The organism is Sphingobacterium cavernae, assembly GCF_008520265.1.
Lineage (GTDB): Bacteria > Bacteroidota > Bacteroidia > Sphingobacteriales > Sphingobacteriaceae > Sphingobacterium > Sphingobacterium cavernae.
This window is the reverse complement of sequence record NZ_VIQM01000065.1, coordinates 1-115343: the sequence shown is the minus strand read 5'-3', so window position 1 is coordinate 115343 and position 115343 is coordinate 1. Positions and strand designations below refer to the sequence as shown.

At 35.9% G+C, this 115343-nt stretch carries 99 protein-coding genes and 1 tRNA gene (1 of these 100 running past the window's edge); 57 read left to right on the top strand and 43 right to left on the bottom strand.

Annotated elements, in window-relative coordinates; genetic code table 11:
• The 11 genes from FLS47_RS12950 to FLS47_RS12900 all read left to right on the top strand — a co-directional run.
• Positions 1-631, top strand: the 3' portion of a protein-coding gene (locus tag FLS47_RS12950) for a 2Fe-2S iron-sulfur cluster-binding protein (protein WP_149914791.1). The gene continues 386 nt to the left of window position 1, outside the view; the window shows 631 of its 1017 coding nt (coding positions 387-1017); its start codon lies off the left edge, out of view; its stop codon occupies positions 629-631.
• A gap of 6 nt (positions 632-637) precedes the next feature.
• Complete coding sequence (gene nuoH / locus FLS47_RS12945; protein WP_149914790.1) at positions 638-1678, top strand: NADH-quinone oxidoreductase subunit NuoH; 1041 nt, start codon at positions 638-640, stop codon at positions 1676-1678.
• A gap of 8 nt (positions 1679-1686) precedes the next feature.
• A complete protein-coding gene (locus FLS47_RS12940) occupies positions 1687-2205 on the top strand; it encodes a NuoI/complex I 23 kDa subunit family protein (RefSeq protein ID WP_149914789.1) in 519 nt (172 codons plus the stop codon).
• Between the two features lie 5 nt (positions 2206-2210).
• A complete protein-coding gene (locus FLS47_RS12935) occupies positions 2211-2708 on the top strand; it encodes an NADH-quinone oxidoreductase subunit J family protein (protein ID WP_149914788.1) in 498 nt (165 codons plus the stop codon).
• On the top strand, positions 2708-3037 hold the full coding sequence (gene nuoK, locus FLS47_RS12930) for an NADH-quinone oxidoreductase subunit NuoK (RefSeq protein WP_149914787.1): 330 nt from the start codon (positions 2708-2710) through the stop codon (positions 3035-3037). Before FLS47_RS12935 ends, nuoK begins: the two co-directional genes overlap by 1 nt.
• 20 nt (positions 3038-3057) lie before the next feature.
• Positions 3058-4977 carry an NADH-quinone oxidoreductase subunit L gene (gene nuoL, locus FLS47_RS12925; RefSeq protein ID WP_149914786.1) on the top strand — a complete coding sequence of 640 codons (1920 nt, stop codon included), beginning with the start codon at positions 3058-3060 and terminating at the stop codon, positions 4975-4977.
• Between the two features lie 24 nt (positions 4978-5001).
• The gene (locus tag FLS47_RS12920) at positions 5002-6447 is read left to right on the top strand and encodes a complex I subunit 4 family protein (protein ID WP_149914785.1); all 1446 of its coding nucleotides are present in this window, start codon (positions 5002-5004) and stop codon (positions 6445-6447) included.
• 24 nt (positions 6448-6471) lie between these two features.
• Entirely contained in the window at positions 6472-7857 is a 1386-nt protein-coding gene (locus tag FLS47_RS12915; protein ID WP_149914784.1) for an NADH-quinone oxidoreductase subunit N, read from the top strand.
• Positions 7858-7964: 107 nt separating this feature from the next.
• On the top strand, positions 7965-10487 hold the full coding sequence (locus tag FLS47_RS12910; protein WP_149914783.1) for a DUF5686 family protein: 2523 nt from the start codon (positions 7965-7967) through the stop codon (positions 10485-10487).
• A 3-nt stretch (positions 10488-10490) separates the two neighbouring features.
• Complete coding sequence (locus tag FLS47_RS12905) at positions 10491-11270, top strand: enoyl-CoA hydratase-related protein (protein ID WP_149914782.1); 780 nt, start codon at positions 10491-10493, stop codon at positions 11268-11270.
• A 32-nt stretch (positions 11271-11302) separates the two neighbouring features.
• Positions 11303-12349, top strand: a complete 1047-nt coding sequence (locus FLS47_RS12900) for an AI-2E family transporter (RefSeq protein WP_149914781.1) — start codon at positions 11303-11305, stop codon at positions 12347-12349.
• Here FLS47_RS12900 and FLS47_RS12895 read toward each other — a convergent pair whose 3' ends face one another.
• Positions 12350-12988, bottom strand: coding sequence for a 4'-phosphopantetheinyl transferase family protein (locus FLS47_RS12895; protein ID WP_149914780.1), 639 nt, complete (start codon positions 12986-12988; stop codon positions 12350-12352).
• A 122-nt stretch (positions 12989-13110) separates the two neighbouring features.
• On the opposite strand from FLS47_RS12895, the gene dcd reads away from it, so the two are divergent.
• On the top strand, positions 13111-13647 hold the full coding sequence (gene dcd / locus FLS47_RS12890; RefSeq protein WP_149914840.1) for a dCTP deaminase: 537 nt from the start codon (positions 13111-13113) through the stop codon (positions 13645-13647).
• Between the two features lie 81 nt (positions 13648-13728).
• Here the strand turns inward: dcd and FLS47_RS12885 are convergent, their stop codons facing one another.
• The 8 genes from FLS47_RS12885 to xseA form a co-directional block, all read right to left on the bottom strand.
• Entirely contained in the window at positions 13729-14169 is a 441-nt protein-coding gene (locus tag FLS47_RS12885; protein ID WP_149914779.1) for an RrF2 family transcriptional regulator, read from the bottom strand.
• A 93-nt stretch (positions 14170-14262) separates the two neighbouring features.
• On the bottom strand, positions 14263-17061 hold the full coding sequence (gene uvrA / locus FLS47_RS12880) for an excinuclease ABC subunit UvrA (RefSeq protein ID WP_149914778.1): 2799 nt from the start codon (positions 17059-17061) through the stop codon (positions 14263-14265).
• 143 nt (positions 17062-17204) lie between these two features.
• Positions 17205-18323 (bottom strand): cytochrome-c peroxidase, encoded by a 1119-nt coding sequence (locus FLS47_RS12875; protein ID WP_149914777.1) that lies wholly within the window; start codon positions 18321-18323, stop codon positions 17205-17207.
• Positions 18324-18332: 9 nt separating this feature from the next.
• Positions 18333-19859 carry a DUF6850 family outer membrane beta-barrel protein gene (locus FLS47_RS12870; RefSeq protein ID WP_149914776.1) on the bottom strand — a complete coding sequence of 509 codons (1527 nt, stop codon included), beginning with the start codon at positions 19857-19859 and terminating at the stop codon, positions 18333-18335.
• A gap of 7 nt (positions 19860-19866) precedes the next feature.
• The gene (locus tag FLS47_RS12865) at positions 19867-21234 is read right to left on the bottom strand and encodes a DUF4876 domain-containing protein (RefSeq protein WP_149914775.1); all 1368 of its coding nucleotides are present in this window, start codon (positions 21232-21234) and stop codon (positions 19867-19869) included.
• Between the two features lie 5 nt (positions 21235-21239).
• Positions 21240-24011 carry a TonB-dependent receptor gene (locus tag FLS47_RS12860; protein WP_149914774.1) on the bottom strand — a complete coding sequence of 924 codons (2772 nt, stop codon included), beginning with the start codon at positions 24009-24011 and terminating at the stop codon, positions 21240-21242.
• Positions 24012-24108: 97 nt separating this feature from the next.
• Positions 24109-24330, bottom strand: coding sequence for an exodeoxyribonuclease VII small subunit (gene xseB / locus FLS47_RS12855; protein ID WP_149914773.1), 222 nt, complete (start codon positions 24328-24330; stop codon positions 24109-24111).
• Positions 24331-24332: 2 nt separating this feature from the next.
• Positions 24333-25592: an exodeoxyribonuclease VII large subunit gene (xseA, locus tag FLS47_RS12850; RefSeq protein ID WP_149914772.1), complete on the bottom strand. Its 1260-nt coding sequence runs from the start codon at positions 25590-25592 to the stop codon at positions 24333-24335.
• A gap of 116 nt (positions 25593-25708) precedes the next feature.
• On the opposite strand from xseA, the gene FLS47_RS12845 reads away from it, so the two are divergent.
• From FLS47_RS12845 to FLS47_RS12835, 3 genes are all read left to right on the top strand, one after another.
• The gene (locus FLS47_RS12845) at positions 25709-27445 is read left to right on the top strand and encodes a serine hydrolase domain-containing protein (RefSeq protein ID WP_149914771.1); all 1737 of its coding nucleotides are present in this window, start codon (positions 25709-25711) and stop codon (positions 27443-27445) included.
• Positions 27445-28605: a dipeptidase gene (locus FLS47_RS12840; RefSeq protein ID WP_149914770.1), complete on the top strand. Its 1161-nt coding sequence runs from the start codon at positions 27445-27447 to the stop codon at positions 28603-28605. Before FLS47_RS12845 ends, FLS47_RS12840 begins: the two co-directional genes overlap by 1 nt.
• 63 nt (positions 28606-28668) lie before the next feature.
• Positions 28669-30156 carry a CotH kinase family protein gene (locus FLS47_RS12835; RefSeq protein ID WP_149914769.1) on the top strand — a complete coding sequence of 496 codons (1488 nt, stop codon included), beginning with the start codon at positions 28669-28671 and terminating at the stop codon, positions 30154-30156.
• A gap of 61 nt (positions 30157-30217) precedes the next feature.
• Here FLS47_RS12835 and FLS47_RS12830 read toward each other — a convergent pair whose 3' ends face one another.
• Together FLS47_RS12830 and FLS47_RS12825 are read right to left on the bottom strand one after the other, a co-directional pair.
• Positions 30218-31630: a hypothetical protein gene (locus tag FLS47_RS12830; RefSeq protein WP_149914768.1), complete on the bottom strand. Its 1413-nt coding sequence runs from the start codon at positions 31628-31630 to the stop codon at positions 30218-30220.
• Positions 31631-31637: 7 nt separating this feature from the next.
• Complete coding sequence (locus FLS47_RS12825) at positions 31638-34115, bottom strand: TonB-dependent receptor (protein WP_149914767.1); 2478 nt, start codon at positions 34113-34115, stop codon at positions 31638-31640.
• Positions 34116-34206: 91 nt separating this feature from the next.
• Between FLS47_RS12825 and FLS47_RS12820 the strand changes: the two genes are divergently transcribed.
• Entirely contained in the window at positions 34207-35163 is a 957-nt protein-coding gene (locus tag FLS47_RS12820; protein WP_149914766.1) for a helix-turn-helix transcriptional regulator, read from the top strand.
• Positions 35164-35231: 68 nt separating this feature from the next.
• Here the strand turns inward: FLS47_RS12820 and FLS47_RS12815 are convergent, their stop codons facing one another.
• The 3 genes from FLS47_RS12815 to FLS47_RS12805 all read right to left on the bottom strand — a co-directional run bounded on the left by FLS47_RS12815 (position 35232) and on the right by FLS47_RS12805 (position 41081).
• Entirely contained in the window at positions 35232-37694 is a 2463-nt protein-coding gene (locus tag FLS47_RS12815; RefSeq protein WP_149914765.1) for a TonB-dependent siderophore receptor, read from the bottom strand.
• Between the two features lie 178 nt (positions 37695-37872).
• On the bottom strand, positions 37873-39795 hold the full coding sequence (gene nagB / locus FLS47_RS12810) for a glucosamine-6-phosphate deaminase (RefSeq protein WP_149914764.1): 1923 nt from the start codon (positions 39793-39795) through the stop codon (positions 37873-37875).
• 125 nt (positions 39796-39920) lie between these two features.
• Positions 39921-41081 (bottom strand): methionine aminotransferase, encoded by a 1161-nt coding sequence (locus FLS47_RS12805; RefSeq protein WP_149914763.1) that lies wholly within the window; start codon positions 41079-41081, stop codon positions 39921-39923.
• Positions 41082-41146: 65 nt separating this feature from the next.
• Between FLS47_RS12805 and FLS47_RS12800 the strand changes: the two genes are divergently transcribed.
• On the top strand, positions 41147-41815 hold the full coding sequence (locus FLS47_RS12800) for a TlpA family protein disulfide reductase (RefSeq protein ID WP_149914762.1): 669 nt from the start codon (positions 41147-41149) through the stop codon (positions 41813-41815).
• 149 nt (positions 41816-41964) lie between these two features.
• On the opposite strand, the gene FLS47_RS12795 is transcribed toward FLS47_RS12800, so the two are convergent.
• Positions 41965-42504 carry an STM3941 family protein gene (locus FLS47_RS12795; RefSeq protein WP_149914761.1) on the bottom strand — a complete coding sequence of 180 codons (540 nt, stop codon included), beginning with the start codon at positions 42502-42504 and terminating at the stop codon, positions 41965-41967.
• Positions 42505-42823: 319 nt separating this feature from the next.
• Positions 42824-44209 carry a DNA repair protein RadA gene (gene radA / locus FLS47_RS12790; protein ID WP_149914760.1) on the bottom strand — a complete coding sequence of 462 codons (1386 nt, stop codon included), beginning with the start codon at positions 44207-44209 and terminating at the stop codon, positions 42824-42826.
• A 139-nt stretch (positions 44210-44348) separates the two neighbouring features.
• On the opposite strand from radA, the gene FLS47_RS12785 reads away from it, so the two are divergent.
• Positions 44349-46202, top strand: coding sequence for a Xaa-Pro dipeptidyl-peptidase (locus FLS47_RS12785; RefSeq protein ID WP_149914759.1), 1854 nt, complete (start codon positions 44349-44351; stop codon positions 46200-46202).
• Between the two features lie 140 nt (positions 46203-46342).
• Entirely contained in the window at positions 46343-46843 is a 501-nt protein-coding gene (locus FLS47_RS12780) for an ecotin (RefSeq protein ID WP_149914758.1), read from the top strand.
• Between the two features lie 76 nt (positions 46844-46919).
• Here FLS47_RS12780 and typA read toward each other — a convergent pair whose 3' ends face one another.
• Complete coding sequence (typA, locus tag FLS47_RS12775; RefSeq protein WP_149914757.1) at positions 46920-48725, bottom strand: translational GTPase TypA; 1806 nt, start codon at positions 48723-48725, stop codon at positions 46920-46922.
• A gap of 277 nt (positions 48726-49002) precedes the next feature.
• Here typA and FLS47_RS18815 point away from each other — a divergent pair, with 277 nt between their 5' ends.
• A complete protein-coding gene (locus FLS47_RS18815) occupies positions 49003-49134 on the top strand; it encodes a hypothetical protein (RefSeq protein WP_262713879.1) in 132 nt (43 codons plus the stop codon).
• A gap of 130 nt (positions 49135-49264) precedes the next feature.
• Here FLS47_RS18815 and FLS47_RS12770 read toward each other — a convergent pair whose 3' ends face one another.
• The 3 genes from FLS47_RS12770 to FLS47_RS12760 form a co-directional block, all read right to left on the bottom strand.
• Positions 49265-50521: a serpin family protein gene (locus FLS47_RS12770; RefSeq protein ID WP_149914756.1), complete on the bottom strand. Its 1257-nt coding sequence runs from the start codon at positions 50519-50521 to the stop codon at positions 49265-49267.
• A 119-nt stretch (positions 50522-50640) separates the two neighbouring features.
• Positions 50641-51831 carry a glycine C-acetyltransferase gene (gene kbl / locus FLS47_RS12765; protein ID WP_149914755.1) on the bottom strand — a complete coding sequence of 397 codons (1191 nt, stop codon included), beginning with the start codon at positions 51829-51831 and terminating at the stop codon, positions 50641-50643.
• Positions 51832-51976: 145 nt separating this feature from the next.
• The gene (locus FLS47_RS12760) at positions 51977-52405 is read right to left on the bottom strand and encodes a DUF2147 domain-containing protein (RefSeq protein WP_149914754.1); all 429 of its coding nucleotides are present in this window, start codon (positions 52403-52405) and stop codon (positions 51977-51979) included.
• A 162-nt stretch (positions 52406-52567) separates the two neighbouring features.
• On the opposite strand from FLS47_RS12760, the gene FLS47_RS12755 reads away from it, so the two are divergent.
• The gene (locus FLS47_RS12755) at positions 52568-52915 is read left to right on the top strand and encodes a phage holin family protein (protein ID WP_149914753.1); all 348 of its coding nucleotides are present in this window, start codon (positions 52568-52570) and stop codon (positions 52913-52915) included.
• Positions 52916-52976: 61 nt separating this feature from the next.
• On the opposite strand, the gene FLS47_RS12750 is transcribed toward FLS47_RS12755, so the two are convergent.
• The 6 genes from FLS47_RS12750 to FLS47_RS12725 form a co-directional block, all read right to left on the bottom strand.
• Entirely contained in the window at positions 52977-54386 is a 1410-nt protein-coding gene (locus FLS47_RS12750; RefSeq protein WP_149914752.1) for an aldehyde dehydrogenase family protein, read from the bottom strand.
• Positions 54387-54396: 10 nt separating this feature from the next.
• Positions 54397-55143: an aspartate/glutamate racemase family protein gene (locus FLS47_RS12745; protein WP_149914751.1), complete on the bottom strand. Its 747-nt coding sequence runs from the start codon at positions 55141-55143 to the stop codon at positions 54397-54399.
• A gap of 533 nt (positions 55144-55676) precedes the next feature.
• Positions 55677-56738 carry a serine hydrolase domain-containing protein gene (locus tag FLS47_RS12740; protein WP_188347430.1) on the bottom strand — a complete coding sequence of 354 codons (1062 nt, stop codon included), beginning with the start codon at positions 56736-56738 and terminating at the stop codon, positions 55677-55679.
• A 10-nt stretch (positions 56739-56748) separates the two neighbouring features.
• Entirely contained in the window at positions 56749-57936 is a 1188-nt protein-coding gene (locus FLS47_RS12735; RefSeq protein ID WP_149914749.1) for a DmpA family aminopeptidase, read from the bottom strand.
• Between the two features lie 205 nt (positions 57937-58141).
• Positions 58142-58630 (bottom strand): hypothetical protein, encoded by a 489-nt coding sequence (locus FLS47_RS12730; protein ID WP_149914748.1) that lies wholly within the window; start codon positions 58628-58630, stop codon positions 58142-58144.
• Positions 58631-58829: 199 nt separating this feature from the next.
• The gene (locus FLS47_RS12725) at positions 58830-59930 is read right to left on the bottom strand and encodes a DUF4407 domain-containing protein (protein WP_149914747.1); all 1101 of its coding nucleotides are present in this window, start codon (positions 59928-59930) and stop codon (positions 58830-58832) included.
• A gap of 231 nt (positions 59931-60161) precedes the next feature.
• On the opposite strand from FLS47_RS12725, the gene FLS47_RS12720 reads away from it, so the two are divergent.
• Positions 60162-62273 (top strand): M3 family metallopeptidase, encoded by a 2112-nt coding sequence (locus FLS47_RS12720; protein ID WP_149914746.1) that lies wholly within the window; start codon positions 60162-60164, stop codon positions 62271-62273.
• 121 nt (positions 62274-62394) lie between these two features.
• A complete protein-coding gene (locus FLS47_RS12715) occupies positions 62395-62715 on the top strand; it encodes a hypothetical protein (RefSeq protein ID WP_149914745.1) in 321 nt (106 codons plus the stop codon).
• A 128-nt stretch (positions 62716-62843) separates the two neighbouring features.
• Here FLS47_RS12715 and FLS47_RS12710 read toward each other — a convergent pair whose 3' ends face one another.
• From FLS47_RS12710 to truA, 4 genes are all read right to left on the bottom strand, one after another.
• The gene (locus FLS47_RS12710) at positions 62844-63287 is read right to left on the bottom strand and encodes a hypothetical protein (protein WP_149914744.1); all 444 of its coding nucleotides are present in this window, start codon (positions 63285-63287) and stop codon (positions 62844-62846) included.
• 6 nt (positions 63288-63293) lie between these two features.
• A complete protein-coding gene (locus FLS47_RS12705) occupies positions 63294-64331 on the bottom strand; it encodes an endonuclease/exonuclease/phosphatase family protein (RefSeq protein WP_149914743.1) in 1038 nt (345 codons plus the stop codon).
• A gap of 72 nt (positions 64332-64403) precedes the next feature.
• A complete protein-coding gene (locus FLS47_RS12700; protein WP_394349528.1) occupies positions 64404-66101 on the bottom strand; it encodes an ABC transporter ATP-binding protein in 1698 nt (565 codons plus the stop codon).
• Between the two features lie 69 nt (positions 66102-66170).
• Entirely contained in the window at positions 66171-66926 is a 756-nt protein-coding gene (gene truA / locus FLS47_RS12695) for a tRNA pseudouridine(38-40) synthase TruA (RefSeq protein WP_149914741.1), read from the bottom strand.
• Positions 66927-67038: 112 nt separating this feature from the next.
• Here truA and FLS47_RS12690 point away from each other — a divergent pair, with 112 nt between their 5' ends.
• Entirely contained in the window at positions 67039-67512 is a 474-nt protein-coding gene (locus FLS47_RS12690; protein ID WP_149914740.1) for a DUF4293 domain-containing protein, read from the top strand.
• A gap of 7 nt (positions 67513-67519) precedes the next feature.
• On the top strand, positions 67520-67978 hold the full coding sequence (locus FLS47_RS12685; RefSeq protein ID WP_149914739.1) for a hypothetical protein: 459 nt from the start codon (positions 67520-67522) through the stop codon (positions 67976-67978).
• A 39-nt stretch (positions 67979-68017) separates the two neighbouring features.
• Here FLS47_RS12685 and FLS47_RS12680 read toward each other — a convergent pair whose 3' ends face one another.
• The gene (locus tag FLS47_RS12680) at positions 68018-68557 is read right to left on the bottom strand and encodes a tetratricopeptide repeat protein (protein ID WP_149914738.1); all 540 of its coding nucleotides are present in this window, start codon (positions 68555-68557) and stop codon (positions 68018-68020) included.
• A gap of 99 nt (positions 68558-68656) precedes the next feature.
• Between FLS47_RS12680 and ung the strand changes: the two genes are divergently transcribed.
• Positions 68657-69328 (top strand): uracil-DNA glycosylase, encoded by a 672-nt coding sequence (gene ung, locus FLS47_RS12675; protein WP_149914737.1) that lies wholly within the window; start codon positions 68657-68659, stop codon positions 69326-69328.
• Here the strand turns inward: ung and FLS47_RS12670 are convergent, their stop codons facing one another.
• Together FLS47_RS12670 and FLS47_RS12665 are read right to left on the bottom strand one after the other, a co-directional pair.
• Positions 69329-70402, bottom strand: coding sequence for a DUF6695 family protein (locus tag FLS47_RS12670; protein WP_149914736.1), 1074 nt, complete (start codon positions 70400-70402; stop codon positions 69329-69331). It abuts the gene before it with no gap.
• Positions 70403-70873 (bottom strand): Lrp/AsnC family transcriptional regulator, encoded by a 471-nt coding sequence (locus FLS47_RS12665; protein WP_132777368.1) that lies wholly within the window; start codon positions 70871-70873, stop codon positions 70403-70405. It lies immediately after the preceding gene.
• A gap of 435 nt (positions 70874-71308) precedes the next feature.
• Between FLS47_RS12665 and sufB the strand changes: the two genes are divergently transcribed.
• The 3 genes from sufB to sufD all read left to right on the top strand — a co-directional run bounded on the left by sufB (position 71309) and on the right by sufD (position 74970).
• Complete coding sequence (sufB, locus tag FLS47_RS12660) at positions 71309-72760, top strand: Fe-S cluster assembly protein SufB (protein ID WP_149914735.1); 1452 nt, start codon at positions 71309-71311, stop codon at positions 72758-72760.
• 85 nt (positions 72761-72845) lie between these two features.
• Entirely contained in the window at positions 72846-73604 is a 759-nt protein-coding gene (sufC, locus tag FLS47_RS12655) for a Fe-S cluster assembly ATPase SufC (RefSeq protein ID WP_149914734.1), read from the top strand.
• Between the two features lie 31 nt (positions 73605-73635).
• Positions 73636-74970: a Fe-S cluster assembly protein SufD gene (gene sufD / locus FLS47_RS12650; RefSeq protein ID WP_223225271.1), complete on the top strand. Its 1335-nt coding sequence runs from the start codon at positions 73636-73638 to the stop codon at positions 74968-74970.
• Positions 74971-75123: 153 nt separating this feature from the next.
• On the opposite strand, the gene FLS47_RS12645 is transcribed toward sufD, so the two are convergent.
• Entirely contained in the window at positions 75124-75702 is a 579-nt protein-coding gene (locus FLS47_RS12645; protein ID WP_149914733.1) for an energy transducer TonB, read from the bottom strand.
• 117 nt (positions 75703-75819) lie between these two features.
• On the bottom strand, positions 75820-76014 hold the full coding sequence (locus FLS47_RS12640; protein WP_149914732.1) for a hypothetical protein: 195 nt from the start codon (positions 76012-76014) through the stop codon (positions 75820-75822).
• 145 nt (positions 76015-76159) lie between these two features.
• Here FLS47_RS12640 and FLS47_RS12635 point away from each other — a divergent pair, with 145 nt between their 5' ends.
• On the top strand, positions 76160-77389 hold the full coding sequence (locus FLS47_RS12635; RefSeq protein WP_149914731.1) for an MFS transporter: 1230 nt from the start codon (positions 76160-76162) through the stop codon (positions 77387-77389).
• A 7-nt stretch (positions 77390-77396) separates the two neighbouring features.
• Here FLS47_RS12635 and FLS47_RS12630 read toward each other — a convergent pair whose 3' ends face one another.
• The 3 genes from FLS47_RS12630 to FLS47_RS12620 all read right to left on the bottom strand — a co-directional run bounded on the left by FLS47_RS12630 (position 77397) and on the right by FLS47_RS12620 (position 79598).
• The gene (locus FLS47_RS12630) at positions 77397-77789 is read right to left on the bottom strand and encodes a PH domain-containing protein (protein WP_188347429.1); all 393 of its coding nucleotides are present in this window, start codon (positions 77787-77789) and stop codon (positions 77397-77399) included.
• 97 nt (positions 77790-77886) lie between these two features.
• Positions 77887-77959, bottom strand: a tRNA-Gly gene (locus FLS47_RS12625).
• Positions 77960-78056: 97 nt separating this feature from the next.
• Positions 78057-79598, bottom strand: coding sequence for an NAD(P)/FAD-dependent oxidoreductase (locus FLS47_RS12620; RefSeq protein WP_149914729.1), 1542 nt, complete (start codon positions 79596-79598; stop codon positions 78057-78059).
• Between the two features lie 160 nt (positions 79599-79758).
• Between FLS47_RS12620 and FLS47_RS12615 the strand changes: the two genes are divergently transcribed.
• The 4 genes from FLS47_RS12615 (at position 79759) to FLS47_RS12600 (ending at position 82897) form a co-directional block, all read left to right on the top strand.
• Positions 79759-80337: a LemA family protein gene (locus FLS47_RS12615; RefSeq protein WP_149914728.1), complete on the top strand. Its 579-nt coding sequence runs from the start codon at positions 79759-79761 to the stop codon at positions 80335-80337.
• Positions 80338-80417: 80 nt separating this feature from the next.
• Positions 80418-80852 carry a TPM domain-containing protein gene (locus tag FLS47_RS12610; RefSeq protein WP_149914727.1) on the top strand — a complete coding sequence of 145 codons (435 nt, stop codon included), beginning with the start codon at positions 80418-80420 and terminating at the stop codon, positions 80850-80852.
• Between the two features lie 10 nt (positions 80853-80862).
• Positions 80863-81687, top strand: a complete 825-nt coding sequence (locus FLS47_RS12605; RefSeq protein ID WP_149914726.1) for a TPM domain-containing protein — start codon at positions 80863-80865, stop codon at positions 81685-81687.
• 88 nt (positions 81688-81775) lie between these two features.
• Positions 81776-82897 carry a TlpA disulfide reductase family protein gene (locus FLS47_RS12600; protein ID WP_149914725.1) on the top strand — a complete coding sequence of 374 codons (1122 nt, stop codon included), beginning with the start codon at positions 81776-81778 and terminating at the stop codon, positions 82895-82897.
• A gap of 62 nt (positions 82898-82959) precedes the next feature.
• Here the strand turns inward: FLS47_RS12600 and FLS47_RS12595 are convergent, their stop codons facing one another.
• Entirely contained in the window at positions 82960-84144 is a 1185-nt protein-coding gene (locus FLS47_RS12595; protein WP_188347428.1) for a trans-sulfuration enzyme family protein, read from the bottom strand.
• 124 nt (positions 84145-84268) lie between these two features.
• Between FLS47_RS12595 and FLS47_RS12590 the strand changes: the two genes are divergently transcribed.
• A complete protein-coding gene (locus FLS47_RS12590) occupies positions 84269-86767 on the top strand; it encodes a M14 metallopeptidase family protein (protein ID WP_149914723.1) in 2499 nt (832 codons plus the stop codon).
• A 142-nt stretch (positions 86768-86909) separates the two neighbouring features.
• Here the strand turns inward: FLS47_RS12590 and FLS47_RS12585 are convergent, their stop codons facing one another.
• Positions 86910-87899: an aspartate-semialdehyde dehydrogenase gene (locus tag FLS47_RS12585; protein WP_149914722.1), complete on the bottom strand. Its 990-nt coding sequence runs from the start codon at positions 87897-87899 to the stop codon at positions 86910-86912.
• A gap of 281 nt (positions 87900-88180) precedes the next feature.
• On the opposite strand from FLS47_RS12585, the gene FLS47_RS12580 reads away from it, so the two are divergent.
• The 11 genes from FLS47_RS12580 (at position 88181) to trhO (ending at position 98669) form a co-directional block, all read left to right on the top strand.
• On the top strand, positions 88181-89839 hold the full coding sequence (locus tag FLS47_RS12580) for a lamin tail domain-containing protein (RefSeq protein ID WP_149914721.1): 1659 nt from the start codon (positions 88181-88183) through the stop codon (positions 89837-89839).
• A 25-nt stretch (positions 89840-89864) separates the two neighbouring features.
• Positions 89865-90806: an NAD-dependent epimerase/dehydratase family protein gene (locus FLS47_RS12575; protein ID WP_188347427.1), complete on the top strand. Its 942-nt coding sequence runs from the start codon at positions 89865-89867 to the stop codon at positions 90804-90806.
• Positions 90807-90814: 8 nt separating this feature from the next.
• Positions 90815-91540: a YebC/PmpR family DNA-binding transcriptional regulator gene (locus FLS47_RS12570; protein WP_149914719.1), complete on the top strand. Its 726-nt coding sequence runs from the start codon at positions 90815-90817 to the stop codon at positions 91538-91540.
• A 77-nt stretch (positions 91541-91617) separates the two neighbouring features.
• Complete coding sequence (locus FLS47_RS12565; protein WP_149914718.1) at positions 91618-92574, top strand: hypothetical protein; 957 nt, start codon at positions 91618-91620, stop codon at positions 92572-92574.
• Positions 92575-92607: 33 nt separating this feature from the next.
• Positions 92608-93351, top strand: a complete 744-nt coding sequence (locus FLS47_RS12560; RefSeq protein WP_149914717.1) for a DeoR/GlpR family DNA-binding transcription regulator — start codon at positions 92608-92610, stop codon at positions 93349-93351.
• Positions 93352-93358: 7 nt separating this feature from the next.
• Entirely contained in the window at positions 93359-94825 is a 1467-nt protein-coding gene (locus FLS47_RS12555) for a lipopolysaccharide biosynthesis protein (RefSeq protein ID WP_149914716.1), read from the top strand.
• Positions 94800-95693 (top strand): glycosyltransferase, encoded by an 894-nt coding sequence (locus FLS47_RS12550; protein ID WP_149914715.1) that lies wholly within the window; start codon positions 94800-94802, stop codon positions 95691-95693. The genes FLS47_RS12555 and FLS47_RS12550 overlap by 26 nt, the downstream gene beginning before the upstream one ends.
• A gap of 4 nt (positions 95694-95697) precedes the next feature.
• Positions 95698-96606, top strand: coding sequence for a glycosyltransferase (locus tag FLS47_RS12545; RefSeq protein ID WP_149914714.1), 909 nt, complete (start codon positions 95698-95700; stop codon positions 96604-96606).
• A gap of 5 nt (positions 96607-96611) precedes the next feature.
• Positions 96612-97364 (top strand): glycosyltransferase family 2 protein, encoded by a 753-nt coding sequence (locus FLS47_RS12540; protein WP_149914713.1) that lies wholly within the window; start codon positions 96612-96614, stop codon positions 97362-97364.
• Positions 97345-97584 (top strand): DUF3820 family protein, encoded by a 240-nt coding sequence (locus FLS47_RS12535; RefSeq protein WP_149914712.1) that lies wholly within the window; start codon positions 97345-97347, stop codon positions 97582-97584. The genes FLS47_RS12540 and FLS47_RS12535 overlap by 20 nt, the downstream gene beginning before the upstream one ends.
• A 92-nt stretch (positions 97585-97676) precedes the next feature.
• Positions 97677-98669, top strand: coding sequence for an oxygen-dependent tRNA uridine(34) hydroxylase TrhO (gene trhO / locus FLS47_RS12530; protein ID WP_149914711.1), 993 nt, complete (start codon positions 97677-97679; stop codon positions 98667-98669).
• Positions 98670-98721: 52 nt separating this feature from the next.
• On the opposite strand, the gene galE is transcribed toward trhO, so the two are convergent.
• On the bottom strand, positions 98722-99750 hold the full coding sequence (gene galE / locus FLS47_RS12525; RefSeq protein ID WP_149914710.1) for a UDP-glucose 4-epimerase GalE: 1029 nt from the start codon (positions 99748-99750) through the stop codon (positions 98722-98724).
• 280 nt (positions 99751-100030) lie between these two features.
• Here galE and FLS47_RS12520 point away from each other — a divergent pair, with 280 nt between their 5' ends.
• Positions 100031-101275: a 3-deoxy-D-manno-octulosonic acid transferase gene (locus FLS47_RS12520; protein ID WP_149914709.1), complete on the top strand. Its 1245-nt coding sequence runs from the start codon at positions 100031-100033 to the stop codon at positions 101273-101275.
• Between the two features lies 1 nt (position 101276).
• Here the strand turns inward: FLS47_RS12520 and hemW are convergent, their stop codons facing one another.
• Complete coding sequence (hemW, locus tag FLS47_RS12515; protein ID WP_149914708.1) at positions 101277-102413, bottom strand: radical SAM family heme chaperone HemW; 1137 nt, start codon at positions 102411-102413, stop codon at positions 101277-101279.
• Positions 102414-102596: 183 nt separating this feature from the next.
• On the opposite strand from hemW, the gene FLS47_RS12510 reads away from it, so the two are divergent.
• From FLS47_RS12510 to FLS47_RS12465, 10 genes are all read left to right on the top strand, one after another.
• Positions 102597-103682, top strand: a complete 1086-nt coding sequence (locus FLS47_RS12510; RefSeq protein ID WP_149914707.1) for a site-specific integrase — start codon at positions 102597-102599, stop codon at positions 103680-103682.
• Complete coding sequence (locus FLS47_RS12505) at positions 103679-104623, top strand: hypothetical protein (RefSeq protein ID WP_149914706.1); 945 nt, start codon at positions 103679-103681, stop codon at positions 104621-104623. The genes FLS47_RS12510 and FLS47_RS12505 overlap by 4 nt, the downstream gene beginning before the upstream one ends.
• A 99-nt stretch (positions 104624-104722) precedes the next feature.
• Positions 104723-105070 (top strand): helix-turn-helix transcriptional regulator, encoded by a 348-nt coding sequence (locus FLS47_RS12500; RefSeq protein ID WP_149914705.1) that lies wholly within the window; start codon positions 104723-104725, stop codon positions 105068-105070.
• 115 nt (positions 105071-105185) lie between these two features.
• The gene (locus FLS47_RS12495) at positions 105186-106367 is read left to right on the top strand and encodes a VapE domain-containing protein (protein ID WP_149914704.1); all 1182 of its coding nucleotides are present in this window, start codon (positions 105186-105188) and stop codon (positions 106365-106367) included.
• A gap of 91 nt (positions 106368-106458) precedes the next feature.
• Complete coding sequence (locus FLS47_RS12490; protein WP_149914703.1) at positions 106459-107382, top strand: toprim domain-containing protein; 924 nt, start codon at positions 106459-106461, stop codon at positions 107380-107382.
• A 252-nt stretch (positions 107383-107634) separates the two neighbouring features.
• Positions 107635-107943: a plasmid mobilization protein gene (locus tag FLS47_RS12485; protein WP_149914702.1), complete on the top strand. Its 309-nt coding sequence runs from the start codon at positions 107635-107637 to the stop codon at positions 107941-107943.
• On the top strand, positions 107933-108694 hold the full coding sequence (locus FLS47_RS12480; protein ID WP_149914701.1) for a relaxase/mobilization nuclease domain-containing protein: 762 nt from the start codon (positions 107933-107935) through the stop codon (positions 108692-108694). Before FLS47_RS12485 ends, FLS47_RS12480 begins: the two co-directional genes overlap by 11 nt.
• Before the next feature lie 4 nt (positions 108695-108698).
• Positions 108699-109055 (top strand): hypothetical protein, encoded by a 357-nt coding sequence (locus FLS47_RS12475; RefSeq protein WP_149914700.1) that lies wholly within the window; start codon positions 108699-108701, stop codon positions 109053-109055.
• 101 nt (positions 109056-109156) lie between these two features.
• Positions 109157-109672, top strand: coding sequence for a hypothetical protein (locus FLS47_RS12470; RefSeq protein ID WP_149914699.1), 516 nt, complete (start codon positions 109157-109159; stop codon positions 109670-109672).
• Positions 109673-109677: 5 nt separating this feature from the next.
• Positions 109678-111819 carry a hypothetical protein gene (locus tag FLS47_RS12465; protein WP_149914698.1) on the top strand — a complete coding sequence of 714 codons (2142 nt, stop codon included), beginning with the start codon at positions 109678-109680 and terminating at the stop codon, positions 111817-111819.
• Between the two features lie 107 nt (positions 111820-111926).
• Here FLS47_RS12465 and FLS47_RS12460 read toward each other — a convergent pair whose 3' ends face one another.
• Positions 111927-115004 carry an SIR2 family protein gene (locus tag FLS47_RS12460; RefSeq protein ID WP_149914697.1) on the bottom strand — a complete coding sequence of 1026 codons (3078 nt, stop codon included), beginning with the start codon at positions 115002-115004 and terminating at the stop codon, positions 111927-111929.
• Positions 115005-115343 lie beyond the last annotated feature (339 nt).

The following is a 115343-nucleotide window of genomic DNA, read 5'->3' as shown; positions in this document are numbered from 1 at the left end:
TTTGGGTTATGAGCACGGTTCCGAAGGCACACGTTATGAGTTTGAACGTCGTACATTCGAGCGTGTAGATTTAGGTGATAAGATTCAATTGCATATGAATCGTTGTATCCTATGTTACCGTTGTGTATATGTTGCTAATCAATTGACAGAAAAGCGTGAGCATGGCATCCTGTACCGTGGCGATCATTCTGAAATAACAACGCACATTGAAAAAGCTTTAGACCACGATTTTATTGGAAATGTGATTGATGTTTGTCCAGTAGGGGCATTGACAGATAAAACTTTCCGTTTTAAAAATAGAGTTTGGTTTACAAAACCAGTTGATGCGCATCGTGATTGCCCAACTTGTTCGGGTAAAGTAACGCTTTGGTACAAAGGGGAAGAGGTGTTGCGTGTAACAGGTCGTAAGGATGAATTTGGTGAAGTAGAAGATTTTATCTGTAATACTTGTCGCTTTGATACGAAGAACACATCGGATTGGGTGCTAGAACATCCTACTGATGTGGAAAAAGAATCGGTGATTGGTGCTAACCACTATGAGCAATTTCATCTTCCAGCAGTAATTAAAGAGGATGAAAAATTGAAACTTGCAAATGCGGAGCAATTGCAAAGAACAGAACGTTTAAAATAATTTTCGATGGAAGTCGCTTTTATATTAGAGAAACTTATACTTGTAGTCATTGTATTCACCGTTACTTTGGTGATAGCGATGTATTCTACACTTGCTGAACGTAAGATTGCGGGCTTCATGCAAGATCGTCATGGTCCAGATCGCGCGGGTATTTTTGGGATTTTACAACCACTGTGTGATGGTGGTAAATTCTTTTTCAAAGAAGAAATAATTCCTGCTGGCGCGCACAAAAGCTTATTTATTTTAGGACCTGTCATTGCGATTATAACAGCTTGTATCAGTTCGGCTGTGATACCTTGGGGACAAAATTTGGTTATCGATGGTAGGAGCATTCCACTGCAAGTGGCTGATGTCAATATCGGCGTATTATACGTTTTTGGTGTAATTGCATTGGGTGTCTATGGTATTATGCTTGGTGGATGGGCTTCGAATAACAAGTTCTCGTTGATGGGTGCTATTCGTGCCGCATCACAAAGTATTTCGTACGAAATTGGGATGGGTTTGTCCTTGATCGCTTTATTGATGGTGACAGGTTCACTTCAATTGGGTGAAATTGTTGCACAACAATCAGGTTTTGTAAACTGGAATGTTTTTGTGCAACCGTTGGGCTTTTTAATCTTTATAACTTGTGCATTTGCAGAGTGTAATCGTGTTCCTTTTGACTTACCAGAATGTGAAACCGAATTGGTTGGTGGTTACCATACTGAATATTCTTCCATGAAATTGGGTCTTTACATGTTTTCGGAATACATCAATATGTTCGTGTCATCAGCATTGATGGCGGCATTGTATTTCGGAGGTTACAATTTCCCGTTCATGTATGATTTAGGTTTGTCCGAAAACTGGATAACTATAATAGGTGTACTTGTCTTTTTCTTAAAAATATTTGGTTTCATATTTTTCTTCATGTGGATTCGTTGGACATTACCACGCTTCCGTTATGACCAATTGATGAATTTGGGCTGGAAAATATTGATTCCATTGGCTATTGCCAATATCGTATTGACAGGTGTGATAACATTAATTAAAGATACTTACTTTCAATAAGTCGGGATATGCAATCATTAACTAATCGAAAAAAAGTCATCGAGCAAAAGCCAATGAATATATGGGAACGCATGTATTTGCCGGCTATTGTGAAAGGACTCTCTATAACTATACGACATTTTTTCAAGAAGATACCTACTATAAAATATCCTGAAGAAATAAGACCATATTCAAAAAACTTTAGAGGACAGCATTCTTTGAAGCGTGATGAGCAAGGTAGAGAGCGTTGTACAGCGTGTGGATTGTGCGCATTATCTTGCCCTGCTGAAGCTATTACGATGACAGCAGCAGAACGCACAAAGGATGAAAAGCACTTATACCGTGAGGAGAAATACGCAGCAGTATATGAAATCAATATGTTGCGTTGTATATTCTGTGGATTGTGTGAAGAAGCGTGTCCAAAAGAAGCTATTTATTTGGATGGGCCACATGTGACAGCGGATTATTTGCGTAAGGATTTTATTTATGGTAAAGATAAGTTGGTCGAACCAAAATTTGATATTACAAAACTTAATGTAAACGGATAAGCATAATGGGTATATTTTATTTTGTAGCATTTTTGTCCATTTTCTTTGCGTTGATGACCATCTTCACAAAGAATCCAGTACATAGTGTGCTCTATTTAGTTATTACGTTTTTCACGTTTACGATTCACTATATCTTATTGAATGCACAGTTTTTGGCTGTTGTGAATTTTATCGTATACATGGGAGCCATTATGGTTTTATTCCTATTTGTATTGATGTTGCTGAATCTCAATAAAGATACGGAACCCATGAAATCCACCGTTGTGAAAGTGATGGGTGCAATTGCAGGAATGTGTCTGTTGGCGACTTTCTTAGGTGCATTTCGTGTGTTGGAAGGTCAAACAGAATTTGTAACGGGCAATACGGATGTGGGATTGGTAAAAAACTTAGGAAAAGTTTTATTTGATGAGTTTTTGTTGCCATTTGAATTGTCCTCCATACTGCTCTTGACAGCGATGGTTGGAGCCATATTATTAGCTAAAAAAGAAACGAAACAAGGATAATGGGAGATATTATTCAAAATATACAAGGCATTCCCTTAAATCATTATTTGATTTTCTGTAGTGTGATATTTGCTATTGGTGTAATAGGTGTGTTGATTCGTCGTAATGTGATAATCATTATGATGTCGATAGAATTGATGTTGAACTCTGTGAACTTATTGTTGGCTGCGTTTTCAGCTTATTATGGCGATGCAAGTGGTCAAGTGTTTGTGTTTTTCGTTATGGCTTTAGCGGCTGCAGAAGTTGCAGTCGGGTTGGCTATTGTTATTATGGTTTACAGAAATACAAAATCTGTAGATATAGAGTCGTTGAGTAAATTACGTTGGTAAAAGAGTAAAACCTAAATTATATGATGGAACTAATCTGGCTGATACCGTTGATACCTTTATTAGGTTTTATAATTAATGGACTAGGGCAGTATAATTTTTCGAAATTCGTAGTAGGTTTAGTGGGATGTGGTGCTGTGTTAGGCTCCTTCTTATTAAGCTGCATACTATTTTTACAAGTGTTTCAAGCACGCAGTGCAGGTGAAGATGGGACTACAGTGTTTCACTTGTTTGAGTGGATTTCTGTGGGTGGATTTAATCTAAGTTTTTCATTCTTGCTTGATCCTTTAAGTGCGATAATGCTTCTTATTGTAACAGGGATTGGTTTTTTGATTCATTTGTATTCCTATAGTTATATGTATGAGGATGAGTCTTTCGGTAGATTCTTCTCGTATTTAAACTTGTTTATCTTCTTCATGCTTTTATTGGTATTGGGTTCAAATTACCTAATAATGTTTATAGGATGGGAAGGAGTAGGGCTTTGTTCGTATTTGTTAATAGGATTTTGGTATAAAAATTCATCATACGCAAGCGCGGCAAAGAAAGCTTTTGTAATGAATAGAATTGGTGATTTAGGTTTCTTAATTGCTGTATTTGCTATTATTGCCACTTTTGGAACATTAGAATATGCTGATGTATTTGCTCAAGCTTCTCAATTTCCAATTGGAGATGCGACTTTACTATTGATTACTTTGTTGCTGTTTATCGCTGCAACGGGTAAGTCAGCGCAGATTCCATTGTTTACGTGGTTGCCTGATGCGATGGCAGGACCTACGCCAGTTTCGGCGTTGATTCACGCTGCTACGATGGTAACAGCGGGTATCTACATGATTATCCGTTCGAATATTTTGTTTACATTATCGCCTTTGACTATGCAAATTATTGCAGGTATAGGTGTGGCGACAGCGTTGATTGCAGCTTTTATTGCGGTAACGCAAAATGATATTAAGAAGGTGTTGGCATACTCAACAGTTTCGCAATTAGGCTATATGTTTTTGGGTTTGGGTGTTGGTGCATTCACAGGAGCGTTTTTTCATGTAATGACACACGCCTTTTTCAAAGCATTATTATTCTTGGGAGCGGGTTCGGTAATTCACACCATGCACCATGAGCAGGATATGCGCAAGATGGGTGGTTTGAGGAAACATTTACCTATCACATATGTGACAATGCTGTTAGGAACCATTGCAATCGCAGGTATTCCTCCGCTGTCTGGGTTTTTCTCCAAAGACGAAATTTTGGCATTTACATTTGAATCTAGTCCGTTTCTATGGGGATTGGGATTTGTAGGGGCATTATTTACGGCTTTTTATATGTTTAGAATGTTGTTTCTGACATTCTTTGGCAAATTTAGAGGCACACACGAGCAAGAACATCACTTGCATGAGTCACCAGCACAAATGACTATTCCATTGATTATTTTGGCAATTCTCTCTGTATTAGGTGGTATAATAAATATTCCATCTGCTTTAGGAGGCGGTCATTGGTTAGCTAATTTCTTAAGTCCAATATTTGCTTACAGCAATTCACGCGTACCAGAAGTTCATTTGGATCACAATACAGAATATGTTCTAATGGCGGTATCAGCTGTTGCAGCGATAGTGATGGCAGTGTTGGCGTATCAAAAATACGTGAAGAAGGCTGATGTACCTCAAGCTGATGGTGTAGCGCAAGGGACATTATATAAATTGTCTTACAATAAATTTTATGTTGACGAATTGTATAATGCTTTGTTTGTAAAACCGTTGAACGCATTATCCAAAGTATTTTATAAAGTCGTTGACAAATCTGCTATAGATGGTGTTGTACATGGTGTAGCTGATTTTATCAGTGCTTCAGGACGTGGTATTCGTCAATTACAAAGTGGTTATGTCGGGTTTTATATCTTTATGATTGTGCTCGGTGTAGCGGCGATTATGCTGTATGGTCTTATGAATATTTAATAGATTTGAAATAGAAGATAATCAATGAATAACCTTTTTATACTGCTATTACTACCTGTTGCAAGTGCTATTTTGTTGGCATTCGCAAAGTCATCTTCCACTGCAAAGTGGATTGCGCTAGTATTGTCTCTCGTTCAAGTTGTATTAACGATTCCTTTCTTATGTACTTTTGTGCCAGACGCATCGGTACAGTTTGAGCAAACATTCGATTGGATTTCAAGTTTGAATATTCGTTTTCATATTGGTTTAGACGGAATTAGTTTGCCGTTGGTCTTATTAACAAATGGACTTTTTCCTTTAATTATACTATCGACATTTAACAAAGAATATAAACACAGTTTTTATGCGCTTGCGAGCTTTATGCAAGCAGGATTATTGTTGGTATTTACGGCGCTTGATGCCTTTACGTTTTATGTAGGCTGGGAAGCAGCATTGATTCCAATTTATTTTATCTGTGCACTGTGGGGAGATGGGGATCGGATTAAAGTCAACTTGAAATTTTTTATATACACTTTCTTCGGAAGTTTATTGATGTTGATTGCGATTCTTTATTTAGGTCAACAAACACCAAATAAAGATTACGAATGGAGTTCTTTTGTTGCATTAGATTTGAGTGAATATGCGCAACGTTGGTTATTTTGGGCTTTCTTCATCGCTTTCGCCATAAAGATTCCTGTTTTTCCTTTCCATACTTGGCAACCGGATACGTATACAAATGCGCCTACAGCAGGTACAATGTTGTTAGCAGGTATCATGTTAAAGATGGGAACCTATGGTGTTATTCGCTGGTTGATTCCAATTGTTCCGTTTGGGACGAGTGCTTACGGCACAATTGCTTTGGTACTATGTATTATTGGTATCGTCTATGCTTCAATCATTGCTTTCAAGCAGCAAAATGCTAAGCGCCTTATTGCGTATTCTTCTATTGCTCACGTGGGTTTGATTACAGCAGGTATTTTTGCATGGAATCAGGAAGGGCTACAGGGAGCACTATTACAAATGGTAAATCATGGTATTAGTGTAATCGGACTATTCTTAGTTTTAGATATTATCAAATCGCGCACGGGCACTATTACATTAAGTGAATTAGGGGGGCTTGCGTATAATATGCCAAAACTGGCTATTTTCTTTGTTATCATCATGATGGGCGCAGTAGGATTGCCATTGACCAATGGTTTTATTGGCGAATTCTTGTTGTTAAAATCATTATATAATATAAATATTTGGTACACTGCATTTGCAGGTCTTACATTGATTTTTGGAGCTGTGTATATGTTGCGATTATTCCAAAAAACGATGTTGGGGTCTTTAGATAGCAATTACGTAAAAGTAAAAGACGCAAGAGGTGCAGAAGTGCTTGTATTGCTGATCGTTAGTGCGTTGGTAATTGCTTTAGGTGTATTTCCGAATAGCCTATTGAAATTGTCAGAAGCATCGGTAGCACAATTAATTCAGTCAGTAAAAATTTAAAATAAGTCAAATACACAATCATTTATGGGTGCGATTATTACACTGTCACTTTTGGGAATTCTGGTTTTATATTTGGGCTTATATAAAGCGAAATCCTTATTGTTGCCTGTCACCTTATTGGGATTAGTTGCGGCGATAGGTTTCGAAATAGCGGCTTGGAATAAGGGTGAAAGCCCGATCTATAATGGCATGGTCTTATTCGATAATTTTGCCTTAGCCTTTTCTATACTTTGTATCGTTATTACTGGACTTATTTTATTGTTAAGCAAGGAGTATTTCCGGGCTATTAGCAATAATGTTGCGGAATATTACTGCTTGATACTGTTCTCCCTTACAGGGGCGTTGATGGTCTGTTCGTACCACAATTTTGCGATGTTATTCATTGGAATAGAAGTGATGTCCGTTGCGTTATATATTTTGGTAGGCATTCGTAAAACAGATTTTGCATCGAATGAAGCAGCCTTGAAATACTTCTTAATGGGGGCTTTTTCGACAGGGTTTTTGCTTTTCGGTATCACATTGCTATATGGCGCTACTGGAACATTTGATATTACAGGGGTTAAGAATTATTTAATCTCTAATCCGGCAGCTGTATCGCCATTATTTTATGGAGGAATTTTATTGTTGTTGGTCGGCTTATTGTTTAAAGTAGGTGCTGCCCCATTTCATTTTTGGACACCGGATGTGTATGATGGTGCGCCAATTCTGATAACTACATATATGAGTACAGTGGTAAAAGTGGCATCATTTGCAGGCTTCATGAAATTATTTAGCTATGTGTTCTCGCCTTTGCAAGATTTTTGGACACCTATACTTTTAATCATTATCGTAATAACATTATTCATCGGAAATATCACGGCATTGCTTCAGACAAGTTTTAAGCGCATGTTAGCTTATTCAAGTATTTCACATGCGGGATATATGTTATTTGCAATTATTGCTCTGGGTGCTAATGCAGATTCAAGTATTTTGACTTACGGGTTGGCTTACTCATTGGCTTCTGTTGCTGCATTTGCAGGATTAATATTGGTGAAAAGAAGTAACGGTTCAGATCAGTTTGTTGCTTTTGATGGATTAGGAAAATCAAATCCATTGTTGGCTTTAGTTATTACGGTAGCTATGTTGTCACTTGCCGGAATTCCTTTGACAGCAGGTTTTATTGGTAAATTCATGTTGTTCCGAGGGGCGATGGCAGATTACCATATTATTTTGCTCGTGTTAGCGGTAGTAAATGCCGCAATAGGTATTTATTACTATTTGCGCGTGGTTGTTCATATGTATTTTTATCCAAGTATTGAAGGAGATGATACTGTTGCTGTGCCGACAAGCTTTAATATTGTGCTCTTAGTTACTTTATTACTAACTATTTTAATTGGGGTATATCCCGATTGTATCATATCGTTGCTATAAATTAAATTAAAATATGATTAAAAAGCTCTTCATCGAAGAGCTTTTTAATTAGAATAATTTTGAACTTTACGCACAAATTGTATCTTTATAATTGAGCCTCAACACGTATGAAAAGAGCGAATTACTATCTGATACGATTTATTTATGCTGCCCTCATTTTGCTAGTTTCAGTTTTGACTGTAGAGGGACAGGTACGTATTAGAGGTAAGGTACTTGACGCCTTAACTAAATTTCCCATTACTACGGCCAGTATTAAATCACCAGAAAATAAAACTGGAACAGCGACTACTAAAACAGGTGAATTTTTATTGACTCTTGAAAAAGGCACAAGGGAAATTGTTGTTTCAGCTCTTGGATATTCGGATAAAACAGTGGAAATAGATTCATTTGTGAATTATTTAGAAATTTCTCTTGAGCCCAAAAGTTTTTTAATCGATGCTGTGGAAATCAATAGAAAAAGAAAATATAATAATAGAAACCCTGCCACCGAATTAATTGATCTTGTGATAAGGAATCGCTCGTTGAATAAGCTAGAAAAGAAAGATAGCTTATACTACGAATCCTATGATAAGATCAAGTTTGGGCTTATGGATCCCAAAACTGTTTTCGGACGTGGAACTAAAAATTTAGCATTTTTTTATACTAACATAGACAGTTCTGTGGTGTATGATAAAGAGGCATTAAGCATTTTCATGCAAGAATCTTTGTCGGATAATTATGTAAAACAATCTCCATCAAAAACAAAAAAGATCATTAAAGCGGAGCAAAAAACAAAGTTTGATCCGCGTTATATCAATAATGCAAACATTGAGTCCTTCATGGAATATATGTTTCAACCAATTGATATTTACGAAGAAAGTATTTATTTTATTAATAAGCAGTTTCTTAGTCCAATAGCAAGTAATGCTAAAACATATTATAAGTATTATGTTAAAGATACTGTACGTACAGAAAAGGACTTCTTTGTGCGCCTTGAATTTGAACCTCGTAACCCTACAGATTTATTGTTTAAGGGAGAGTTATCTATTTCAATGGATGGTCGTTATGCTGTAAAGTATGTCGACATGCAGCTGGATGAGAAGGCTAATGTGACCTGGGTGAATGATTTGCATCTACGTTTGTCTTATTTCAAAGATCAATCTGGCGTGATGTTACAAGATACTTCTGAGGTTACGGTATTGTTTGGTCGTGGCAGTAAGGATGCAATATTTGGAAATCGTTTTAGTGTAAATCAAAAGTACGATTTGCAAAATAGAGCTGGGGAGAATATTTTCACAGGTGCTCCAGTAGAAAAAAGAATGGTAGAAAGATCTAATTTGGCTTCAAATAGACCTGTGCCCCTTAATTCTGCAGAAAGTGCAACGTACAAGAATATCGATAGTTTAAACAACCTTTCTTCATTTCGGACGATGATGGCCATGGGTTATCTTTTTTCCCAAGGCTATTTTAATTTAGGAAAATTCGAGTTGGGACCCTTAGAATATTTGTATCATCAGAATGATGTTGAGGGAAATCGCATACGGTTGGGGGGGCGTACAACTGCAGAATTTTCAGAGAAAATGTATTTGGAAGGTTACTTGGCTTATGGAGTAAGGGATGAAGCTTTGAAATATAATTTGCGCACAGCCATTTCATTGAACGGAAAAGCTGTTACCACATTCCCCGCACATTATATTGAAGGATCTATTCAGCACGATATATTTGAGCCAGGTAAAGGCTTGGGTTTTTTAAAGGGCGATAGCTTCTTTCGAAGCTTTAGGTCTAATCGACCTACCAAATTTATGCAAACTGATGGGTATAGATTGGGACACGTAATAGAGTTTGGTAATCATTTGAGTGTATCGTCCATGATGACTTTACAAAGACGTAGTCCTGTGGGGGATTTAAAGTTTGCGCTCTCCTCTGATTCTAATCAGTTTTTAAAAAACATTAATACATCTGATCTTCAGGTTGTATTACGATGGGCTCCCAATGAAAAGTTTTATTACCGCAATTTGAAGCGAAGTACTATTGTTGAAAAATATCCTGTATTTAGTCTACAGTATAATAAAGGTTTGGATGGATTTTTAGGTGGAGATTATGATTACGATGCACTGCGGTTTTCAGCGTCCAAAAGATTATTTTTAAATCAATTGGGTTTTGGGGACGTGACGGTCTCAGTTGGTAAAATCTGGGGAACGCTGCCTTATCCTTTATTAGAAATGCCAAATATCCAAGAGCAAAAAGATCGCCATTCCATTTCTTATGAGCGTGTGAATTCGATGGAATTCATTGCAGATCAATACATGAAACTTAGTTATAATCATAGGTTGAATGGTTTTTTACTAAATAAAATTCCTTTGGTAAAGAAATTGAAATTACGTGAGATTTTTGGTGCGCGCATGTTTTGGGGAGATTTATCTACAAAAAACAACCCATATTTAAGTTCGAATGTCATTTATTTTGATCGAGACAAGGAAGGTAAAATCATGACTAACGTAATGACTAACGAGCCGTATTGGGAAGGATATGTGGGAGTGGATAATATTTTCCGCGTGTTGCGCATTCAATACTATGTGCGGATGACTTACAATGAGATCGAAGAACCGATTAGAGATAGATTTCGTGCATCATTACATTTTAGTTTTTAAGATATGGCCACTTATGAAAATATCCTTGTAGAACAACAAGGTAAAACTATAGTTATTACAATCAATAGAGAAGACAAGTTAAATGCATTGAATTCTCAAACTCTTGGAGAATTATCAGACGTACTGGATGATATTTTGCACGATAACAGCGTTCGGGGGGTAATCTTGACCGGAAAAGGTGAAAAGGCTTTTGTTGCAGGAGCAGATATTAAAGAGTTTTTGAATCTAAATGTATCCGAAGCAAGTGAGCTATCACGATCTGGACACGAGAATGTTATGAACAAAATCGCGAATTTTCCAAAGCCTATAATAGCTGCTATAAACGGTTTCGCGTTGGGTGGAGGGTTAGAAGTCGCATTGGCGTGTCATATGCGTGTTGCAGTAGAAACAGCTAAAGTAGGTTTACCAGAAGTGTCTTTGGGCATAATTCCTGGCTATGGTGGTACGCAGCGTTTGACGCAGTTGGTCGGCAGGGGCAAGGCATTGGAAATGATTCTAACAGGCGATATGATCGAGGCTGCAGAAGCCCTTAATTGGGGATTGGTAAATCATATCGTGGCGACACAAAGTGAACTTTTAGCCAAAGCTAGTGCAATATTGGAACGTACTTATACACGTTCTGCTACGGCTATTGCGGCAGCGATCGAAGCTGTTAATACTGGTCTTGTGGACGCTGAGCATGGCTTTGAAAAGGAAATTGAATTGTTTGGCAAAAGTTTTGGTTCGGCGGAAATGAAAGAAGGTGTTACAGCATTTTTAGAGAAACGCAAACCAAACTTTTAATCGTTTGTTGTTATTCATAAATCCCAACACTTATGAATAACCCTGTTTTTTCACAGAAAGAACGAAATATTATAATTTTAATCATCGTTCTGGTGCTCGGCGGTATCCTTTTGTACGCTATGAAAGGTATTTACGGTGCTTTTTTGGGTACATTTGTAATGTACGCACTTTTTAGAAACCTAAATATATTCTTAATTGAGAAATGGCGCTGGCCACGTCCATTATCTTCAGTTTTTATCATAATTCTTTCTTTACTAATTATAGTTTTGCCTTTTGCGGGTATCGGTGCTATGCTTGTAAATAAGGCATTTGAGCTGAAAAATAATCCAGAATGGCTAACTCGACTTGTTGAGGCTATCAATAATTTTGTAGGGGATTTAGTCGGAAAACCCGATGTGATCAAAGAGAAATTGGAGTCTAGTGCGGCATATTTGGGTGGTTTATTAACGATTGTGTTAGGAGGTGCTGCAAATGTATTCCTCGAAGTTTCGGTCATGTATTTTATTCTGTATTTCTTGTTTATTAATTATAAAGGATTTGAAAACAGTTTCGTGCATTACATGCCATTTGATGAAGAAAATGCAGTGACATTTGGAGAGGAATTAAAAAATATTACGTATTCTAATATTATAGGACAGACCTTTATTGCTATAGTCCAAGGGGCTTGTCTTGCGTTGGGTTTTTGGATTTTCGGTGCCAACGATGGATTTTTCTGGGGCGTGATCTGCGCTATTCTATCTTTTATCCCGTTATTAGGGCCTCCTTTAATATTTGTTCCAGCCTCAGTGATTCTGATTTCTCAAGGAATGACCTGGCAAGGGGTTGGGTTACTAATCTGGGGGTTTGGGTTAGTTATTAATATTGATAATGTATTGCGTTTGGTTATAGCCAAAAAAGTTGGGGATATCCATCCAATAATCACGGTAGTAGGGGTCGTAATTGGTATTCCTCTATTTGGATTGATGGGGTTGGTATATGGACCTCTTTTGCTTTCCTATTTTTTGATTGCAGTAAAGATTTACAAAGCAAACAAAAGACTGGCACTCAAGAAGCAAATGCTGGAGGATAGTCTTCAATAGCTATTCTACAGCATAACCTAGCATGTAATTTTGAAATTGCTCGTAATAAACCTCGTAAGTTATGGTTTGGTTATCTTTTGTCAAATCCAATAACATGACACCTTGGGGCTTGTAATTAAAAGGTTTTATAGTCATGTCATCCAAAAAGGAAACGCCTTTGTTTCCTTGCAATTTATACACTGCTTCTTTGGCGCACCAGCAGGCGTATAACTGTAAGATTTCGTTTTCAGGATTAATGAAAGCTAATTCCTCGGGTTTAAGGAATTTCTCTTTTATACGCACAACCTTATCCATCACCAATTCTAAATCCATACCGCAATCTCCTTGCGTACTTAGCATCACTCCAGCATATTCAAAAGAATGAGTTAAGGATATTTTGTAGGGATAATCAGGCAAATAAGGTTTGCCGTTTCTATCAGATGGACAGTGAATATATTCATTTGTCTGAAGCAAATAGCGCAATAGTACACGTGTCGCTAACCAATGTAGCGTTCGCTTGCCTTTACTTAGGTGACGTAGTTTATCTTGTTCAGCATCGTCCAATTGCAATTTGCTCAACAATTCCTCTGCCGTTTCTTCTATCTTCCAAATGGCAAATTTGGTTTGATTATTCAGTTCTCTAAGATATACTAGCGCCATAGTCAAATGTACAAATTATGGCAATAAATCTTTCATATCACAGGCATTTGATTTGTTTCGGTACGCTTAATACTGTATTTTTGAAACCTATTTGGTTTATTGCCAATGTAATATTGATCCGTATGATTTTATCCGATAAAAGAATTCTTGAAGAAATAGAAAGTGGTAGCATTGTAATTGAGCCTTTTGACCGAAAATGTCTGGGTACAAACTCATATGATGTTCACTTAGGAAAATACTTAGCCTGCTATAAAGACGCTGTTCTAGATGCTAAAAAGCATAATGAGATAGCACATTTTGAGATTCCTGCTGAAGGATACGTGTTGGAGCCTGGCAAATTATATCTGGGAGTGACATTAGAATATACGGAGACACATGGTCATGTACCATTTTTAGAAGGTAAATCAAGTACAGGTCGTCTAGGAATAGACATCCATGCGACAGCCGGAAAAGGGGATGTTGGTTTTTGTAATACGTGGACATTAGAAATTTCGGTAGCTCAACCTGTGCGTGTATACGCTGGTATGCCAATCGGACAGTTGATTTATTTTGTCGTAGAAGGTGATATTGAAACCTTGTACAACAGTAAAGGTAACGCGAAATACAATAACAAAACTATTCGTCCTGTCGAAAGTATGATGTGGAAGAATGCTTTCTAATTTCCAGAAGCAGTTCCTATAAATATAAAATGCCCTTGAAAAATTTTTCAAGGGCATTTTACGTTAAATGTTTTATGAATATTAGTCTAAACTAAAGCCTAATTCTTTTTCTTTATTGATTAATGAGGCAATACTCGTATCGTTTAATATTTGCAACATCGCATTGCGCACATCTACAAAAGTATCACGAATGCCACAAGCGTGCTCTTCTGTACACTCGTCGCAAGAACGGTAAAAATTCAAACTCACACAAGGCAATAGAGCGATAGGGCCGTCAATAAGACGCATAACCTGTGATAAGAAAATATCTTCAGGTGCTTTGTTCAGACTGTAGCCACCGCCAGCTCCTTTTTTTGAGTACAAAATTCCCGCATTACGCATTTCTAATAAGATCTGCTCAAGAAACTTTTTTGGAATACGCTCTTCTTCTGCAATTTTGATAATTTGCATCGGCTCTTTTCCATAGTTTCTCCCCAGAACCATTAATGCCTTAATGGCGTATTTTGTCTTTTTAGAAATCATAAGTATGTGATTTTACCCTCAAAAATACAAATTTTAATTCTTTTATTGCCTTTATACTTTTACTATAAACTTCCTCGATTCGACTAATGGATGCTATTTGAGGTGGTTTTTTAGGTATGCACCTGTAAAACTTTCTTCGCATTTTATTAAATCTTCTGGAAGTCCAGTGAACACAACATTACCTCCGCGTTGACCGCCTTCAGGACCAATATCAATCACCCAATCTGCGGATTTGATCATGTCCATATTATGCTCAATCACTAATATACTATTTCCTAGGGCAATAAGGTCATTAAATGAACGCAAAAGTTTTTGAATATCGTGAAAATGTAACCCTGTGGTTGGTTCATCAAAAATAAACAAAGTCTTTTTACTGTTATTTCCCTTTATTAAGAAGGAAGCTAATTTAATGCGTTGGGCTTCTCCACCCGATAATGTGCTTGAGGATTGACCCAATTTTACATAGCCCAAGCCTACATCTTGCAACGGTCTTAATTTTGCTAACACTTTTGGCTGATCCACGAAAAACTCTAAAGCTTCGTCGATACTTAAATCCAATATATCCGAAACAGATTTCTCTTTGTACGTTACATCCAACACATGTGGTTTGAATCGTTTTCCGCCACATGCTTCACAAGGCAACACAATATCCGCCATGAATTGCATTTCAATCTTCACTTCGCCATCACCTTGACATACATCACAACGTCCGCCCTCAATATTGAATGAGAATGCGGCTGGTTTTAAGCCATTAGCTTTAGCGGCAGGCAATCCTGAATACAAAGAGCGAATTTCGTCCCAAGCCTTGACATAAGTCACCGGATTAGAACGTGAAGAGCGACCAATGGGATTCTGATCGACCAATTCGACTTGTTCGATTTGCGAGATATCGCCATCGATACCATCAAATTGACCCGTTTGCTCGCCCGAATAATTACCCATCGTTTTTTGCAAAGCAGGATAAAGCACTCTTTTTACAAGTGAAGTTTTTCCCGAACCGGAAACACCTGTCACCACGGTAAAGACGTTCAACGGAAAGTCCACAGTTATTCCATTTAAATTGTTTTCTCGTGCACCTTGAATGGTGATTTTGTCCGTCCATTTGCGTCGAGATTTAGGTACAGCAATCTCGAGTTCACCGCTCAAATATTTTCCTGTTAAGGAATCTTTATCCTTAACGATTTCTTTATAATTTCCAGCAAACACCAGTTTTCCGCCATTGATTCCCGCTTCTGGACCAATATCAATTAAATAATCAGCTGCTTCCATCATCTCTTGCTCATGTTCCACGACAATAACCGTGTTTCCAATATCGCGTAGTGATTTCAGAACTCCGATGAGGCGATTGGTGTCCTTGGGGTGCAGTCCAATACTAGGCTCATCCAATACATATATAGAGCCGACAAGTGAGCTCCCTAGAGAGGTAGCTAAGTTGATACGTTGAGACTCACCGCCTGAAAGTGTATTGCTCAAGCGATTCAACGTCAAATAGCTTAAACCTACATCACACAAAAACTGAATACGATTTGTAATTTCAGTTAATAAACGCTTGGCAATTATTTTTTCATTTTTATCTAATTCTAGATTTTTGAACACGTTCAAAAGCTGATCTATTGGCATTAAAACCAAATCTAAAATAGACTTCCCATTTATTTTGACATAAGCTGCATCTTTACGCAGACGCGTACCTTTACATTCTGGACAATCCGTTTTTCCGCGATAACGGGAAAGCATGACACGGTATTGAATTTTATATGTTTGTTCTTCGAGTTCTGTGAAAAAATCATTCAGACCGCGAAAATGTTTATTTCCCGTCCACAATAATTCTTGCTGTTGAGGAGTTAAATCTGCATAGGCACGATGAATAGGGAAGTCAAATTTGAGTGCTGTACTCACCAATGCTTCTAGCCATACCCCCATTTTCTCACCACGCCAAGGAGCTATAGCGCCATCGTATACAGATTTGCTCTTATCAGGCACCACCAAGTCCGGATCGATACCAATAATTTTCCCATAGCCTTCACATCTGCGGCAGGCTCCATATGGATTATTGAAGCTGAAGAAGTTGGGAGAAGGCTCGTCGAATGTCATGCCATCCAATTCAAATTTCTCCGAAAAATGATGAACTTTGCCATTGATATCTACATAACATTCTCCTTTTCCTTCAAAATAAGCTGTTTGCAACGAATCTGCTAAGCGAGAAGCTGTTTCTTCTTCACCATCTAATTTGATGCGGTCTATAACAATGCGTACATCGCCTGTTTTAAAGTTTTTATTGGAAATGGATTTGTCTTCAATAATACTTTCAATCTTTTGGATGCTGTCTTGAAATAAGATACGTACAAAACCTTTTTGAAGAAGAATAGCTAATTCTTCTTTCAGTTTACGGTCATTAGTCGAAATCAGCGGACTGTATATTGTTATTGTGCTCTCTAAATCATGCGCTGTGATGGTATCAACAATATTCGAAATGGAGTCTTTAGTTACCAATTGACCCGAAATAGGGGAATAGGTTTTTCCGATACGTGCAAAAAGGAGTTTTAAATAATCATAAATCTCTGTAGAAGTACCAACTGTAGAACGTGGATTTGACGTAATAACCTTTTGCTCGATGGCAATAGCAGGTGCAATTCCCTTGATGTAATCTACTTCAGGCTTATTCATACGTCCCATGAACTGACGTGCATAGGAAGATAGACTTTCCACATAACGACGTTGTCCTTCGGCATATAAAGTGTCAAAAGCTAAGGAAGATTTTCCAGAACCCGACATGCCGGTGATCACGACCAACTTGTTTTTCGGTATTTCGACATCAATATTTTTAAGGTTATTGACGCGCGCACCTTTGATTAAGATATATGATTTGGGATTAAAATCCTTGTTTTTTTGCATAACTGACAAAGTTAATCATTTCTAAGAAGTTGAAAGTTAAATCAAAGTAAATGATTGGATATATTGTGTTGATTTTCTTTAGTAAGAAAAAAACCAGATGACTTTTGGTTCATCTGGTTTGTATAGTCTTGTAAGAGTTTTTTTTAGCGTGGTAAAGATTCAGGTCTATTCATTCTATATTTTGTAGCTGTTGTTGCTTTCAAAAAGGCTGCAATAGCTTGAATTTCTTCTTTCGTCAAATCCAATTTTTTCAATAAAGGATCTGTTCTTGGGAACATAGGATCGGCATGTTGTTCTGCTGTTTTGGGATTATTCATAATCATACCGCTGTTGTACAGATTAAGTAATCCAATTATATCTTCGAATAAGCCGTTGTGCATCCAAGGCGCTGTATTCATTACATCTCGCAAAGAAGGAGTGCGGAATTTCCCAACGTCGGCTGGATTTTTAGTAACTTCATAACGACCTAAATCTTCGTATTTTCTCTTGTAGTACGTCAATCCGATATTGTGAAAATCTTCATCCGTCAAAAATTCCCCATTATGGCAATTCATACACCTAGCCTTTGTGCGGAAAAGGTGCATACCTTGAATTTCTTGATCCGTCATTGCAGTATACTTACCATCCAAAAATTCATCAAAAGGGCTACGACGACTCCTTAATGTACGTTGAAATGCGGCTAAAGCTTTCATGACTTCAGGCATGGAAAAATCTTCCTCTCCGAATGCTTCTTCAAATAATTTGCGGTAGCCTGGGATAGCTTTTAATTTTGGAATTAATTTAGTCAATTCCATTGCCATTTCGTGATGCGCTTCTATAGGGAATAAGGCTTGCTCTTCCAATGTTTTTGCCCGACCATCCCAAAATAAGCTTTTGCGTGCATGCACATTCAGCAATGAAATGGTATTGCGTGTTCCTATTTGGTGATCATGCCCTACCGGAACGGTCAAATGATCTCCCCAAGATGTTTGCGGATTGTGACAAGAACTACAAGAAATCTGATTCGATCCAGATAATAGTGGGTCAAAGAATAGTAATTTACCCAATTTGATATCAGGTCGCTCCATCAAACTAAAGTAACTGGTATCTATCTTTGGTAAAGACTTAAATTCTGACCAAACCACACCCGAATCAATAGTCGGTTTTGGCCACTCAGAGATTGGTCGACTGTATAGTGCTCGAAGAGAATCTTGCTTATCGTGTAAAAATGCACTACAGATCACAAAAATTAGAAGGAAAGCAAACGATAATAACTTTTTCATAGTACTATTTTACAAATTGAATTGTAGTCCTAATTGAGTTTGCCACAAATCATATTTATCCTTTCGCAAAGATAGGGTGTTTTCGGATGGCTTACCCAAAACTGTGTAAAATTGATTGCGTAGAATTACTTTTATCCCACGTAATTTTTGAGTTTTTATGATGGCATAAGCTAAATTTAAGTCGAGCCCAATTGGTTCAAGATTAAAATAATCATAATCTGGATAAGCAATCGAAGTTGTGAATACATTGACTTGCGTCAAGGGAATATCCAACGTATTGGAAATATTCAGCAAGTATTTTGGTATAAATTCGGTTTCTAACTTATTCTTACCACTACCAAAAAGGTATCTAAAATTAAGATGTATACCTAATTGGCTATACGCATGATAATGATCTGCAGCGGCATCTGTTTTTTCCATACTTTTGAAAGCTGTACCTGCGCCTAAACTCCAATTTTTGTTATTGTAGAGGTAATCTAACGCGACATTATAATATTCGGCAAGGTAATTTGCAGAGTTTAAATTGTAATTAAAATCTTGTCCTTGTTGGTGACAAATATTCAGATCAATCAAATGATTAATATCAGAAGTCCGGTTCAATTGAACCAGTGTATGGTGTTGAATAGTATTTAGCGTAAACTCACTGCGTTTAAAGTAAGTTTGGCGCAACTTCTGATCAAAAGTGCTATTCGTTACTTTGCGGTCATAGTTTGTAGATGTATACAATTCCAGTCCTTTTTTCACAACATTATATCCAACGTTAAATCCCAAATACTGGTCATATTTTCGCATGTTGGCAGAATCTTTTTGCGATATATAACCAAATCCCTGATTGGTATAATAAATTCTGTCCGGAAAAAGAAGGCTGGTGTTGAATGTGCTGTTTTTGTAAGTCACACTCGTCTCTTCATCACCATATCCGTACGTAAAACCAGTGGTTAGGTGATGCGCACCGATTTGAGAGGTCACAAATGGATTAAATTTGATAGCAACAGATCCCACACTTGGACGTGGATCGACGGATCGTGTAGTCCAATGGATGCTATAGTTTAATTTTAATCCGGGTTGGAAATATTTATTAAGTCCAGCGTATCGAACTTGAACATTTCCATTGAAATTTTGACGCTCATACTTGCCTGGTTTTTGCACAAAATAATAAAATGGAGATATATCATCATCCAACCCCTGCAATGAATTTGCAAGACTATCTTCCCAAGTTTTATTGAATTTAAATTTTCCGGAAATAATGAAATCATCAATTTGCGAGATACCATTTGCTTCAAAATCTACGATATTTTGTTTGTATGCTGATTTTGCTCTCCGATATTCACCTTTCTGAGATTGAAATTTGAGTTCCGCTACTCCAATATTATAATTACTTGGATTTACTTTTACTAGTGCAGCATTTTCAAATTGAAACAACAATTTCTTTTGAAGTGGAATACTCCATATCAACGAATCATTCTTGCTAAAATATTGACCATACGAAGCAAAACCAATGAGTATAAATAATAGTGTAATAGCGGATCTATTCATTTTTTTATTAGTCGATAAAAGAACTAACTGATTTAGATGTATTTGCTTTCTCTAAATAGCCGAAGTCTACTTCCGAATTGTTGGTGTCTTTTAAAATACGACGACCATTTACAGTTTTAAGTGTTTTACGTACCAATGATTGACTAGAATATTGACCTCCTGGTACGAATGTACGTCCCGCATCTAGTATTGTTTGCAAGCGTTTAGGAACTCTGGAAGCTGCTACTGGATGTTGAAGTTCGACTGCATCTACTATCACACGAGTAGGGATTTGCTTATAAATATTAGTCGTAGCTGTTATCTCTCTTCGATCAGGAGTAGCAAAATTTTTCAAAGATTCCATATTAACATCTGTTGATCTAGCATCTGCGATAAAAAATGCATCTCTTCCAAGCGCATTTAGGATCAAATCATTTCCCTGTGAAACATGTACTACATCGATATTTGTGACGTTTATATTATCTACATCTGTACGGAATGGTGTATAAGCACTACCGTCGGTTGGTCTTAAAAATTCAATTAGATTTACTTCAAAGTCAGCAGTATTTAGGTTGACTGTCAATTCAGGGTTTGTCACAGTCACGGGCGTACTCGTATTTGATTCGTAAGAATTGGTATGGTCAACAGCTGTCGCAGCAATGATTAAGCTATTTCCTGGTTGTACTGGATATTTCTTTCCCGTTCCATCACTCGGAATACGGAACAAAGTGTGCGCATATACATAGTCTTGATTTGCATCTTTGCCACTTTCTACAGTAATGTTTAATGCTTTAGACCAGTCATATTGATTGTTTTCCAATAAATATTCTCCCGAATTGTTATTATTCTTACCAATTACTTGTCCGAAATATAAACTATCTGCGTATAACACTTGGTTGGAGTTATTATAGATTTCCACAAAAACATCTCGTTGTCCAGCGCCATTTGCCACGTTAGAACCGGCATAATAGATTTGTTTGAAAACCCAGTTTCCTGTTTTGCCGGCTTGTAATTCTAATAAAAATGTTTTGTCTTCAAAAATTTCGATATTATCGTTGCTTCCTGAGAAGTTGATATCATCTTCTACATAATAGCCTGCAAGTTCGGTGTATTTTGCAGCGGAAATAGTCAGTGTGGAATTAATAGTATATGTACCTGGTGTTATACTTTCAAATACGGCTGTACCATTTTCTTGAATTGTTGCCTGATAAGACGCTCCATTGGTTTTATTAAAAATAGTTACAATAGCGTCTTTAGGAGCAATATTTAAATTTTCATCACTCTTCACCGCAATGTCTACTGTGAATTTGACAGCACGCGTTAGTTCAGGATCTTTTTTACAGGATGCTAAAAATAGGATTAAGGCCAAGGACCATAGTAAGATATTGTTTTTCATAATGACTAGAATTTGATATTAGTTCCAATGGTAAAACTCGGTCTTCTGTTATATTTCAGAATTCTTTCTGTACCATTGTTTGTGATGGAATAATGTTCTGGACGTATATTAAATAAGTTGTATGCGTTAAGATTAATTCTGAAATTTTTGCTTATTTCTTTTACCAAAGACATGTTAATTACAGTGTAAACAAATGGCAAGCCTTCTGATATTACATCTGTTGATATGCGTTGTAAAGAATTGAAATCAGCTGGTGAAATCGGGGTTTCAGCCATTGTGAAATATCTTCCTGCCGAATTAAAATAAGCATTCGGGAAGATGGAATTTGTTCTTGTATTTGATTCTTTCCAAAATACATCAGCACTAAAATTGACGATAAAACCAACTTTTGGAATATGTGTAGAGCTGTTTATTTTTGACATTATCTGCAAATAATTTCCCTCATCTGGGCTATATTCCGCATGCGTCAGGCTCGAATTGTCGGGTAGGATAATTCGATTATTCTCGATAGCTATTCGTATAGGCTGTGTCTTTCTGTGTCTATTGAACTGTATGTTATTAATCAAAGAGAAAGTAGTTTTTATTGCGCTTATCTGGCTAAAATTCAACATCCAATCAGCTCCTAAAGATTTTGAACTCGCTCCATTAGTCATCTCATAGCCATAGAAATTGAAATAGTTGTTGGTTTCACTGGTTGGATTATAAGCAATATTTCCTGAAGAGGGATCGACTTGGTACACATACTTCGGTAAGGTATATAAGTGAGGTTGACTCACTGTCTCGTAGCCAGCCCAGTTATTTTTGTAATAACCGTATAGTGATGAACGAACAATGCTGCCTTTATACTGTAATCCCAATTCAATTTGGGAAGACATAGAGGGCTTGAGGTGATCGTTGTTTAAGATTTTCTTATCTGTGTAGACCAAATAGAGTGCCTTTGACAAATCACCAGCATATACATTCAACAATTCAATATCAATAAATACGGGAGCAGGAAACATATGTGCAAGTGTAGGAGCTTTTGACGAAATACCAAAAGCAGCTGTAGAAGACCATTTGTCATTCCAAACGATACTCGTATTAATACGTGGCTGAAGGGTGAAATAGCCATTTTGAATATCAGCTCTCAAACCCAAATTAGCATTGTATCGTTTCGTAAGAACAGTACCTTTGATACTGTTTTCAATATATAGACCCCAATTCTGCGCACTTGGAAGTTGTTCAAAATCATACGCTCGTTCGTTGCCGCCACCATTCAATAGCCATCGCGGTCTATCTGGATCACTTATGATGCCTTGACCTCCATTATTTGACAAGTTATAACTTGCGCCATAAGATAAATGATGTTCGCTATTGCCCCAATTAAAATAGCTAGAAGCATCGATTCTTGTATTAAAGTTTTTGGGCTTACCAATTATCTCTTCTTCGGCTCTATAGCTTCCATTACTAAAATAACCTTCGTAAATACCTACCGTATCCTTAATAGCAATAGCTGTAATTCCTCTATTTAATATGTACTGCTTATACGAATATTGATCTGAGCTGGAGTAATTGATATTAAAATTTACCGTGTTCAAAAATCTACTATTCGTATGAATAGCTGTTCTATTGGAAACGGACAAACCTTGATTTCTAAATTTGGACATTTGCGCCATATCATCATCTGGATCAGCTCGTCGGTGATCATTTCGATAGTTGTAATCGAAGGATAATGTGTTTTTTATATTTGTCTTGAAATGTTTTGTCCACATCAAGGCTTGATTTATCCTATTGAAAGATTTAATTTTATCTCTCGGATCTGCGTTGGAGTTGGTATAATTTGTAGAAAAGTTTAAAGCACCAAAATTTTTAGGCAATAGGAAACCTTTACTTAGTCCTGTAGAAACAGATCCTCCGTTTAATTGCATATTGTATGCCCAAGGCGATTGTCCTGCTTGTCTATTGATAATCACGGCCCCATCGGTTATTTCGCCATATTTTGCTGAAGCAACACCTTGGATAACTTCGATACTTTCAATATTATTAGCTGGAATTTCACGAAGGTCAATACCTTGATAAGCGACATCATAATTGGTAGAAGATTGATTCCCTAAGTATGAATCGCTGTAATTTACACCCGATAAAGTCGCTTGAGACATACCCCATCGACTCGCAGAACGACTTTGCATATTGGCGTCATTGCTCAAGTGTACATCATCCATGATGATAGCAATACCTAATGAATTGTTAAGATTAAAAATATTATCGCCACCACCAATTTGTCCATTACCACCACGTAATGTTAGCGTACTAACTTTATTTAGATCAGGGGCAATGGTCGATTTGCCAGGTAGATTCATCAGTACATCTTGGATACTAAATGCTTGCGCTGCTTGAATGGTCTCCTTGTCAAAGAATATGGAAGAATTACTATTTTTTGTGTTTTGAAAAGATGGAGTGATAGACACTTCATCTAATGTAAGACTGAGGTCTTCTAATTTAATCTCTCTATAAGTGGAAAAATCTTTCTTTGCAATGTTAACTTGTCGTGTCTTTTTGCTTACATGAAGCACAGTTAGTGTAACATCCTGTAAATTTGAAGATAATTTGAACAAAAATTCGCCACTGTCGTTAGATGAAGTCACCTGTTGTCCATCATTCAAACGAATTGTTGCGTATCCTAAAGGCTTATTGTTTGTACCAATAATCTTCCCTTTAAGGGTAATGATCTGTGCAAAAGAAATATTAAATACGCCGACTAGTATTAGAGTTAACCAGAGGCAGATGCTGTTTTTCAACTTTATTAAGATTAATTCTAAATTGCAAAGTAACGCAAAAATTAATACTTAATAAAATATTTTAAGAAAATTAGCTGCATTTGCATAATAATTACCTTTACTCCTCCTCTTCAGTTGGTTCTTCGGCAGAAAGTTGACTTAACAGTCGTTCCACTTCTTCTTCAGAAGCAATTAATTTGGCTTTACATACTGCTATTAGTTCTGAAGCTCTTTTTATTTTTGATGCCAGTTCATCTACATTGACATCGCCAATTTCGATGTCTGCTACGATTTGTTGTAACTCGTTAAAAGCATCTATATAGTTGTAGTTTGATTCCATGATTAATTTTGTTTTGAAGTTACCTGACTTTGGATTGTTCCATCTATCAAAATAGTTTCGATATTATCACCAATTTGCACATCAGAAATGGATTGTACAGCTTTTCCATTTACCCGAGTAATTGAAAATCCTCTTTTCAACAATTGCGAAGGATCTGCCATTTTGATCAGTCTTGCTATGTTTTCCAAACTGGCATTTTGCTCTTTCAGAAAATGTTGACTAAATAGCTGTAAACGTTGAGATAGTATGTTAATATTATGCTTTTCTTGCTGTAACCTATTTTTACTAGACCACGAAAGAGCTTGCGCAAACTCTTGTAATTTGATTCTTTCTTGCGAAAATTTATTCTTCGACAAAAATATTAATTGTTCTTGCAACTGATCTAGCGGAAGTGAAAAATTATGAAATTTTTGAATTAAAAAATCTGCCAATTCACTTGGTGTAATAGCATTTTTGTAAGCTACCATCTCACTGACCGTTTCGTTGGTCGAATGACCGATACCTGTTAATACGGGGATTGGAAATATTGCAATGGCTTTTGCTAAATGATAATTGTTATAGGAAGAAAGACCAACTTCACCGCCGCCTCCACGTATTATGGCTACAGCGTCATAAGCATCTGTTCGCTCCGCGATAACTGCTAACTGTTTGATAATCGACGGAATGGATTTGTCACCTTGCAAAAGAGCGGGGTAGAGTGTAGTCTCAATTTTATAACCCCAAGGATTATTATTTATGATTTTGTAAAAATCAGAAAGCCCTTTACTCGTTTCCACAGAAATAATAGCCAGTCGCTTTGGTATGATTGGGAAAGATAATCTTTTATTCGCATCAAATAAATCTTCTTGTTGCAGTTTGAGGATACTTTCCTTTTTTTCACGCTCTAATTCTCCTAACACAAAAGTAGGGTCGATCTCCACGATGCGTAGACTCAATCCATGCAATGGATCGTAGGAAATGCCGGCTTGAAATAGTATCGTAATGCCATCACGAAGCGGTTCGTTCAGGAGTTTTATAAAGGAAGAATTTATTCTTTCAAAATCTGATTTCCACAGTATCGACCGAATTTCTGCTAGAATTTTGCCTTCTTTTTTCTCCACCAATTCTGGATAACAATGGCCTGAATGTTTGTAATGGTTGAGCTTATTCATTTCCGCCTTGATCCAATACAGACTTTTGTAGCGATCTGCTAAAGTACGCTGTATACTTTTGGTCACTTCCAATAGCGTAAAAATGGTCTTATCGTTGACTTTTTCTGGCATAATTCAAATATAAGCTAATAAAAATCTAGTATAAAACGAAATGATTATGTTACTATTTATTGTTGCGGTTTTGTGCGTTTTATTAGTACATTTACACTACAAAACCGTTCTACAATATGAAAATTCAATTCAAGTTACCAAGCCTATTTTTGTGTATATTATTTTTGTCTACAGCTGTTTCAGCACAGTACAAACAGACCCTTACAAATAAAACCCAACTTCTATTTAATGAAAATAAGACTATCCCTCTTGGTCGACTTGATCATCTGAAAATAGCTGTGGCTGTTTCATCCGAGGGAAAATACAATGCATTTATTGAACAAGTTGAGCGGTACGCAGATGTATCGGTGATTGACTTGAATCAATTGAACGAACAAGGAAAACTTTTCAATACTATCATTGTGGCTGCTACGGCATCTGATTTGGGAATAACAAATGCGGCATTATTTAATCAGGCGATCTCAAATAACAAAAATATTATTTTGTGTAAATTCTTAGACACGGATTTGAGTCGTGTGCAAAGCAATTCTCAGTTTGGTGGGAAATTGACAGAATTAGTTTCACCTGAATTTTCTACACAAGCGCAACGCAATCTAGCGATGAGTGTATTTGGCGGATTGGCAATTACGGAAGGAAATACAAAATTAAAAACTACGCAAACACGTCTACAGTATTCTGATGGTGTAGGGTCCGGTTTGAACTTGCCAAAGATGACGCAAAAGATTGACGCTATTGCGGCAGAAGCTATACGCGAACAAGCAACGCCTGGTTTGGTGGTGATGGCAATCAAAAATGGACAGGTTATTTTTGAAAAAGCGTATGGGAATCATACCTATGAAGCAAAACAAAAAACGAGTATAAAGGATATTTTTGACTTAGCATCCATTAGTAAAATTGCGGGCACGACGCCAGTGATTATGAAGTTGCAAGAGACTAATGCTATTCACTTGGATAGTACAATGGGATCTTATCTATGGGATGTACGTTCTACGAATAAAAAAGATATTAAGCTAAGGACAGTTTTATTGCACGAAGCTGGTTTCACGCCGTTTATTCCATTTTACAGAAATTTAAAAACTGGTGATGTGCAAAGTTTTCCCTCTGCTACGCATCAAGTCCAGCTAGCCGATAATTCTTATTTGAAAAACAACTATTATGAGGAAGTAATGTGGCCAGAGATGATGAAGTCTGCTGTCAAGCCATCAGGTAATTATGTGTATTCGGATATCAGTATGTATGTCATGAAAGAAGTTGCCGAACATATTACGAGTATTCCGATGGACGAATACGTTCAACAAATATTGTATAGACCAATAGGCATGAAGACAGCAGGTTATAATCCACGAAAGCGTTTTGACAAATCGCGAATTGTACCGACAGAGCACGATACTTCCTTCCGCAAAGTATTATTGGAAGGTTTTGTACATGATCAAGGTGCTGCGATGGCAGGCGGTGTGGCTGGACATGCAGGCTTATTTGCTTCCGCAAATGATTTGGCAATTTATGGACAGTTGCTTTTGAATCGTGGTGAATATGGTGGAACTCGTTATTTTAAAGAAAATACCGTGGATTTATTTACTTCCAATCAATCTAAGACTAGTCGTCGTGGTCTAGGTTTTGACCGTTTTGATCCTGATCTAAAAAAGGAATACCCTTCTAAATTAGCTAATCAATCGGTTTATGGTCACACAGGATATACTGGTACGTGTATTTGGATTGATCCAAAACATCAGTTGGTGTATATTTTCTTATCGAATCGAGTACATCCGCAAGTGTCAACAAAATTGTTGAATTTGAATATTCGCAGTCGCATTCAAGATGCGATTTATGAAACTATTAATGAAGCGAAATAATGAAAAAGACGCTTATTCTTAATTTTTTGGCAATGTGTTCTTTTGTCTATATGGCAAATGCGCAAGAAGACTTTAAAAAAATACACAAGGATCTTTTGGTGGTTGATGGGCACAATGACGTAATTATCTCCAGTATTTTGGATGGTCATGATATTTCAAACCGCTTGACAACGGGTCATACGGATATACCTCGGTTGATTGAAGGAGGCGTCGATGTTCAAGTGTTTGCGGTTTGGTCTGACGACAAAAAATGGAAGAAAAATGCTTTTAAGCATGCCAATGATCAGATTGATGCATTAGAAAAAGTTATTAAGAAAAATAAGGACAAGATTTCTATAGCCAAAAATGTAGCTCAAATTTATCGTCTACAAAAGCAAGGGAAAATTGCTGCTATAATTGGCATCGAGGGTGGCAATATGATCGAAGAAAGTATTTCGAATTTGGTAAAATTGCATAAGCGCGGTGCAAAGTATTTGACGTTGACTTGGAACTATAATTTGTCTTGGGCAACAGCCGCTTCGGTAGAAGACAGTAAGCCTGCTTCAGAACAAATGGGGCTATCCGACCAAGGAAAAGCGATTATCCGCAAAATGAATGAACTCGGTATGCTCGTGGATTTGTCGCATGCGAGCAAAAAGACATTTTACGATGTCTTGGAAGTTTCTACAAAGCCTGTATTAGTATCACATAGTAATGCAGCTGCTTTGACTCCACATTCCCGCAATTTGGATGATGCGCAATTGGCTGCGCTTAAGAAAAATGGGGGAGTCGTTGCTGTCAATTTTTATTCTGGATTTTTGGACACCGCTTTTGAATCTCGCATTCACGAACTATACGACAACCATTTTGGTAAGCCGACAGAAATAATTTCTGCTTCTAGAAAATACCATAAACTTCCGAAGGAATTAAAATTCCAAGCGGATGTGAAATTAGACTTATTGCTAGATCATATTGATTATTTGGTTAGTAAAGTAGGAATAGATCACGTGGCAATTGGTTCGGATTATGATGGAATAGAGTCTACACCACAATACTTGGAAGATGTTTCTAAGTTTCCGATTTTGACTAAGTCTTTGTTAGAAAGAGGTTATAAAAAGGAGGACATTGCGAAGATAATGGGGCTTAATTTTCTGCGTATAATGAAAGAAAATGAAAAATAATTGAGTTACTCTGTGAGTAATGTGTTATCTTTTAGTCAATTATGAACTTTATACTTTTGACTAATGCATAACAAACGATTGTTTTTTGTCTTATTCCTTTTTACGACATTTTTATCCTGTTCTAAATCTGTTACCAATGATGAAACTCCCGTCGTGGAGGAAGAAGTAATCGAAATTTCTGAATTTTATTTTGCCAAAGAGAAAAATCCGACCTTAACTGCGGATTTTATGCTGGAAGAAGCTAACGGTGTGTACTCAGGAGAATTGCCTAAGTATCATTCCAAAAATCTAATTCCTATCTTCAAAACCAATGCATCAAAGGTTTTGGTTAGTAACTTAGCGCAAGAAAGTGGAACAACAGTCCGAGATTTTTCTCAACCTGTTACCTACAGTTTTGTGGGGGCTAAAGGAACTAAAAAAGATGTAACGGTCCGCGTTAATTGGACTAGTTTCGAAATTCCCCAATTTAATATCACTATTGATGGAGGTGAAGAGGTCGTCGAGAAGGAGAAATATTTAAAAGCTACTTTGCGTATTGATGGCAAGACTTTCTACCCAAATTTTGAGGCTTCGACAGAGATTCGTGGAAGAGGAAATTCTACATGGGGTCAACCTAAAAAGCCTTACCGTCTTCGACTAACGACGAAAGCATCCATCTTAGGTTTGCCTGAAGCGAGAAATTGGGTACTATTGGCCAATTTCTTAGACCCTAGCCTCATGTGTAATGCTGTAGCTATGCGTATAGGTCGTGATTTACAAGTTCCTTTTACCAATGATATTATTCCTGTTGATGTTACTATAAATGGTACTTATCGTGGTAGTTATGTGTTGACACAACATCTAGAAGTAGCAAGCAATCGTATTAATATCACCGATGATGGATATCTATTTGAATTGGATGATTATTTTGATGAGGAATTTCAGTTCAGAAGTTCGAATTACCATCTTCCAGTAATGATTAAGTCTCCGGAGTTAGAAGAGCAAGATGAAATAGCTCCTATCAAAGCTGATTTTGAACAATTGGAGGATTTGATCTACGCCTCCAACTTTCCAAACAATGGATATCGAGATAAATTGGATATCGATGTATTTGCACGTTATCTTATGGTCTATATCTTGACAGGAAATGAAGAGTTAAATCATCCGAAAAGTACCTATATGCACAAAGTTCCAACAGGTAAATTTAGTTTTGGACCGATTTGGGATTTTGATTGGGCGTATGGATTCGAAGGCTCAGGAAATCATTTTAGTAATCCAGGAAGAGATTTCTTCTGGACTGGTAATAAGTCTGGCACACGTTTCTTTCAACGATTGCTTTCGGATACTGAAGTAAAAAAAGCTTTCAAAACGCACTGGGAAAGTTATAAAGCAAACCATTTTAATAATCTAATTCGTTTTGTGGATGAATATTCTAATATTATTAAAGAGTCTAAAGCTAGAGATGAAGTGATTTGGAAGAAAGGAAAGAACTTCGACCTAGAGGTTGTCAGGTTGAAAAGCTACTTAAATGATAGGAAAACTTATATTGACAATATGGTCAGGGGATATTAAACTTTGTAAACAATAAAACCTCGACAATTTGTCGAGGTTTTTCATTTAGGGTTTTAATTTTTTAATAAGCGCCTAAGTAGAAGCTGCCTGATTGGTTTTTCAATTTAGCTCCTTTGGTAATAGCTTTTGTTTTGTAGTTGATTATATAAAGGTTACCGTCTAATCCATTAGGAGTCAATGGTACATATACATTATCGCCGTGTACGCCAATGTTTTGAAATTGTCCAAATGTACCTACCATTGCTGCTACACCTGTAGCAGTGTTTGCAGAACGACCGCTAAATCCAATGTTGCTTTCTTGTTCGGTAGTCAATTTAGTCGCTGTTTTTGCTTTCAAATCAACTAATGCTAAGTATCCACCATCTGTACCTGTTACGGTATATAATACTAGGCCAATATCGTCTTTGATTAGTCTCCAAGCTCTGATCGCAATATTAGCTGATGAGTTTAGTGCTGTTTTTAAATCAAAATTATACGAATCGTCATAGGCATTTGTGCTCCCTGAAATTTTCAAAATTTGAGAACCTCCAGTTGCAGTTGCTTGGTAAATATCACCATTAGACCCTAGCCATTGCGTCATCGTGCGATACGAGTGATTGTTAGTTTTACTTACTCCAGAATATATTAATTTTGGATTGGCTAGGCTCGGGTAATCAACAACCAAAGTAGCCGTACCTAATTCTCTACCAGGGTTAGTTGTAGCCCAAGTTTGAACACCATTATTATTAACGGTAGATTTTTTAGTTAAGTCAACTTTTGTCAAGTTACAACCAATAAAAACTTTATTTTTAGCTGAATTTAAGATTGGTACGTCTATACGTCCAATTTGATAGCCCGCTTTTGTTTGCGCTTCTGACAATGGAATAGTAAATTCTGTTTGACGTAAGATAGTCGGATTATCTAAGTCTAAGGCCAAAATTTTTGCTGTACTTTTCACATCTACAAAGTCAGCGCCAGCACCTTCTGCAGTCCCTTGTACCTTTGCGGAAGCATATACACCAACACCAATACCGTTCGCAGCAATTACCCATCTAGGCGCATTACCAAGGATAGGCTCTGTGTTTACCTCCTCACGGGTATCAATAAAGTTTTTACCACCTTGTACGTGGTACTTATTGAATATACCTCCATCATCGCCAGTATACTGAATATTATATAAAAAGTTTCCATTATGAGAACCTTGTACACGTGCAGTACGTTGAGAGCGCAATGTATAACCATTTGCGAAAACATTTGCTTCAAAATTTGGATTTTCGGCTTCAGCTAGGGAAATCGCTAAAGCTCTTGTTCCACCATTACCCGCCTCACCTTCGGCATCAGGAAATGCGCCTGTCAGTGTTATAAATTGTCTTGTACCAAGATCTGGTCCAGTCAAAAAATTAGGTCCTTCATCGTTTGTTTTCTCACAGCTTGATAATGTTCCTATAGCTATTGCGCTACTGAAAACTAGAGTTCTGAATATATTACTTCTCATATTTATATTATTTAAAATTATTTATAGTATAGTTTAATTTTACATAAAATGCTCTTCCTGGTTTTTGAACGCCAAAGTTGTCGTATACTTCAGAATTAAAAATGTTTTTGCTATCCAGACTCACGACAATATTTGATTTTGGTACCCTGTAATTTATACCGATATCATGTGTAAATTGTGTAGGCGTTGTAAACCAATCTGAATCAAACCATATTGTCTTAAATGGAGCGACATATCCCATATTGTAATAAACATTTACAACGGACTTTTTTTGTATTAGATTGTTAATGCGGTATTGTACGTTCGCATTCATTGTGAAGAATGGCTCATTAGGTACTTGTAGATTATAAAGCGCATGTGGATTACCCCAATCATCATTTTTTACTTTGAATAAGGAATTGAACTTAGATATGTTGAAGTTGGCATTTAACTTATTATTGTATATATAATTTAGTTCTGCTTCAAATCCAATTGCCTGCGTTTTCTGTAAATTGACGAATTGGGTAACTTGAATATCTTCTATTTGATTTTCACGACCTGGTAACACTTCTTCTGTTCTTGTTTGTTGGATTATTTTATCGTAACCATTTCTCCAAAAGAAGTTTCCATAGATGGATAATTTATGTTTTTCCCAGTTAGATATAGCATATCTAGTTCCCAAATTGTAATTAATTGCTAACTCAGGTAAGATGTTTTCATTTGGCAATAAGTTTTCTTCTGGTGACCCATATATATGACGTTCCGTAGGCATGATAAATGATTTTTCTGCTGAGACAATCAAAAAAGCATTTTTAAGTGCTTCATATGAAGCTGTTCCTCCAAACCCGCTATTATCACGTGTTGTCTTTTTATTTGTGTAAATCATTTCACCATTCGTCTCGCTTACTGGAATGTTTTGAACCGTATTATATATGCCATATTTTCCAAAGAAATTGGTTCTTAATCTTCCGTTAAATGTTTCGGCTTCATAATTTACAGCGAAAATATTGTTGTTTACATCGTTTTGGGTAATCCATTTATTCCGCTCTGGTATTATTAAATCCTTGTCATCACGAGTAGTTGATTCGTATTTGTGGTTAAGTGAAAGACGATGTCCTGAAAATAGGGTATATGCAAGATTCGATCGTATGTTGGTGATTGTACGGTCAATATCTGAAATCACAGCTTCACCTTGTTGACCTCGACTTATTTCATGTGGATAAGGAAGAACTTCACCCTGACTATTAGGGGGAGCAAGCATCAATTCTAATTCATAAGAATTACTGCCTTCACGAGCCCAGTTATACTTTTGGCTAACAGTATCTTGTAAGTAGGTATTCCGATAACTTCTTGCAGCATTTACATTCAACGATAAACCGTCAACAAAAAGATTCTTTTTATTATAATTTAAATTTAATACGTGCGCTTGATATTCATTAAAGCGCCCTTTGTAAGCACGAGTCATTGTAAGTCCATGCGGTATATCTTTGTAAGAGTCCGAAATGTTGTAACCCACAAAGAATTGATCTGCCCATTTGACATCTGTAAATCCAAATTCAAAGCGTCCACCTACTGTTTCAAATTTGTCATTTGGTCTACGGGTTTTATTATATCTGATGGTATTTCCTCCTGAAGTGGTGTATTTGGAGAATTTACCCCACATCTCATAGTTATTGTCCGAATGACTATAAAATCCCGATAAGCGAGTTGTAAATCCAGATTTTTGATTGCGATACATTCCTGATACATCAGCGCGATAGGTGTTGAATGAGCCATAAGAAACCGCAGCTGTAATGTTATTGGAAGAAGCGTCTTTTCTCATCACTACATTTATTGCTCCTCCAATATAGTTACCCGATAGATGAGATGGCAACACGCCTTTGTATACTTCAATACGCTCAATCATCGCTGGAGGAATATTGTTAAGATTAAAAGAAGAACCATATGTGGATATTTCCAACCCATCTAAAAATATACCTATTGTGCTACCGGACATACCGTTTAAATTGTACTCAATCGGAGATCCTTCACCTCCATTTTGACGAACACGCACACCTACAGCACGGTCCAATAATTCATTGGTTGTTAAGTTTCTTAATGAAGCTTCTTTTGTTTCGATGACAGAGACGGCAAAACCCGATGTTTCAATTTCTTTTTTAGCGGTTTTGCGTTCAATGCGAACTTCATCGATTGAAAATCCTCCTTTTTCGTCGATATGAATATGTAAATCGGGATAATTTTTATTGACATTTAACTGCAATACTTTGCTCTCAATTTCTATGGATGAAATCAACACATTATATTTCCCAGCAGGGACATTTTTGAATTCATAAAGACCGTTTGCGTCTGTAATTGCAGTAAAGTTTGTTCCATCTAATTTTATAGTTACATGTGAAACAACTTCTCCGTTTTCTTTGTGCACTTTGCCTTTCACAGAAAAAGTTTGTTGCGCAAATGCGGTTATATTAATTAAAGTAAAAACGATTAACAGATAAAAGATTTTCATTTATTCGGATTAATATATTAATTTTGATATTCTTTAGAACCAGTCTAAATAAATATTAAGCTACAAATCTAGAATTATTCTAAATAATAAAATGACGAAATCGGGAAAAAATGCTTCACAATCAGAAATAGTCGATCCATTAAGTAAACTAGAATCGGAGATTTCACTGAATTCTTTTCATATTGAGTTGCATTATGTCATTTTTGATGAATTGTCCTCTTCAATTATTGCGAGTCCTGTCGATGGTTTTTTGAATATATTATTTCCTTCAAGTTCGTCTCCTTGCATTTCACCATATTTTGTTAAAGACAATTCGTATGTCATTCGTGGAGGAGAAAATATACTTCATCCTATACAAATAGGGGATTCGGTGGAATGGAAAAATACGTACGGCAATAATGTTGCAATCGCTCTTTTTGTCCCTAAGAGTCTGTTAAGAGATTTTCAGCATAAGTTCGAAACGGAGAGACATCGCTTTGAGAATGGACTTTTAACCAAAAGCGATAATCGTATTGCTTTGGCTATCAATCAGATTTTGGATTTAGCAAAGAGAGATCACCAATTGAATAATCTTCGTATACAGGCATTAATGATTGAAGCTTTGGTACACCAAATTGAAGGTCTGTATGCCGAGAATGATAAGCGCGAAGTAATTTTAAATAAAAATCATTACGATAAAATAATTCAGGTCAAATCGATTATTGATAAAGATTTATCAAAGAATCATACCATTGCCGAGTTAGCTCGATTAGTCGGAACGAATGAGCAGTATTTGAAGAAATATTTTAAGCAACATTTTGGGAAGACGGTCATGAATTACATTACCGAGCGGAAGATGGAACACGCCAAGGAATTAATTATGACAGGAGAGTATAGAGTCGTGGATGTGGCGCGTATGACAGGCTATAAACATTCTACCCACTTTACCACAGCTTTCAAAAAATATTTCGGCTTTATCCCCAATTCTCTTCGTTATTCTTTTCTAGTTGCGCAAGAAGGCGTACAACACGTAATAACGGAAATTGGGAGCTATATGGGTATGTTGTAAACAAAGAAACTATTAAACGCATAAAAGCCATTCAATGAGAATGGCTTTTATGCGTTTATATGGATATTTTAAAACTTGTAGCTTATTGTTGTCATAAAGTTGCGGGGAGGAATTGGATTTACTGAATAATTTTCATGTATGTAATAACTCAATTCATCCGTTACATTAGCCATTTTTGCTAGAATGCTGAATCTTTTTGCGGTATAACCTACCGATAAATCAAACGTCGTAAATGGATCGACTGGAATTAGTCTATTCACGCCATCACGAACATTGATTTTCGAATTATTCCAGCCTGCATTACGCTTGCCTGTGTAAAATGCCGAAGCACCAATTTTTAAGCCTTTAAGACTACCATTTTGCATGGTATAGAATAGCGTTGTATTTCCTGTATGTGCAGTTGTTCCTACAAGTCGATCACCTACCGCATTACCTGAAGTTTCGGCATCTTTGCCATCAGCATTCTTAAACTTAATAATGTCCAAAGTTTCTGTATAGCGCATAAAGTTGTATGCGTATCCTGCCATAATATCTAATCCTGGCAATAATTGTCCTGTTATGTCAAGTTCCACGCCGTCAGATGAGGTTTTACCCGAGAATTCTTTCATGTTAGTATCTCCATTTGTAGAACCGTTAGCATCCAAAATAGCCATCTGCGTGAAATTGTTGTTATTAATTCTATAGGCTGTCAGATTAGCTGTTAGATGTCCTTTAAAGAAATCGTTTTTGATCCCAGCTTCATAGTGATCGATAATAGAAGGCGCTAATGGTTGGTAATTGATGTCGTAACCACTATTCGATGTGAAATTATTCGCATAACTAACATATACAGTTGATGTAGTTATCGGCTGATAAATCAATGCAAATTTAGGAGACCACGCTTTGTCAATTTTTGCACCGACTTCATTTCCTTTAGCGTCTTTATTTACTACAGTTTCACTCACTCCAGTCTTATAGGTGTATTTCTCCGAATAAGGTGTTCTTTGGTAAGTATAGCGAATACCCGCTAATACTTTAAATTTTTCTGTCAAGGAAATTAAATCCTGCGCAAATGCTCCATACCTGAATACATCTGTTTTAGTCCAAGTATTGTTAGACCATTCGGGGATATCAGATCGTGTAGTAGATTTATCAAAGACATTAATATTATCATATGCTGTGGTTGGTGTATTGGGTTTAGAAGGATCGGCGTATATATTATAAGCATATGCTTTGGTCGAAGCTTGATCAGCATCTGCCCCAAAAAGTAATTGATGTTTGACAACTCCCGTAATGAAATTACCCGTCAAGTTTAATTGTTGATTCTTAGTAAATTCTTCTGTGGCACTGCGGCTTACAGCTCTAGGAGCTAGACCTTGTGCATTAGCCTGTAATCTATCCGAACCATAATAATTGCGGTTGTAGTTTTGTATACTAGCTATTGCTGACAATTTCCAATTTTCATTGAAATTATGATCCAAAGCTACCTGACCATTCGTAGAATTGGTGTTATTGAAAGCACCATTCACATTTAAAAACGTTTCACGACCGACTTGATCATTGATTTTTCCTTCAACTGAGCCAATACCAAAGTCAGGGGTGTAATTTGATTTCAGGTAATCAAAATTGAAATTTAATTCGGTTTGATCCGAAATCTTATATAATACAGATGGATTTACATAGATTCTATCAGATTTTACTACATCTCTATAGCTATTGGCTGTACTTCCAGTACCTACAAATCGGAATGCTATCTTTTCTGATAGTGGTCCATAAATATCCAGCGTAGGCTTATAGGTGTCCCAAGATCCATAGCGCATGGAAACTTCACCACCTAATTCAAATTTTGGTTTCTTGGTAACCAAATTGACAACAGCACCGCCTGTCACGCTGCCATATAATAGTGCGGCAGAACCTTTTAGTATCTCAACTGATTCTAATGTACTGGCTTCGATTTGTCCGCCATTATTGGTTCGTGCACCGTTTTTGAAAATATTATTTCCACCCAGACTATAGCCTCTAGAAAAAAAGTTTTCTCCAACACCACCGCGATTCGCGCCCAAGGCTATACCATTTGCATTTCTTAATGCATCTCCGAGCGTGTTTATTTGTTGATCGCGAATTACTTGCTTGTTAATGATTTGTACGGATTGAGGCAAGTCTTTGTCTGTAATTCCTGATTTGGCAACACCAACTTTTTTATTGTTTACTGAATTGTAGCCACGTATTTCAACTTGATCAATTTCATTGTGCGCTTTATGCACCACGAAAGGCTGCAAATTTGTTTCACTGCCTTTGGGCGATACGCGCAAGCTATCATTACGGTAACCAACACCTGATACAGTTAGGGTAAAATGACCATTTTGTGGAACGTATAATTGAAAATGACCTGTGCTGTTTGAGGTTGTTCTGGCATTCGCTACCGAAATATTTACATTCGAAATTCCATTTCCTTGGTGGTCTACTAATTTACCTTTTACAGTTGTCTGGGCATGTGCAACAGCGCCTATACTCATGACAATCAGCAAAGCAAAATATATTTTTGTTTTCATCTTTAATTAAACTAATTCTAAATTGAGAGCAAAACTAGTTCGCTGAATGAAATCAAAAAATAAACAATCCGATAAAAAGTTTAATAATCCGAAAAAACTTATGTATTTCAGACTTACACATATACCATAAATGCAAAACGCCATCCCTCGGGATGGCGTTTAAAATATTTGTAATTGATTAATCAAATTTCCATCTTACAAAAGCTTCGATAGCTTCGTAATCTGCAAGACCCAATTGGTGGTACAAACCTGCAGTGTACGTTGTTCTATCTTCTGCTCTCACCCAGAACTCACGTGGATCATCACCAGGGAATACAGGTAGATCTTTTTGTGATTGGTGTTTGAAGATTGCTAAACGCTTGCGCTTAACCTCTTGTGGAGAAAGTGGAACTGCCATTTCGATCTCGTGGATAGGGAATTCGTACCATGCACCACGGTACAACCACAACCAACAATCTTTAGCCCATTCTTCCGTAGCACGTAATCTTGTCAATGCTTCTAATATAATATCGAAACAAACTTTGTGCGTGCCGTGTGGATCGTGGAAGTCACCAGCAGCAAATACTTGATGCGGTTTTACTTGACGCATCAATTCCATTGTTTGTTGGATGTCATCCTCAAACGATACATCCTTCGAGAATTTTTGACGATCGTAGAAAGGTAAATCTTGGAAATGAATATTTTCGTCAGGTAAACCAACAAAACGAGATCCCGCTATAGCTTCACCTTTACGAATGAATGCTTTTACTTTGCGAATGATATCTGGATCGATTTCCTTCGGTTGTTTCTTCGCAAAATATGCATTAGACTCTTTATATAACTCTTCCAATTTAGAAGTATCTTCGCCTAATTCTTTTGTAATATCTGTCGCAAATTCTAAGAATCTTCTAGCATCATCATCCCATACCGCATTATTACCTGAAGTTTGGTAAGCTACGTGTACATTGTGACCTTGATCCGCTAAACGGATGAATGTACCACCCATTGAAATTACGTCATCATCAGGGTGTGGTGAGAACAAAATCGCATTTTTGCGCGCTGGTTCTGCACGCTCTGGACGATTTGAATCATCTACCCCTGGTTTACCACCTGGCCAGCCTGTGATCGTACGTTGTAATTCGTTGAAAATACGTATATTGATGCTGTAAGCAGGACCTTTCGTTGTCGAAAGACTTGCCATACCATTGTTGTTATAATCGTCGTCAGTTAATTTTAAAATTGCTTTGTTCAATTTTAATGACAACCATACTACCGCTTTTTTGATTAATGAATCCGTCCATTCTACATCATGCGCTAACCAAGGTGTGTCAAAACGTGTCAACAAGCAAGCAGCACCTTCGTCCAAGATAAACTCTACATGATCAGAAAGTTGAAGGAAAGTCGCTGGAATATCTGAAGAGATTTCGCCTTCTACCGCTTTCTTAACGATTTCAGCTTTCTTCTCGTTCCAAGCCATTAAGATAATCTCTCTAGCTTTGAAAATCGTACCAACGCCCATTGTGATCGCTTTTGTAGGCACATTTTCTTTACCTCCAAAATCATGTGAGGCATCACGACGTGTCAAATCATCCAAAGTAACGATACGCGTACCGGAGTTTGGAGCAGATCCCGGCTCATTGAAACCGATGTGGCCTGTACGACCAATACCCAAAATCTGAATATCTAATCCGCCTAAATTTGTGATTTTTTGCTCGTATGCTTCGCAGAAGGCTTGTACTTCGTCCTCGTTTAAAGTTCCATCAGGAATATTGATGTTTTCGCGTGGAATATCCACGTGGTCAAACAAATTTTTATTCATGAAAGTAACATAGCTTTGCGCAGCTGTAGGTTGCATTGGATAGTATTCGTCCAAGTTGAAAGTTACAACGTTTTTGAAGCTCAAACCTTCTTCTTTGTGAAGACGAACTAATTCTTTGTACACTTTAATGGGTGTCGCACCTGTAGCTAACCCTAATACAGCAGTCTCGCCCTTAGCTTGCTTCTCTTTAATGATAGAGGCAATACGATTTGCAACTTGAATCGAAGCAACGTCTTGATTTGGGAATACCGTAACCGGTACTTTTTCAAAACGTGTTTCCTCTAATAAATTTAATCTTGCCATTTATGAGGTATATATATGATAAATCGTGAATTGCAAATTTAGCAATAAAAAGCCCTTGTTAATAAATAAAAAGCTAAATATTTATTATTTACTAAATAAAATAAAAAGTCAAACCGTTGCGCAATTTATAGGCTTAGCAAGTTTTGTAACGCCTGATTAAGAGTCTCCTCCTTTTTTGCAAAGCATATTCGGAGTAAATTTTGGTTAACCTCATTACTGTAGAACGCAGATACAGGAATTGTCGCTATTTTGAACTCTTTAGTAAGCTTTTCTGCAAAGTCAAGCTCTTTTTCTTGTGCTATCGCACTATAATCCACCAATAAAAAATATGTTCCTTCACAAGGCAAAACCTTAAAGGGACTAGAACTTAATTTATTTAGGACAAAATCTCTCTTTTGTTGAAATAATGGAGTCAACGATTGATAATAATCAATAGTACTCAAATAATCTGCTACCGCAAATTGAATAGGGGTATTGACAGAAAAAACATTGAACTGATGGATTTTCCGAAACTCTGCTGTCAAAAATGGATTTGCCACGACATAGCCCATTTTCCAACCTGTAGCATGCAATACTTTCCCAAAGGAAGCGACCACAAAACCATTCTGACGTAAAATAGTAGATTCTAAAATAGAAATATGCTTGTTCCCATCAAAAACAATATGCTCATAGACTTCATCACTCAATACAAAAACGCCAGTTTCTTCAACGATATTCTCTAGTGCGGATATATCTTCCTTAGCTAAAATTCTTCCTGTTGGATTATTGGGGTTGTTTATAATAATTAACTTCGTGCGTTCCGTGATTTTTGATTTCACATAATTCCAATCAATAGCAAAATCAGGCGCATGGAGTTCGATTGGAATTACTTTTCCGCCAAAAGATTGTATACTTGGACTATACGAATCATAAGCAGGCTCGAAAATAATGACTTCATCGCCTGGATGAATCAATGTCCCAATCACCGAATACAATCCTTCCGTTCCTCCAGCTGTAATGGTAATTTCATCGTTCGGATCTAGCGCTATTTGGTAGTAATGGTTGTATTTCTCGCTAATCGCTTTTCGGAGCTCAATAGTTCCCGGCATGGGCGCATATTGATTAAACCCTTTCTGCATATATTGAGTCACAAGTGTTGTCAATTTTGGATCAATGTCAAAATCTGGAAATCCTTGCGAAAGATTAATAGCTTGATGCTGTTGCGCGAGGAGCGACATTCGTGAAAAAATACTTACTGTCGAATGGGGTAGCTTAGATTTAAAATTGCTTTGAAAACTTTGTGTCATTTTTAATTTTATAACTATACTAAAGTAGTAGATTATTTTATATTTGAACAATAAATCTCACTGGAATGAAAAAAATACTATTTATAATAGCTCTAGTTTTTCCTGCATTAATTTTTGCGCAGACAAAAGAAGAAAAGATTAAGCAGATTTTGGAAAATCCAAAAGACCCTAATGTCCTTCAAGTTATTCAACGTTTGGATACGTACAATCCAGATTACAAAGAAATGCGTACGTATTTTAAAAAAGTGGATAAATCAGTTCGAAAATCTTTACAAGGAAAGATATTTGATCGATACTTGAAAGCATTGGAAAATTCTTCTGTAGGGAAAAAAGCTCCAGGAATTACACAATTTGCCCCTGCAGGAAACGTTTATTCGCTACAAGATCTAAAAGGTAAGTATGTATTGGTTGATTTTTGGGCTTCCTGGTGTCCTCCATGTCGTGAAGAGAATCCTAAATTAGTGGCGATTTACAATGACTTTAAACACAAAAACTTTGAAATATTAGGTGTTTCTTTTGACAAAGACATCAATGCGTGGAAAAAAGCCATTGAAGATGATAAATTGACTTGGAAGCATATTTCTGACTTGCAACATTGGAACAATGGCGCGGCTGGTGTGTATGGTATAAAGGCTATTCCACAGAATGTCCTAGTTGATCCAAACGGAATTATTGTGGCGCGTAACTTGCATGGCGATGATCTGAGAAAGAAACTTGAAGAAATATTGAAATAATACAAGCAGGAATTGATAATATAAAACGCTTTATCCGATATATCAGGGTAAAGCTTTTTTATGTAATGGAAGCCGGAAATACCCCGATTAAAGAATTTAAGCGAGGTTAAGTATTTTGATTTGTAGGCTTTTAGGGAGTTGTTCAACAGTTACAGATGTTGGTGGCAGTTTTTGTTTTTTATAAGGTTTTCGTTTAGAGTTCTTAATAGTTGATTATAATTTGTATTCATTGTTGCAACAGAAATATTATAAGGTGAACTATAATTTTCAAGATTAAATCTCATCAGTTTTTTTCTCAGCTTGTTGTCTTCTTTCTTAATATATTCCTCTGCATTATTGATTTGAATAATAATTATTTTTACGCTATTGATTTTTATTTCTTCAAATCCTTCAATATCACTCCATTTTATATATTCGTTTTTTTTAGGGTTCACATTTACTCCATTTTCATCAATTATTAGCATTAATTTATTTTTTAATAACTGTTTTATTGACACAAAAACACCAAAGCCAAAAAATAAAACTGATGTAATTCCTGAAATTTTTATGAACAGAGGATTTCTGACTCTGTAGCTAGCCATATTTTCAGCATTTAGAAAAAGGTAGATACCAAGTATTACAAAAATTAAGGAACCTATTAGTAATAAAAGTGCTTTCTTTTTATTGGAGTAAAATTCTATCTTATTCATTTGTGGACGGGAGTTTGGATCATATATCGCCTAACATTTAAATATACGCAACAATTTTAAAGTTGCTTATTCAATATGTTGATATACTGCTAAATATATAGAGTTTTTTGAATAGGAGGACGTATTAGTAAAACTGTATCTGCGAATTAGTTATACAGCAATAGATTTTTTCGTGATTCGACTAGGGGGAGGAGAAATCTAAAATTAGTATTGATTAATAGTAAGGATTTAGATTTCTCCCATTGTTCGAAATGTTGGTTAATCTTAAAAATTAAGATTACTTCGTTCCTCTGACGATTATCTTAAGAGGTCGTGCAACCTACCCAAATAACGTCCTAAAAATATCTTCTAATTTTGCTACAGGGCGGATGGCGATATTGTATTTCTTAGCGTCAAGTCCTTTGGTATTATGCTTTGGAATAAAAATCCCTTCAAAACCTAATTTCTCGGCTTCTGCGATACGTTGTTCGATGCGATTTACAGCACGTATTTCACCGGATAAACCTACTTCTCCTGCAAAAGTAATATTTGTTGGCAAAGCGATGTCCTGTTGTGAGGATATAATTGCTGCGATGACAGCCAAATCAATTGCAGGATCTTCTACACGTAGACCTCCGGTGATATTCAAAAATACATCTTGTGCACTTAGACGGAAACCAAAACGTTTTTCTAATACAGCTAGGAGCATATTCAATCTTTTGGTATCAAAGCCTGTAGAACTACGCTGTGGCGTGCCAAAGGCAGAATTTCCGACCAAAGCCTGTACTTCTATCATCAATGGACGAATGCCTTCGAGCATGGTTGCAATAGCCACACCACTTGTTGGTTCGTCGCGTTGCGAAATCATTATTTCCGAAGGATTCGAAACCTCACGCAATCCCGAACCTTGCATTTCATAGATTCCCAATTCGGATGACGAGCCAAAACGATTTTTAACCGCACGTAAGATGCGGTACACGTGGTGACGATCACCTTCAAATTGCAGTACCGTATCCACCATATGTTCCAACACTTTTGGACCAGCGATAGAACCATCTTTCGTAATGTGTCCTACAATAAATACAGGAACATTACTTTCTTTGGCATAGCGTAATAATTCCGCAGTACATTCACGTACTTGCGAAACAGATCCTGGTGCAGATTCTATTTTTTGGGAATGCAAAGTTTGGATAGAGTCAATCACAACCAAATTCGGTTCAACTACTTCCGCTTGTTTGAATATATTTTGCGTTGAAGTTTCTGTTAAGATATAGCAGTTTGCTTTCGAATGTTGGGAAAGACGTTCTGCACGCATTTTAATTTGTTGTTCGCTCTCTTCTCCAGAAATATATAACACCTTAATCTGTGGTATAGAAAGAGCCAATTGCAACATCAATGTGGATTTACCAATGCCCGGCTCTCCGCCAATCAAAACCAAAGAACCCGGAACAATTCCACCTCCCAATACACGGTTAAATTCTTTGTCTGGTGTGATGATGCGCTGCTCTTCACTGTAGACAATTTCGTGAATGATGGCCGCTTTGTTTTGTCTTTTTGGTGAGCCGATGGTTGTCGTACTACGCCATTCGGGCACGCGCGAAGACGCTGGAGCAACTACTTCTTCTACAAAAGTGTTCCACTGTTTGCACGATGGACATTGTCCAAGCCATTTCGGGGATTCATTTCCACAAGATTGACAGAAATATGCTGATTTTGATTTTGCCATTAAGCTAAATTAATAAAAATAAGGCTTAAAAATTATTTTACAAATTCATTGTGACGAACAATTAATTTCCTTTACTTCGGTTAGTAATTCTATGGCAAACATATCGAGAAATTTGACAAATAGTCATAAAACATAATCTATGATAAAAATACATTCCAAATCAATCTACTTACTGCTTCTATTCACCGTTTTCGGTCTATCATCTTTTGCACAGGCAACACAAGATTCAACGAGCGCAGCTCCTTTTTTCAAAGATGGTCAAGCGCAAATTGTACCTGCTTTTCAGGATGCGAAGAAATGGATACGCCAAGACTTGTGGGTAGAAACTACATTTGATACGGATGGTGATGGAAAACTTGACCGTATGCATGTGAGTGTTACACGTCCTTATCAAACAGAAAACAAGGAATTGAAATTGCCTGTTATCTACGAAACTAGTCCGTATTATGCAGGTGTAGCAGATGATATAGACGGCATCATGTGGGACGTAAATCATGAACTTGGCGCACAACCACCTAAACCTCGTGCGCATCCAAATGTAGTGCGAACAGGTAAAAGACCTATTATTTCAAATACTTTAATTGGGACATGGGTTCCTCGTGGATTTATCGTTGTACATTCTTCTTCTCCGGGTACAGGTCTATCACAAGGTTCACCAACAGTAGGCGGTATTAATGAATCCTTAGCGCCCAAAGCTGTCATTGAATGGCTTTCCGGTAAAGATAATGGCTATACAACCCCTGATGGAGAAGAGAAAATAAATGCATTTTGGAGTACGGGCAATGTCGGAATGACCGGAACTTCCTACAACGGCACGCTTCCAATAGCTGCTGCGACTACCGGAGTGGAAGGATTGAAGGCGATAATTCCAGTTGCGCCAAATACTTCTTACTACCATTATTACCGTTCCAATGGTTTGGTGCGTAGTCCAGGTGGTTATTTAGGCGAGGACGTCGATGTATTGTACGATTTTATTCATAGTGGGGCAGAAGAAAAGAGAGCTTATAATAATAAGACGTATCGCGATGGCGAAATATTGAATGGTATAGATAGAACAAGTGGGGATTATAATGCTTTTTGGGCGGGTCGTGACTATTTGAATGCGATGAAAAACTTTAAGGCTGCCTTGTTAATGGCGCACGGTTTCAACGATTGGAATGTAATGCCCGAGCATAGTTATCGTATTTACAATGAAGCAAGAGCAAAAGGATTACCTGTGCAAATATATTATCATCAAGGTGGACATGGAGGTGAGCCACCTCACGCAATGATGAACAAGTGGTTTACACGTTTTCTTTTTAATATTGAAAATGGAGTGGAGAAAGACCCAAAATCTTGGATTGTACGTGAAAATGACAAACAAAATAAGCCTACATCTTATGCAGATTATCCTAACCCTACAGCTACAGATGTCAAGCTGTATTTGGGTAAGGGAGGGAACACAGCAGGAACATTGCAATTGGTGAAATCAACAACTAAAAGCAAAGAAGTATTGGTAGATGATGTCTCTTCTTCGGGTAAAGATTTGGCAACGGCTAAAGAATCTGAAAATCGTTTATTATACGTAAGTCCTGTACTAAAACAAGATTTACATATTTCAGGTATTGCTAGTGTATCAGTTAAACTAGCCGCAAGTAAACCTGCTGCGAATTTCTCTGTGTGGTTGGTCGCACTACCTTGGTCGGCTGATGAAAAATCCAAAATAACAGATAACATCATTACACGCGGATGGGCGGATCCACAAAATTATAAGTCAATTACCAAAGGAATTCCTTTAAAGCCGGATAAATTCTATGACTTGAAATTTGATTTACAACCCGATGATCAAATTATACCAGCTGGCAAGCAAATTGGTTTAATGCTTTTCTCAAGTGATAAAGAATTTACGTTATGGCCAAAAGCTGGAACAGAGATTACAATAGACTTAAATGGAACAAGCATTAGCTTACCAATTGTAGGCGGTAAAGAGTCGTTTTTGAAGGCTACAGAATAAGTTATTACTAGTATATAAGAAGCGTTAGCATGTTCCATGTTAGCGCTTCTTTTGTTAAATAGTGTTAATAACAACTAATTTTCGTTTTCTGCTGTAACCCTTTATGTTTTATTATCGTCTTATAGTAAAAGCATGTTATTATGAAACAAAATAGAATTAAAATTTTAGGTTTATTAGTAGCCTTTATAGCATTATCAATTCAAGCAATGGCTCAACAAGTGATTACAAAACAAGATTTGTCCATATTTCCAAAACCAGAAGCAGGTTATAAGAAAGTCATTATAGAAGTGCCACATTCGGATAAAGATGACCAGAAGAAAATCGAATTTTCAGTTGGTAAATGGATGGAAGTGGATGGCTGTAATTATTTTAATCTGCAAGGTTCTTTGGAGACAAAAGATTTGCAAGGTTGGGGATACAACTATTATGTATTCAAAACAAATGGTCAAGTTACTTCCACTATGATCGGTTGTCCTGATGCCGCAAAAAGAAATCTTTTTGTAACTGCGCAGCCCGAAATGGTTCGTTATAATGGGAAATTGCCGATTGTAATTTACGTACCTGAAGAATATCAAGTACAATTCAAAATATACAAAGCTGAAGAGGAAACATACTTTGCAGCAGAAGAAAGGTCAAAATAATTTTTAATGGTTTTCTATAAAATAACAAAGCCTCGAATCACTGATTCGAGGCTTTGTTTATAGTATGATTCCAATATTATTGGTATTTTTTAGCATTCACTTTGCGCTCATTCTCTGTTAAGTGAATTTTACGTAAACGGATTGATTGCGGAGTTACCTCGATGTATTCGTCAGCTTGGATATATTCCATACATTCTTCAAGTGAGAATTTGATCGCTGGTGCAATACGTGTATTGTCATCTGAACCAGAAGCACGCATATTTGTTAATTGCTTACCTTTAGTTACGTTGATTGTTAAATCGTTATCACGAATGTGCTCGCCTAAGATTTGTCCTTCATAAATTTCTACTCCTGGATCAACAAAGAATTTACCACGGTCTTGTAATTTATCGATAGAGTAAGCTGTAGTAGATCCTGTATCTAAAGAGATCAATACACCATGTAAACGTCCAGGGATTGTTCCTTTCCAAGGCTCATAACCTTTTAGACGGTGCGCCATTACAGCTTCACCAGCAGTAGCAGTCAATACGTTGTTACGTAAGCCGATAATACCACGAGAAGGAATCGAGAACTCTAAGTGTTGCATTTCACCTTTAGATTCCATAATTAATAACTCACCTTTACGTTGCGTTACCAATTCGATTACTTTACCAGCCACATCACCCGGTACATCAACAACTAATTCCTCGATAGGCTCACATTTTTGACCATCAATTTCTTTTAAGATTACTTGAGGTTGACCTACTTGCAATTCGTAACCTTCACGACGCATAGTCTCGATCAATACCGATAAGTGAAGGATACCACGACCATATACTAACCAAGCATCAGGAGATTCAGTTGGAACTACGCGTAATGCTAAGTTTTTCTCTAATTCTTTTTGTAAACGGTCATAGATATTACGTGAAGTCACTAATTTACCTTCTTTACCAAAGAAAGGTGAATTGTTGATGGTGAACAACATGTTCATCGTCGGCTCATCAATAGAGATAACCTCTAATTGCTCAGGATTTTCGAAATCAGCGATAGTATCGCCAATATCAAAACCTTCGATTCCCACTACAGCACAGATGTCACCTGCGTGAACTTCTGAAACTTTCATACGGCCTAAACCTTCGAAAATTTGTAATTCTTTAACACGAGATTTTACAACTTTGCCATCACGTTTTACTAATGAAACAGGTTGGTTTTCTTTGATTACTCCACGAGCTACACGACCAATAGCGATACGTCCTACGAAAGTAGAGTAGTCCAAAGATGTCACTTGCATCTGTAATGTACCTTCTGATATTTTAGGAGCAGGAATGTGCTCTATAATAGCGTCTAACAATGACGTAAAGTCAGTAGTAGGTTGTTTCCAATCTGTAGACATCCATCCTTGTTTTGATGAACCGTATAATACAGGGAAATCTAATTGCTCTTCTGTAGCACCTAAATTGAAGAATAAATCGAATACATTTTCGTACACTTCATCAGGACGACAGTTTTCTTTATCAACTTTATTTACCACTACGATTGGTTTGATACCTAAGCCTAATGCTTTACCTGTTACGAAACGAGTTTGAGGCATTGGTCCCTCAAAAGCATCTACTAAAAGTACAACACCATCAGCCATTTTCAACACACGTTCTACCTCACCACCAAAATCGGCGTGACCAGGAGTGTCAATAATGTTGATTTTTACATCTTTATATTTAACAGATACGTTTTTTGAAACGATTGTGATACCTCGTTCACGCTCCAAATCATTATTGTCAAGGATTAATTCACCTGAATTTTCATTCTCTCTGAATTGATTGGTGAAGTGTAAGATTTTATCTACTAAGGTAGTCTTACCGTGGTCAACGTGCGCGATAATCGCGATGTTTCTGATATTTTGCATTGAGCGATAATGTATTATAAAATAATTTGAGGTGCAAAGATACTAAAAGAGAATAGAAAATTTATGGTTTTTTTTAACCTATTGCATTATGTCTCATTAGATTATTGAATTTTTGGGCTTAATTGAACCGAGCCAACAGGTAATAATATTTTATAATCTAGCTTAATAAGATATAAATGTTACACTGAATGCATTAGAATACCTATTCATAGTTATTTAATTGATTGATAATGTGGGGTATATTTTGTTTTTGAAATCACTTTTAACTACTGCCACGATGGAAAAACAAAAAGATAAGCTTATCTATGTCAAGCCAATCATTAAGGTTGATAAAGTTAAATCAGGGCTGTTTTCTGTAAATAAAGCTATTTCCAAAGATAAACGTAGTGGAGTGGAAAAGTTGAATTAGGACACTTTCAAACATTATTTAACACAAACTATATAAAGGGGCCATTAAGAAATTATGACCCCTATTACTTTAGTAATACTTATATTAAGTGGCACCCGACTCATCTCCTACTTTGGTTAATTCAAAGAGATTAATCAGGCTTATTGTATTGCCCCATAAATAAAATGAGTCCAGATGAAGCTTCACGTAATAAGAAGATGAAAGGTTCGTCGTATTTAATTCTTGTTGGGACACTTGAACTAATCGAACTATAAGTCATTTCTACTACCGTAACTGCTGCTGCTTCTGATCCTGCTTCATGCACATCAATCACTGCCTTTTGTCTTACTTTATCTATAAAAAGTCGTTTATTATCTGCCATCCTTGAAAAATCAGCCACATTATAGTCAGCCACATTATAGAATGCATCAGCCATACCAAATTGTTGTAACATTTTATTTAAATCGATTTCATATTCAAATTTAAATTTTGGCATTGAGAGAATAAGAGAGGCATCTTTGAATTGGTTATCCATTTCTTGAACAGCTTCATTTCTAGTGAATTTTTCTTGCAATGTTTTTAATGTCGAATTTGATGAAGGCTTAACTATTATCATTTCAAGTTTCTTGTCTTTATAAGGAAGCTTCACCGCTTGATATGAAGTTGTTGTGGCCATTTCAAAACTATGGGTAATTTCCATAAAGTCAGTTTGAACTGTATTCCCAGCTTGAAGATAAAAAGTATCTTTCTTCGTTTTTCCTTTATCAAATTTTTTATCCCATTCGCCTTTGAAATAAATAGCATTTACAAGAAGCATTTTCATTCCGGCAGGAAGATTTGGAAAGAATTCTGGAATCATTTGCTCGGTTTTTCGGCCAATAAATCCATTAATATCCTTTAAGGTTTCATCCGCTTTGTTGTAATCCAACGCGGCTATTCTTGATTTATAATCTTCCGTAACCGTACTCTTAAAGGTGGGTAGTATATTGAGATCGGGAGTATGCCATATTCCGTAAGCTATGTTTAACTTCGTGGAATTGCTAATAAATGGTAAGGTAGTTAGCAATTTATATTGATAGTTATTTATTTGGTCTTCAGAAAATTTATCAAAATTTAATGCCTTATACATTTGTTCATACGTATTACCGGCAGCACCATTTGCTGTCATAGACAATACCGAACTCATACTTACGCCTGAATAAAATAGATTTTCATTAGGTTTTAAATCATTACTTAGGAATCCATAAGCTTTCAAGGTAAATTCATTGCTAGCTTTTGCAATTTCCTTCTCTTGAGCAGAGAAATCTAAAGATTTTTCTTCAAAAATTTCAGTGGACTTTTTACAAGAAGTAGCGATTACTAAGGTGAACATTGCCGCTAATATGGCAGTATTGATAGCTTTATTCATTAATCAAGTTTTTTGGTTAAAACCATAACGAATGAATATAGGTAATTGCTACAAGAGAACAAAAAATAAGAGATTCAGATTTGCTGAATCTCTTATATAGTATAAAATTAGAGATATTTTTATTTAATCACACCCAGCTCTTTACCCACTTTGGTAAATGCAGCTATAGCCTTATCCAAATGTGCGATGTCGTGGCCCGCAGATATTTGAGTGCGGATACGCGCTTTACCTTGGGGAACTACAGGGTAGTAGAAGCCAATAACGTAAATTCCTTCTTCCAACATTTTAGCCGCAAATTCTTGTGCTAACTTGGCATCGTACAACATTACAGGTACGATAGGGTGAAAACCAGGTTGGATATCAAATCCCGCCTCCGTCATTTTCTCACGGAAATATTTCGTGTTTGACTCCAACTTATCGCGAAGTTCAGTCGTTTCACTCAACATATCCAATACCGCAACAGAAGCACCTGCGATAGCTGGAGCCAAGGTATTGGAGAATAAATAAGGACGAGAGCGCTGACGCAACATATCGATGATTTCTTTTCTGCCAGAAGTAAATCCTCCTGAAGCACCACCTAATGCTTTGCCCAAAGTTCCCGTAATGATATCAACACGATCTATAACATCAAATAATTCGTGTGTACCACGACCTGTCTTACCAATAAAACCAGAACAGTGCGACTCGTCGATCATTACTAAAGCATCGTACTTATCTGCCAAATCACAAATTTTATCCAAAGGAGCTACTGATCCATCCATTGAAAATGCACCATCTGTCACGATGATCCTATGTCTTGCGCCAGCAGCAGCTTGTAATTGTGCTTCCAAATCTGCCATATCGCAGTTTTTATAGCGGAAACGCTGTGCTTTACACAAACGTACGCCATCGATAATCGAAGCGTGATTTAACTCGTCAGAGATAATAGCGTCTTCTGCACCTAATAATGGCTCAAATACACCACCATTGGCATCAAATGCAGCAGCATATAAAATCGTATCTTCAGTGCCTAAGAATTTAGATAGCTTTGCTTCTAGCTCTTTGTGAATATCTTGTGTACCACAGATAAAACGTACCGATGACATTCCATATCCGTGTGTATCGATTGCTTTTTTCGCAGCCTCAATCACTTGAGGGTGTGAAGACAATCCTAAGTAATTGTTAGCACAAAAATTAATCACTTCTTGCCCTGTACTAACTTTGATGTCAGCACCTTGCGGTGTTGTGATAATGCGCTCTTCTTTATATAATCCAGCTTCTTTGATAGCGGCCAACTCTTTTTCTAGCGCCGGCTTTAATGTTTTATACATAGTATATGAGATTAAGTATGAACTACTAAAACAAAGATAGCATATTTACATACTTGAATTTTGTGAAATCGTTTGTGTGATTTAAAATAAAGAAGGCGACAAGATGAAATTGCCGCCTATCCCTAGTTATTAATAGTGTGTTTGTTTATTTTGTAGCTGTCCAAGTTTGGGTTCTTCCTATAAGTGAAAATCCCATATAACCGCGTACATTCAATTTGTCGCCGTCTCGCGTGATCGTACATTTATACGTTTTTCCAGATTTTGGATCAGTGATATTGCCTGCTGTATATTCGTTGCCGTCTTTTTTCAATCCGCGGATAATCTCTAATCCTAAAAGAGGTTTGTTTTTGCGATCATCTTTACAGTTGACACAATTTTCATTTTCTGGTTTTTGTAACAACTTTACTATCTTTCCATAATATTTTCCATCCGATTTCTTGAATATCTCCACAACAGATTTAGCCTGCCCCGACTCGTCATCAATGGTCATCCACTTACCCAAAATATCAGTTGATTGTGCCTGTGCAAAGAATGCTATTAAAACAATATAGCATGTTATAAGTATCTTTTTCATAATGTTTCTGAATTAGTAGAGTAAATATAGAAATAAAAATTATGCGAGCATAGTATTATAAAAATGTTATGTTTGATTATTGCCAAAACCCTTTTGTGTTGGCATTACTTTTGAAGTTGAAAAACTTAGAAATTAACGTATATTTTAAATAAATTTGGCATTATGAGATTCATTATTTCTTTACTTCTAACGGGATTGGTTGTTGCGGTGGCGGCATATCTAGTTCCCGGCGCTCAAGTTGCTGGTTTTGGTTGGGCAATTATTACTGGACTTGTTATTGGTTTGGTGAATGCTTTAATTGGTGGACTTTTAAGATTGTTCACATTTCCATTGAATTGGTTGACATTTGGGTTGATCTCTTTTATTATCACGGTATTAATGGTCATGTTAAGTGATTCACTTTTAGGTTCAAAATTTGACGTAGGTGGATTTTGGAATGCAACATTATTTGCTATTGTGGTAGCAGTATTAGAGATGATTATAGGAAAAGTGAGAGGGGACGAAAAATAATATATTTTAAATATGATATTAAAAAGGTCTGTAAATTTTAAAATTTACAGACCTTTTTAATTTAGAAAATCTTCTTGATAAGATTAAGAACTTTTTTAGTCTTATTGTTGTAAGGATACCAAAAGAATTTACTCATGGGGAAAAAGTTAGCTTTTAATGTCGCACGTTCGTGTGAAAAAGATTTAAACCCATAATACCCTAAAGATTGTCCAATACCTGAATTATTCACACCACCAAAAGGTAAATTCGGATGGATAATATGTATCATCGCGTCATTGATGGTTGTACCTCCGGCAGTTGAATTTTTCATAACATGATCTATGTATTCTTTTTTGTTACTGAAAATGTATAAGGATAATGGCTTTTCTCTCTTAGCTACTATATCCAACGCTTCTTGAACATCGGTGTAATATAGTATTGGCAATATTGGACCGAAGATTTCATCCTGCATAATCTTTGCGTCTAAAGGCAAATTTTTAAGCACCGTAGGATGAATAAATAGAGTGGATTTATCATGATCACCTTTGACAACCCATTTTGTTTCTGAATTTTTGAGTTCGTCCAAATAGCTAATCAGTCTATCGTATTGTTTTTGGTTAATAATACGTGCCAAATCATTGCTTTCTCTTGGGTTCACGCCGAAAGCGTTCCGAATTTCTTCCTTTATAGCGTTTTCAAAGTCTTTTTCTATCGACTTATCCACCAACAAATAATCTGGTGCTATACAGGTCTGACCCATATTGACAAATTTTGCCCAAATCAGGTTCCGTGCTACTTCTTTGATATTAATGTTTTTATCAACAAAAACGGGACTTTTGCCCCCCAGTTCTAAGGTGATGTCCGTGAGGTGCTTTGCAGCAGCTTCCATGATTATTTTACCAACAGCTGGAGATCCTGTAAAATGAATATGATCAAACTTCAGTTTTAGCACATGTGTGGTTTCTTCCACTTCCCCCTCTAAAACAGCGACATGATTTTTGTCAAATAAATCTGCTAGCAACTCTTTTATTACCTGATTTATATGTGGTGTAAACTCGGATAATTTGAGAATTACTGTGTTTCCAGCCGCAATACTACCTGCAAGATGCACAATCGGAAGCTGAAAAGGGTAGTTCCAAGGGGTGATAATAAGTGTATTACCCTTAGGCTCATAAATCAACTTTGCTGAAGTCGTAGCAAAAAGCATCGAAGAACCAACAGATTTCGGTTTAGCCCATTTCTTTAAATTTTTGATGATATCATTTAGTTCTAAAATGCTCGCTAAAATTTCCGTAGTCTCCGTTTCAATAGCTGATTTACGAAAATCATTATAGATGGCTGCTTTTATTTTAGATTCATTTTGGTGGATCAGGTTCTTTAATTTCTTAAGCAAGTTTACTCTTTCGCTAATAGAAATGCGTTTCGCTTGATCTTTAAATGCGACTTGGGCATGGTACAACTTGTTTATATAGTCAAAATTTCTGTCCTCCATATGTTTTATATTAAATGGGTTTTAGTTTTTCAGGAGCTATATGCTCGATTAAAGCTCTAGCTAAAATTCTATTGGGATCAACCGTTGGTATTCCAAAATAAGATTTTTCTGTCAAAGCTAAAGGTAATTCCGTACAAGCTAGAACAATTACCTGTGCACCTTGTTTTTTCAAAGCTGAAATCGCTTGAATCAGGTTGTCCGTTGCTTTGGACGTGACAGGTGATGAAAAAGCTTTTATTCCATACTGCTCATTATAAATCGCTTCATGCACAAGCGGTTGAAGTTCATCATCGGGTGCAATATTAGAAATACCAAAATTTGATAAAATATCTGCGTACAATTTCGTGTCTCGCGTTCCAGTTGTACTCAATACGCCAACCATTTTATCGGGGTGGTTGGATTTAATAAACTTTGCGGTTTCTTCTACAATATGCAAAAGCCTGATGTCAGACTTCGAATCTTGAAGTTGTCTTGTGATAACATCAAAAATAGCTGGTGCATGTGCCGTATTACACGGAATGGCAACAACCTCTGCGCCTGAATTATCTAATTCCTCAATAATTTTTAATAACGCATAGCCCGGATTTTCATTCGAATTTTGAAGTAAAAACGCTGTTCTATCCGCTATGCGATGCGGTTTTGACGAGAGAATCACAGGTAGATGTTCCTGGTCTTTTGTCGCAATTGTTTCTTCAATTATTTTTTTAAATATATCGAGTCCGGCTAATGGACCTACTCCTCCTACAATTCCTATCATTTTGTTTAATCTTACATTAATTCGATTTAAGAATATATGTTTAGCCCTCATGCCGGGTAGGCAGTTACTTTTTTCCACAAAAAGTAACCAAAAACTCGTCGCTGTACCGAGTTGCCACAATGTTTCGACATTCCTGCAAATGGCAACTCGCTAAGGCGACATTTTTCACGTTACAACGGTATTTGCATTTACTGAATAGGAGTGCGTTATTTTAAATCTCTCTAGCCAAGCTCGTGGACCTACTCCTCCTACAATTCCTATCATTTTGTTTAATCTTACATTAATTCGATTTAAGAATATATGTTTAGCCCTTATGCCGGGTAGGCAGTTACTTTTTTCCACAAAAAGTAACCAAAAACTCGTCGCTGTACCGAGTTGCCACAATGTTTCGACATTCCTGCAAATGGCAACTCGCTAAGGCGACATTTTTCACGTTACAACGGTATTTGCATTTACTGAATAAGAGTGTGTTATTTTAAATCTCTCTAGTCAAGCTCGTGGACCTACTCCTCCTACAATTCCTATCATTTTGTTTAATCTAATTCTCCTTCCCGCCAATCATACGCCCAGAAAGTTTGTTTGTTGTCTAGAAATAGTTGCATTAATTTCTTCATCGCTGGGAATCCTTCGTCCGTATTCATAAAGGCTACTAACGTTTCTTTGGATTTTGGGTACGTAATAAAAAAACAGCGAAAGCCTGGATTTGAACCTGTATGCCAATAGGCTGTCCCTTTTTCGTTAATCTGCATTCTAGAAATCAATGCACATGGCACGTATTTGTCCGTAGGATCGATCTCTTTGCCTTTTTTCGCTTGGGAAGCTTTTTCTAACAATAATTTATGCGTGATTTTTTTTAATCCAAATCCTTCAAAGAATACTTTTTGTACAAATTTTGTATAATCCTCGGCTGTGGTATAAAGTGTATATGCAGCGTTAGTTTTGGCGTATTTACCCAATCTTCTTGGTTTTTCTAAGGTATTGTGACCATAGGCAGCATTCGGTTCTAGAGAATCGTTCCATACGATATTGCTGTTTTTTAAGCCTAATGGTTGCAAGACTTCTTCCTCTACCAGAGCTTGAAAGGACTTTTTGGTGATATGTTCTAAAGTCTCTTGCAGAAAATAAAATCCTTCACCCGAATACATATAATTGGTTCCAGGTTCAAACTGTAAAGTCAAAGGAGTTGCGCGCCATGTCGCAGAAGGAACATCGCCTTCCCAATTCAGCAATCCTGTGCGATGTGTGAGCACCATTAGCGCTGTTATTTTTTCGGCTCCAGTAGTGTTGGTTAATCTATCGTAGCTGTAATAGCTTAATAAAGGCTTGTCTAATTCAATAACACCTTTATCGAGTAAGCGAAAAAATGTATAAGCAGCGACAACTTTTGTTAATGATGCGGCTTGAAACCTCGTGTGCTTGTCTATCACATCAGCTGTATCAAATTTCTTAACGCCATGCGTATACACTTGCATCTTACTTCCCTTGGCGTAAGCAATCTGCATTCCCGGAATTCCGACTTCTTTAGCAATTTCGATAAGCCTTTCTTCTTTGGATTGCGCTTTAGTGACATTAATGCTGCCTATAATTAACAGCAAAACAAGAAAATTACTTCGAAATAGCTTTTGGCAATTTATCATGATTCAATGCGTTGTATTTTTTTAAAATTTCCAAAGTCTCTTTGATAGGCAGCGCTTTCACTGTACGGTTGTTTATTCCTGTCATATCTTCTGCCATAAACATCGAATTTAATAAGGCTTCTTCCGTTGCTTCCCATACCGCCATAAATAATGCGGAGAGCTCGTCGTTATGGACATCCTTCACGTCCATTTCAATTTTATTTTTGTTGTTGTAAGGCACGCGAACTGCTGGATTTGTGGAGAAAGCAATTGAATAGTCGCCCGAACCATTGGAAGAAAATCCGCCTACATTACCAAAGGAAATGTATGAACGCTTGGCAAGTCTTTCGAGATTACGCGAAGACAGAGGCGCGTCAGTAGCTATGATGATCATACACGATCCGTCGGCTTTGTAGGGCTCTTTTTTCTCCATCATATAGAAGTTTTGAAGCTCTCTACCGACTGGAGCACCGTTGATTTGCAGGACACCGCCAAAGTTGGATTGCACCAACACACCAACGGTATAACCACCTTTTGAAGCAGGTAACTTACGCGAAGCTGTCCCGATGCCGCCTTTGAATCCTAATGTTTCGGTACCCACACCAGCACCAACATTTCCTTCGGCTACAGGACCAGAATTAGCTTTAGTCAAACTTTGTAATACATGTTCAGCTTGCACATGACGACCACGAATATCATTAAGCCCGCCATCATTCGTTTCACCGATAACAGAGTTCACTGAGCGCACACGTTCATTTCCGGGGAGTTTAATCATATAATCTATAAGTGCATCCGCAACTTTAGGCGCGTTCAGTGTATTGGTCAATAGGATAGGGGTTTCAATATTTCCCAATTCTTGAATCTGCGAAATACCCATCATCTTTCCGAAACCGTTACCGACATAAACTGCAGCTGCCACTTTATCTTGGAAAATATTGCCTTCATGCGGGATAATAGCAGTCACACCTGTGCGAACATTGTCGCCTTGTATTACAGATGTATGACCAATTTTTACGCCAGGTACATCTGTGATAGCATTCCATTGTCCTGTAGGCAGTATACCCGTCGTTATCCCCAATTCACGAGCACGACTTCTTTTTTCTTGTGCAAAGGTTTTTGATTCTAATAATGTGCTAAAGCCAATAGCCAAGCACAAGGCAGAGGTAAGTATTTTCATAGGTGGCATTAAAATGCTTGAAAATACTAAAAGAACTTAATAAGGGAAAGTTATATTTTAAAAGAATTGTAGAATTAGCAAATTTGGAGAAGTAGTTTAAAACAACAAACCTCGCGTAAACTGGCTTAAACGAGGTTAAATATTTTTAATTTCTAGCTTTTAACAGGAGTTGTGGAATGGATACCCTTGTTATGCATTGGCTTTTTTACCATTTCAATTTCCCCTTTTTCCATAAAACGAAAGACATAATATTCAGTAATATCGCTAGTCCTATAACTGTAAAACCCAACTGATTTTGAAATCCATTGCGAACGAAATATGATTGACCATTTTTGTCAATAAATTGGGAAAACCTATTCAGACCAATATTTCTTGTGTCAGAAGTTTCGTAGTAGTATATGTCAATTTTATCTCCAACTTTTAAGTCGTCTATAGTTTTTTCAGTCGGCATACTATTTGGCTCATATATCTCAAATAGATAGGGATAGGAGTCAATTTTTAAATAGCGAAAATCCCCTTTGTGTCGTATTGGAAGCTCTCGAAATTCCTTGTCATAGTATTCAATAATTCCTGTCGACTTGTCGTATTCTATCTTGTTTTTTGAGTTGTTGATAGTCACAAAAAGTCCAAGTATAAGGACTATGATTGAAGCGAAAATTACTCCACGAACACTAATTAATATAGGAATTATCATTCTCTTTTTTCTTTCAGCTTGTGCATAACACCATTATATACGCAATATTAGCTATTTTTCTATAAGTGTAATAATGCGTGTATAAAATAGGTTATTAAGAAATAGTATAACGCATTATTAATGAATCTACCAAAAATAAAGGGTAAATCTATTAAAAATGCACTATGTAATTTTATAAGAAAAGATCTGCCAAAGTAACCTACTTCTGACTTTCATATTCTTGGCTTAGTCTATCCATTCTTCGTTGTATCGCGACATCTGTGCGGTGGGGCACAAGGTGATTAAGTGCATTCTTCTCAACATCGACATTGGATGCAGATTCAAAATTATGGACTATATTTTGGTTGGAGATAGCTACATCATACGCGTCTTTGTGGCTCATGAGTTTCACAAATACAGGTAAGCATTCGAAGAAAACAAATAGAAGTGTAATAAAGATAACGGCATATTCTGTAGATTTTTCAATCGATCCATCGGGCTTCTTATGCAAGTTGCTTAGCGCGGCATTGCGGTCCGCAAATCCCGCTACATTGATGGCGCTATCCAAACTTTTATCTGTCAGGATTTTTTCATCCATGATGCCTTCTTTGACTTTGCGTTGGGAGAGTAAACTTTCTTTGGTTTGAATACGAGCGCGTAATGTGTCAAGATAGACTTCCTGTTTATTGAGATTCGCTTCCTTCATCTTGGCGTATGGACCATAGCCCAATACACCAGAAGTTTCTTCTGTTTTGGTTCCGAAAATTTCGTGATTCAACTTCTGTCTATCTGTTTTTAATGTAGACTCTAAGGAATCAGCTTGAGCTTTTAATCCCTTTAGTTGTGTGAATTCAGCTGTGTATTTATTCTCAAAAGTCCTTTGCAGCGTATCGATATTCGCCTGTTGTTGTTTTAGATAATCAATTCGCAAATGTTCGCGAATTTCTTTGTCAAATATTTTTAATTCTAGTGGACGTGAAATAACAAAACCAATCAATACAGCAAGTAGAATTCGGGGTAATGCTTGCAGTATCTGCTTAAATGTCCCTTTAGATTTATCTATACTGAGGACGATATATCGGTCAAGATTAAAAATCGCCAATCCCCAGATTGCACCAAAAATTAAGGCATAAAAGACCGCAAATTCGCTGCCGCTAAAAACAAAATAAAGGGCATAGCCTCCTGCTAATGCAGCGAAAAGTCCCGTAAAAAAGATAGTAGCTCCAATGCTTATGTATTTATTATGTTCTTCGGGGAATTTATTTAGGGTTTCTTTATGTACTCCTGCGCACCACCAAAAGAAATTTTTAATATTGTTCATCTATTTGTTATTCAGATTAAAAGAATAATCAAATATAATTATCTGATTGCATTGGTTATGTAATTTTCGGTTAAAATAGGATAAATGTCGGTGAAATGAGTTTTGTCCACAAATTTGACAGTTCGGCTTAATATTTTTATATTGTCAGCTTTGCTTGATTTCAGTATTTCCTGTTTGCATGAAATATTGTTTACTTTTGCATCACATATCTAAAAAACTAAATAAATTGTAATGAATAAAAAGAGTTTCATTCCATTTTTGGTTGTTGCATCCATGTTCGTCGGATGCGGTAGCGAAAACAAATTGCAGTCAGACAATCCACTTTTAGCAGCGTACGAAACGCCATTCAACGTTCCTCCTTTCGATAAAATTAAAGACGAACATTTCAAACCAGCTTTTGAAGAAGCGTTAAAACAACATAATTTAGAAATTGATTCTATCGTCAATAATGCGGACAAAGCGACGTTCGAAAATACGATAGTAGCATTAGAAAATGCAGGTTCATTGTTGTCCAATGTATCTACCGTTTTCTATAACTTAAATTCGGCTAACACGAATGATAGTATTCAATCCTTAGCAAAAGAATTAGCACCACAAATTTCAGCACATAGTGATGAGATTAGCTTGAACGGAAAATTATTCGATCGCGTAAAATCTGTATATACTAACAAAGATAAATTTGCCTTAGATGCTGAAGATTTGAAATTATTGGAAGAGACCTACAAAGGTTTCGTTCGTTCGGGAGCTAATTTGTCTGATGCGGACAAAGAGTCTTTGAAAAAAATCAATTCAGAGCTTTCTGTATTGACTACCCAATTTGGACAAAACTTGTTGGCAGAGACAAATGCTTATGAACTTGTAGTTGAGAACAAAGACGATCTCGCGGGTTTGCCAACAGGATTAGTTTCCGCAGCGGCAGATGTAGCGAAAGCAAAAGGCAAAGAGGGTAAATGGGTTTTCACCTTATCTAATCCTTCTGTAATGCCATTTTTGCAATACGCGGACAACCGTGAATTGCGTAAAAATATTTGGAATGCTTACCAAAAAAGAGGTAATAACGACAACGAAAGTGACAACAAAGAGATTTTAGTTAAGATTGCAAATCTACGTTTGGAGAAAGCAAAATTATTAGGATACAATTCGCATGCAGCATATGTACTAGAAGAGTCTATGGCAGCTAATCCTGCGAATGTATATCAGTTGTTGAATAAATTGTGGACTCCTGCGCTTAATAAAGCGAAAGTAGAAGCAGCAGATATCCAAAAGGAAATCGATGCAGCACAAGATACATTCAAAGTAGCGCCTTACGATTGGAGATATTATGCAGAGAAAATTCGTGTGAAACGTTTTGCGTTGAATGAGGAAGAAATTAAGCCTTATTTTAGCTTACCATCTGTACGTGAAGGTGCTTTTGAAACAGCAAAAAAATTATGGGGTATTTCTTTTGTAGCGTTGAATAATGTGCCTACATACCACGAAGAAGTAGAAGTGTATGAAGTGAAAGACAAAGATGGTTCTCACTTAGGTTTATTATACGCTGACTTTTTCCCTCGTGAGTCGAAAAGAGGTGGTGCATGGATGACTTCATACCGCAAGCAATCTACTGTTGATGGCAAGCGTGTGGCTCCAGTGATTTCTATCGTATGCAATTTTACAAAACCAGTTGGTGACCAACCAGCTTTATTGACTTTCGATGAAGCAAGTACTTTATTCCACGAGTTTGGACATGCTTTACACGGCTTGTTGTCTAACGTAAAATACAAATCTTTATCAGGTACATCAGTATCTCGTGATTTCGTAGAATTGCCATCACAAATCATGGAAAACTGGGCTTCAGATTCTGAAGTATTGAAAACTTACGCTAAACACTACAAAACTGGCGAAGCTATTCCTGATTCTTTAATTACGAAAATGGAAAATGCAGGAACATTTGATCAAGGTTTTGCAACAACAGAATATTTAGCAGCTTCTTTATTGGATTTAGATTTTCACGCGACACAAAAACCTATTGCGGGCGATGTAAATATGTTTGAGAAAAAAGCAATGGACAAAGCCGGTTTGATTGATGCGATAATTCCGCGTTACAGAAGTTCATATTTCCAACATATTTTCTCAGGCGGTTATTCATCAGGTTACTATGCGTACATTTGGGCTGAAGTATTGGATTCAGATGCTTTTGCTGCATTCAAAGAAAAAGGTTTGTTTGACCAAGTAACAGCAGATTCATTCCGTAAAAATATTTTGGAAAAAGGTGGCACTGCCAATCCTGCGGATTTATACAAAGCTTTCCGTGGACAGGAGCCAGATCCTATTCATTTAATGAAGAAAAGAGGATTAAATTAATTTATTCTAATTCATAACGAAAGGCTTGTTTCAAATTTGAAACAAGCCTTTTTTGTTAAATTTTAGCTCAACATTTGTTATTTAGATTTTCTTATTTATATTTGGTCTAAATAAAAACAATATGTGTCAGTCCGTAAATCTTACCACAAAAGGGAATACTTCCATCAGCTATTGTAGCAAATGTAATTTTCATTATGTGTGGCAGAAATCTTATGTATTGACTTTTTCTTCTTTTCAATACGCTTGTTTTCTGGACGAAATAAGGAATAGGGTGGGCAATGAAGAGTTTTTGGCTTTTCCAGATGACGAAGAGCGCATGTTTTTAGCCACACCAGCACCAGAAATTCTGTTCACATTTACAAAGGAAGAATGGTATAATTTCACGACAGCTCTAGAAGAAGCGAACTATATGCGCGAAGTGTATCGAATTATTCAAGAATAAAAATATTAAGACCTAGTCTTCTTACTGCATTCTCTCTTATAAATAGGTAGGCTAGGCACAACTTCAAACTTCCCTTTATTATTTTGATAAAGGGAGTTTTTTGTGTTAAAACAAAGATCTGACGACTTCTATTTTTTCTTCAATTTCTGAATGATTGCGAGCAAAGCTTTGCGGTTTTTGGCGTCGTGGTAAAATTTGGGTAAACGCTCCAATAATGTAAAACCAGTTCTCTCTTTATGTTCTCTAAGATCGGCTGCAATATATTGCTCCAAATAATTTAGATGATCCGCGTTGAAGGCTACGAACACATCATTTTTAAAAGGATGTTGCAACCAAAGTTGTGCACTAAAATAACTGTGTGCGGCTATATTCCAATTTCCATTTATCCCAAGTATAGTAGCCTCTGTTGATGATTGTTTATTGAATCCACAACTTTCACAAAATAGTGTTGCCTTTTTCAATTCGTAATCAACTTTAGCAATAGCTTTTTTCGCACAATTTGGGCACATTACCCAAACTTCCGTCTGAAAATCTGTAAGCCTTTTATTTTGATCAGTGAATCGAATAGGCATAGCAATTTATTTTATCGTAAATGTCGCTAATAGGCCTTTATGATCCGTTGGCCACACAGCTTTGGGTGATATAAAGTCATCTTGGCTATCTTTCTCTTGTTTCTGTGCATAGCGTACAGTAGCCTCAGGACCTACTATTTTTATGTCTTTTAATTTGAGCTTTTTATTCGGTGATTTATAATAGATGTAATCGATGCGGTCACGGTCATCCGCTTCGGGAGTCCACGCCAATTTGCTGATAGGTACGTCAGGATTGTAACTCGGATAGGTAAAGCCGGGATGCGTAACAGGATTGGGATAAATAACACGAAAAGCGTCTTTAAATCCAGCTGCATACAGCATCAGCGAACAATCCCAAGGAACCACTGCGCCACGACGATCGTACAAATGTTTATTCTCTTCTATCCAGTCCAAGTGTGATGGTTCGTTGAAATCTCCAGCAATGATAATGCTGTGTTTTTTTGATTCCTTAGCGGCATCTGCAATCACATCGCGTATAGCTTCATCGCGCTTTCCTTTACGATTCGCGGTTAAGATTTCTTGTACGTCTGTAATCGGCTTATCCATCTTCTTCCAGGTTACACCGTCGTATCCTCTTGGTAAATAACAAGCGTAATTGGTGTAATCTAGGTGTAAGGAGTAGAAAATTAATTGTTGATTGTGAATAGTAATTTTAGTTTTCAAAACTTGTCCTTGTCGATTTTCCTTTTCATACAAAGTAAACTGACCGAGAATCGGAAATTTTGAAAGTGTTGCTACATCTACCGAATGTTCACTGGAAATTCCGTAGTAGGTCTGTCCTTTTTGTTTTAAATCTTTAAGAAGTTTTGTTACAAAATCAACACCGTTCTTATTATTAACCTCACTCAAAAGTACAACATCGGCATTTTTATCGATTATTTCATCAACAATGGCTTCATAGCCTTTCGGTACAGAATTACCTTCGTGCCATATATTAAGTTGAAAAACTTTAAAGGACTTTTCCTGAGCAAGGCTATTAAAATTATATAAAAAGCAAAGGCAACAGACTATTCGAATAAGCATATGCTGTAAATAAGTTTATAATTAATCATTAAAAGTAATAAACTTATCTACAAAATAGAGTATGTTGAACTGTTAAATCCCAGCTGAGTCGAATTGTAAATCGTAAAGTCGCTTATAATAGCCATCCATCGCTAACAACTCTTGATGGGAGCCAATTTCTTTGATTTCACCTTTCTCTAAGACAATTATTTTGTCAGCTTTCTGAATGGTCGAAAGCCTATGTGCAATCACAATAGCGGTACGTCCTTCCATCAAATTATCGATAGCGGATTGAATCATCAATTCTGTTTCGGTGTCAATGGAAGAAGTTGCTTCATCCAATATCAAAATACGTGGATCGTGTACTAAGGCACGAATAAAAGAAACCAGTTGCGCTTGACCAGCTGACAGTGTTGCACCTCTTTCTTGTACCTTATAATCCAAACCTTCTGGTAGACGCATAATGAAATCATATGCCCCTACGCGTTTTGCTGCATTGATAATTTCTTCATCCATAATGTTTGGATTCTGCAGTGTTATATTGTTTTTAACAGTATCAGAGAACAAGAATACATCTTGTAAAACTGTTGAAATATTCTTGCGTAGGAAGGTCAATTCGTAATCACGAATATCTACGCCATCCAATAAAATTTGCCCTTTTTGGATTTCGTAAAATCGACTCAGAATATTGATCGTAGAAGACTTTCCGGCTCCTGTGGCACCGACCAAAGCCAATGTCTCACCCGGTTGTACTCTAAAGCTAACGTCTTTCAAAACCCATTTCTCCTCGTTGTATGCAAACCAAACATTCTTAAATTCGATTTCACCACGAATGTGCGCAGGCTTATGTGTTCCTGCATTTGGTGTAAACTCGTCCGTATCCAACACATCAAAAATTCGTTCTGCCGAAACCATACCCATTTGCAAGGTATTGAACTTGTCAATAAGCTCACGAATAGGTCGGAAAATCATATTGATATACATCAAAAATGCAACGACTACACCCGGTGAAATAACATCGGCTAAAACCTGTTTTGAGCCATACCACACCAAAAGTCCTGTCGCAATCGCAATGATAATTTCCAATACAGGAAAGAATATAGAGAAGTACCAATTGGCGCGTACATGCGCATTGCGATGCTCTTTGTTGATGGTGTCAAATTTCTTCATCTCTTGCTCTTCACGCGCAAAATACTGAATGACAGCCATACCAGAAATGTGCTCTTGTAAGAACGTATTCAAATTCGAAACCCAAAGACGCACATCTTGAAATGCCGATTTCATCGCTTCTTTGAAAATATAGGTGGCCCACAGCATCAACGGCATTGGAACAAGAATAATCAATGCCAATCGCCAATCTGTGTAAAACATCACACCCAAAATCACCACCAATTGTAATAAATCGCCGATAATCTGGATTAGACCTTCAGAAAAGATATTCGCTATTGTTTCTAAATCGGAAATAGTTCGGGTGATTAGACGCCCAATAGGTGTATTGTCAAAATATTTGAGGCGTAAGTTTGTAATATGTTCAAATACTTGAATACGAATGTCGCGAATCACAGACTGCCCCAAAGTATTAGTCATCAAGGTGTGGAAATAACGCACTACGGTCTGCGCAATAAGCAACAGCATCATAATAATGAGCATCATGTCCAACCCTTCGTATTCCCCATTCAAGATATAGTTGTCGAGCGTATACTCAATCAACATCGGTAAAGCTGGCGCAACTGCCGCCAACAGAATCGTCAATACGACAGACACCCAAAAGATGGTTCTGTATGGACGCATATATTTGGCTAGACGACCCAACAATTTGCTATCGTATGCTTTTCCTGCTATTTTATCTTGTTTCAAAATCTATTTTTCTTGAATATATGGGTAAATAACACGTGTCAAATACAATCCATGCGCAGGCACTGATACACCTGCTTTCGAACGACTTTTGCTTTCTAAGACCTCCTGAATATACGAAATAGGTTTTCCCTTCACGCCAATCTCTAGCAGCGTCCCCACAATAGCACGAACCATGTTACGCAAAAAGCGATCTGCCGTAATGTGAAAAACAAAATGGTCACCGTTTTGTTCCCAACGTGCTTCTTTAATGGTACAGATATTAGTAAAGACCTGTGTATTCGATTTGCTAAAACATTCGAAATCTTTTGTGCCTAACAAGAATTTTGCTGCTTCATTCATCTTTTCTACATCTGGGATATCGCGCATAAGCCAAGATTTATTTATCAAAAAAGGATTTTTCTTGCTGTGAATGTGGTATTCATACGAGCGTTCAGTCGCATCAAAGCGCGCATGTGCATCGTCCGCAACTACTATTATGCGCTGCACAGAAATATCGTAAGGCAACAGTGAATTGATAGAAAGTGAGGCACGGTTTGGATTTTCTGTTAAGACTTTATTTGCACTATCAAAATGCACATACAATTGTTTTGCATGCACACCTGTATCGGTACGTCCTGCACCAACTGTTTCGACTTCTTCACGTAAAAATGTGTGCAAAGCATGGTTTAATTTTTCTTGTACGGCGATAGCATTTGGCTGGATTTGCCATCCGTGGTAGGCTGTTCCGTCATAGGCTATTTCTAAAAAAAATCTTTTCATGTCATTCACACAACAAAGGTAAAAAAATACTACTACCGAAACGGTAGAACAAAGTCATATTTCTGTGGTTTATACTATATTTGTAATATTGGCATAAGATTAAAAAACAGATATGATTCAACGCATTCAAACAATTTGGTTGTTATTAGCAACAATAGTTATTTTAGGATTATTTATGTTCCCATATTTAAATTATATCGATTTGGTGGGGTTGGGCAAAAAGTTATTTGTCACTGGCGAATATTCTGCTGTGAATAATGAATCCGTAAAGCAAAGCAATTTTCTATTGCAAACAATAGCAACGATAGTTGTTGCATTAGTACCTTTTGTGACTATTTTTCAATTCAAAAACAGAAAACTTCAAATTAAATTGATCTTTGTTTCCATAGCTTTAATAGCGTTATTGGGCGTTTGGATGTATTTTACCTCTGCTGCTACATTGGATTTGATATCACAAAGTTTCGGTGCTAGCAATATAGGTGTAGGGTTTTTCTTGTTGCCTATTTCCATTATCTTTTTAGCAATGGCATTGGGCGGCATTCGTAATGATGAGAAATTAATCAAGTCAGCTGATAGATTACGTTAATTATCTAATGAAAAGATTATTTCTGATTCTAGCAATTACATTAGGTGTTAGTTTTTCTTTTGCGCAAGAGAAGGAAGAACGCAAATCCACAGATATCAACGAAATCGAGGTATGGACTAAGGGTGTACAAGTTTCAGCTAAAGGAGATACGGCGACAGTAGAATTGTATTTGCAATCATACTTGAAAAATCCTCGTGAATTTAAGTTAAATACCTTTTCAACGGGATTGTTGAGTGGTAGTGAAAAACCTTTATGGTATCATACGATGCAATTGGGAAAGGTTCTTGTGCGTCTGGAGGACAGGCAAAATTATCTTCGTTATTTGCTTACACGTAATGAGCCAGTGGTACTGACAATCAAAACTGGAGATTGGAAAAAGCAATGGGGCAAACCAAAACAATTAAAACTAGCCTTTGAAGATTTTCAGGAAGAAGGGAAAATATTAGAATTTGTTATAGATTTATAATTCAAAAGCCTCGATAATTTTCGAGGCTTTTGAATGTTTTTATCTTGAATAACGAATTTGTTGTCTGTCCATCATTCCCATTTGATCTTTCATCATTTTGATTTGATCTGCTAACAATTTGTTCTTATCTGCACGTTTCGCTTCTTGCAAATATTTCTCTGCTTCACGTTTATTGCGTTTTGCCATCATTACACCAGCTAGACTTAACTTCGCTAAAGCTACATTGTGATCCATATGCAAACCTAATGAAAGTGCTTTCTTAAAGAATTTTTCCGATTGCAAAGGTGCACGTTGAGATTCCATTAGACCTAATAGTAAATGATAATATCCGTGTTGCGCAGGAATAAGCTGTTTCTCGTAATTTGTGATCTTACTCAACCATTTTTCCGCATTGACAGTATCTTGCTTACGAAAATACCATTGTGTAATAAGCATATATTCGTGAAAGAAAACAGTCACCCAAGCCAAAATTGTAACTAGAATACCTAAAATACCCCAGCCCCAATATCCAAACCAAAATAATACTACTGTTCCTACCAAAAGTAAACAGCTAATAATAATACGCACTAAATTTGACATCTCTTCTTGTTGTAGTTTTTAAAACGCAAATATCCATTAATTTAAGTAGTTATGCAAACTTGTTTATAGGTTTAAGCCGTAAAAATGTACTTTTGTTTTATGGAAAATCTGTACGACGAAAGTTGGACTCCCATCTTAAAGCCTTTGATGCAACAAGATTACATGCGAAAATTATCTGCTTTTGTACAACAGGAGCGTGCTCAATTTGAAATTTATCCGCCTAAGAATTTAGTATTTAATGCTTTTCGATTGACGCCCCTGAACGAAGTCAAAGTGGTGATTTTGGGGCAAGATCCTTATCATAATATTGGTCAAGCACACGGATTGTCATTCTCTGTACCGCAAGGAGTAGCTTTTCCACCTTCGTTGAAAAATATATTTGCTGAGCTATCTACAGATATTGAAGGTTTCCAAATACCAAGCTCTGGCGATCTTACCAAATGGGCAAAACAAGGTGTTTTGTTGTTGAATGCAACACTTACAGTACGCGCACATCAAGCTGCCTCACACCAAAAGCAAGGCTGGGAAACGTTTACCGATCAGATTATTGAAAAGATTTCTTCCGAATTGGAAAATGTAGTTTTTGTGCTTTGGGGCTCATATGCACAAAAAAAATCGGTTCTTATTGATGAAAAGAAACATTTGATTCTAAAAGCGGTTCATCCATCACCACTTTCTGTTTATCGTGGATTCTATGGTTCTAAACCTTTTTCAAAAGCAAATAATTATTTAGTTGCGCATGGCAGAAAACCAATTGATTGGAAGTTGTAGTTAAGCGTAGCGCTCTTTAATATTTTCGAAATCGTATTTGGCGTTCTCTAGTCTTTCGAGATGGTTAATGCGAATTTTTTTACCATTTTGCTCAATATGTGTAACTAACAAATGGCTGTCGTAAGCTATTTTATACGGAGTTTGTAGATCCACAAACTCTGTGGCTTCTCCACGAACCACGTATTCAAGCTTACCAAAAGTATTAAATCTTTTTACGATAAATTCATTGATGGTTTCTGTTGGCGTCACTGTAAACCAAGCACCATCACCCACACCGCCTAAATACATGGCATCTTTCGGTAGCGTTATTGGTTTGGAACGATAATTCATGCCTCCGATAATCAAGTCATTGGGGAATAATGCTGATTTTTTACGCGAAATATTATCACCTAATTGTTTCAACAAAAACCAAAAGGACTGAAATCTATTCATACGGAAGCTTTTGATGCCTTCATCGGGAACGTAAGAATAGATAATACGATCCTCCGCAGTATTTACAAGATTACTAACTGGGCTACTTTTGATTGTCTCTGGAAGATTGATGTAATGCCAAAAATGGTATTTGGGACACGATTTCATCAACATTCGCGTGATGAATCGAGAGCAATTATTGTTGTTTTTTGCGACTGCGCCATAAGGATAAGTGCCTTCAGTTACACACTGATCACCATAGGCTCTTGCCTTTTCAAAATTAATTCCTTTCACAATCGAAAAGAATAACTTACCATCACCATACATTGCTGGTTTAAGGTCTTCAAAAAGTTTGATTATATCTTCTAGGTTGGTAATGCTATTATTTTGTATTTCTGCTTTAAGCGAAATATCCAACATGGGATCAGAAAATTTTGAACGTGCACGACCATAGCCTCGTGGCGCGATATAACGACCAAAATCGTAAAAAAGCATCTCGCCATCTTGGTGATTTACAATCACCACACCTGTATGCCCGACCTTAAAATTTAGATTTTTGACAAGACCTATTTTTTTAAAGAACATCATCCATTTTTCATCGCCTCGAATTGTTGCATCTGGCCATGTTAAGATAATCGCAAAGTCTTGATAGTCTGTATTCATTTAATATTCTAACGGCACAATAGGTTCTTTTTTCGAAGTCGACATGATCATCATCGTTTGAAAAGTTTTTACAAACGGGATTTTCGATATTTTTTCCATTATCACTGCCTCATACGCTTTAATATCTTTAACATATACTTTGAGGATAAAATCACAGTTACCAGTCACGTGGTGACATTCCGTGACTTCAGGAATAGCTTTTACTGCTTCCACAAACTCAGGAATAGCATTGTGGGTGTGAAAATCCAACGAAATCTGAATAAAAGATTTAATACCTAAACCTAATTTTTCTTCATCAACGAAAGCATGATAACTCTTGATAAATCCAGAGTTTTCCAATTTGCGTACACGCTCTAATGTAGGTGCAGGTGAAAGACCGATATTTGTAGCAAGCTGCAAATTCGTAATACGGCCATTTTCTTGCAAGAGGCGTAAAATCTTAAGATCAAGTTTGTCAAGTTGGTAGGACATATAATTTCTTTCTTCGAAATGTAAATATAACAAATATTATACAATACTATATCTTTTTGGGTAAGTAAAAGCACTGTGTAAAGTCTTCTTCGGAAAATTTTGTTAGGTCTGAAATGTTCGAATGTTAAATCTCTTTGGAAAGGTCATAGATAGACTATATCGACTTTTTTGATTAATAAACGTTATTTGGCATAGTTTTCGTCTATGTTTATTGGCTTTAGAAATAGATTTTAACAATATCGAATCATTTTTTTGTCAAAAAATTATGTTAAAATCGTCTTGAACACACAAAGAAGTGACTTTTGTCATGAATTGACCTACTTTCACGTTTAGAGAGACCAAAAAATGCTATATTATTAGTATTTATATCGTAACTTTGTATTCCCAAAAAGGTCTGCTATAATGGTTTGACGTGTAAAAAGGGAAGCATTAAATATGAGTACCAAAGACGACGAATTACTGAAAGAGCTGGAGCAAGAAGAATACAAATACGGTTTCACGACTGATATTGAGATGGATATTGCTCCCAAAGGATTGAACGAAGATACAATTCGCCTAATATCATCTAAAAAAAATGAACCAGAATGGTTATTGGAGTGGAGATTAAAAGCTTTCCGCCATTTCCTTTCTATGGATATGCCAACTTGGCAAAATTTTGATAATCCCGAAGTAGATTTTCAAGAATTATCATACTACGCTGCGCCAAAGCCCAAAAAGCAATTGGAAAGTTTAGACGAAGTGGATCCTGAGTTATTGGAGACTTTCGCCAAATTAGGCATTCCTTTGGACGAGCAAAAGATATTAGCAGGTGTGGTTGCTGTGGATGCAGTCTTTGACTCTGTCTCGGTAAAAACTACATTCCGTGAGAAATTGAAAGAAAAGGGAGTTATTTTCTGTTCATTTGGTGAGGCTGTTCAAGAATATCCTGAATTAGTTAAAGAATATTTGGGCACTGTAGTTCCGCAAACGGATAATATCTATGCGGCATTGAACTCAGCTGTATTCTCTGATGGTTCATTCGTTTACATTCCAAAAGGCGTTCATTGTCCAATGGAATTGTCTACATATTTCCGTATCAATGCACAAAATACAGGTCAGTTTGAACGTACATTAATCGTTGCGGATGAAGGTTCTTACGTTTCTTATTTAGAAGGATGTACAGCTCCGATGCGTGATGAGAATCAATTGCACGCTGCTGTCGTGGAATTGATCGCTATGAAAGATGCTGAAATTAAATATTCTACTGTTCAAAACTGGTATCCTGGTGATAAAGACGGTAAGGGTGGTATTTTCAACTTCGTAACCAAACGTGGTATCTGTAAAGGTGATAACTCGAAAATTTCTTGGACACAAGTAGAGACAGGTTCAGCAATTACTTGGAAATATCCAGGTGTAATCTTGAAAGGCGACAATTCTGTAGGTGAATTCTATTCTGTAGCTATGACGCGTAATATGCAAGTAGCGGATACTGGTACTAAAATGATTCACTTAGGTAAAAACACCAAATCTAAGATCGTTTCAAAAGGTATTTCCGCGGGAAAATCACACAATAGCTATAGAGGTTTAGTGAAAATTGGTCCTAATGCGGACAACTCACGTAACTTCACACAATGTGACTCTTTATTAATAGGTGACCGTTGTGGAGCACATACTTTCCCTTATATCGAGAACAAAAACAAAACGGCTAAACTAGAACACGAAGCAACAACTTCAAAAATCGGTGAAGATCAAGTGTTTTACTTAAATCAACGTGGTATTGATTCGGAAAAAGCTGTTGGATTAATCGTAAACGGTTACGCGAAAGAAGTGCTTAACCAGTTACCAATGGAATTTGCTGTTGAAGCACAAAAATTATTGGCAATCTCGTTAGAAGGATCAGTAGGATAGGAGAATTTGAAAATTAGATAATTTGAAAGTGTGAGCAGGATAGAATCTCAATACTCACATCTCAATACTCAATACTAAAAAAGAAATGTTATCAATAAAGAATTTGCAAGCGTCTGTTGAAGACAAACAAATATTAAAAGGATTAAACTTAGAAGTAAAAGCGGGAGAAGTTCACGCGATCATGGGGCCTAACGGTGCTGGTAAAAGTACATTGGGTAATGTATTAGCTGGTCGTGATTCGTACGAAGTGAATGGTGGTGAAGTGACGTTGGATGGAAAAGATTTATTGGATCTTTCTCCAGAAGATCGTGCACGTGAAGGTTTGTTTTTGGCTTTCCAATACCCAGTAGAAATTCCTGGTGTGTCAAATATCAACTTCTTGAAAACTGCTGTAAGTGACATCCGTGAATATAGAGGTCTTCCTCCATTAGAAGCGAAAGAATTCTTAGCAATGGTAAAAGAGAAACAAAAATTAGTAGAATTCTCTGCTAATTTGGCGAACCGTTCGTTGAACGAAGGTTTCTCTGGTGGTGAGAAAAAGCGTAACGAAATCTTCCAATTGGCGATGTTGAATCCTAAATTAGCGATTTTGGATGAGACGGATTCAGGTTTGGACATCGATGCATTGCGTATTGTAGCAAATGGCGTAAACCAATTACGTTCAAAAGACAACGCTTTCGTGGTAATCACACACTACCAACGTTTATTAGATTATATCGTTCCAGATTTCGTTCACGTATTGCACAATGGTCGCATTGTCAAAACTGGAACTAAAGAATTGGCATTAGAATTAGAAGAAAAAGGTTACGATTGGTTAAAAGACTTAGATGCGCAAAATGCCTAATCTAATCGGTCACCGATAAAAATTAAAGGTCATGAGCGGATTGATAACAAATAACATGAGTACAACAATAGCAAACTCTTTATTCGAACAGTTGACGTCTACTTTTCAAGAATTGGAAGTGACGAATGAGCCTTCTTTATTGAAAGCAATTCGTCAAGAAGCTTTCGCAAAATTCGAAAAAGCAGGTTTTCCAACAGTTAAGAATGAGGAATGGAAATATACAAACATTCATGCTTTAGTTAACAAAACATATTTGTTGAATGAAGATGTGGATGTAGCAAATTTGGATTTGAGCAAAGCGGATATTCCAGAATTGGATGCACACCGTATCGTATTGATCAATGGACAATATGTGTTGGCTTTCTCTTCGTTGGAAGATGAGGTTGGTATTACAGTAAAACCAATTGAAGAAGCTGTAGAAGAAGCGAATTTCCAAAAACACTTTGCCCAATACGCAGATAAAGCGGACAATGCGTTGGTGGATTTGAATACGGCTTTATATACTTCGGGTATTTATTTATCAGTTGGAAAGAACAAAGTAGTTTCTAAACCATTGCACATCGTGCATGTAGCGACAGGTGGTGAAGATTTTTTCGCACAAACAAGAAACTTATTTGTTGTAGAAGCTAATGCTGAAGTAGAAATCATTGAATCTTTCATCACATTAGAAAATACAGCTAAAAACTTACACAATAAGGTTACGGAAATTGTATTGGACGAGAATGCAAAAGTTCAACACTATTACCTTCAAGTAGCTGATGCAGTAAGTAACTATATCAACCATACAGAAGTTTACCAAGCAAAATACAGTTTGTACAACAATTACAATTGTACTTTCCCTGGTGCTACTTTTGTACGTAATAATATCAATGTGCGTTTGGATGCAGAGAATGTGGAATCACATTTATACGGTATCAACCTATTAGCGGACAAACAATTGGTAGACAACCATACGGTAGTAGATCACTTGAAACCACATTGTGAATCGTACGAGTGGTACAAAAATATTCCTCAAGACGAATCTACAGCTGTATTCAACGGTAAAATTTTCGTTCGTGAGGATGCACAAAAAACAAATGCTTTCCAACAAAACAACAATATGTTGATTGGTGATAAAGCAACGGTTTATACAAAACCTCAATTAGAAATCTTTGCAGATGATGTGAAATGTTCGCACGGATGTACGATGGGTCAATTTGACGATGAAGCTTTGTTCTATTTAAGAGCAAGAGGTATCGGCGAAGAGTCTGCACGTATTTTATTGGTACACGCTTTTGCTTTTGACGTGACTTCACGTTTTTCAAATGAAGTGGTTCGCGCTTATGTAGAAGATCTTGTAGCCAAAGGTTTAGATAGAAAAAATTAGTAGTGTAGTTTTATATTAAAAGCGTCTAGGGAGAAATTCTTAGACGCTTTTTTAGTTTTCTATGTTGATAAAATATTATCGACCTGTCAGATCCAAACGAATGGGTAGACTATAAGCAACTCTAACCGGAACACCGCGCATGTATCCTGGAGTTCATTTTTTAGCTCTTTTTAAAACGTTGATTGCAGCATCGCCAGTTCCAAAACCTAAATCTTCGTCTATTTTCATATCAACCATTTTTCCTTCTTGATCAATAACAAAGGAAACTTTAACAGTACCTTTTACCCTAGCATTAATTGCTTCCTTGGGATAGTTGTAATTATTCGCAATAAATGTTCGTTTGGCTATTATATCTCCAGGATCAATAGGTGGTTGATGAGAGTTCTTGTCATCATAAAAGTATTCCTTATTCAAGGAATCTTTTGTAACGCCTGAGATAAGCTTCCCATTATCGTATGTCTCTTCAAAGCTGTATTTGTCACGCATAAAACTTCCAGTCCATTTTCTTATGCGTTTGTGGTTTTCGTAGTTTCCTTTTTCTACGGTAGAGTTACTCAATTCAATTTCAGCGTACCCATTGCCATTGTGAAGATGACGTTTGCCTAAGGAATCGTGATAAACAAGTATTAACGTATCCGTAACTTTAATTTTTTCTTTTTCTTCTTTATAAGGGTATTCAAACGCTAGTTTTAGCTTTCCGTTAGGGTAATAATAGTAAGCTGTATCAATCAAAACTCCATCTGGACTATAGGTTTCTTTTGTTTTTATTTTTTCATTTTCGTAAGCCTCCAGCTTTTGTCCAATAAATCTTTTGTCTTTAATGTTTGGAAATGTTCCTATTAATTTGGTTTAATTGGTTTGAATATATTTTTCTATTACGCGCACTTGAGCGTTTTCTAATATAGATAATTCGCGATAATAATGAGCTTGCTCCTTTTCTTTGGTTTCTTTACCGTCTTTCGTGTATAAAGTTGTAAATGATAATTGGCCATAAACAATTTGAATAAGCAAGCTTATTAATATTGTGCTGAATAGTCTTTTCATCTTAAGTTAATCTTTTTGTCTTAATCGTAAATATAATGTTTTGAGTCTAAAACCAAAAACTTATCCTAAGACAGGAAAACACGAATTAGAGTCAAAACCTGATGATTCAGAATTCACAATGGTATATTTGAGCAAATTTTGAATAATGATTCACGAAAAGTGGTTTAAAACCTATATATACATCTGGATAGGGCAGTTTGTCTCCTTATTGACTAGCTCGGCAGTCAATTTTGCAGTAATCATATATTTGAGTTTACATTACAAATCTGCTGAAGTATTGGCTTTTGCAGGAATTGCTGGATTATTGCCACAAGCAATTATAGGACCATTCGCGGGAGTATATATTGACCGTTGGGATCGTAAGAAAGTCATGATATACGCGGATGCTTTTATTGCATTATGTACTTTTTTGATGTCATTTGCATTTGTGGAAGGCGAAGCGAATTTGATATTTGTGTATGCACTTCTTGTTTGTCGTTCATTAGGTCAAGCTTTTCATACGCCAGCAATGCAGGCTATTGCTCCTTTGATTGTGCCTGAGGATAAATTATTGAAAGTATCAGGGATAAATCAAATGCTACAGTCTGTCAGTATGATTGCAGGACCAGCTGTGGGTACTTTAGCAATTACTTTCTTGCCTATTTCAAAGGTTTTGTATTTGGATGTGATTGGCGCTTGTTTGGCGATAGTTTCTTTATTATTTGTGACGATTCCGAAGTTGACAAAGCAAAGTGAAGATAATGATATATCGACTGTATTGACAGATTTGAAATTAGGCTTCGCCGAAATTCAAAAAAATAAGGGTCTGTATATGTTATTCGTCTATGCGATGTTGACTACATTTTTTGTGATGCCTGTTGCCATTATGTATCCATTATTGACCATTGAACATTTTGCAGGAGGCAAATGGGAGATGAGCGTCATCGAAGTGGTGTGGGGTGCTGGTATGTTAGTTGGTGGTGGAATCTTAAGTGCATGGCAGGGTTCTATCTCTAAAGTTGTCTTAGTCAATGCGATGCATATATTTCTGGGGTTGACATTTGTGTTTTCGGGATGGATAAGTGGTGAGTTATTTTGGGTTTTTGTGGCTATTACAACTCTGGGCGGAATAGGAATGTCTTTCTTCAATGCCTCCTTTATGACCATTATTCAAGAAGAAGTTAAGCCTGAATTTTTAGGACGTGTGTTCTCGATGTACTTTAGCTTTGCTATTATCCCAAGCGTTATTGGCTTACTTTTTACAGGTTGGATAGCAGACGAAATCGGGGTAGTCAATGCTTTTATAATCAGCGGATTGGCAATGTGTGTGGTTGGATTGTTATCATTTCTAACACCTGCTGTAATGAATCTAGGGAAGAATAGGAGCCCTGAGTAAATAGACTTTATTTGAGATATTTTACCTCTATTGAGGGGTTTATTTTCAACAGTTCTTCAACTAATTTGAAATTGTCTTCGGGACTAACAAATACATCATCAAATTTATTATATCCAATGGCAATACCGTTGGTAAATGTGGTTGCAGGCTTATTAGAAAGCCAATTTGAGGCATTTACCTCTAATTTTCGAATTGAATGAATGTTTATCTCACCTTTCATAAATAATGATTTGTAATAAAGATTTTCATTTTCGATCCAATAACGGGTTGTTTGCTGTGCTATTAAATAAATGATGGTGATGAAAGGATATGCAAATAATAGTAGCGTAATCCATGTAATAGTTGATGCTTTAATGCTGATTAGAATTATAAAAGTAGGTATCAGTAATAGTGTTAACACACAAAATATTGGTAATAGGACTTTGAAACCTTTTTTAGGATTGAATACTTGCATTCCTAAAAATAAAAAAAAAGCTTCTCAATTTGAGAAGCTTTTGAGCGAAAGACGAGATTCGAACTCGCGACCCCAACCTTGGCAAGGTTGTGCTCTACCAACTGAGCTACTTTCGCTTGTTTGTGATACAAAAATAAGGCTTTTTTAATTTTTGTCAAGCCTTATTTTTAAAAAATATATTAAAATCACTTGATTCGCTTAATTTTTAGTCACTTAAATTTTTATAGCATCCACACAATTAATCCCGTCAATAGCTGCGGAAACAATTCCCCCAGCATAACCAGCACCTTCAGCACATGGATATAGCCCTTTAACTTGTGGATGTTGAAAAGTTTCTTTATCTCTCGGAATGCGAATAGGCGATGAAGTGCGCGATTCAACACCGACAAGAATAGCTTCATTCGTATAATAGCCTTTCATTTTTTTTCCGAAAATTGGCAATGCTCCACGTAAAGCTTGATGTACAAAGTCTGGTAATACTTCATTCAAATCTACAGAGCGTGTGCCCGGTTTGTAAGAGTTTTCGGGAAGATCACGTGAAACTCTGTTTTCTACAAAATCTACCATGCGTTGAGCCGGCGCTACTAAATTGCCACCGCCCAATTGAAAAGCTTGTTGTTCAATCTGACGTTGGAATTCTAATAAGGCAAAAGGATTTGTCGCAGCATCAGGGACATCTTCCAAATTTATTTGAATGACTGTACCTGAGTTTGCATGCGGGTTATTTCGTTTGGATGGAGACCAACCATTTACGACTATTTCATTGTGCTCCGTCGCACAAGGTGCTATAATTCCACCTGGACACATACAAAATGAAAAGACACCACGGTCATTCACTTGCTCTACCAAACTATAATAAGCTGGCGGAAGATTTTCATGACGTGTACTGCAATGGTATTGTGCTTTGTCAATGATTTCTTGCGGATGCTCAATACGTGCGCCTAGAGCAAAAGGCTTTGCTTCAAGCAACCAATTTTTGGATCGGAATAATTCATAAATGTCGCGAGCAGAGTGTCCAGTAGCTACGATAATATGTTCGGCTTCAAATGATTTGCCATCCGCAGTTTTTACACCTGTTACTTGCCCAAATTGTTCGGTAATATCGACAACTTTCGTGTCAAAATGTACTTCGCCTCCCATTTCCAAGATGCGATTACGCATATCCTCGATGATATGCGGTAATTTATTAGTACCTATATGTGGTCGAGCATCGATCAAAATATCTTGATCCGCACCATGTTCTACAAAAATCGAAAGCACTTTGTTGACATCACCACGTTTATTCGAACGTGTATACAGTTTGCCATCCGAATACGTACCTGCGCCACCTTCTCCATGACAATAGTTGGAGTCTGGATTGACAATGCCTTCTCTATTAATTTTCGCAAGATCACGACGTCGATCGCGTACAGCCTTTCCGCGTTCTACAAGAATAGGTTTTAAACCGCGTTCTAGGCAACGGTATGCGGCAAACAAGCCTGCTGGTCCTGCACCTATGATGATCACAGGTTTGCCCTCCTTTACATGTTGTAATGTGCTGCTGAAAGATTCAGTGACTGGTTCTTCGTCAATAAAAAATACCACACGCGTACGGTATAAAACTGCACGGCTTCTAGCGTCAATTGATCGTTTGCGGATGTGGTAACCTTTGATTTTATGTGGCTCAACTTTTAGTTTTTGAGCACCTTGTTTTGTAATATAATTTTCATCGTAGATGAAATCTGGACTAATCGCCAGCTCAATTTCTTTTTGCATATGTTTTACACTTGGGTATCTATCCCAAAATATTGACACAAAGTTACAAAAATGATGATGAATTGTCAGTATGCAGATTTTGGCATTCGCTTTGACTTTGTATTTTAGATTTTTAAAAACTTATTTGTACATTTAGACAAACAGATTGAATTTATCACACATGAAAAAATTATTATTTGCCCTAGTTGGCTTGTTTATTACGCTTTCTTTTAGTTCTTGCGGATACAATACAATGGTATCAAAAGATGAAAACGTGAAAGCAAAATGGGCACAAGTTGAGAACGCGTATCAACGTCGTGCAGATTTGATTCCTAATTTGGTGTCGACAGTCAAAGGTGCTGCACAACATGAGCAAGGAACATTGACAGCTGTAGTCGAAGCACGTGCTAAAGCAACTTCTGTAAGTGTAAATCCTGATGATTTGTCTGATGAGTCTATTGCTAAATTTCAGCAATCACAAGATGCGTTATCGCAGTCTATAGGTCGTTTGTTAGTAAGCGTAGAAGCATACCCTGATTTAAAAGCAAATTCTAATTTCCAAGAGTTGCAAGCGCAATTAGAAGGAACGGAAAACCGTATTTCAGTGGAACGTAGAACCTATAATGAGGCTGTTCAAGACTTCAATACGACTGTTCGTAGTTTCCCTAACAATATAATGGCGGGTATTTTTGGCTTTAAAGCAAAAGGTACTTTCCAAGCAGCAGAAGGTTCGGATAAAGCTCCTACAGTTTCATTCTAGACTTTTTAATCCATTGTATATTAAGATGAATATTGGAGTTGTATATAGTCCAGTATTCATCTTTTATTTTTAGTAATGATATGGCTATTTTAAATTCAGATGAGCAAGAGCGCGTCGTGCATGCTGTAAGTGTAGCAGAGAATATGACTTCTGGTGAAATCCGCGTTGTCGTAGAAAATGTAGTTGGAAATAATCTTACTGCAATTCAGAAGGCAGAAAAATACTTTTTCGAACTCAATATGCATAAGACGTTGCGCCGCAATGGCGTGTTAGTATACTTGGCTGTTGCAGACCATCAATTCGCTATTATTGGTGATGCAGGTATTAATGCTAAAGTACCAAGTGACTTTTGGGAAAATACAAAAAACAAGATGTTAGCACATTTTAAAGTTGGTGATTACGCATCGGGATTGGTAGAAGGCATACACGATGCAGGAGAGCAACTGCACCATTTTTTTCCGCGTCAAGAAGACGATGTGAACGAATTACCAAACGACATTCATTTTGGTCATTAATATTGATTCTATGATTTCTCTAAAGAAAAATAAAATTTTACCCTCCTTATTTTTTACAGCTCTATTGTTCATTAGCGCAATTACGACGCTATTCGGACAAGATTTGCCGCCTGTATCTCGTACGATTGTTTCGGATTTTACCAATACATTATCCTCATCACAACGAGATGCATTAGAACGTAAGTTGGTTGCATTTAATGATACGACTTCTACTCAAATCGCAGTGGTATTGGTAAATAGTACTGATGGTTATGATGTCGCGGATTATGCAGTTCGTTTAGCTAAAAAATGGGGTATAGGTGATGCCAAATACAACAATGGAGTCCTATTATTGGCGGCTATTGGTGATCGTGCGGTAACTATTCAGACGGGGTATGGTGTTGAAGGAGCACTGCCAGATGCAATTGCGTACCGAATTATTGAGAACGATATCAAACCAGCTTTTAGATCTGGCGATTATTACGCTGGATTGGATAATGCAACAAACTCCATTATTTCTTACACCAAAGGTGAATATAAAGTTGAAAAAAGATCATCAAAATCTTCTGATGGTGGCGGAGGCATTAGTGGAATTTTTGTTATAGTGGTGATCGTGATGATCTTTGCTTTGATATCAAAAGGTGGAGGCGGCAATAATAGAGGTGGTAAAGTGATTAATGGCAAAGGCTCAAATGATCTATTCTGGTGGATGCTATTGAGCGGCCTAGGCGGTGGCGGGAATTCCCGTGGCGGCGGCGGCGGTTTTGGCGGTTTCGGTGGCGGAGGTTCTGGAGGTGGCTTCGGAGGTTTCGGAGGAGGTGATTTCGGCGGTGGTGGCGCAAGCGGACGCTGGTAACTGTTAATTGGTGTTAAAAATTCGTAAAAGGAAAATAATTAATCGGTATAAAATCTATCTTTGATAGATAACTAAGTTACAAGATTAGATGAAGAATATTTTATTTGCAATGCTAGTGGGGTTACCTGCTTTGTCATTTGCTCAAGAAGATTATACAGTTAAAGGTAAAATAGGTGCACATAATGCACCAGCTAAAGTGTATTTACAATATGTAGATGGTGCTGCACGAAAATTAGATTCTGCGGAAGTTAAGAATGGACAGTTTACATTAAATGGTACTGTATCGGCTCCTGTTGAAGCTTATGTAATTCTTTCGCCAGAAGGTAAAAGCCTTCGTGAGCTGAGCAATCCAGATTTTGGAAGCCTTTATTTATCAAAAGGTGTTATCAATTTAGAAGGTGAAACTTTAAAAGCCGCAAAATTATCAGGTAACTCTGTTAATGAGGAATATGTGAAATTCAAAAGTTTAACAAAAGATACAGAGCAAGCTATAGATGTTGTAAACCAAGAATATTATAACGCGACAGATGAACAAAAGAACGATGAAAACTTTGTGAATGCTTTGCGTGAAAAAATTGGACCATTGTACGAAAAACTTGAAGCGTCACAACAGGAATATTTAACAACATCTAAAAGCATTATTGCACTTAATATAATTGAGGAAAACCTTAGCGCAGAAAATGTTATAGAATATGAAGGCTATTTCAAAAGTTTTCCATCAGATTTGCAAAATAGCGCAAAAGGAAAATCTATCACGGAGAAAATAAGTAACTTAAGAAGTGTAGCCATTGGTGCTGTAGCTCCTGATTTTACATTGCCGACTCCTGATGGTAAAGAAATTTCGTTGTCTTCGTTAAAAGGACAATATGTGTTAGTTGATTTTTGGGCATCATGGTGCGGACCTTGTCGTCAAGAAAATCCAAATGTCGTAGCAGCATACAATAAATTCAAAGACAAAGGTTTTACAATTTTAGGGGTTTCTTTAGATAATCCTGGAAAGAAGGATGCTTGGGTTAAAGCTATAGAGGATGACCAATTAGGTCAATGGCATAATGTTTCAGACTTACAAGGGTGGAAATCTGAAGTAGCAGCAAAATATTCGATAAGAAGTATACCTCAAAACTTCTTATTAGATAAAGAGGGCAAAATTGTGGCATCAAATTTAAGAGGTGAAGCTTTAGAAGCTAAACTTGCCGAGCTATTGAATTAATTACAACAACAGTAGTTCATCAATAGTGCCTTGAGATATATTTCTTAAGGCACTATTTTATTTTATATTTTACCAATTGCTTGTTCCCAATCGGCAATAATGTCGTCAATATGTTCAATACCTACAGAAATACGTAGCATGCCTAACGTAATTCCTGAAACTTTTTTCTGGGTCGAAGAATGATGCGATCCCCACATACTCGCTGGATGTACTACCAACGATTCTACCCCACCAAGGCTAGCTGCATTTGCAAAAAATTGCAAATTGTTCAATATCGTTTGCGCATTTTTAAATTCGTCTGATTCGTCTTTTCCAGCGACTTCAATGCACAACATACCTGTATGACCTTTTAGCTGTTTTGCGGCTAACTCATGTTGAGGATGCGATTTCAAACCTGTATACGACACTTTCTTGATAGCTGGATTTTTTTCTAGCCATTCGGCTAATGCCAAGGCATTTGCATTGATTTGATGTACGCGAAGTGACAGCGTTTTCAACCCACGCAATAATAACCAAGAATCAAAAGGACTTAAGCTGGCACCTAACGTGATTGAACGTCTCCAAGCTTTGACAATAAATTCTTTGCTTCCGCAAATGACACCAGCCGTCAAATCGGAGTGACCACCCAAATATTTTGTAGCACTATGTAAGATCACATCTATACCAAATTCTGAAGGCACCTGATTAATCGGTGATGCAAATGTATTATCTACCATCGTCAAAATGCCTTTATCCTTACCTAGCTTTCCAACAAATTCTAAGTCTGTAATATCTAAATTCGGATTGGAAGGAGTTTCCAAGTAAATCAATTTTGTATTTGGTTGAATCGCATCTACAAATGCCTGATTATTGGTTTGATCTGCGTGAGTTATCGTTATCCCGTATTCCGAAAGAAATTCCTTTAGAAAAAGCATAGCACCCGAATAATGTGCATTCTGTGCAACGATGTGATCTCCTGCTTTCACAACAGCCAAGATAGCCGTGCTAATTGCTGCCATGCCCGTTGCTAGTACCAATGCATCTTCTGTCTTCTCCAACTTAGCGATAACAGCAGCTACCTGGCTATTCGTTGGATTACCGTGCCTATGGTAGAATTCAGGATGTTTTGGTTCAGTTGCTGCTGCAATATATTCCTGTGGATCTTGGTCTGCAAAATAAGTAGAAGTTTGATATATAGGAGCTACTACAGCTTTTGTTTTGTTAAATTCTTCGCCAGTATGTATCAAGTTTGTTTCGATCTGTCTCATCTTTATATAGGTCTTTTTTCCAAAGCTAACAAAATATCTATTAATTTGATAGGGTATTTTCAACAGATGTTCATTCCACTTTGTAGCGGATTTATTTCTATATTGCGTATACCTTAATAGCATTATGAAAAAGATAGTATTACTTCTGCTAAATGTATTTACTTGCTCCACAGTATGGGCACAATTAAAATCGCCAGAGGAATTTTTAGGTCGTCAAATCGGAACTAAAATTACACCACATTGGAAAGTTTTGGAATACTATAAGCATGTTGCAGAACAAGCTCCACAACAGATTAAATTTCAGCAGTATGGTGAGTCGATCGAAGGAAGACCAATGTATGTGTTTTTTGTTTCTTCTGCTAAGAATATTGCACGATTGGATGCAATCCGCAAAAACAATCTAAAAATAGCTGGAGAAGAGACTGGAAATACAGAACTTGTGGATATGCCTGCGATAATTTGGATGAGTAACAATGCGCATGGAAATGAGACATCCTCTATGGAATCTTCGATGATGACGTTGTATCAATTGGTCAATCCAAAGAATTCTGCTTCACAAAAGCAATTAGAAAATACATTGGTGATTATCGATCCATGTTTGAATCCTGACGGTACGGAACGATACAACAATTGGCAGAACGGAATATTGGGTGCTCAATACCATCCTGACTTGTATGCAAGAGAACACAGTGAGCCTTGGCCTGGAGGTCGTGTCAATCATTATTACTTTGATTTGAATCGTGATTGGGCATGGCAAACGCAATTGGAAAGCCAGCAGCGCATGAAAATTTACAATGATTGGTTACCGCATATTCATATTGATTTCCATGAAATGGGAATCAATGCGCCTTATTATTTTCCGCCAGCGGCAGAACCTTTGCATGAGGTTATCACACCTTGGCAGCGCGAATTTCAAACAACCATTGGTAAGCATAATGCTAAATACTTCGACAAAAAAGGTTGGTTGTATTTCACGAAAGAACGTTTTGATTTATTCTATCCATCGTATGGAGATACCTACCCGATGTACTCTGGGGCTATTGGTATGACATACGAAAAGGCAGGAAATACTTCTGCTGGATTAGGCGTTTACACCGATCAAAAAGATACGTTGACTTTGGTGGATAGAGCGATTCAGCACCATGCTTCTGGAATGAATTTAGTAGAAGTAGTTTCGCAAAACTCATTGAAAGTAGTGGAAGAGTTTAAGAAATTCTACAAACAAGCAAATGCTGGTGAATTGGCAACATTCCAAAGTTACGTGATTAAATATGAGCCTAATCAGGAGTCAAGTATCCGTTCGTTGCTTGATTTACTCGATAAGAATAAAATTCGTTATTACGCTTCCGAAGGTACGTTCAAAGGTTTGGACTACTCGACAAAGAAAAGTATAACATATACCGCAAAAGATAAAGATTTAGTTATTCCGGGCAATCAGCCAAAAGCGGCTTTGGTTCGTGTGTTATTTGAGCCGGAGGCTAAACTGGTGGATTCTGTTACATACGATATTACAGCTTGGTCGATGCCTTATGTGTATGGTCTTTCCGCTGTAGCTAGTCAAAATAAAATTACATCTACAAAACCTTACAGTTTAGAAAAAGTAAATAATAACCTAGCGGAAAGCTTTGGATATGCGATTAAGTGGAATGGCTTTTCGTCTGCAAAAGTATTAGCAGATCTTTTACAAAAGAAAATTACTGTTAAACGTTCGGAGTATGCTTTTAAATTGAATGGTGAAGATTTTCCCAGAGGTTCGATGTTAGTAATGTCCAGCAACAACAAAGATGTGGATATCAAGAAGACCCTGAAAGAAGTAGGAGACCAGCACGATTTGAAAATATATGCAATCAGTTCGGGTATCATTGAGGGCGCTAAAGATTTTGGTAGTTCGGATGTGAAAACTATTAAGTCACCAAAGGTTTTGATGTTGGCTGGAGAGGGCATACGCGCTTTAAACGTAGGTGAGGTGTGGCATTATTTCGATCAGCAATTGAAATATCCTATTATTTTGGTAAATCCGCGAGAAATGTCTCGTGTAAAATGGTCCGAAATTGATGTTTTTATTATGCCTGGAGGAAGTTATCCATTTTTGCAAGACAAAGCCCAAGCAGAAAATTTTGCCAATTGGGTACGTGGTGGTGGTAAAGTTATAGCATTAGAGAGTGCTGTGTCGCAATTGTCTGCACAATCTTGGGTAAAACTCAAACCAATCAAACAAGATACAACAATCAAGGCTAAAGAGAATCCATTAAAAGTGTATGCGGATCGCGAACGCGAATCCTTAAAAGAATATACAGCAGGTGCGATTTATAAAGTTGATTTTGATGCTACACATCCATTAATGTACGGCAACAAAGAATATTACACCTTGCGCCAAAATGGTACGCTTTACCAATATTTCAAAGATGGCGCAGGATGGAATCTCGGTTATATCAAAGAGAATGCCTTAATGAGTGGCTTTGTAGGGCAAAATCTGAGTAAGCAGATTAAGAATGGTTTAGTCTTCGGAACAGAATCCGTAGGAGCAGGCACAATTATTTACCTTGTGGATAATGTCTTATTCCGTAATTTTTGGGATGCTGGTAAATTAGTGATGGCAAATGCTGTATTTCAAGTGGATTAGTAATGAAAGCAATTGGTGTTATGTTTAACTACATCGGTCCTACTTTTGTAGAATAAAAATTAGAGGAGACAACTACATAGTAAACAAAAAAATGCTGTAAGTCAAACTTACAGCATTTACTAATACCTTATATGGATATTATTTAAATCAATCCTTTTTTCGCTAATAATTCAGCTACTTGTACAGCATTTGTTGCCGCACCTTTTCTCAAATTATCTGCTACTACCCAAAGGTTAACTGTTTTATCTTGTGATTCGTCACGACGAATACGTCCTACGAAAACCTCATCTTTACCGTGTGCATCCTTCGGCATTGGGTATTCCAAATTAGCTGGATTATCAACCACAACAACACCTTCTTGTGCTGCTAATGCTGCACGCAACTCCGCTAAATCAAAATCATTTTCGAATTCAATATTTACAGATTCCGAGTGACCACCCATTACTGGGATACGTACCGTAGTTGCTGTAACTTTGATCGAATCATCTTGCATGATTTTATTCGTCTCCTTAATCATTTTCATTTCCTCTTTTGTATAGCCATTATCTTGGAATACATCGATTTGAGGAATCACATTTAAGTCGATTTGGTAAGGGTACGCTTTCTCGCCTTCCACGCCTGCGCGCTCGTCGTTCAATTGTTGAACCGCTTTTACACCAGTACCTGTTACAGATTGGTAAGTCGATACGACAACGCGTTTAATTTTATATTTTTCGTGCAATGGTTTCAACACCACTACCATTTGAATAGTCGAACAATTTGGGTTAGCGATGATTTTATCATCAGCTGTCAATACATCACCGTTCACCTCTGGTACTACCAATTTTTTAGTAGGATCCATACGCCAAGCCGATGAATTGTCAATTACAGTAATACCCGCTTCAGCAAATAATGGAGCGAATTCTGTCGAAGTACTGCCGCCAGCCGAGAATAAAGCCACATCCGGTTTAAGTGCAATAGCTTCTGTTGGAGTAACTACCTTATACTTATTTCCCTTGAATTCAATTTCCTTACCCTTACTTCTTTCTGATGCTACTGGAATTAATTCTGTTACGGGAAAGTTTCTCTCCGCTAATACTGTCAACATTTCGGACCCAACTAAACCAGTTGCGCCAACTACTGCTACTTTCATTTCTTTACAATTGTGCTTTAATATTTTGTGAATACTCTTTTTTTTTAATGGATTCAAACATAAGAAATTAAAATCAGTAAACACACAAAAATTTTAATTATTCGCATTATTTTGGGCTTAAAATTTAAAAACACACCTAATTTATAGCTTAAAAATTATGATTTTGTTAATTTAAAGAGGTGTTAGGCTGAACAAACGCAATGTAATTTTTAATTGTAGAGAAAAATATTCTGTAAATTGCCTCGACAAAGAATCATACGCTAATAGGCTAAAAACTGGGCATGAGAATTACATTTAAGCTTTATTTAATTTCGCTTATCCTCACTTGCTTAACATATTACAAAGGTTGGACACAATCTTCAGGTTCGCTTGTTATCAATGAGCTTATGATTAACCCAAACAATGTTGCCTCATTACCGGCATTTGAGTTTATAGAATTGTATAATAATTCCTCAAGCACTGTTGATTTAAAGTCAATAACCTTACATGTAAATAACAATCAAGTGACTTTGCCAAGTTACAAGATAGCGCCGAGTCAATATGTAATCTTATGCGCTGCTGAATCAGAAGCTCTATTCACAAGATATGGAAATGCCCTAGCACTGCCGAGATGGTATGCATTGAACAATTCTGGTGCAACTATAAAGCTTACACAGGGAGATAATATATTAGATGAAATTACCTATAGCGACAGTTGGTATAATAGTACTACGAAACTAAATGACGGCTGGAGTTTGGAACGTATAAGTTCCAATTGGAATTGCAATATAAAACTCAATTGGTCTGCGACAAATTCCTTGAGCGGTGGTACACCGGGAAAAAACAATACGATTCTAGATAATAAATTTATTCCTCAGCCATCTATCTCAAGCTACAAAATCGTACAGAATCGAGTTGAATTAAATTTGAGTATTGAACACAAATATTTTTCAAATATCAGTTCGGCAACATTTACTTTGGATGAGGGAATTGGTAATGCTGAAAAAGTTGAATTGGTAAATGAACAAATAGTTCTGAGCTTATCCAAAAATCTAAATCCCCAAAAATTGTATACTTTACGAATAGAAGGGTTAAAGATTTGCAATCTTGTATTACCAATATTTGAAACCAAGCTTTTTGATCAAAAGGTAATTAAAACAAGTGATATTATCATCAACGAAATTCTATTTAATCCCAAAGAAGGTGGAGTCGATTTTGTGGAATTATATAATCAAACTGAATTTCCCATTAATCTGCAAAACTTCAAATTAGGCAATAGGGTAATTACCAATCAGTTTTTTTTACTGGAAGCTAAACAGTATTTAGTAATTACAACCAGTAAGAAAATAATTGCACAACATTATCCCAATGCCATTCAAGAGAATATTTTCGAAAAGGCTTCATTGCCTCCGTATACGAATCAACGAGGCGTAGTGACGTTATTTTCAAATCAAAATATCTTTATAGATTCAGTGTATTATTCAGCGGATATGTATTCCAAACATGTGATTGATCCAAAAGGAATTTCACTAGAACGCACCAATAATGCTGAAAATGCTTTTCACTCTGCATCAACAGTTTATGGTGGTGCAACTCCGGGATATCAAAATTCTACAATGGAATTAAATATTCCCCGAAATAAAATTTACCTAACCTCCAATACCTTTTCTCCAAATGATGACGGCTATGAAGATGAATTAGAAATTAATTACGAGCTCATCCATCCGAATTACATCATCGCTGTAGAAATATACAATGAAAAAGGCCAATTGGTCAAAAAAATACCGCATCACAACCTTGCTGGCACGCACGGCAAGATAAATTGGGATGGAAAAACCGATGCACCACAACGCTCTGCTAGAGGTCATTACATTTCGTTTGCTCAAATTTTTGACCACAATGGTAAGACACAAAATTTTAAACAACCGTTTGTGTTAATCAGCTCATTGACAAGACATTGAAAAACGAATAACTTTGTTCACATATATGAAAGAAACAATAATTATCCTTGGGGCGAATGGTCAGATTGGGTCTGAATTAGCTTTAGCACTTCGAAACAAATTTGGTAGACAAAATGTTATCACGACTGATATAAAACCTCCTCACGATTTAGAGGAAGGTGATATTTTCGAAACGGCTAATGTGCTGGATAAAAATCTTCTGAAAGAATTATTTATCAAATACAATCCTACGCAGATTTATCTTTTGGCAGCAATGTTGTCTGCAACAGGCGAGCAATATCCTATGAAAGCTTGGGATCTAAACATGAATGGTTTATTGAATGTGTTGGATTTGGCTGTTGAATTAGGAATCAAAAAAATATTTTGGCCAAGCTCGATTGCTGTTTTTGGGCCAAACTCTCCAAAAACGGAAACACCACAATACTGTGTAATGGATCCGAATAGTATCTACGGTATTAGTAAGTTAGCTGGCGAAAGATTAGTAGAATATTACCATGCAAAATACGATTTAGATATTCGAAGCCTCCGCTATCCAGGAATTATTTCATGGAAGACAGCACCAGGAGGTGGTACAACAGATTACGCTGTACATATTTTCTTCGAAGCATTGGCAAAAGGCAAATACGAAAGTTTCTTGTCCGAAGATACTGCTCTTCCGATGATGTATATGGATGATGCGGTACGAGCGACAATCGAATTGATGGATGCTCCAGCAGAAAACCTGACGATACGCTCGAGTTATAATTTGGCAGGTATTTCCTTTACTCCTGCGCAGATTGCCCAAGAAATTAAAAAAATTCTTCCTAATTTTGAGATGTCTTATGCAGAAGGCGATCCACGTCAAGCCATTGCAGATTCTTGGCCTAAAAGTATCAATGATGATTACGCCCAAAAAGACTGGAATTGGAAATTGGATTATAGCCTAGAAGATTTGACACGAGTAATGATCGAAAATCTTAAAAAATAAACATCACAATGGGTAGAGCTTTTGAATTTAGAAAGGAAAGAAAATTTAAGCGCTGGGCTAAAATGGCGGTTCAATTTACACGATTAGGCAAGGAAATTGCTATCGCTGTAAAAGAAGGTGGACCTCATCCAGAGAACAACTCGCGCTTACGCACTGCAATTCAAAATGCAAAGGCTGTAAACATGCCAAAAGACCGTGTTGAGGCAGCTATCAAGAGAGCGTCTGAGAAAGATGCTAAAGGTTACGAAGAATATGTGTACGAAGGATACGGTCCACATGGTGTACCTGTATTGATCGAGACGGCTACAGATAATACCAACCGTACGGTTGCTAATATCAGATCATATTTTACAAAGTCTGGTGGTTCTTTGGGAAAGACTGGTTCTTTGGATTTCATCTTCAATCGCAAATCTATCTTCCGCTTTGCGGCAGCTGAAGACTTGGATGTGGAAGAATTAGAATTGGAATTGATTGATGGTGGATTAGAAGAATTATACGTAGAAGCTGACGAAGAAGGAAACGACATTGTCGTTGTACAGACTTCTTTCGAAGATTTCGGTAATATGCAACGTCTTTTGGAAGAAAAAGGTGTAGAATTGAAATCGGCTAAATTGGAGCGTATCGCTCTATCGCACTCTTCTTTGACTGAAGAGCAAGCTGCGGACGTATTGAAATTAATCGATAAAATTGAGGAAGATGACGACGTGCAAGCGGTATACCACAACATGGATTAATCACAATTTATAGTGAAAAATAAAAAAGAGGGTGCTGCCCTCTTTTTTATTATCTGTTCAAATCGTTAACTTTGGGAATGCTTACGTTCGAAGAATTTTTTATTAAGAAAAAAATTGACTTAGCCGCTTTAAAAAAAGTGGATGAATCACTATTCTTTGAATTCCAATTGCATTACGAAAAGATGGGTGAAAAAAGTTTTGATCACACCAAAAAATTTTGGTTTAATCAACTGCGAAGAGTCCATCCTTTGGCTGAAGAAGCAATAGTTCCTAAAAAAGAAGCAAAGGTCGTATCACCGATCTCGGATACGGCGAATCCTACCCCAGATCAGAAAACAGCTGCAGAGCCTACAGCTAAACCTGCAGGATTCAAACCACGCTTTAAAGCTCCAGTGAAAACTAATGTAGAAGAAACTATAGAAGAAAAAACAACTACAGATTCTTCAGAGATAGTGCCTACAGCAACGCCTTCTGGATTCAAGCCACGCTTCAAAGCTGTTGTGACAAAAGCAGCACCTACGGAAGAAACTTCACAAGAAGTCACTCCAATTGAAAAGAAAGAAGAAAATTCTTCCGAACCGGCAAGTAAACCTTCTGGTTTCAAGCCACGCTTCAAAGCTGGCGTTACTAAAGCAGCACGTACTGAAGAAACTTCACAAGAAGTTACTCCTATTGAAAAGATAGAAGAAAACACTTCCGAGCCGGCAAATAAAACTGCTGGTTTCAAACCGCGTTTCAAAGCTGGTGTGACAAAATCAGCACCTACAGAAGAAACTTCACAAGAAATTCCTCCTATTGAAAAGAAAGAAGAAAGTACTACTGAACCGGTAAGTAAACCTGCTGGTTTCAAACCACGATTCAAAGCTGGCGTCACAAAAGCAGCACCTACAGAAGAAACTTCACAAGAAGTTACTCCTATTGAAAAGGAAGAAGAAAATACTTTTGAACCAGCAAATAAGCCGGCTGGATTCAAGCCACGTTTCAAAGCTGGCGTGACGAAATCAAAACCGTCTCAAGAAGAAGACAACTCCTAATAAAACATTACCAATTATATTAAAATATTCATCATGCTTAAAGAAGAAAGACAAGCGTATATTATTCATCAAATTAACTTGCATAATAAAGTGCTCTCCTCCGATCTTAGTGTTCAATTGAACGTTTCAGAGGACACGATACGACGCGATTTAAATGAATTGGCGGAAAATGGAAAAGTAATAAAAGTGTATGGCGGTGCATTATCTAAGTCTTTCCAATTTCCTTTTCAAGAGGGCAATGTGTACGCTAAAGAAGGTAAAAAGGAGATAGCTTTGAAAGCGCTTTCACTTATCTCTTCGGGTATGACTATTTTGATTGGCGGCGGCACGACAATGATTGAATTGGCACGTCTTATTCCGAATGATTTGCAGTGTACTTTTTTTACTATTAGTCCATTGGTGGCATTAGAATTAGCTGAAAAGGATAATATTGAAGTATTTCTATTGGGCGGTAAATTATCACGTAATACGAATATTGTGACGGGCTCACAAGTTATTAACGAATTGTCGGATTTGCGTGTAGATTTATGTTTATTAGGCACAAACAGTCTTTCTATCGAAGAAGGTATTACGGATTCGGATTGGGAGGTAGTACAAATCAAACGTGCGATGATAAAATGTTCTAAATCTTTAGCAATCTTAAGTATCGCGGAGAAATTGAATTCTAATCAAAAAATGCGCGTGGCTCCATTGAAAGAATTGACATATTTAGTTACGGATTTAGAAATTTCAGATCATCGTCTGAAAGATTTTGGCAGTCATATCAAGATTATATAGAAAATAAATGTCAAGTAATAGTTCTGATTCATTAAAATCGAAAGCTGTAAAAGGGATATTGTGGGGAAGCATTTCGAATGGAGCGCAACAATTACTTGCTGTTTTTTTTGGAATTTATCTAAGTCGTATCCTAACTCCACACGACTATGGTTTAGTGTCTATAATAATTGTATTTGCGACAGTATGCTCATCCATCCAAGAAGCTGGATTTATCAATGCCTTAGCAAATCGGAAAAAAATTGACCACCGCGATTACAATGCTGTATTTTGGACGAGCTTATTGATAAGCATCTCATTATACATTATTCTCTTTTGTTTATCTCCAATTATAGGTTATTTCTATAATCAGCCTGAAATAGTAACTGCTGCACGAGTACTTTTTATCGGCTTAGTATTTGGTAGTCTTGGTATTGCACACAGTGCGTATTTATTTAAGACGCTAAAAGTCAAAGAAAGATCCATAGCCACTGTTGCCGGAACACTTTGTTCTGGAGCGATAGGTATCACGCTTGTCTACTTTGGTTATGCCTATTGGGGAATAGTATTTCAAAGCATTACCTACTCTTTTACATACTCCTTAATCTGTTTTTTGTATTCTGGCTTCAGGCCTTCCTTAAATATTAATTTTGCTCCTATCAAGGAATTATGGGGATTCAGTTCGAAAATATTAATTACTCGAGTTGTTGAAACGCTTAATAATAATATTCTGACGTTGATATTAGGCAAAAATTCTACAACATCAACCGGTAACTATACACAAGCGAATGGATGGAGCATTAAAGCTCAGGGTGTGATTGCGAATATGTCGCATGGTTTTGCTCAACCCATGTTGTCTACTATTGCTGATGACAGGGAGCGACAAAAAAGAATATTTGCTAAACTCTTGAATTTCATTTGCTTCGCTGCATTCCCCGGATTAACATTATTGAATGTTGTTGCAGAGGAATTTATTGTTATTACAGTAACGGATAAATGGATACCTGCTGTGCCAATTTTAAAAGTTTTATGTCTTAATGCTGCTTTTCTGCCCATTATTAATTTCTATTCCAACTTTTTATTGAGTAAGGGCAAGTCAGATTTATACATGCGTTATATCATTTCTTTTGGAATCATTCAATTAATCATAATATATTTCTTACATGGCGATGATGTAATGCCCATGGTATGGGGAATTTCCTTATTTACTATGTTTTGGACATTTGTGTGGCAGATTTCCGTAGCGCAGTACAGTAAAATAGAATATTCTCAACTATCCTTAATTATTCTTAAATACCTTATTCCATCCGTATTAGGTGGGGTATTCACTTATTTTATTGGTAATTTTGTCTCTGGTATATGGATTTCTTTTATTGTCAAAGCTTTTGTGTTTTGTATTACTTATTTATCAATTTTGTATATAATTAAGTCCGAAGTACTTTTAGAAATCATACACTATTTAAAAAGTAAATATGTTTCCAGACATAAAAGTAAATAAAGATGGTATTAGCGCTGTATTACTCACGTACAATACGCCACTAGAACTCGTCATAAAGTGTGTGGATGCAATTCTCCACCACAATGATATAGGAGAGGCGCTCGAAATTATTCTAGTAGATAACAACAGTGATAATCAGGTTGAGCTTCAAAATTTCGTTAGAACAAACTATAAAGATGTTATTTTTATTGCAAATCCTATTAATGGAGGCTATGGTGCTGGAAATAATTTGGGAATTAATAATGCTAAATACGAACATGTTCTACTTATTAATCCTGATGTTAAATTAGTAGAACCACTCTTTTCTTGGGCGAAAAATGAATTTATAAAGGATCCGAAACTTAATATTCTTGGTATCCAACAAGTAAATCAATATAATAAAAAGACACATTCATTTATCCAACGTAGATTGACACGAGTTAATTTCATAATAAATCAACTTTTGCAAAAGCTCAATATTTTTATACCACAGTACGCTGTTGTTTCTGGCGCTTGCTTTTTTTTGCGTAAATCAAGTTTCATCGCGATTGGTGGTTACGATGAGAATATTTTTCTTTATGGTGAAGAACGTTATTTACATGAATCAATGCTTTCGCAGTTTCCAGATTGCCATATAAAAATGGATTTTTCTAAATCATATAAACACCCCATTTCAAATAGAAAATTTTCATTGAAGACTGCGCGGTTAGCTTTAGATTCTTATCGTTATTTGAATAAGAAATTGAGGAGAGATACTGTGCGTGTTGAAAAAGAGCTGATTACCTACCATAAAACATTGATTTTATTTTATTCTCTTAAAAACAAAAAACAAGAAGTCGCAAACAATCGTTCTATTATAGAATTGATTGAAAAAACACAAAACTCTTAACTGTATGCGAGAATTAGCGCCTATTATAATTTTTACATATAATCGACCACATCACACTCGAAAGATGTTGCAGGCTTTGGAAAATGCAGAACTTGCGCAGGATTCTGAGGTATTTATCTTTTCTGATGGCGCTAAAAATGCTAATGCAATTGAACACGTAAATAGAGTTCGCGCAATAATAGCAGAGCCGTGGAATTTCAAAAAAATTACTATTATCGAAAGAGAACGTAATGTGGGGTTAGCGCAGAATATCATTTCTGGCGTAAGTGAAATTATCAAACAATATGGAAAAGTTATCGTATTGGAAGACGATTTAGAAATTTCCAAGGTTGGATTGCGCTACTTCAATGATGCACTGGATGCTTACGAACAAGAGGAAAAGGTCATGGAAATCAGTGGCTACATGTATCCTGTAAAAGATGCAGATAAACTACCCGAAACTTTTTTCTTTCGCGTTGCGAATAGTTGGGGATGGGCTACGTGGAAGCGTGCTTGGAACAAATACAACACAGATATCGATCAACTTATTGCAGATTTCGATAAAGATAAAATCAAAAGATTCAGTATAGATCATACGGAGAATTTTTGGAAACAAGTTAAAGAATATAAGGCTGGAAAAATCAATTCTTGGGCTATTCGCTGGTATCTAACCCTTTTTAATAATGATGGATTGGCTTTATACCCCAGACAATCCATGATTCAAAATATGGGTACGGATGGTTCGGGTACGCATTCTGATGCAGATAATGCGTATAAAGTGGAACTTGCAACCCAAGCTGTCTCATACTTTCCCAAAGAAATCGAAGAAAATAAACAAGCTTACGAGGCAATTACTTATTTTTACAAACATCGTAAAGGCTCTTTATTTACAAGAGTTTTAAGATTTGCTAAAAAGCATTTGAATATAAAATAGCAAAAGTGACATCTCCCAAAATATCCATTATTACTATTGTGTACAATAATGTACGTGATATCGAACATACTATTCTTTCGGTCATCAATCAGTCGTACAGCCACATCGAATACATTATCATCGATGGTGCTTCTACGGATGGTACGCTGGATATTATCCAAAAATATCGCGGCAGCATTGATATTCTTGTATCTGAAAAAGATGCTGGTATCTACGACGCGATGAACAAAGGATTAGCAAAAGCTACTGGTGACTACGTGTTATTTTTGAACTCAGGAGATGAATTATTTGACAACAATACTATCCAAACAATAGTAGAAAAAGGTAAGGGTGCAGATATTATTTACGGCGAGACTAAATTAGTCGACGAAGACCGAAAAATCATTGGCGATCGACGTCATAAAGCGCCACAGCAATTTGACTGGAAATCTTTTCAATATGGAATGAATGTTTGCCATCAAGCTATATATGTAAAACGTGAAATTGCGCAGCCCTATGATTTGCAATACAAACTTAGTGCTGATGTAGATTGGGTGATACGAGCAGCTAAAAAAGCTAAAACTACGCAGAATGTAAATTGCTACGTAGCACGCTATTTGGTTGGAGGCATGTCTCAAAAGCGACATAAACAAAGTTTGAAAGAGCGTTATGCTATTTTCAAAAAACATTACGGCACTTTTCAAAATTGGATTAATCACGGCATCATCGCATTAAGACTTATCAAGTATAGACTCGTAAATGGCAAAACAAGAGAATAACAATTTTTTTAATCCCGAAATATTGGTTGAATTGGCAAATACAAAAATGCCATTCGGCAAATACCATGGTTGGTTGCTTTGTCGATTACCCGAGCCATACTTGGTTTGGTTTCACAAAAAAGGTTTTCCTCCAGGAAAATTAGGCACACAATTGGCAACTTTGTACGAGATCAAATTGAATGGTTTGGAGTATCTGCTTACGCCACTTATTAAAAAGTAATAACACTCATTTTTAGTATTTTTCTTTTTCCTATCTTTGCATCGAAATAATTACTAACATTAAACGCCGTTTGCAGCGGTATCAATGAATATATGGCACAATATCAAACATTGCTGTACTATTGTTACAGCCCTATCGAAAATGCAGAACAGTTTGCTGCAGATCATTTAGAATTTTGTAAATCTCTTGGACTTGTAGGTCGAATCATCGTAGCTGATGAAGGTCTTAATGGTACCGTTTCTGGGACTCCTGAGGCATGTAAAGCCTATATGGATGCAGTTTATGCGGATGGAAGATTTAACCATACAGAGTTTAAAATTGATGATGTAGAAGAACCTTCTTTCATCAAAATGCACTGCCGATACAAAGAAGAAATTGTTCACTCGGGTTTGCGTGATCCCAAAGTTATTAACCCGACTAAACAGACAGGAAAACATCTTGAGCCAAAGGATTTTATGGAAATGAAAGACCAAGAAGATGTGGTAATCTTGGATGTGCGTTCGAACTACGAACATTCTGTAGGTCGTTTCAAAAATGCGGTGACATTAGATATTGAAAACTTCCGAGAATTCCCTGATAAAGTAAAAGAGTTAGAACACCTGAAAGGCAAAAAAATTCTTACGTATTGTACTGGCGGCATTAAATGCGAGAAAGCTTCAGCATTATTACTTAAAGAAGGTTTTGAAGATGTATACCAATTGCACGGTGGTATTATCAAATATGGTAAAGAAGCTGGTGGTAAAGATTTTGAAGGGGATTGTTATGTATTTGATAATCGTGTTACAGTTCCTGTGAATTCGGTAAATCCGACTATCATTTCGACTTGTCGCAATTGTGGTAAAACCACGAATAAAATGATCAACTGTGCTAATGCAAAATGTAATGAGCACTTCACGCAATGTGACGACTGTGGTTGGGAATTAGAGGGTTGTTGCTCGATGGAATGTCAATCTGTCCCTGATAAACGTGTTTACGACGGTACAGGGTATTACGTTAAAGTACCACAACCTGTAAACATTGAAAAGATTTCTAAAAGAAAACATAAAAACTTCCCTCCAAAAGATAAAGTGGAAGCTGAAGCATAAAAAATAAGCCTTGGCTATTGTCAAGGCTTATTTTTTATGCTAGAATGGAGCATTAATCCAAAGGATTTTCATGAATATATTGTTCCCAAGACCAAGCGGAAGACATCATTTCGTCAATTCCTAATTCGGCTTTCCAACCCAATTCTTTAGTTGATTTGGTTACATCACCCCAAACTTGAATTACATCTCCATCACGACGTGGACCGAATTCATAGTTTAATGGTTTTCCAGAAGCTTTTTCGAAAGCTTTGATAGCTTCCAATACCGAATAACCGTTTCCTGTTCCGATATTGAAAACATCATATTTTCCATTAGGATTGCCTTTTTCTAATAATTTAATCGCCGCTACGTGTGCTTTTGCTAAATCTACTACGTGTATATAATCACGCACACATGAACCATCTGGCGTATCATAATCATTACCAAAAACCGTTAATTTCTCACGCTTACCGATTGCAGTCTGTGTAATGAAAGGTAACAAGTTTTGAGGAACACCATTTGGCAATTCTCCAATTAACGAAGTTGCATGTGCGCCTACTGGATTAAAGTAGCGTAGAGCCACAATATTATAGTTACCGTAAGCATTTGCTGTTTCTTCGAGGATTTCTTCCGCAATTTGCTTTGTATTGCCATAAGGTGATGTAGATTTCTTCACTGGTGCAGATTCCGTAACGGGAAGCACATCTGGTTCGCCATATACCGTGCAGCTTGAAGAAAATACAAAATTGATTGGCTTCGCGCGATAGCTATTTAACAGATTGATCAAAGAGAAGAAATTGTTATGGTAATATTTTAATGGATCTTGTACAGACTCACCTACAGCCTTGGAGGCAGCAAAGTGGATAATTCCCGTAATATCTGGATTTGCGTTGATGAAAGCTGTCGTAGCTGCTATATCACATAAATCAAATTGATGAAATTCTGGCTTTATACCGATGATTTTCTCGATTTGATCTAAAATTTTAATATTAGAATTAGATAGATTGTCAACGATAACAGGCGTATATCCCGCATTGTGTAATTCTACAACAGTATGCGAACCAATGTAGCCTGTTCCCCCCGTTACTAAAATTTTACTCATAATCTTTATAAATTTCTATTTTGTTGAATGTTAATATTGAAACGTATTTGGTAAACATTGCTGTTTTAAGCAGTAAGTTTTGACACATATGTAGCGACAAAAAATAACTTAATTTTTTAAACTTGAAGTAAATAGGAGATTGTATGTCACCTGAGTGATTTTTTTGGCAAGCTGCCTTTCGATTGTCTATGCTCTTGCAAACTGTATTTTGCACGGTGTCTACGTTTAGAAAAGGTTTAATATCTTTATCTTTGACGAATATAAGTATTATTTTAAAAATATGCGATTAATATATGACCTTGGAATATGGCTTTACGGCGTTTTATTGCGTCTTATTTCACCATTTCACCCAAAAGCTAAACTGTGGGTTGATGGTCGAAAGGACATCTTGAAAAACATCAATCAAACGGTTGAAAAAGGTCATAAATACATATGGTTTCACTTTGCATCCTTGGGGGAATTTGAGCAAGGAAGAGCGGTTTTGGAACAGATAAAAAGTAGATTTCTTAACGAAAAAATAATACTAACTTTTTTTTCTCCTTCAGGATTTGAAGTTCGTAAAAACTCCAAGTTGGCTGATTATGTGTTTTACTTACCAGAAGATACTGCGGCAAATGCAAAAACTTTCATCGATATTATTCAACCCAAATTTGTGGTATTCACCAAATACGAATATTGGTATCACTATTTCAAAGAGTTGAAAACGCGAGATATTCGTCTGTTAATGATTTCGGCAATTTTCAGAGAAGACCAAATTTTCTTTAAGCCTTATGGCGGATTTTTTCGTTCCATATTAAAAAATGTATCCTATTTCTTTGCGCAGAATACCGATTCAGTTCATATGCTGAAATGGATAAATATCACAAAAGCTGGTTTAGCAGGTGACACGCGCTTTGACCGTGTGGTGGAATTACCGATTCAACATAAGTCTATTCCAGAAATAGAAGAGTTTTGTGCTAACCATAAAACAGTTGTCGCTGGTAGTACATGGAAACCGGACGAGGAGCTATTGAAACAACTCTCACTAGACAATCCTGAATGGAAATTTATTCTTGCTCCACATGAAATACATCAGTCGCATATCGATGAAATAGTTAAGCTATTCGGTGATGTGTTATTATTTTCAAAATTCTCTACATACACTAATGAACAGATTTACCTAAGTAAAATCTTAGTTATTGATAATATCGGCATGCTTTCATCGTTGTACCACTATGCTGATGTTACATACATTGGTGGTGGATTTGGTGTTGGTATTCACAATACATTGGAAGCTGCAACATACGGTAAACCTGTTATTTTCGGTCCGAAATACGAGAAATTCCACGAGGCTATAGATTTAGTAACACTTATAGCAGGATTTTCGATATCTAATTGCACAGAATTAAAACAGGTTTTTGATTCACTAAAAGATCAACATTTCTTACAAGAAGCGAGCAATTCTGCAAAGAAATATGTGCAGCAGCGTGCAGGAGCGACACAGATTATTATGAAATATTTGGAAACTGAGAAATTGTTAGGATAAATTAAACCTCATCTACCAAGAATAGTTCCGATGCAATGTGGTCAGCTAATAATTTTCCTTTGTTCGTTGCACGGAGGAGTGTATTATTATCAATGATTTCCAATTCTTCATTTACCAAGAAAGTTTGGCTTTCTTTTAGAATATGTTGCTTATAATCGTAACCAAAGTCTTTTTCTACTTTTTGTAAATCTAGCCCCCACATCGTACGGATAGAGGTCATAACATATTCATTGAATTGATCTGATTTGGTAAGATACTCTAGTTCATTATACGATGTATCATCTGTTAATGCGGCGATATATTTGGCATTATTAGCGACATTCCACGATCGACTATGTCCATTGAAAGAATGCGCAGAAGGACCGATTCCTAGATAATGTTTCCCTTTCCAATAGTTTGTATTGTGCTTGGCGTACATACCATCCTTTGCGAAATTGGAAATTTCATAGTGCTCAAAACCATTTTGTGTCAACGTATCAATGAGCATCAGCATTTGCGCAGCACTCTGCTCATCATTCATGCCTGGCGTTTTACCTTCTTTGACAAAATGAGCCAATGCAGTTTTTTTCTCCACTGTCATCGAATAGGACGAAATATGCGGTATATCTAGCGCAATAAGATTTTGCATATTAGCTTTCCACTTTTCGTCCGTCAATAATGGATAACCATAAATCAAATCACAGGTAATATTTTCAAAACCTGCATCTTGCACGCGCTTGATCGAAGAATCCGCTTCTTGTGCATTATGTGCACGATTCATCCAACGCAAATCCTCTTCGTAGAATGATTGAATACCAATAGAAAAACGGTTGATAGGTGTTTGACGTAGTGCATCTACCTTTTCTCGTGTTAAATCATCAGGATTCGCTTCCAAGGTAATTTCCGCATCCGGCGCAATCTCAAAATACTTTTCTACAGTACCAATGAGTTGTAATATATCTTCATCATCTAGAATAGAAGGCGTTCCACCTCCAAAATATAGACTGTGTATTTTCTTGTCTTCCAAATAATGCGCCCGTTTCGCAATCTCCTGCTGCATAGCCCACAACATCTCCTCCTTATACTTCAACGAAGTGCTAAAGTGAAAATCACAATAGTGACAAGCTTGCTTACAGAATGGAATGTGAAAATATATCATGGGTGCAAATATAAGTATAGATAAATTATGATAGAAATTAATAGATTTTAAAATTAAAAACCTTATTTTCAGATGATTAATTCGATTAAAACTATATTTTTCTATAAGTTTATGTGAGGATTTATCGAAGTTTTGTTACTCACCTTGTTACTTCTATATTGCGAAAAATAACAAAAGTAACACATGATTAAAGTACGTTTTAAACCATTAAAATCAGGTATGTTCAGTACATATCTAGATATTTACTACAAGACTTCAGATAATAAATCTAAGCGAAGTTATGAATTTTTAGGTATCCATGTCCATAAAGATTATTCAAGCTCGCGAGTTCGGATAATGGAAAAGGATTCAGAGAATATGAAATTAGTTCAGGCAATTAGAAATAAGCGTGAAACTGATCTCAATTTTGCGAAACATGGTTATGAAAAACCAAATAGACCTAGTCTTGAATTATTGGATTATTTGGAAGAATGTCTAACTAAGAAGTTTAATTATAAATTGGAATGCTTAATTATACATTTACACAAGTATCTTGGTAAAAAGAGCTTTTTGATCTCTGAGGTTAAAGAGGATTTTCTTGATGCTTTCCAAAGTTATTTAATGTTAGTTGTGTCGCAAAATACTACTCATGCATATATGTCCGTATTTAGACAATATTATAATAAGTTGGTTACTCGCAGAATAATTGATGAAAGTCCTTTTGAATTTTGGACTTCTGTAAAAGAAATAGTGACTGAAAGAAATAGATTGACCATTGAGGAAGTAAGAAAATTAGCTGAAACAAAATTGGAATGGGGCAATGAGCAGATTAGATTAGCTTATCTATTTTCATGTTTTACTGGACTTCGTATTTCAGATGTTAGAGTGATATCATATGAAAATATGATTAATGGGCAATTAGTATTTCGACCTAAGAAAACTCCTCAAAAATTGGTTAGTATACCGATTCTAGATGATGTTTATAAGATCATTGAGCAAATACCTAAGCATCCTATAAGCAATAAAATATTTTGGGGTTTACCGAGTACCAGTCATGCAATTAATATTCATTTGAAAGAATGGGCAAAAATTGCGAATTTAAACAACCATAGAGCAATAACCTTTCATACATCTAGACACACTTTTGCTACAATCGGTTTAACGTATGGAATAGATTTATATACAATGAAAGAATTATTAGCCCATTCAAAAATTGAGATGACGATGGTCTATGGAAAGATCATTAGTCAGAAGAAAGAAGAAGAAATACTAAAATTTCCAAGATTATGAATTTAAAAAAAAGTGCAAAATGGGTGTTAATTAGTTTAATAATTTTCTGTGCTTATCTTCTAGGGAAATATCAAGCGGAAATATTAATCTATATGACTATAGGATTATTTCCTTTGGGAATATATCTCATCTATAATCCAACATTGATAACTCAGTCTAGTTTTGAAGAGTTGAATGACTATAATCTAAGCTTATACCAAGATCTAAAAGGTTATCATGAAAATTTAGAGGTTAAAGCTGAACAATTGTTGGAACAATATAGATTTAGCTTTCATGGTAAAAGCATTGTAAGTTGCTTTTACATATTAATAATGTTAATGATTTTAGTAGGATCTATACATCATAAATATAAATTAATACTGCTGTTCGTTTTTTCAATAATGCTGATTGTATACGTATTATTGGAAAGTGATAGTTACCCAAATAGCCCATTTTCAAGGAGAGAAAGAGTTAAAACTAAATATTACCTTTCTGTATTAAATAATCGAGTAGCATTAAAAGAATTGATTAAAGTTAATGATGCGAGATTCAAGAAGAATGACTTTTCAAACTACATTATAGATAATAAAAGTTTTGATAAATTCATTAAATTATTGGTTGTTAATAATTTATTAATAAAAACTCCAACATCTAAGTATTCTTTTAATTTGATAGAAGGTACAGAGTCCCAAAATTTATCTTCACTATTAGCTGTTTTAACACATAATGGAATTATCAAAGCTGATATAACTAGGGGTCAAAATAAAAAAAATCTAGATACATTCTTTGAATTTGAAACTACAGCTGCAAAAAATTCCAAAGACTATCTGTGCTATCTTGAGCCTAGAGATTTCAATGAATATTTGCAAGTAGTTAAAGATCCTTCAAAAAAATCACATGCTGGATTAAATCAATTTATCATTCCATATCAGAATTTATTAGATTCTATTAATAAATCCTAATATCTATTATACTCTCTTCCGAAATTGTCCGAAAGCTCGTTTTCGGTGCGTTAAGCTAAGAAAATGATAAATATTTGTGCTCAACAAAATTTAAACGTTATGAGTACAATCACAAAAGACACAAGATTAATTGATCTAACTTTTGATCAACTGGACGGTTTCATGGAGGAAAAGCTTACGACTCTTCTCAGTAAATATATTCCTCAACAGGACAGAGTTGGCGAATATGAATTAGCATGTGAAGTAACTTGTTATAGCAAGAACCGCCTCTATCAATTAGTTTCTGAAGATGTTATTCCTCATTCAAAATTACCGAATGGAGGTGTGCGTTTTTTTGAAAGTGATTTGATAGCTTGGATGAAAAAATATCGCAATAAATCAGAAGAGGAAATGCGAGAAATGTCAGCAACAATGCTGATGAAAAGAAAAATGAGAAGAAAAAACTAAAAGCAACCATTTCTGATTGCTTTCAAATTTCTTTTAAGAATTTCTTCTTTTTCCTGATAGAGCAAAGTTAAGGAATTCTTAATGAAATATTTCCATTCACATTAAGAATTTAAAAATGACAAAACGAGATGATGCATCAAGTATTCAAAAAGTCGTTGAATACCTTGTTGAACAATATGATTTCAGGCGTAATGCGCTAACCAATTCAATTGAATACAAACTAAAGAGTAACCAAACTTTTAGAGAGGTAAATGAAAATAATCTTTATTTGACATTACGAATAGATGTCGGCTTACGTGCTTCTATTTCAGACATTTTAGTATTCTTAGGTTCTAATTATGTTAAAGATTATGATCCATTACAAGAATACTTCAAGTCTATTAAAGGAAAGTACAGTCAAGAAGTTCATGGAGATTATATTGAGAAATTCTCAAATTATATAATAACTTCTGATCAAAAGCGATTTAATATACAATTCAAAAAATGGCTGTGTAGAACTGTGTTATGCGCATTGCGAGAAGATTATTTCAATAAGCAGACGATAGTTCTTCAATCAGAAAAACAAAATATTGGTAAAACAAGCCTTTGTAGGTTTTTAGTACCGAAAGATTTAAACTCTTATTGTATTGAAAATATCGGACTAGATAAAGACTCGACGATAGCTTTATCGTCTAATTTTATTTGTATTCTGGATGAATTGGCATCCTTAACAAAATTTGAAATTAATGCATTAAAAGCGATAATGTCTAAGCTTTATATCAATGTTCGTCACCCATATGAACGGAAAGCTAAGACGTCGCCAAGAAGAATAAGTTTTATAGGTTCGACAAACCAAACAGAGTTCCTAACTGATGATTCCAATGTTAGATGGTTATGCTTTAGAATTGAAAATATTAATTGGGAATACAAAAAAGATATTGACATCGATTTAGTATGGTCTCATGCTTATCATTTACTTCAGTCTGACTTTAAATATGAAATGACTCGAGAAGAAATTCATGAAAATGAGTTAGCAAATGATTCTTTCAAAGTAAGCTCCGTTGAGTTTGAGGTACTTCAAAAATATTTATCCCCAGGAACAGCAGAGAGTTATCACAGAGAGTTATTGTCATCTGAAATCATGCATGAATTACAGATGAAAACATATCCTAAACTGAATGCGAAAGAGCTTCATAAAGCCTTGAAACGCCTAGGTTTTCAAAGTCATCAGAGACGTGGATATATTGATGTTGCTGGTGAAAAGAAAGAACATCCAGTTAAAGTTTATTATGTTTTGGATAATCTGCCGACTACATAACTACAAATGGGTTAATGGTTAAATAATCAAATATTTATGCTGTAGTCAGATGATTTCTTTATCTGACTACAGCTAACTACACGACTACAAGATGAATTGTGAACAAGCAAAAAAAATAGATTTAAAGAAATTCTTGATACAGAATTTTGGATTTCAAATAAAATATAGCAGAGGTCATGAACACTGGGGAAAATCGGTTTTTAGAAATGAAAATTCGGCGAGCATGAAGGTAAATGAAAAGTTTAACTCCTTTATAGACTTTGGTGCTGTAGGAGGTAAATATAAAGCCTCAGGGACGATAATAGATTTTATGCAATGTTATTATCAAATTGGTGTTAGTGAAGCCCTTGAGAGGATTAAAGACTTTTCTTTTCCTCAGCATAGAAAGATTATGATTGCTGAGGAAGGAAAAAATATAGCCAAAACATATTTTATTGAAGGTGTGTATGATTTACAGAATGCTGAATTATTAAAGTATCTAGCCAATAGAGGTTTGGATTTGAATCTATGTAAAAAGTTTCTAATGGAAGTTAAGTATTCATTATTTGGTTCTTCAAGATCATTTTTGAATGTAGGTTTTAGGAATGATGTCGGGGGTTATGAGGTAAATTATAGAGTTTCAAATAACGTTGATACAGTTAAAAGGTGTTTAGGAAATAAGGCTATTACTACTTTCCTAAGGCAACGAAAAGAGGTAATACTTTTTGAATCTTGGTCTGACATGTTAGCTTTTTTAACTCTCTATCCAGAGAAGGAATCTAAAGTTGATTTCATTATTCTAAATAGCGTTAAAAACATTTATCTAATTCCCGATTTGAGTCAATATTCTTCTGTTTTGACAGCGTTTGATAATGATGAATCAGGGAGTGATGCAACTAAATTCTTGTCAATAAAGTATTCAAACGTCTTCAAATCATTAAATCATCTATATAAAGGATACAATGATGTAAATGACTGGTTGATTGCAAAGAATAATGAAAATCCAAATTTCATACAAGCATTTCGAAACCTATGATGGGTTTCTACAGCATGTTTTCATTTGGCTTTGTGGTTTAGAATTAATGCCTTTTCATAGAGGCATTAATCCCAACCACGTCTAGATAGCGTCGATAATTCAAGAGGTGTGTTTGTGGCCCCATGAATTGTTCTAAAAATAAATTTTTATACAATTCATGTTTTCTCAAACACCTCTTGGTTTGCTTCCGAAGGGTCGCAAACGAATCTCCGTACATAAGGACGGAGATAATTTAAAAACAAGTTTTAAATTATGAGCAAAACCCAAATTATAAAAATTCGTGTTTCTATTCTTGATAAGGAGCTTATCAAGATAAATGCTAAAAAAGCAGGACTTTCAGTCAGTCAATTTATGATTGACTGTGCTTTACATAGAGTGATCGTTCCTCCACCAAGTGAAGATAGGATTTCAGCGTACACCGAGCTATCAAAATTCCATAGAAACTTTACTTATATATCTAATCTAATTAAGAACAGAAATATGCATGAAGTCGGATTGGAGGTTTCAAAAGTCAGTAATGAATTATGTAATCATCTAGAATTTATTAAAAATGGTAAGTAAAGCATCTTCAAGGCAAGGAAGTCGACAAGCTATCGACTATATCTTGTCTGATAAAGTATTAGGTAAAGCCTTAGAATTAGATAGAAATGGGGTTATTGGTAGAAATGGTACAGAAATACTGAATGAAATGCGATTTGTACAATCAACTAATAAAAGATGTCATAATAACACAATATCACTAATCATAAGTCCGAATCCTGAGGTAAGTAAAGATTTATCGATCCCTCAGTTAAGAGAAATATTACATAAGCAATTGGAACATTTGGGGTTGAGTCAACATCAATATATTTCAACAGTTCATAATTCCACTGGTAAAATACATATCCACGCAATTATTAATCGTATTAAAAACGGAAAAGCAAAACCAGATTCCTGGATTTCGAAAAGAGCACAAATTGGAGCAGAGAATATAGCTCTAGCCTTGGGATGGAAAACAGCTTCTGCCATACGAAATGAAGTAAAACAAGATCGAGAAATAATAAAAAAATCTATTGGTGATCTATTGAAGGAGAATAAAGTTACTTCTTTCGATCAATTTTTAGAATTGCTTGATAAAAAAGGTTTAGATCCAAAGAAAGTATATAGTAAGGTTACAGGAAAGTTGAGCGGTTATAGCATCAAAGGTCATAAAGCATCCGATATAGATCGCAAATTGACTGTAGGCAGAATAGATTCATTATTGCATAATTCAGGACCTAGCTTGAAAGAAGAAAAGCAAAATATTAACAGAGGTTATAAGTTTAAAAGATAACAATATGTCAAATCAAAAATCACTTACAAATCATCAATTAGGGGTTGCACTAGCATCACTAATGGAGAGTTTTGAAAAAAATCAAAGACAAACACTTCAAGAGCAAAAGGAAATACTCCAAGCTATATATCAAATTGAAAAACGGATAAATAACTCTATAGCTAATTCAAAATTATCTGTGGACTGTACAGAATTGAAAGAGTATAACGATGTAATAAGTAAAACCTCTGCTGATGCATCAAATCAACTGAATAAAGCTTTGAAGGGCTTCTTCCTTAATAAGTATTTGTTGATTTTCTTTGGGTTATTGTTTCTGACTTCTTGCTTTATGTGTTATATAGGTATGTTTTTAAATAGATAAAATGTTTTATAAAAAAGTCATATTTGTTCATTTAATTTACTATCTTGTTGCAAGAAGATTAATTATCTTTGCACCCCAGGAAAAGATATCATTGTATTGTTATGGATAGAATTGAGCTATTTGAGTATTTTATATTTAAATCATTAAAACATAATGGTGCTTTGGACAACGACTTAAGTATTCTTAAATCAATTAAACTTTTGTTTTTCTTCTCTACAGTAAGTGAGGGAAATAACGATGATTTCTTATTGCCAATATTTGGAAGTGTTAAGGCTATGCCTTTAGGTCATGTGATTACAGATGTCTATACTGCCATGAAGCAAAATTCTCCTCTGTCATTTTTTATTTTCAATAAAAATGGTGTGAATTTAAAAGTTTCTTCAGTTGATGAATCAAAATTTTCAGAAGAGATAAGAAGAGAGGTTGATAATCGATTTGAGTTGCTTTTGTCTTTAAATCCAGATATTTTAAAAATGACAGCTTATCAATTGGTAGAGTTAAGTCATAAGTGGTTTTCTTGGGATTATTATTTTAGTCAAGCTAGAAGGAATGGACAGTTAAGTATGGAGATTCCATTAGAAGTGATTAAAAGTGAAAGGAAAATATATAAACTTTAAATTCAATGAATTCCCTTTTTCCTTTTCTAAATAGCATAAAATCTATTGTAGAAAATTATGGTTTGTCTTTAGACTCTATAAGAGTTATAATAGAGGATAATTCTAATTTTTCCTTGGTAGGTGGAGAGTTAGAAAGTAATTCCAATACTTCAAGGAGTGAGGGTGAAAATTCTAACGAAGGAAATTTATCCGAGGATGAAAATAATGATTCAACACACAGTTTGTCTGATTCCAATACTATCTTATTACAGTCTCAAGTAAGTTCTAAAAGTAATAATTTAATAGATTCCACTACTGTTGATGGTGACATTGAAGATTTTAGTGATATTGAAACATTTGGAGGTAGATCAGAGTCTATTATAATAGATGTTATTTTAAAGATATGTTATAGTATACTGTCGGGTGAAGCATTAAAATCTGAGCAATCTTTAGATTATATTAAACTAATAATATCAGAAGTAGAAAATCTTATATCATTAAAATCATCTGATCTGGATGATACACAAAATGCTATACTTCTCAAGTTTGTAGAGGTAGTAAAATTTTGTCTTAATAACTATTATAATTTTTTAGAGCGCATATACTTAAGTTATTCAAATGAACGAATAGAGCATTATTTTGTTTTAGAGCCTATAAATAATAAATTTTTTAAGAACATTAATGAACATTTATATAAAGCTATAAAGTTATTATTTACTGTGATTAATATTTCTTTTAAGGACTTAAATTTAACCTATGTTGTTTCTGAATTTCAGGTGATTAAAAAATTAATAGAAGATAATCTGAATGATCTTGAGGAATTTAAGGAGGTAGTTGATGTTATTAAGATAAAAGCTAATTTCTTAATATATAAGTGGAATCAGAGATTTAAAAAAGATAGTTCACATTTTCTAGGTGAAATTACTTATAGAAAAGGTGATGAAATGCATACTTCTGCGTCTAATGAAGATGTTGATGTAAATATATTTTCTGAATGGAAAAAAAAGATAAACTATCATTATGATGATAATTTAGATAAAAGCAGATTTGAGATTTATTGTAGAAAATTGTTAGCTAAAAATGTAGATTACTCTAAATTAAAACTTTTTGATATTCATACTTTAATAAAGTATTATAAAGATATTTCACCTTCTGAAAAAAAGCTAAAAACAATAGTAACGTATCTGTTAAAATATGATAGTTCAAAAAACTCAAAATATGACCAATACTGTTTGTCAATAATATCTAATTATGCAGTTAATAATTATTTTTCACTCATATCAGAAAATAAATCGATTGATTTAAAAAAGTATGATGATATATATAGAGAATGTTATGAGAACTTATATCAACTAAATAATAATTATTTTTTACAACAAAAATATCTAGACTTTGTACTTGATTATGTCGGAAATAAGATAAATCAAGCCGACTCAAATAGTAGTTTGATTGATATTTATAACGAATATAATAGTATTATTGAAAAACAATGTACGGTGATATTAGATGAATACTATAGAAGAAAAGAATGGGCGAAAAAAAATCATAATTTTATATTTTTGTTACCTGTTGAAGAATCTATCTTAAATATTGAAAATATAAATCCTGAATTGAAATCATTGATTGTTTTTACGAGCTTTGTATTGCCTCTTGATATAAATAAAATTGAATTAGATTATTCATTAACTCGACAAAAGTTAAGGGAAGTTAAGACTCAATTAAAAGTAATTGGGTCACTAAGAAAAGATTTAAATGAACTCAAGTCAATAAAAGATGATTTTCGTAAGATTGAAGGTAAAAATCTAGAAATAATAGGTGTTTTTACTGCAATAATTACCTTCGTTTTATCTTCGATCCCAGCATTTAAATTTATTTCAAGTATATACCAAGCTATTTTATTTACATTAGCAATGGCATCATCATTAGGGCTTTTTGTGCTCATTATATTTTCTTTTACTCGTGGGTTTAGTAATGTTTTTAATAAAGAAAGAAACTATATCTTATTTTTTGTCATAGTTTTATTATTTATTGTGACTGGTTTCTCATTAATATCTTTTGAAAACCAATCTGTTAATGGCTTGCTTTTAGAAGAACAAAAATATAAAGATGGATTGAAGATAATAGATTCTGTTAAAACAGAACTAAGATTAAATGAACATGTAAAATAAAAGTTTGATTAATTATTAGGACTGTTTCTTTGAAATCTTTTTTTTATGTATTATATGAGCCTGATGAGTTTTTAGATTTGAGAGCAATCAACATACATTAGAATATTCTAATGTATGTTGATTGCTATTGGACCATGGTAATTAAACCCAATTTGAAATTCATATCTTTTACCTACTTCTAAATATTTAAAATTTATGCAGTTACTTTTGTTAAAATATATTCTATCACCAAATGCATCACGTTGAATATAGCCATGATTGAATTCCAATTTAGTTATTATACCATTAAATATTTTTTTTGATTCTACATTATTTAATGTTCGTGCCATATTTTTGAAATCTGGATTTATTTTAGCTTTAGATAATTTTTCAAAAATATTTTTATAATTAGCGTCATTTAGCGAATGTAGTGCCATTCCGTAATAAAATTGAGCCTCATACCTAGAATCGCCCATAGTAAAGGATCTACGTAATAAAGAAGTAATTTCATAAAGGTCTTCTGGATTAATTTTATTCACTAGCAATGCATATTTAAATGATAAATCCTTTTCATTTGGTACCTTATTTAAAGCTATTTTTAAAACATCTAATGCCTTTTTAGACCTGTCCAAACTCTCTAAAGTATTTGCATATCTGATTGCTATATATGGACTCGCCGAATTTAAATTAAATGCTTTTTCAAGTAAAGATAAAGCCTCTGGTTGTTTTTCAATGATTTCTTTATATTTTGCTTCAATGTCCAAGATAAACTCTTGTTCTGGAAACCTCTGTTTTGTCTGTTGTAGTGTTTTTTCTATATCTTTTATAATAGGTTCGATATTTTGGTCCAAGTACAATTCATCTTTAAGTTGCATTAATTTTGCCTTTAAAATCGTATGATAACTATGTGCTTGATTTGGATATTTACTAACTAATTTTAAACTGATATTTTGGGATTGTTTTAATAATTGATTTTTTTCAAGATAATGTTTCGCTTTCTCTGCTTTTTTAAGAAAATTTTCGGCAATAGAATGGTTTATTAAAGGGTCATTTGGTTCTAATTCCATGGCTTCCTTTAAATAAGCATCAGCTCTTTCATTATTACCTCCTGGAATACTCATTTCATATATAGCCATTTGTTGAAGTAACTTAGCATTATTAGGGCTGCATTGTTCAGCCACCTCAAATAAGTTTCTTACTTTAATCGGATCTTTAAATATATCCTTTAATGTTTTAGCTTTAGTCAATGACAGAAAAGTTGCTTTGTCACTATTATAATCTAAATCTAAATGATTGAGTATTCTAACATATTCATCATACCTTTGTTGTTCTGAGACCAATACAGCATTGAAAACCATCTCAGCAATCATTGGATGACGTGTTTTATATATATAATCTGAGATAGTGTAATTTTTTTCAGTAAATACGATGTATTCTAATGGCTTGAAAAATTCTCTTTCAAACTGACTAAATCCAATTTCATGAACTCTACTGATAAGCCCTGCTCTTGCATACGAACCTAATTTATGTAATATAGATACCGTAAGATATATTGATTGGGCTTTTGGGTTGAAAATTGAATTATATTCATCTATAATAATATCTTCAAATGATTTTCCACCAGTAGCTTCGTGAAGAGCTACAAGTAATACTCTTCCAGAAATTTCTCTTAATTCTTTAATTTGATCTTCTCTTGTTTTTTTTTCTAAATGACCTAAACACTTGTGGACTTTAAGTTTATCTAATACTCCTTCTATTTCTCTTTCATTTAAATAATTGAGTTGATAATTTCTGTCAATTATCGTTTGAATGTCTTTGTTATCATTTAATTGATTTGTTCTAGATGTACCAATTATGGTTACCGGAATTTGTTCTTTTTCTAACCTATCTATTAAATTTATAATTACCTGGTCATTTGCTATTAGATCATCAACGAAAATGTATATTCTTTCTTTAACATAATGATATAGTTCTATGATTGGATCGATTCTTATAAAAATTCCTTTTTTAATAAAGAGACAAAACTTTTCAAAAGTTATCGCACTATCCCATGCTAACCTTCTTAAAAGAACAGATTTACCTGAGCCGGCAAAACCATTAATACTAAATACATAGGATGTATTTTCTTTAAGGTATTTTTCTTCAAAAATAATATCTGTTAATATACGATCTTTTAAACTTCTTTCAGCGTCAAGGTTTCTCAAAATTGGATCCCAGTTTTCAAAATATCCTTTATAAAATGCGTTTGGAATGGTTGATTTAGATGGAATTGATGAGTTTATAAATTCTGCTTCAAAGTCTATAAATTTTAATAGACTTTCAGTTGGATTTATTTCTTTAGGGGAAATTAAAAATTTTCTGTAAATTGTTCTTTCACCATCTTCAATAATAGATCCTAATTTCATCTCCTCTTGACTTATTAAAGTCTCAAGCTCGTCTATAAATTCTTGCCCAGTCTTTTTTATGGTAGTTATTTTTCTTTCAGCCCAGTAGCTTGATTCTATTTCATTGAATCCTGGAGCTACCATATATGATCTAGGTCTTCCGTCTTTTAAACTTTCAAGTTCCTTTAAAATTGTGCGAATATTTGTGTCTAGATTACTATATCCTATAAACAAAAAAGTATAATCACTCGCAAGTTCTTTTAGCTTACTAAATAGTCTATCCCTATTGATTTTATGGGAAATATATTGTTCTGTTGATAATATTAGTGGTAATTTTTCGTCATTTATGTAAGAAATACAGCCATGTAGCTTATAATAAGGAACTGTTTTTTCAGTCAAAAAAATATTTTGTTCGTTAGTGTTTCTGTAGATTGGATTGATCTCTTGAATACTACTTTTATTTAATTCATATGCTTTTTCTAAGATCTGATCATAATTTGTTGTAAAAATAGCCTTCCATAGAAACCTTGTAAATTTAACATGTACCTCATTTGGAGTAAAATCTTTAAAAATATTATATATAAATCGTTGTACCTCAAATAGATTTGTCTGCGAAATAGCGAGATCGGAAATATAGGTTAAGGGTGATGTTTTATAGGTGTTATCTAAAAATTTATCTGCCATCATTTCTCCCAATTCCATTCCTAATGGTGGTTTTGTTCCATCGGGATGATTAGCTCCATAAGAGAAGCCACTCCCTGTAAATAATACTACACTTTTATTTTTTATGCTATCAATAAGTGGTTGTGGAATTTTTGACATAGATTTAATATTGGTTACTCAAAACAGGCCTTGTGTAAAAGACATATTTAAACCCTAATATACAAATTAAATGTAGTCGTGTAGTCACGTAGTCGGTTGCTTTTCAAACTATCTTTAAATTTTTATAATCCAATTGTCATAAATCAACTTAAGATCAATGTTTTCTATTTGTTACTTTTAAAATGTAACTCGCTGATTTTTAATGTAATTAAACATTCTGGGTGCCCGCTCAGTTGTTATAGGGCAAATATAGGTATTAAGAATGCATTTAAATCAAAGTCTAAATGTTATGTATGTTTAATTCAAAAAATCTAATGTTTTTTGAATATCTTCTAAAGT

Coding starts and splice junctions, on each gene's coding strand:
- FLS47_RS12800 (WP_149914762.1), top strand. CDS start 41,147: ATGAAAAAAATACTATTTATAATAGCTCTAGTTTTTCCTGCATTAATT.
- FLS47_RS12475 (WP_149914700.1), top strand. CDS start 108,699: ATGTCAAATCAAAAATCACTTACAAATCATCAATTAGGGGTTGCACTA.
- FLS47_RS12825 (WP_149914767.1), bottom strand. CDS start 34,115: ATGAAAATCTTTTATCTGTTAATCGTTTTTACTTTAATTAATATAACC.
- FLS47_RS12635 (WP_149914731.1), top strand. CDS start 76,160: ATGATTCACGAAAAGTGGTTTAAAACCTATATATACATCTGGATAGGG.
- FLS47_RS12835 (WP_149914769.1), top strand. CDS start 28,669: ATGCATAACAAACGATTGTTTTTTGTCTTATTCCTTTTTACGACATTT.
- FLS47_RS12535 (WP_149914712.1), top strand. CDS start 97,345: ATGGCAAAACAAGAGAATAACAATTTTTTTAATCCCGAAATATTGGTT.
- FLS47_RS12870 (WP_149914776.1), bottom strand. CDS start 19,859: ATGAATAGATCCGCTATTACACTATTATTTATACTCATTGGTTTTGCT.
- FLS47_RS12620 (WP_149914729.1), bottom strand. CDS start 79,598: ATGCAAAAAGAAATTGAGCTGGCGATTAGTCCAGATTTCATCTACGAT.
- FLS47_RS12600 (WP_149914725.1), top strand. CDS start 81,776: ATGAAGAATATTTTATTTGCAATGCTAGTGGGGTTACCTGCTTTGTCA.
- galE (WP_149914710.1), bottom strand. CDS start 99,750: ATGAGTAAAATTTTAGTAACGGGGGGAACAGGCTACATTGGTTCGCAT.
- FLS47_RS12605 (WP_149914726.1), top strand. CDS start 80,863: ATGATTTCTCTAAAGAAAAATAAAATTTTACCCTCCTTATTTTTTACA.
- FLS47_RS12875 (WP_149914777.1), bottom strand. CDS start 18,323: ATGAAAAAGTTATTATCGTTTGCTTTCCTTCTAATTTTTGTGATCTGT.
- dcd (WP_149914840.1), top strand. CDS start 13,111: ATGATTTTATCCGATAAAAGAATTCTTGAAGAAATAGAAAGTGGTAGC.
- FLS47_RS12610 (WP_149914727.1), top strand. CDS start 80,418: ATGGCTATTTTAAATTCAGATGAGCAAGAGCGCGTCGTGCATGCTGTA.
- FLS47_RS12580 (WP_149914721.1), top strand. CDS start 88,181: ATGAGAATTACATTTAAGCTTTATTTAATTTCGCTTATCCTCACTTGC.
- FLS47_RS12760 (WP_149914754.1), bottom strand. CDS start 52,405: ATGAAAAAGATACTTATAACATGCTATATTGTTTTAATAGCATTCTTT.
- sufB (WP_149914735.1), top strand. CDS start 71,309: ATGAGTACCAAAGACGACGAATTACTGAAAGAGCTGGAGCAAGAAGAA.
- kbl (WP_149914755.1), bottom strand. CDS start 51,831: ATGTATAAAACATTAAAGCCGGCGCTAGAAAAAGAGTTGGCCGCTATC.
- FLS47_RS12615 (WP_149914728.1), top strand. CDS start 79,759: ATGAAAAAATTATTATTTGCCCTAGTTGGCTTGTTTATTACGCTTTCT.
- FLS47_RS12520 (WP_149914709.1), top strand. CDS start 100,031: ATGCGATTAATATATGACCTTGGAATATGGCTTTACGGCGTTTTATTG.
- FLS47_RS12495 (WP_149914704.1), top strand. CDS start 105,186: ATGACAAAACGAGATGATGCATCAAGTATTCAAAAAGTCGTTGAATAC.
- nuoH (WP_149914790.1), top strand. CDS start 638: ATGGAAGTCGCTTTTATATTAGAGAAACTTATACTTGTAGTCATTGTA.
- FLS47_RS12700 (WP_394349528.1), bottom strand. CDS start 66,101: ATGCGTCCATACAGAACCATCTTTTGGGTGTCTGTCGTATTGACGATT.
- FLS47_RS12750 (WP_149914752.1), bottom strand. CDS start 54,386: ATGGAGGACAGAAATTTTGACTATATAAACAAGTTGTACCATGCCCAA.
- typA (WP_149914757.1), bottom strand. CDS start 48,725: ATGCAAAATATCAGAAACATCGCGATTATCGCGCACGTTGACCACGGT.
- FLS47_RS12585 (WP_149914722.1), bottom strand. CDS start 87,899: ATGAAAGTAGCAGTAGTTGGCGCAACTGGTTTAGTTGGGTCCGAAATG.
- FLS47_RS12480 (WP_149914701.1), top strand. CDS start 107,933: ATGGTAAGTAAAGCATCTTCAAGGCAAGGAAGTCGACAAGCTATCGAC.
- FLS47_RS12865 (WP_149914775.1), bottom strand. CDS start 21,234: ATGAAAAACAATATCTTACTATGGTCCTTGGCCTTAATCCTATTTTTA.
- FLS47_RS12725 (WP_149914747.1), bottom strand. CDS start 59,930: ATGAACAATATTAAAAATTTCTTTTGGTGGTGCGCAGGAGTACATAAA.
- FLS47_RS12845 (WP_149914771.1), top strand. CDS start 25,709: ATGAAAATTCAATTCAAGTTACCAAGCCTATTTTTGTGTATATTATTT.
- FLS47_RS12705 (WP_149914743.1), bottom strand. CDS start 64,331: ATGCTTATTCGAATAGTCTGTTGCCTTTGCTTTTTATATAATTTTAAT.
- FLS47_RS12915 (WP_149914784.1), top strand. CDS start 6,472: ATGGGTGCGATTATTACACTGTCACTTTTGGGAATTCTGGTTTTATAT.
- FLS47_RS12670 (WP_149914736.1), bottom strand. CDS start 70,402: ATGAATACAGACTATCAAGACTTTGCGATTATCTTAACATGGCCAGAT.
- FLS47_RS12820 (WP_149914766.1), top strand. CDS start 34,207: ATGACGAAATCGGGAAAAAATGCTTCACAATCAGAAATAGTCGATCCA.
- sufC (WP_149914734.1), top strand. CDS start 72,846: ATGTTATCAATAAAGAATTTGCAAGCGTCTGTTGAAGACAAACAAATA.
- FLS47_RS12510 (WP_149914707.1), top strand. CDS start 102,597: ATGATTAAAGTACGTTTTAAACCATTAAAATCAGGTATGTTCAGTACA.
- FLS47_RS12900 (WP_149914781.1), top strand. CDS start 11,303: ATGAATAACCCTGTTTTTTCACAGAAAGAACGAAATATTATAATTTTA.
- FLS47_RS12550 (WP_149914715.1), top strand. CDS start 94,800: ATGTTTCCAGACATAAAAGTAAATAAAGATGGTATTAGCGCTGTATTA.
- trhO (WP_149914711.1), top strand. CDS start 97,677: ATGGCACAATATCAAACATTGCTGTACTATTGTTACAGCCCTATCGAA.
- FLS47_RS12685 (WP_149914739.1), top strand. CDS start 67,520: ATGAAAAGATTATTTCTGATTCTAGCAATTACATTAGGTGTTAGTTTT.
- FLS47_RS12665 (WP_132777368.1), bottom strand. CDS start 70,873: ATGTCCTACCAACTTGACAAACTTGATCTTAAGATTTTACGCCTCTTG.
- FLS47_RS12690 (WP_149914740.1), top strand. CDS start 67,039: ATGATTCAACGCATTCAAACAATTTGGTTGTTATTAGCAACAATAGTT.
- FLS47_RS12785 (WP_149914759.1), top strand. CDS start 44,349: ATGATAAAAATACATTCCAAATCAATCTACTTACTGCTTCTATTCACC.
- FLS47_RS12755 (WP_149914753.1), top strand. CDS start 52,568: ATGAGATTCATTATTTCTTTACTTCTAACGGGATTGGTTGTTGCGGTG.
- nagB (WP_149914764.1), bottom strand. CDS start 39,795: ATGGCAAGATTAAATTTATTAGAGGAAACACGTTTTGAAAAAGTACCG.
- uvrA (WP_149914778.1), bottom strand. CDS start 17,061: ATGCAAAAAAACAAGGATTTTAATCCCAAATCATATATCTTAATCAAA.
- xseA (WP_149914772.1), bottom strand. CDS start 25,592: ATGCCAGAAAAAGTCAACGATAAGACCATTTTTACGCTATTGGAAGTG.
- FLS47_RS12555 (WP_149914716.1), top strand. CDS start 93,359: ATGTCAAGTAATAGTTCTGATTCATTAAAATCGAAAGCTGTAAAAGGG.
- FLS47_RS12710 (WP_149914744.1), bottom strand. CDS start 63,287: ATGCCTATTCGATTCACTGATCAAAATAAAAGGCTTACAGATTTTCAG.
- FLS47_RS12570 (WP_149914719.1), top strand. CDS start 90,815: ATGGGTAGAGCTTTTGAATTTAGAAAGGAAAGAAAATTTAAGCGCTGG.
- FLS47_RS12565 (WP_149914718.1), top strand. CDS start 91,618: ATGCTTACGTTCGAAGAATTTTTTATTAAGAAAAAAATTGACTTAGCC.
- FLS47_RS12460 (WP_149914697.1), bottom strand. CDS start 115,004: ATGTCAAAAATTCCACAACCACTTATTGATAGCATAAAAAATAAAAGT.
- FLS47_RS12770 (WP_149914756.1), bottom strand. CDS start 50,521: ATGAATAAAGCTATCAATACTGCCATATTAGCGGCAATGTTCACCTTA.
- FLS47_RS12840 (WP_149914770.1), top strand. CDS start 27,445: ATGAAAAAGACGCTTATTCTTAATTTTTTGGCAATGTGTTCTTTTGTC.
- FLS47_RS12815 (WP_149914765.1), bottom strand. CDS start 37,694: ATGAAAACAAAAATATATTTTGCTTTGCTGATTGTCATGAGTATAGGC.
- FLS47_RS12590 (WP_149914723.1), top strand. CDS start 84,269: ATGAAAAAGATAGTATTACTTCTGCTAAATGTATTTACTTGCTCCACA.
- FLS47_RS12940 (WP_149914789.1), top strand. CDS start 1,687: ATGCAATCATTAACTAATCGAAAAAAAGTCATCGAGCAAAAGCCAATG.
- FLS47_RS12595 (WP_188347428.1), bottom strand. CDS start 84,144: ATGAGACAGATCGAAACAAACTTGATACATACTGGCGAAGAATTTAAC.
- ung (WP_149914737.1), top strand. CDS start 68,657: ATGGAAAATCTGTACGACGAAAGTTGGACTCCCATCTTAAAGCCTTTG.
- FLS47_RS12780 (WP_149914758.1), top strand. CDS start 46,343: ATGAAACAAAATAGAATTAAAATTTTAGGTTTATTAGTAGCCTTTATA.
- FLS47_RS12905 (WP_149914782.1), top strand. CDS start 10,491: ATGGCCACTTATGAAAATATCCTTGTAGAACAACAAGGTAAAACTATA.
- FLS47_RS12490 (WP_149914703.1), top strand. CDS start 106,459: ATGAATTGTGAACAAGCAAAAAAAATAGATTTAAAGAAATTCTTGATA.
- FLS47_RS12575 (WP_188347427.1), top strand. CDS start 89,865: ATGAAAGAAACAATAATTATCCTTGGGGCGAATGGTCAGATTGGGTCT.
- FLS47_RS12910 (WP_149914783.1), top strand. CDS start 7,965: ATGAAAAGAGCGAATTACTATCTGATACGATTTATTTATGCTGCCCTC.
- xseB (WP_149914773.1), bottom strand. CDS start 24,330: ATGGAATCAAACTACAACTATATAGATGCTTTTAACGAGTTACAACAA.
- FLS47_RS12735 (WP_149914749.1), bottom strand. CDS start 57,936: ATGAAAATACTTACCTCTGCCTTGTGCTTGGCTATTGGCTTTAGCACA.
- FLS47_RS12500 (WP_149914705.1), top strand. CDS start 104,723: ATGAGTACAATCACAAAAGACACAAGATTAATTGATCTAACTTTTGAT.
- truA (WP_149914741.1), bottom strand. CDS start 66,926: ATGAAAAGATTTTTTTTAGAAATAGCCTATGACGGAACAGCCTACCAC.
- FLS47_RS12795 (WP_149914761.1), bottom strand. CDS start 42,504: ATGAATAAGATAGAATTTTACTCCAATAAAAAGAAAGCACTTTTATTA.
- FLS47_RS12545 (WP_149914714.1), top strand. CDS start 95,698: ATGCGAGAATTAGCGCCTATTATAATTTTTACATATAATCGACCACAT.
- FLS47_RS12715 (WP_149914745.1), top strand. CDS start 62,395: ATGTGTCAGTCCGTAAATCTTACCACAAAAGGGAATACTTCCATCAGC.
- FLS47_RS12560 (WP_149914717.1), top strand. CDS start 92,608: ATGCTTAAAGAAGAAAGACAAGCGTATATTATTCATCAAATTAACTTG.
- FLS47_RS12680 (WP_149914738.1), bottom strand. CDS start 68,557: ATGTCAAATTTAGTGCGTATTATTATTAGCTGTTTACTTTTGGTAGGA.
- nuoL (WP_149914786.1), top strand. CDS start 3,058: ATGATGGAACTAATCTGGCTGATACCGTTGATACCTTTATTAGGTTTT.
- FLS47_RS12885 (WP_149914779.1), bottom strand. CDS start 14,169: ATGATTTCTAAAAAGACAAAATACGCCATTAAGGCATTAATGGTTCTG.
- FLS47_RS12485 (WP_149914702.1), top strand. CDS start 107,635: ATGAGCAAAACCCAAATTATAAAAATTCGTGTTTCTATTCTTGATAAG.
- FLS47_RS12470 (WP_149914699.1), top strand. CDS start 109,157: ATGGATAGAATTGAGCTATTTGAGTATTTTATATTTAAATCATTAAAA.
- radA (WP_149914760.1), bottom strand. CDS start 44,209: ATGGCAAAATCAAAATCAGCATATTTCTGTCAATCTTGTGGAAATGAA.
- FLS47_RS12935 (WP_149914788.1), top strand. CDS start 2,211: ATGGGTATATTTTATTTTGTAGCATTTTTGTCCATTTTCTTTGCGTTG.
- FLS47_RS12805 (WP_149914763.1), bottom strand. CDS start 41,081: ATGACACAAAGTTTTCAAAGCAATTTTAAATCTAAGCTACCCCATTCG.
- FLS47_RS12745 (WP_149914751.1), bottom strand. CDS start 55,143: ATGATAGGAATTGTAGGAGGAGTAGGTCCATTAGCCGGACTCGATATA.
- nuoK (WP_149914787.1), top strand. CDS start 2,708: ATGGGAGATATTATTCAAAATATACAAGGCATTCCCTTAAATCATTAT.
- hemW (WP_149914708.1), bottom strand. CDS start 102,413: ATGATATATTTTCACATTCCATTCTGTAAGCAAGCTTGTCACTATTGT.
- FLS47_RS12720 (WP_149914746.1), top strand. CDS start 60,162: ATGAATAAAAAGAGTTTCATTCCATTTTTGGTTGTTGCATCCATGTTC.
- FLS47_RS12640 (WP_149914732.1), bottom strand. CDS start 76,014: ATGAAAAGACTATTCAGCACAATATTAATAAGCTTGCTTATTCAAATT.
- FLS47_RS12895 (WP_149914780.1), bottom strand. CDS start 12,988: ATGGCGCTAGTATATCTTAGAGAACTGAATAATCAAACCAAATTTGCC.
- sufD (WP_223225271.1), top strand. CDS start 73,636: ATGAGCGGATTGATAACAAATAACATGAGTACAACAATAGCAAACTCT.
- FLS47_RS12730 (WP_149914748.1), bottom strand. CDS start 58,630: ATGATAATTCCTATATTAATTAGTGTTCGTGGAGTAATTTTCGCTTCA.
- FLS47_RS12920 (WP_149914785.1), top strand. CDS start 5,002: ATGAATAACCTTTTTATACTGCTATTACTACCTGTTGCAAGTGCTATT.
- FLS47_RS12505 (WP_149914706.1), top strand. CDS start 103,679: ATGAATTTAAAAAAAAGTGCAAAATGGGTGTTAATTAGTTTAATAATT.
- FLS47_RS18815 (WP_262713879.1), top strand. CDS start 49,003: ATGGAAAAACAAAAAGATAAGCTTATCTATGTCAAGCCAATCATTAAG.
- FLS47_RS12830 (WP_149914768.1), bottom strand. CDS start 31,630: ATGAGAAGTAATATATTCAGAACTCTAGTTTTCAGTAGCGCAATAGCT.
- FLS47_RS12465 (WP_149914698.1), top strand. CDS start 109,678: ATGAATTCCCTTTTTCCTTTTCTAAATAGCATAAAATCTATTGTAGAA.